Source organism: Pseudomonas sp. AF03-9, from assembly GCF_020515815.1.
Lineage (GTDB): Bacteria > Pseudomonadota > Gammaproteobacteria > Pseudomonadales > Pseudomonadaceae > Aquipseudomonas.
In genome coordinates this window covers 172362-284253 of sequence record NZ_JAHPJF010000006.1, presented here as the reverse complement: position 1 = coordinate 284253, position 111892 = coordinate 172362, and the positions used below count along the sequence as shown (strand labels likewise).

General features: G+C 61.1%; 113 protein-coding genes (1 of these 113 running past the window's edge). 61 read left to right on the top strand and 52 right to left on the bottom strand.

The genetic code is table 11. The annotated features are described in order from the left end of the window. A protein-coding gene (locus LIY36_RS12385) for a catalase (protein ID WP_226455848.1) crosses the window boundary here: on the top strand, positions 1–1131 show its 3' portion. The gene continues 318 nt to the left of window position 1, outside the view; the window shows 1131 of its 1449 coding nt (coding positions 319–1449); the start codon falls outside the window, past its left edge; the stop codon is at positions 1129–1131. A gap of 155 nt (positions 1132–1286) precedes the next feature. Beyond that, positions 1287–1751, top strand: a complete 465-nt coding sequence (gene bfr, locus LIY36_RS12380; protein WP_003176400.1) for a bacterioferritin — start codon at positions 1287–1289, stop codon at positions 1749–1751. Between the two features lie 67 nt (positions 1752–1818). Here bfr and uvrA read toward each other — a convergent pair whose 3' ends face one another. Next, a complete protein-coding gene (gene uvrA / locus LIY36_RS12375; RefSeq protein WP_226455847.1) occupies positions 1819–4653 on the bottom strand; it encodes an excinuclease ABC subunit UvrA in 2835 nt (944 codons plus the stop codon). A 178-nt stretch (positions 4654–4831) separates the two neighbouring features. Between uvrA and LIY36_RS12370 the strand changes: the two genes are divergently transcribed. The 4 genes from LIY36_RS12370 (at position 4832) to tam (ending at position 8524) form a co-directional block, all read left to right on the top strand. After that, a complete protein-coding gene (locus LIY36_RS12370) occupies positions 4832–6226 on the top strand; it encodes an MFS transporter (RefSeq protein ID WP_192299097.1) in 1395 nt (464 codons plus the stop codon). A gap of 9 nt (positions 6227–6235) precedes the next feature. After that, positions 6236–6751 carry a single-stranded DNA-binding protein gene (locus LIY36_RS12365; RefSeq protein ID WP_003232445.1) on the top strand — a complete coding sequence of 172 codons (516 nt, stop codon included), beginning with the start codon at positions 6236–6238 and terminating at the stop codon, positions 6749–6751. 96 nt (positions 6752–6847) lie between these two features. Then, positions 6848–7681 carry a hypothetical protein gene (locus LIY36_RS12360; RefSeq protein ID WP_226455846.1) on the top strand — a complete coding sequence of 278 codons (834 nt, stop codon included), beginning with the start codon at positions 6848–6850 and terminating at the stop codon, positions 7679–7681. A gap of 81 nt (positions 7682–7762) precedes the next feature. Next, positions 7763–8524, top strand: a complete 762-nt coding sequence (gene tam, locus LIY36_RS12355; RefSeq protein WP_226455845.1) for a trans-aconitate 2-methyltransferase — start codon at positions 7763–7765, stop codon at positions 8522–8524. A gap of 21 nt (positions 8525–8545) precedes the next feature. On the opposite strand, the gene LIY36_RS12350 is transcribed toward tam, so the two are convergent. Next, entirely contained in the window at positions 8546–9109 is a 564-nt protein-coding gene (locus LIY36_RS12350) for a cysteine hydrolase family protein (protein WP_192299094.1), read from the bottom strand. 96 nt (positions 9110–9205) lie between these two features. Between LIY36_RS12350 and LIY36_RS12345 the strand changes: the two genes are divergently transcribed. From LIY36_RS12345 to LIY36_RS12335, 3 genes are all read left to right on the top strand, one after another. Beyond that, positions 9206–10165, top strand: a complete 960-nt coding sequence (locus LIY36_RS12345) for a GlxA family transcriptional regulator (protein WP_192299093.1) — start codon at positions 9206–9208, stop codon at positions 10163–10165. A 170-nt stretch (positions 10166–10335) separates the two neighbouring features. After that, on the top strand, positions 10336–11445 hold the full coding sequence (locus LIY36_RS12340; RefSeq protein ID WP_226455844.1) for a DUF3182 family protein: 1110 nt from the start codon (positions 10336–10338) through the stop codon (positions 11443–11445). After that, a complete protein-coding gene (locus LIY36_RS12335; RefSeq protein ID WP_226455843.1) occupies positions 11435–12190 on the top strand; it encodes an alpha/beta hydrolase family protein in 756 nt (251 codons plus the stop codon). Before LIY36_RS12340 ends, LIY36_RS12335 begins: the two co-directional genes overlap by 11 nt. 187 nt (positions 12191–12377) lie before the next feature. On the opposite strand, the gene LIY36_RS12330 is transcribed toward LIY36_RS12335, so the two are convergent. The 3 genes from LIY36_RS12330 to LIY36_RS12320 are packed head-to-tail and all read right to left on the bottom strand — an operon-like array spanning position 12378 to position 15362. Further along, complete coding sequence (locus LIY36_RS12330) at positions 12378–13334, bottom strand: lysylphosphatidylglycerol synthase domain-containing protein (RefSeq protein ID WP_226455842.1); 957 nt, start codon at positions 13332–13334, stop codon at positions 12378–12380. Then, positions 13324–14586, bottom strand: a complete 1263-nt coding sequence (gene clsB, locus LIY36_RS12325; protein ID WP_226455841.1) for a cardiolipin synthase ClsB — start codon at positions 14584–14586, stop codon at positions 13324–13326. The genes LIY36_RS12330 and clsB overlap by 11 nt, the downstream gene beginning before the upstream one ends. Next, positions 14583–15362 (bottom strand): endonuclease/exonuclease/phosphatase family protein, encoded by a 780-nt coding sequence (locus tag LIY36_RS12320; protein WP_226455840.1) that lies wholly within the window; start codon positions 15360–15362, stop codon positions 14583–14585. The genes clsB and LIY36_RS12320 overlap by 4 nt, the downstream gene beginning before the upstream one ends. A 170-nt stretch (positions 15363–15532) precedes the next feature. Between LIY36_RS12320 and LIY36_RS12315 the strand changes: the two genes are divergently transcribed. Beyond that, positions 15533–17617, top strand: a complete 2085-nt coding sequence (locus LIY36_RS12315; protein ID WP_226455839.1) for a mechanosensitive ion channel family protein — start codon at positions 15533–15535, stop codon at positions 17615–17617. A gap of 87 nt (positions 17618–17704) precedes the next feature. Then, a complete protein-coding gene (locus LIY36_RS12310) occupies positions 17705–18589 on the top strand; it encodes a sugar nucleotide-binding protein (protein WP_226455838.1) in 885 nt (294 codons plus the stop codon). Between the two features lie 155 nt (positions 18590–18744). Here LIY36_RS12310 and LIY36_RS12305 read toward each other — a convergent pair whose 3' ends face one another. The 5 genes from LIY36_RS12305 to LIY36_RS12285 form a co-directional block, all read right to left on the bottom strand. After that, positions 18745–19443, bottom strand: coding sequence for an OmpW/AlkL family protein (locus LIY36_RS12305; protein ID WP_192299087.1), 699 nt, complete (start codon positions 19441–19443; stop codon positions 18745–18747). Between the two features lie 94 nt (positions 19444–19537). Next, the gene (locus LIY36_RS12300; RefSeq protein WP_226455837.1) at positions 19538–20059 is read right to left on the bottom strand and encodes a DUF3299 domain-containing protein; all 522 of its coding nucleotides are present in this window, start codon (positions 20057–20059) and stop codon (positions 19538–19540) included. Positions 20060–20070: 11 nt separating this feature from the next. Continuing rightward, complete coding sequence (locus tag LIY36_RS12295) at positions 20071–21336, bottom strand: ABC transporter permease (protein ID WP_192299085.1); 1266 nt, start codon at positions 21334–21336, stop codon at positions 20071–20073. Position 21337: 1 nt separating this feature from the next. After that, positions 21338–22048, bottom strand: a complete 711-nt coding sequence (locus tag LIY36_RS12290; RefSeq protein WP_226455836.1) for an ABC transporter ATP-binding protein — start codon at positions 22046–22048, stop codon at positions 21338–21340. A gap of 6 nt (positions 22049–22054) precedes the next feature. Next, complete coding sequence (locus LIY36_RS12285) at positions 22055–22648, bottom strand: DUF2796 domain-containing protein (protein ID WP_226455835.1); 594 nt, start codon at positions 22646–22648, stop codon at positions 22055–22057. Positions 22649–22779: 131 nt separating this feature from the next. On the opposite strand from LIY36_RS12285, the gene LIY36_RS12280 reads away from it, so the two are divergent. Then, complete coding sequence (locus tag LIY36_RS12280; protein ID WP_192299082.1) at positions 22780–23121, top strand: hypothetical protein; 342 nt, start codon at positions 22780–22782, stop codon at positions 23119–23121. On the opposite strand, the gene trxA is transcribed toward LIY36_RS12280, so the two are convergent. The 3 genes from trxA to LIY36_RS12265 form a co-directional block, all read right to left on the bottom strand. Then, on the bottom strand, positions 23118–23990 hold the full coding sequence (gene trxA, locus LIY36_RS12275; protein ID WP_192299081.1) for a thioredoxin: 873 nt from the start codon (positions 23988–23990) through the stop codon (positions 23118–23120). The two genes, LIY36_RS12280 and trxA, sit on opposite strands and share 4 nt — an antisense overlap. A 170-nt stretch (positions 23991–24160) precedes the next feature. Beyond that, positions 24161–24817 carry a class I SAM-dependent methyltransferase gene (locus LIY36_RS12270; protein WP_226455834.1) on the bottom strand — a complete coding sequence of 219 codons (657 nt, stop codon included), beginning with the start codon at positions 24815–24817 and terminating at the stop codon, positions 24161–24163. Next, positions 24814–25269, bottom strand: coding sequence for a YbaY family lipoprotein (locus tag LIY36_RS12265; RefSeq protein WP_192299079.1), 456 nt, complete (start codon positions 25267–25269; stop codon positions 24814–24816). Before LIY36_RS12265 ends, LIY36_RS12270 begins: the two co-directional genes overlap by 4 nt. A gap of 139 nt (positions 25270–25408) precedes the next feature. Between LIY36_RS12265 and nrdR the strand changes: the two genes are divergently transcribed. The 11 genes from nrdR to LIY36_RS12210 all read left to right on the top strand — a co-directional run bounded on the left by nrdR (position 25409) and on the right by LIY36_RS12210 (position 33592). Beyond that, the gene (gene nrdR, locus LIY36_RS12260) at positions 25409–25873 is read left to right on the top strand and encodes a transcriptional regulator NrdR (protein WP_185708644.1); all 465 of its coding nucleotides are present in this window, start codon (positions 25409–25411) and stop codon (positions 25871–25873) included. Next, entirely contained in the window at positions 25870–27006 is a 1137-nt protein-coding gene (gene ribD / locus LIY36_RS12255) for a bifunctional diaminohydroxyphosphoribosylaminopyrimidine deaminase/5-amino-6-(5-phosphoribosylamino)uracil reductase RibD (RefSeq protein WP_192299077.1), read from the top strand. Before nrdR ends, ribD begins: the two co-directional genes overlap by 4 nt. A gap of 47 nt (positions 27007–27053) precedes the next feature. Beyond that, on the top strand, positions 27054–27716 hold the full coding sequence (locus tag LIY36_RS12250) for a riboflavin synthase (protein WP_017736638.1): 663 nt from the start codon (positions 27054–27056) through the stop codon (positions 27714–27716). A 15-nt stretch (positions 27717–27731) separates the two neighbouring features. Then, the gene (ribBA, locus tag LIY36_RS12245; protein WP_192299076.1) at positions 27732–28823 is read left to right on the top strand and encodes a bifunctional 3,4-dihydroxy-2-butanone-4-phosphate synthase/GTP cyclohydrolase II; all 1092 of its coding nucleotides are present in this window, start codon (positions 27732–27734) and stop codon (positions 28821–28823) included. An 88-nt stretch (positions 28824–28911) separates the two neighbouring features. After that, a complete protein-coding gene (gene ribH, locus LIY36_RS12240) occupies positions 28912–29388 on the top strand; it encodes a 6,7-dimethyl-8-ribityllumazine synthase (protein ID WP_003176356.1) in 477 nt (158 codons plus the stop codon). Beyond that, entirely contained in the window at positions 29385–29885 is a 501-nt protein-coding gene (nusB, locus tag LIY36_RS12235) for a transcription antitermination factor NusB (RefSeq protein WP_226455833.1), read from the top strand. The genes ribH and nusB overlap by 4 nt, the downstream gene beginning before the upstream one ends. Before the next feature lie 18 nt (positions 29886–29903). Beyond that, positions 29904–30869 (top strand): thiamine-phosphate kinase, encoded by a 966-nt coding sequence (gene thiL / locus LIY36_RS12230; protein ID WP_226455832.1) that lies wholly within the window; start codon positions 29904–29906, stop codon positions 30867–30869. A gap of 55 nt (positions 30870–30924) precedes the next feature. Continuing rightward, positions 30925–31644 (top strand): substrate-binding periplasmic protein, encoded by a 720-nt coding sequence (locus tag LIY36_RS12225; RefSeq protein ID WP_192299073.1) that lies wholly within the window; start codon positions 30925–30927, stop codon positions 31642–31644. 129 nt (positions 31645–31773) lie between these two features. Continuing rightward, the gene (ribA, locus tag LIY36_RS12220) at positions 31774–32391 is read left to right on the top strand and encodes a GTP cyclohydrolase II (protein ID WP_016978544.1); all 618 of its coding nucleotides are present in this window, start codon (positions 31774–31776) and stop codon (positions 32389–32391) included. After that, the gene (locus LIY36_RS12215; RefSeq protein ID WP_192299072.1) at positions 32388–32807 is read left to right on the top strand and encodes a nuclear FMR1 interacting 1 family protein; all 420 of its coding nucleotides are present in this window, start codon (positions 32388–32390) and stop codon (positions 32805–32807) included. Before ribA ends, LIY36_RS12215 begins: the two co-directional genes overlap by 4 nt. Continuing rightward, complete coding sequence (locus LIY36_RS12210; protein WP_226455831.1) at positions 32804–33592, top strand: cobalamin-binding protein; 789 nt, start codon at positions 32804–32806, stop codon at positions 33590–33592. Before LIY36_RS12215 ends, LIY36_RS12210 begins: the two co-directional genes overlap by 4 nt. A gap of 54 nt (positions 33593–33646) precedes the next feature. Here LIY36_RS12210 and dxs read toward each other — a convergent pair whose 3' ends face one another. The 3 genes from dxs to LIY36_RS12195 form a co-directional block, all read right to left on the bottom strand. After that, on the bottom strand, positions 33647–35545 hold the full coding sequence (gene dxs, locus LIY36_RS12205; protein WP_226455830.1) for a 1-deoxy-D-xylulose-5-phosphate synthase: 1899 nt from the start codon (positions 35543–35545) through the stop codon (positions 33647–33649). A 110-nt stretch (positions 35546–35655) separates the two neighbouring features. Beyond that, positions 35656–36543, bottom strand: a complete 888-nt coding sequence (gene ispA / locus LIY36_RS12200; protein ID WP_226455829.1) for a (2E,6E)-farnesyl diphosphate synthase — start codon at positions 36541–36543, stop codon at positions 35656–35658. Beyond that, positions 36540–36782: an exodeoxyribonuclease VII small subunit gene (locus tag LIY36_RS12195; RefSeq protein WP_226455828.1), complete on the bottom strand. Its 243-nt coding sequence runs from the start codon at positions 36780–36782 to the stop codon at positions 36540–36542. Before LIY36_RS12195 ends, ispA begins: the two co-directional genes overlap by 4 nt. Before the next feature lie 343 nt (positions 36783–37125). Here LIY36_RS12195 and LIY36_RS12190 point away from each other — a divergent pair, with 343 nt between their 5' ends. Beyond that, positions 37126–39072 carry a hypothetical protein gene (locus tag LIY36_RS12190; protein WP_226455827.1) on the top strand — a complete coding sequence of 649 codons (1947 nt, stop codon included), beginning with the start codon at positions 37126–37128 and terminating at the stop codon, positions 39070–39072. Here the strand turns inward: LIY36_RS12190 and LIY36_RS12185 are convergent. The 3 genes from LIY36_RS12185 to ycaC form a co-directional block, all read right to left on the bottom strand. Then, a complete protein-coding gene (locus LIY36_RS12185) occupies positions 39069–39467 on the bottom strand; it encodes a MerR family transcriptional regulator (RefSeq protein WP_226455826.1) in 399 nt (132 codons plus the stop codon). The genes LIY36_RS12190 and LIY36_RS12185 overlap by 4 nt on opposite strands. Beyond that, complete coding sequence (locus LIY36_RS12180) at positions 39406–40050, bottom strand: NAD(P)H-dependent oxidoreductase (RefSeq protein ID WP_226455825.1); 645 nt, start codon at positions 40048–40050, stop codon at positions 39406–39408. The genes LIY36_RS12185 and LIY36_RS12180 overlap by 62 nt, the downstream gene beginning before the upstream one ends. Before the next feature lie 333 nt (positions 40051–40383). Beyond that, positions 40384–41016 carry an isochorismate family cysteine hydrolase YcaC gene (gene ycaC, locus LIY36_RS12175; RefSeq protein ID WP_192299065.1) on the bottom strand — a complete coding sequence of 211 codons (633 nt, stop codon included), beginning with the start codon at positions 41014–41016 and terminating at the stop codon, positions 40384–40386. A 369-nt stretch (positions 41017–41385) separates the two neighbouring features. On the opposite strand from ycaC, the gene LIY36_RS12170 reads away from it, so the two are divergent. From LIY36_RS12170 to LIY36_RS12135, 8 genes are all read left to right on the top strand, one after another. After that, positions 41386–41967, top strand: a complete 582-nt coding sequence (locus tag LIY36_RS12170) for a YjfI family protein (RefSeq protein ID WP_192299064.1) — start codon at positions 41386–41388, stop codon at positions 41965–41967. 17 nt (positions 41968–41984) lie between these two features. After that, a complete protein-coding gene (locus LIY36_RS12165; protein WP_192299063.1) occupies positions 41985–42683 on the top strand; it encodes a PspA/IM30 family protein in 699 nt (232 codons plus the stop codon). A 148-nt stretch (positions 42684–42831) separates the two neighbouring features. Further along, positions 42832–43392: a rhomboid family intramembrane serine protease gene (locus LIY36_RS12160; protein WP_226455824.1), complete on the top strand. Its 561-nt coding sequence runs from the start codon at positions 42832–42834 to the stop codon at positions 43390–43392. A gap of 163 nt (positions 43393–43555) precedes the next feature. Further along, positions 43556–44218 carry a DUF2491 family protein gene (locus LIY36_RS12155; protein WP_226455823.1) on the top strand — a complete coding sequence of 221 codons (663 nt, stop codon included), beginning with the start codon at positions 43556–43558 and terminating at the stop codon, positions 44216–44218. A gap of 15 nt (positions 44219–44233) precedes the next feature. After that, positions 44234–44662, top strand: coding sequence for a DUF350 domain-containing protein (locus LIY36_RS12150; protein ID WP_192299060.1), 429 nt, complete (start codon positions 44234–44236; stop codon positions 44660–44662). 18 nt (positions 44663–44680) lie between these two features. Then, positions 44681–45394 carry a DUF1190 domain-containing protein gene (locus tag LIY36_RS12145; RefSeq protein ID WP_192299059.1) on the top strand — a complete coding sequence of 238 codons (714 nt, stop codon included), beginning with the start codon at positions 44681–44683 and terminating at the stop codon, positions 45392–45394. A gap of 12 nt (positions 45395–45406) precedes the next feature. Next, complete coding sequence (locus tag LIY36_RS12140) at positions 45407–46564, top strand: glutathionylspermidine synthase family protein (protein ID WP_226455822.1); 1158 nt, start codon at positions 45407–45409, stop codon at positions 46562–46564. 218 nt (positions 46565–46782) lie between these two features. Continuing rightward, positions 46783–47832, top strand: coding sequence for a DNA adenine methylase (locus LIY36_RS12135; RefSeq protein ID WP_226455821.1), 1050 nt, complete (start codon positions 46783–46785; stop codon positions 47830–47832). 45 nt (positions 47833–47877) lie between these two features. Here LIY36_RS12135 and LIY36_RS12130 read toward each other — a convergent pair whose 3' ends face one another. The 10 genes from LIY36_RS12130 to exaC all read right to left on the bottom strand — a co-directional run bounded on the left by LIY36_RS12130 (position 47878) and on the right by exaC (position 58435). Then, positions 47878–48627, bottom strand: a complete 750-nt coding sequence (locus LIY36_RS12130) for a type II restriction endonuclease (RefSeq protein ID WP_192299056.1) — start codon at positions 48625–48627, stop codon at positions 47878–47880. A gap of 414 nt (positions 48628–49041) precedes the next feature. Continuing rightward, positions 49042–49815: a LexA family transcriptional regulator gene (locus LIY36_RS12125; protein WP_226455820.1), complete on the bottom strand. Its 774-nt coding sequence runs from the start codon at positions 49813–49815 to the stop codon at positions 49042–49044. 213 nt (positions 49816–50028) lie between these two features. Beyond that, positions 50029–50556 (bottom strand): inorganic diphosphatase, encoded by a 528-nt coding sequence (gene ppa, locus LIY36_RS12120; protein WP_003219382.1) that lies wholly within the window; start codon positions 50554–50556, stop codon positions 50029–50031. 109 nt (positions 50557–50665) lie between these two features. After that, entirely contained in the window at positions 50666–51481 is an 816-nt protein-coding gene (locus tag LIY36_RS12115) for a zinc-dependent peptidase (RefSeq protein WP_226455819.1), read from the bottom strand. A 6-nt stretch (positions 51482–51487) separates the two neighbouring features. Next, positions 51488–52144 (bottom strand): DedA family protein, encoded by a 657-nt coding sequence (locus LIY36_RS12110; RefSeq protein WP_192299053.1) that lies wholly within the window; start codon positions 52142–52144, stop codon positions 51488–51490. 297 nt (positions 52145–52441) lie between these two features. Next, positions 52442–52900: a GNAT family N-acetyltransferase gene (locus tag LIY36_RS12105; RefSeq protein ID WP_192299052.1), complete on the bottom strand. Its 459-nt coding sequence runs from the start codon at positions 52898–52900 to the stop codon at positions 52442–52444. Between the two features lie 92 nt (positions 52901–52992). Next, positions 52993–53826 carry an ethanolamine ammonia-lyase subunit EutC gene (gene eutC / locus LIY36_RS12100; RefSeq protein WP_226455818.1) on the bottom strand — a complete coding sequence of 278 codons (834 nt, stop codon included), beginning with the start codon at positions 53824–53826 and terminating at the stop codon, positions 52993–52995. Then, positions 53823–55217 carry an ethanolamine ammonia-lyase subunit EutB gene (locus tag LIY36_RS12095; protein WP_124525118.1) on the bottom strand — a complete coding sequence of 465 codons (1395 nt, stop codon included), beginning with the start codon at positions 55215–55217 and terminating at the stop codon, positions 53823–53825. The genes eutC and LIY36_RS12095 overlap by 4 nt, the downstream gene beginning before the upstream one ends. 53 nt (positions 55218–55270) lie before the next feature. After that, a complete protein-coding gene (eat, locus tag LIY36_RS12090) occupies positions 55271–56704 on the bottom strand; it encodes an ethanolamine permease (RefSeq protein ID WP_192299050.1) in 1434 nt (477 codons plus the stop codon). Between the two features lie 210 nt (positions 56705–56914). Continuing rightward, positions 56915–58435 (bottom strand): acetaldehyde dehydrogenase ExaC, encoded by a 1521-nt coding sequence (gene exaC / locus LIY36_RS12085; RefSeq protein ID WP_226455817.1) that lies wholly within the window; start codon positions 58433–58435, stop codon positions 56915–56917. Between the two features lie 271 nt (positions 58436–58706). Here exaC and LIY36_RS12080 point away from each other — a divergent pair, with 271 nt between their 5' ends. The 5 genes from LIY36_RS12080 to LIY36_RS12060 all read left to right on the top strand — a co-directional run bounded on the left by LIY36_RS12080 (position 58707) and on the right by LIY36_RS12060 (position 64188). Further along, positions 58707–60608: a sigma-54-dependent Fis family transcriptional regulator gene (locus tag LIY36_RS12080; protein ID WP_226455816.1), complete on the top strand. Its 1902-nt coding sequence runs from the start codon at positions 58707–58709 to the stop codon at positions 60606–60608. Between the two features lie 185 nt (positions 60609–60793). Further along, positions 60794–61831 (top strand): hypothetical protein, encoded by a 1038-nt coding sequence (locus LIY36_RS12075; RefSeq protein WP_226455815.1) that lies wholly within the window; start codon positions 60794–60796, stop codon positions 61829–61831. A gap of 104 nt (positions 61832–61935) precedes the next feature. Next, entirely contained in the window at positions 61936–63285 is a 1350-nt protein-coding gene (gene mpl, locus LIY36_RS12070) for a UDP-N-acetylmuramate:L-alanyl-gamma-D-glutamyl-meso-diaminopimelate ligase (protein WP_226455814.1), read from the top strand. After that, positions 63282–63911 (top strand): flavin prenyltransferase UbiX, encoded by a 630-nt coding sequence (gene ubiX / locus LIY36_RS12065; protein WP_017735613.1) that lies wholly within the window; start codon positions 63282–63284, stop codon positions 63909–63911. The genes mpl and ubiX overlap by 4 nt, the downstream gene beginning before the upstream one ends. Then, the gene (locus tag LIY36_RS12060) at positions 63904–64188 is read left to right on the top strand and encodes a YceK/YidQ family lipoprotein (RefSeq protein ID WP_226455813.1); all 285 of its coding nucleotides are present in this window, start codon (positions 63904–63906) and stop codon (positions 64186–64188) included. Before ubiX ends, LIY36_RS12060 begins: the two co-directional genes overlap by 8 nt. A gap of 123 nt (positions 64189–64311) precedes the next feature. On the opposite strand, the gene LIY36_RS12055 is transcribed toward LIY36_RS12060, so the two are convergent. The 3 genes from LIY36_RS12055 to LIY36_RS12045 all read right to left on the bottom strand — a co-directional run bounded on the left by LIY36_RS12055 (position 64312) and on the right by LIY36_RS12045 (position 67261). Beyond that, entirely contained in the window at positions 64312–64953 is a 642-nt protein-coding gene (locus LIY36_RS12055; protein ID WP_226455812.1) for an oxidoreductase, read from the bottom strand. Between the two features lie 28 nt (positions 64954–64981). Beyond that, on the bottom strand, positions 64982–66700 hold the full coding sequence (locus tag LIY36_RS12050) for a C13 family peptidase (RefSeq protein ID WP_192299044.1): 1719 nt from the start codon (positions 66698–66700) through the stop codon (positions 64982–64984). A 105-nt stretch (positions 66701–66805) separates the two neighbouring features. Continuing rightward, entirely contained in the window at positions 66806–67261 is a 456-nt protein-coding gene (locus tag LIY36_RS12045) for a MaoC family dehydratase (protein WP_003194496.1), read from the bottom strand. A gap of 160 nt (positions 67262–67421) precedes the next feature. Here LIY36_RS12045 and LIY36_RS12040 point away from each other — a divergent pair, with 160 nt between their 5' ends. Genes LIY36_RS12040 through LIY36_RS12030 form a run of 3 tightly spaced genes read left to right on the top strand, consistent with a single transcriptional unit; the run spans position 67422 to position 69103 of the window. After that, positions 67422–67775 (top strand): CidA/LrgA family protein, encoded by a 354-nt coding sequence (locus LIY36_RS12040; protein WP_226455811.1) that lies wholly within the window; start codon positions 67422–67424, stop codon positions 67773–67775. After that, entirely contained in the window at positions 67772–68488 is a 717-nt protein-coding gene (locus tag LIY36_RS12035; RefSeq protein WP_226455810.1) for an LrgB family protein, read from the top strand. Before LIY36_RS12040 ends, LIY36_RS12035 begins: the two co-directional genes overlap by 4 nt. Before the next feature lie 21 nt (positions 68489–68509). Continuing rightward, positions 68510–69103, top strand: coding sequence for an LON peptidase substrate-binding domain-containing protein (locus tag LIY36_RS12030; protein WP_226455809.1), 594 nt, complete (start codon positions 68510–68512; stop codon positions 69101–69103). Here LIY36_RS12030 and LIY36_RS12025 read toward each other — a convergent pair. Continuing rightward, a complete protein-coding gene (locus LIY36_RS12025) occupies positions 69097–70413 on the bottom strand; it encodes a bifunctional DedA family/phosphatase PAP2 family protein (protein ID WP_226455808.1) in 1317 nt (438 codons plus the stop codon). The genes LIY36_RS12030 and LIY36_RS12025 overlap by 7 nt on opposite strands. Before the next feature lie 218 nt (positions 70414–70631). After that, complete coding sequence (locus tag LIY36_RS12020; RefSeq protein ID WP_226455807.1) at positions 70632–71315, bottom strand: DNA-3-methyladenine glycosylase; 684 nt, start codon at positions 71313–71315, stop codon at positions 70632–70634. Positions 71316–71490: 175 nt separating this feature from the next. On the opposite strand from LIY36_RS12020, the gene LIY36_RS12015 reads away from it, so the two are divergent. From LIY36_RS12015 to LIY36_RS11955, 13 genes are all read left to right on the top strand, one after another. Further along, positions 71491–72756, top strand: a complete 1266-nt coding sequence (locus LIY36_RS12015; protein WP_226455806.1) for a glutamate-5-semialdehyde dehydrogenase — start codon at positions 71491–71493, stop codon at positions 72754–72756. Continuing rightward, positions 72756–73400 carry a nicotinate-nucleotide adenylyltransferase gene (gene nadD, locus LIY36_RS12010; RefSeq protein ID WP_120450098.1) on the top strand — a complete coding sequence of 215 codons (645 nt, stop codon included), beginning with the start codon at positions 72756–72758 and terminating at the stop codon, positions 73398–73400. Before LIY36_RS12015 ends, nadD begins: the two co-directional genes overlap by 1 nt. A gap of 69 nt (positions 73401–73469) precedes the next feature. After that, entirely contained in the window at positions 73470–73964 is a 495-nt protein-coding gene (gene rsfS, locus LIY36_RS12005) for a ribosome silencing factor (RefSeq protein WP_003176298.1), read from the top strand. A 9-nt stretch (positions 73965–73973) separates the two neighbouring features. After that, entirely contained in the window at positions 73974–74441 is a 468-nt protein-coding gene (gene rlmH, locus LIY36_RS12000) for a 23S rRNA (pseudouridine(1915)-N(3))-methyltransferase RlmH (RefSeq protein ID WP_003176297.1), read from the top strand. Between the two features lie 15 nt (positions 74442–74456). Further along, positions 74457–76355, top strand: coding sequence for a penicillin-binding protein 2 (gene mrdA, locus LIY36_RS11995; protein ID WP_192299036.1), 1899 nt, complete (start codon positions 74457–74459; stop codon positions 76353–76355). 31 nt (positions 76356–76386) lie between these two features. Further along, entirely contained in the window at positions 76387–77490 is a 1104-nt protein-coding gene (rodA, locus tag LIY36_RS11990) for a rod shape-determining protein RodA (RefSeq protein ID WP_226455852.1), read from the top strand. A gap of 17 nt (positions 77491–77507) precedes the next feature. Further along, positions 77508–78518 (top strand): lytic murein transglycosylase B, encoded by a 1011-nt coding sequence (gene mltB, locus LIY36_RS11985; protein WP_192299035.1) that lies wholly within the window; start codon positions 77508–77510, stop codon positions 78516–78518. Next, complete coding sequence (locus LIY36_RS11980) at positions 78518–79516, top strand: septal ring lytic transglycosylase RlpA family protein (protein WP_192299034.1); 999 nt, start codon at positions 78518–78520, stop codon at positions 79514–79516. Before mltB ends, LIY36_RS11980 begins: the two co-directional genes overlap by 1 nt. 179 nt (positions 79517–79695) lie before the next feature. Beyond that, positions 79696–80853, top strand: a complete 1158-nt coding sequence (locus tag LIY36_RS11975; protein ID WP_192299033.1) for a D-alanyl-D-alanine carboxypeptidase family protein — start codon at positions 79696–79698, stop codon at positions 80851–80853. 83 nt (positions 80854–80936) lie between these two features. Next, entirely contained in the window at positions 80937–81212 is a 276-nt protein-coding gene (locus LIY36_RS11970; RefSeq protein ID WP_192299032.1) for a DUF493 domain-containing protein, read from the top strand. Further along, a complete protein-coding gene (gene lipB / locus LIY36_RS11965) occupies positions 81212–81859 on the top strand; it encodes a lipoyl(octanoyl) transferase LipB (protein WP_226455805.1) in 648 nt (215 codons plus the stop codon). The genes LIY36_RS11970 and lipB overlap by 1 nt, the downstream gene beginning before the upstream one ends. A 26-nt stretch (positions 81860–81885) precedes the next feature. Continuing rightward, on the top strand, positions 81886–82887 hold the full coding sequence (gene lipA, locus LIY36_RS11960) for a lipoyl synthase (RefSeq protein WP_166794335.1): 1002 nt from the start codon (positions 81886–81888) through the stop codon (positions 82885–82887). 150 nt (positions 82888–83037) lie between these two features. Further along, positions 83038–83955, top strand: coding sequence for a S66 peptidase family protein (locus LIY36_RS11955; protein WP_226455804.1), 918 nt, complete (start codon positions 83038–83040; stop codon positions 83953–83955). A gap of 121 nt (positions 83956–84076) precedes the next feature. Here the strand turns inward: LIY36_RS11955 and LIY36_RS11950 are convergent, their stop codons facing one another. The 5 genes from LIY36_RS11950 to leuS form a co-directional block, all read right to left on the bottom strand. After that, entirely contained in the window at positions 84077–85402 is a 1326-nt protein-coding gene (locus LIY36_RS11950) for a lytic murein transglycosylase (RefSeq protein ID WP_226455803.1), read from the bottom strand. Between the two features lie 61 nt (positions 85403–85463). Continuing rightward, a complete protein-coding gene (arfA, locus tag LIY36_RS11945) occupies positions 85464–85628 on the bottom strand; it encodes an alternative ribosome rescue factor ArfA (protein WP_003176285.1) in 165 nt (54 codons plus the stop codon). 219 nt (positions 85629–85847) lie between these two features. Next, positions 85848–86885 carry a DNA polymerase III subunit delta gene (holA, locus tag LIY36_RS11940; protein ID WP_226455802.1) on the bottom strand — a complete coding sequence of 346 codons (1038 nt, stop codon included), beginning with the start codon at positions 86883–86885 and terminating at the stop codon, positions 85848–85850. Positions 86886–86924: 39 nt separating this feature from the next. Then, complete coding sequence (locus LIY36_RS11935; protein WP_192299027.1) at positions 86925–87530, bottom strand: LPS-assembly lipoprotein LptE; 606 nt, start codon at positions 87528–87530, stop codon at positions 86925–86927. A gap of 88 nt (positions 87531–87618) precedes the next feature. Further along, entirely contained in the window at positions 87619–90225 is a 2607-nt protein-coding gene (gene leuS / locus LIY36_RS11930) for a leucine--tRNA ligase (protein WP_192299026.1), read from the bottom strand. Between the two features lie 262 nt (positions 90226–90487). On the opposite strand from leuS, the gene LIY36_RS11925 reads away from it, so the two are divergent. Then, positions 90488–90805: a hypothetical protein gene (locus LIY36_RS11925; RefSeq protein ID WP_192299025.1), complete on the top strand. Its 318-nt coding sequence runs from the start codon at positions 90488–90490 to the stop codon at positions 90803–90805. Positions 90806–90902: 97 nt separating this feature from the next. After that, the gene (locus LIY36_RS11920; RefSeq protein ID WP_226455801.1) at positions 90903–91664 is read left to right on the top strand and encodes a YdcF family protein; all 762 of its coding nucleotides are present in this window, start codon (positions 90903–90905) and stop codon (positions 91662–91664) included. 152 nt (positions 91665–91816) lie between these two features. On the opposite strand, the gene lnt is transcribed toward LIY36_RS11920, so the two are convergent. The 5 genes from lnt to miaB form a co-directional block, all read right to left on the bottom strand. Next, positions 91817–93340, bottom strand: coding sequence for an apolipoprotein N-acyltransferase (gene lnt / locus LIY36_RS11915; protein ID WP_192299023.1), 1524 nt, complete (start codon positions 93338–93340; stop codon positions 91817–91819). A gap of 8 nt (positions 93341–93348) precedes the next feature. Then, positions 93349–94188, bottom strand: coding sequence for an HlyC/CorC family transporter (locus tag LIY36_RS11910; protein ID WP_017528925.1), 840 nt, complete (start codon positions 94186–94188; stop codon positions 93349–93351). Positions 94189–94230: 42 nt separating this feature from the next. Beyond that, complete coding sequence (ybeY, locus tag LIY36_RS11905) at positions 94231–94689, bottom strand: rRNA maturation RNase YbeY (protein WP_017735642.1); 459 nt, start codon at positions 94687–94689, stop codon at positions 94231–94233. After that, positions 94682–95686, bottom strand: a complete 1005-nt coding sequence (locus LIY36_RS11900; RefSeq protein ID WP_226455800.1) for a PhoH family protein — start codon at positions 95684–95686, stop codon at positions 94682–94684. The genes ybeY and LIY36_RS11900 overlap by 8 nt, the downstream gene beginning before the upstream one ends. Positions 95687–95923: 237 nt before the next feature. After that, positions 95924–97252, bottom strand: coding sequence for a tRNA (N6-isopentenyl adenosine(37)-C2)-methylthiotransferase MiaB (miaB, locus tag LIY36_RS11895; protein WP_192299021.1), 1329 nt, complete (start codon positions 97250–97252; stop codon positions 95924–95926). A 131-nt stretch (positions 97253–97383) separates the two neighbouring features. Between miaB and LIY36_RS11890 the strand changes: the two genes are divergently transcribed. After that, positions 97384–97710 (top strand): DUF1820 family protein, encoded by a 327-nt coding sequence (locus LIY36_RS11890; protein ID WP_017735645.1) that lies wholly within the window; start codon positions 97384–97386, stop codon positions 97708–97710. Positions 97711–97838: 128 nt separating this feature from the next. Here LIY36_RS11890 and LIY36_RS11885 read toward each other — a convergent pair whose 3' ends face one another. The 4 genes from LIY36_RS11885 to LIY36_RS11870 all read right to left on the bottom strand — a co-directional run bounded on the left by LIY36_RS11885 (position 97839) and on the right by LIY36_RS11870 (position 101374). Further along, positions 97839–98393, bottom strand: a complete 555-nt coding sequence (locus LIY36_RS11885; protein ID WP_192299020.1) for a tetratricopeptide repeat protein — start codon at positions 98391–98393, stop codon at positions 97839–97841. A gap of 225 nt (positions 98394–98618) precedes the next feature. After that, positions 98619–99902 (bottom strand): glutamate-1-semialdehyde 2,1-aminomutase, encoded by a 1284-nt coding sequence (gene hemL, locus LIY36_RS11880; protein ID WP_017136069.1) that lies wholly within the window; start codon positions 99900–99902, stop codon positions 98619–98621. Positions 99903–99931: 29 nt separating this feature from the next. Beyond that, positions 99932–100558: a thiamine phosphate synthase gene (gene thiE, locus LIY36_RS11875; RefSeq protein ID WP_226455799.1), complete on the bottom strand. Its 627-nt coding sequence runs from the start codon at positions 100556–100558 to the stop codon at positions 99932–99934. 18 nt (positions 100559–100576) lie between these two features. After that, the gene (locus LIY36_RS11870) at positions 100577–101374 is read right to left on the bottom strand and encodes a hydroxymethylpyrimidine/phosphomethylpyrimidine kinase (protein ID WP_192299017.1); all 798 of its coding nucleotides are present in this window, start codon (positions 101372–101374) and stop codon (positions 100577–100579) included. Positions 101375–101649: 275 nt separating this feature from the next. Between LIY36_RS11870 and LIY36_RS11865 the strand changes: the two genes are divergently transcribed. The 4 genes from LIY36_RS11865 (at position 101650) to LIY36_RS11850 (ending at position 108123) form a co-directional block, all read left to right on the top strand. Further along, a complete protein-coding gene (locus tag LIY36_RS11865) occupies positions 101650–104019 on the top strand; it encodes a hybrid sensor histidine kinase/response regulator (protein ID WP_226455798.1) in 2370 nt (789 codons plus the stop codon). A 90-nt stretch (positions 104020–104109) separates the two neighbouring features. After that, positions 104110–105762: an acyl-CoA dehydrogenase family protein gene (locus LIY36_RS11860; RefSeq protein ID WP_226455797.1), complete on the top strand. Its 1653-nt coding sequence runs from the start codon at positions 104110–104112 to the stop codon at positions 105760–105762. A gap of 182 nt (positions 105763–105944) precedes the next feature. Continuing rightward, on the top strand, positions 105945–107417 hold the full coding sequence (amn, locus tag LIY36_RS11855) for an AMP nucleosidase (RefSeq protein WP_192299014.1): 1473 nt from the start codon (positions 105945–105947) through the stop codon (positions 107415–107417). Positions 107418–107487: 70 nt separating this feature from the next. Continuing rightward, positions 107488–108123 carry a pseudouridine synthase gene (locus tag LIY36_RS11850; RefSeq protein WP_226455796.1) on the top strand — a complete coding sequence of 212 codons (636 nt, stop codon included), beginning with the start codon at positions 107488–107490 and terminating at the stop codon, positions 108121–108123. On the opposite strand, the gene LIY36_RS11845 is transcribed toward LIY36_RS11850, so the two are convergent. Both LIY36_RS11845 and LIY36_RS11840 read right to left on the bottom strand, forming a co-directional pair. Continuing rightward, the gene (locus LIY36_RS11845; protein ID WP_025999909.1) at positions 108118–108327 is read right to left on the bottom strand and encodes a DUF2788 domain-containing protein; all 210 of its coding nucleotides are present in this window, start codon (positions 108325–108327) and stop codon (positions 108118–108120) included. The genes LIY36_RS11850 and LIY36_RS11845 overlap by 6 nt on opposite strands. A 197-nt stretch (positions 108328–108524) precedes the next feature. Further along, on the bottom strand, positions 108525–109004 hold the full coding sequence (locus LIY36_RS11840; protein WP_017735654.1) for an Lrp/AsnC family transcriptional regulator: 480 nt from the start codon (positions 109002–109004) through the stop codon (positions 108525–108527). Between the two features lie 415 nt (positions 109005–109419). Between LIY36_RS11840 and LIY36_RS11835 the strand changes: the two genes are divergently transcribed. After that, a complete protein-coding gene (locus LIY36_RS11835) occupies positions 109420–110499 on the top strand; it encodes a DUF6515 family protein (RefSeq protein ID WP_226455795.1) in 1080 nt (359 codons plus the stop codon). Here the strand turns inward: LIY36_RS11835 and LIY36_RS11830 are convergent. Together LIY36_RS11830 and LIY36_RS11825 are read right to left on the bottom strand one after the other, a co-directional pair. Next, positions 110496–111389 carry a cation diffusion facilitator family transporter gene (locus LIY36_RS11830; RefSeq protein WP_226455794.1) on the bottom strand — a complete coding sequence of 298 codons (894 nt, stop codon included), beginning with the start codon at positions 111387–111389 and terminating at the stop codon, positions 110496–110498. The two genes, LIY36_RS11835 and LIY36_RS11830, sit on opposite strands and share 4 nt — an antisense overlap. A 14-nt stretch (positions 111390–111403) precedes the next feature. After that, a complete protein-coding gene (locus LIY36_RS11825; protein WP_192299011.1) occupies positions 111404–111823 on the bottom strand; it encodes a polyribonucleotide nucleotidyltransferase in 420 nt (139 codons plus the stop codon). Between the last annotated feature and the right edge of the window lie 69 nt (positions 111824–111892).

Sequence of the window (111892 nt, the reverse complement as noted above, 5' to 3'; positions counted from 1 at the left end):
CGTGACCCTCGTGGCTTTGCTCTGAAGTTCTACACCGAAGAAGGCAACTGGGACATCGTGGGTAACAACACCCCTGTGTTCTTCATCCGTGATCCGCTGAAATTTCCTGACTTCATCCACACCCAGAAGCGTCTGCCCCAGAGCAATCTGAAAAGCGCGCAGATGATGTGGGATTTCTGGTCGCATTCTCCAGAAGCGCTGCATCAGGTCACCATCCTGTTTTCGGACCGTGGTATCCCGGATGGCTATCGTCACATGCACGGCTTCGGTAGCCACACCTACAGCCTGATCAACGCCAAGGGTGAGCGTCACTGGGTGAAGTGGCACTACAAAACCAAGCAGGGCATCAAGAATCTGGCTCCAGCTGAAGCCGCTCGCCTGGCCGGTACAGACCCCGATTACGCGCAGCGCGATCTGTTCGGTGCGATCGAGCGTGGTGACTTCCCGAAATGGCGCGTGTGCATCCAGATCATGACGGAGGCCCAGGCCAATGCGCACTACGAGAACCCTTTTGACGTGACCAAGACCTGGTCGCAGAAGGAATTCCCGCTGATCGAAGTGGGTGAACTGGAACTCAACCGTAATCCGCAGAACTACTTCGCTGAAGTCGAACAGGCTGCGTTTGGACCGAGCAATATGGTTCCGGGTGTAGGTCTGTCGCCGGACCGCATGCTGCAGGGCCGTGTATTCGCCTACGCAGATGCCCATCGCTACCGTGTCGGCACCAACCACCAGCAGCTGCCGGTGAACGCCCCACGTAGCCCGGTGAACAGCTACCAGCGCGACGGTTCGATGGCGTTCGGCAGCAATGGCGGTGGTACACCTAACTACGAGCCGAACAGCTACGCCGATGCGCCTAAACAAGCGCCTCAGTACGCAGAGCCCGCGCTGACCCTGAGCGGTGCCGCAGACCGTTACGATCACCGCGAAGACACGGATTACTACAGCCACGCGGGTGCACTGTTTCGCTTGATGAGCGCCGAGCAGAAAGACTTGCTCGTCAACAACATCGCCGGCGCAATGGCTGGGGTTTCCAGTGATGTGGTTCAGCGTCAACTGGCGCACTTCCAAAAGGCCGACCCGGCTTATGGAGAAGCAATCGCAAAGGCGTTGGGTGTATCGCTTAACTGACTCTAAACGATAAGCAGAACCGCCCTCATTTGGGCGGTTTTTGCGTTATTTCAGCTACTTTTCTGCGAAAATCTTCACTTTTCTGCCGTTGATCCCGTGACCTCCAAGTCATCATGGTTCAAACTACAGACTTTCAAGCAGGGAGATGTAGGGCGATGCAAGGTCACCCCGACGTAATCGATTACCTCAACACGTTGCTGACGGGCGAACTGGCAGCTCGTGACCAATATTTCATCCATTCGCGTATGTACGAAGACTGGGGCTTTACTGAGCTCTACGAGCGTATCAACCACGAAATGGAAGAAGAGGCACAGCACGCAGACGCGCTGATGCGCCGTATCCTGATGCTCGAAGGCACGCCACGTATGCGTCCAGATGACCTGGATGTAGGTACGACAGTGCCTGACATGCTCGCTGCCGACCTGCGATTGGAATACAAAGTCCGTGCTGCACTCTGCAAAGGCATCGAACTCTGCGAACAGCACAACGACTATGTCACTCGTGAAATCCTCCGCGTGCAGCTGAACGATACCGAAGAAGATCACACCTACTGGCTGGAGAAGCAGTTGGGCCTGATCAAGCTCATTGGCCTGGAAAATTACCTGCAATCGCAGTTCTGATTCCCGGCTATAAAAAAGCCCCGGTCACCTTAGCGGTGACCGGGGCTTTTCATTGGGCCCGATAAAGTCAGGCCCGGTCGCGGGCCAACAACGGTTTCAAGTAGTAACCGGTGTGCGACTGAGGCATCTCGGAGACCTGCTCCGGCGTACCTACCGCGATGATCTGGCCACCTTTGGAGCCGCCTTCCGGTCCAAGGTCCACCAGCCAGTCGGCGGTTTTGATCACATCCAGGTTGTGCTCGATCACGACCACCGTGTTTCCGTGGTCGCGCAAGCGGTGCAACACGTCCAGCAGTTGCTGGATGTCCGCAAAGTGCAGGCCGGTTGTCGGTTCATCGAGGATGTAGAGGGTCTTGCCGGTATCGCGCTTGGACAGCTCGCGCGACAGCTTGACCCGTTGCGCCTCACCACCGGACAGCGTGGTCGCCGATTGCCCCAGCTTGATATATGACAGGCCCACATCCATCAGCGTTTGCAGCTTGCGCGCCAACGCCGGGACTGCATCGAAGAACACCCGCGCTTCCTCGATGGTCATCTCCAGGGTTTCATGGATGCTCTTGCCCTTGTATTTGATCTCCAGGGTTTCGCGGTTGTAGCGCTTGCTCTTGCACACATCACACGGCACGTAGATGTCCGGAAGGAAGTGCATTTCCACCTTGATCAAGCCATCGCCCTGACAGGCTTCGCAGCGTCCACCCTTGACGTTGAACGAGAACCGGCCTGGCCCGTAGCCCCGCGAACGGGCCTCCGGAACGCCGGCAAACAATTCGCGGATCGGCGTGAACAGCCCGGTATAGGTCGCTGGGTTTGAGCGTGGCGTGCGACCGATCGGGCTCTGGTCGATGTCGACTACTTTGTCCAGGTGTTCCAGGCCCTTGATGCTGTCGTGCGCCGCTGCTTCCAGGGTGGTCGCGCCATTCAAGGCGGTAGCGCTCAGCGGGAACAGGGTGTTGTTGATCAGCGTCGACTTGCCTGAGCCGGAAACGCCTGTCACGCAGGTCAGCAGGCCAAGCGGGATTTCCAGGTCCACATTGCGCAAGTTATTCCCGCGCGCACCCTTGAGGTGCAACCCCAGCTTCTTGTTGCGCGGTGTCCGTTTGGCCGGCACTTCAATCTTGACGCGACCAGACAGGTACTTGCCGGTCAGTGAGTCCGGGTGCGCCATGACTTCGGCAGGCGTACCTTCAGCGACAATATGCCCACCATGCACACCGGCGCCCGGGCCAATGTCGACGACGTAGTCCGCCAGGCGAATCGCATCTTCGTCGTGTTCGACCACGATCACGGTGTTGCCAATGTCCCGCAGGTGTTTCAGCGTGCCGAGCAGGCGATCGTTGTCCCGTTGGTGCAAGCCAATGGACGGCTCATCAAGGATGTACAGCACCCCGACAAGACCGGCACCAATCTGGCTGGCCAGGCGAATCCGCTGGGCTTCACCGCCCGACAAGGTATCCGCGCTGCGATCCAGCGACAGGTAGTCCAGGCCCACATTGACCAGGAACTGCAGTCGCTCGCGAATTTCCTTGAGGATCTTGTCGGCAATTTCCCCGCGACGGCCTGTCAGTTTAAGCACGCCAAAGTACTCGCAGGCATCACCGATAGGCAGGTTGGTTACCGCCGGCAACGTCTTCTCGCCTACCCACACATGCCGCGCCTCGCGACGTAAACGAGTGCCCCGGCAATCCGGGCACGGTTGGGTGCTTAGGAACTTCGCCAGTTCTTCGCGCACGCTCGCCGATTCGGTTTCGCGGTAGCGGCGCTCCAGGTTCGGCACGATGCCTTCGAACGGGTGGGAGCGTTTAACGATGTCGCCACGGTCGTTCAGGTACTTGAAGTCGACATTCTGCGTGCCGCTGCCGTGGAGGATGACCTTCTGCTGATCCGCCGGCAGTTGGTTGAACGGCACTTCGAGGCTGAATTTGTAGTGTGACGCCAACGAGCCCAGCATCTGGAAGTAGTAGACGTTGCGCCGGTCCCAGCCGCGTATCGCGCCCTCCGCCAGGGTCAGCTCGCCGTTGACCAGGCGCTTGATGTCGAAGAACTGCTTCACACCGAGGCCATCGCAAGTCGGGCACGCGCCGGCCGGGTTGTTGAAGGAAAACAGCTTGGGTTCCAGCTCACTGATGGCGTGCCCACAGATCGGGCAGGCAAAGCGCGCGGAGAAGATGATTTCTTCACCCGGCTCGTCGTCCATCGGCGCCACCAGGGCAATGCCGTCTGCCAGCTTCAGTGCTGTCTCGAACGATTCCGCCAGGCGCTGTTGCAGGTCGGCCCGCACCTTGAAACGGTCCACCACGACATCGATGGAGTGCTTCTTCTGCTTGTCGAGTTTAGGCGCTTCATCCAGCTCATAGAGCTTGCCGTTGATCCGCGCGCGTACGAAACCTTGTGCGCGAAGCTCCTCGAAGACGGAAAGGTGTTCGCCCTTGCGTTCGCGAATCACCGGCGCCAGCAGCATCAGCTTGGCGCCTTCCGGCTGTGCCAGTACCAGGTCAACCATCTGGCTGACGGTCTGGGCTTCCAAGGGAATGTCGTGGTCCGGGCAGCGCGGGATACCTACGCGCGCATAGAGAAGACGCAGGTAGTCGTAGATTTCGGTGATGGTACCCACGGTGGAGCGCGGGTTATGGGAGGTCGACTTCTGTTCGATGGAGATCGCTGGCGACAGGCCTTCAATCGTGTCGACGTCGGGTTTTTCCATCATCGACAGGAACTGCCGGGCATAGGCCGACAACGATTCCACATAGCGCCGCTGGCCTTCGGCATACAGCGTGTCGAACGCCAGGGACGATTTGCCGGACCCGGACAAGCCGGTGATGACGATCAGTTTGTCCCGGGGCAGGGTCAGGTCGATGTTCTTCAGGTTGTGGGTTCTAGCCCCACGAATCAGGATCTTGTCCAAGATGGCCTCGCACGGCGGGCGTAAATAATGCAGGAGTATACGGCTAAAGACTGGATGAATATACACTGTCAAGTGGCCGCTTGCAGCCTTACATGAAAGCTGCGCGGCAAAGCGCCGCATATACCCTCTCAATCGATGGGACTGGTAGAATCGCCGCCGGTTCACACGAGGTTTTTCCATGCACGATCCCCACAGCGAACGCATGAGTAGCGGCGAGACCCGAGCGGCAAGCGGTCTGGCCCTGGTGTTCGCCTTCCGTATGCTTGGCATGTTTATGGTGTTGCCGGTACTCGCGACCTATGGAATGGATCTCGCAGGCGCGACCCCCGCCCTCATCGGCCTGGCGATTGGCGCCTACGGCCTGACCCAGGCAATTTTCCAGATTCCGTTCGGGATCATTTCCGACCGCGTTGGCCGTCGTCCGGTGATTTACCTGGGGCTGATCGTGTTCGCCCTCGGCAGTGTGCTCGCGGCGCAGTCCGATTCGATCTGGGGCGTGATCGCCGGTCGCGTCCTACAGGGCGCCGGTGCGATCTCTGCCGCTGTCATGGCGCTGCTGTCGGACCTGACCCGCGAACAGCATCGCACCAAGGCCATGGCCATGATCGGCATGACCATTGGCCTGTCGTTTGCCGTGGCCATGGTGGTCGGCCCCTTGCTGACCCGCGCGTTCGGCTTGCACGGGCTGTTCCTCGCCACGGGCGGCATGGCGTTGTTCGGCATCGTGATCGTCGCCTTCATGGTGCCGCGCTCCACTGGCACATTGCAGCACCGTGAGTCCGGGGTTGCGCGCAAGGCGTTGTTGCCGACACTCAAGCACCCCGACCTGCTGCGCCTGGATTTAGGTATCTTCGTATTACACGCGATGCTGATGTGCAGCTTCGTCGCCTTGCCCCTGGCCCTGGTGGAAAAAGCCGGCCTGCCCAAGGAGCAGCACTGGTGGGTCTACCTCACGGCGCTGTTGATTTCGTTCTTCGCCATGATCCCGTTCATCATCTATGGCGAGAAGAAACGCAAAATGAAACAAGTGCTGCTCGGCGCCGTCGCGACGCTGATGCTCACTGAGCTATTCTTCTGGCAGTTCGGCGATAGCCTGCGAGCGCTGGTCATCGGTACGGTGGTGTTCTTCACCGCGTTCAACCTGCTGGAGGCTTCGTTGCCTTCGCTGATCAGTAAAGTTTCACCGGCCGGTGGCAAGGGCACGGCGATGGGGGTGTACTCCACCAGCCAGTTCCTTGGTTCTGCATTGGGCGGCATCATGGGTGGCTGGATGTTCCAGCATGGCGGTTTGTCGGTTGTGTTCCTCGGATGCGCTGGGCTGGCTGCACTTTGGCTAGCCTTTGCTGTTACCATGCGCGAACCCCCATACGTCACAAGCCTGCGCCTGCCGTTGTCGCCCGAAGCCATTCGTGAAGCCGGCCTGGTAGAGCGCCTGAAGGCCGTTGTTGGGGTAACAGATGCGGTAGTGATCGCCGAAGAAGCCGCCATCTACATCAAATTGGACACCGAATTATTGGATCGCGCGACGCTCGAGCAACTGGTCAATCCAGTGCCGACAGCGCGCCCAGCCTAGGAGAACGTTATGGCCCGTGGGGTTAACAAAGTCATATTGGTCGGTACATGCGGCCAGGATCCCGAAGTTCGCTACTTGCCTAACGGTAACGCCGTGACCAACCTGAGTCTGGCGACCAGCGAACAGTGGACCGACAAGCAAACCGGCCAGAAGGTCGAGAAAACCGAATGGCACCGTGTGTCGATGTTCGGCAAGGTGGCAGAGATCGCCGGTGAATACCTGCGCAAAGGTTCGCAGGTCTACATCGAAGGCAAGCTGCAGACCCGCGAGTGGGAAAAAGACGGTATCAAGCGTTACACCACCGAAATCGTGGTCGACATGCAAGGCACCATGCAACTGCTGGGCGGCCGTCCACAGGGCGACCAACAGGGCCAGGGCGGCATGTCCAACTCGGCACCGCGCCCACAGCAGTCGCGTCCGCAGCCAAGCCAGCAGCCACAGCGTGAGTCGCGTCCAGCGCCACAGCAGGCTGCTCCGCAACCGGCTCCGGATTTCGACAGCTTTGATGACGATATCCCGTTCTAGGATACCGCCCGGACCTGCCGTGCAGCGTCTTTCCAAAAAGCCCCCTGAGCCCTGCTCTCGGGGCTTTTTGTTTGCCTGCGAAAAACACCCTCAAGGATGAACACCGTGCCAAACACTCTTCTGGTCTTCCTGTTCAGTGCGATTTTTGTTGGCGTCTGCCCTACGCCGCAAGCGGCCCCAAACGCCTCGGCGTCCCTTGCGGGCGACAAAAAACTGGTCGTAGGCATCTGGGCCATGCAGGCGTTGAACGAAGGCAGAACCAATGTGGCCGAATTCAGGCCTGACGGCCAACTGTTGCTGCACGCGTTCAACTGTGTGGCATCCAGTCAGGAACCGACCGATGTGATGCGTTATTCCGTGGCCGATGACGGCAAGGTGATCAACATGATCTTGCCGACCAAAACCATCGAGCTGAAAGTGCTGACCTTCTCGCCGCAGTTCATGCAGCTCACCTCCCGTACCGGGGGGATGGAAATCAGGTACGACTTCGAGAAAGTCGACGACGTCGACTCAGTGTGTGAGCGATACCCGGAACTCAAGGCGGAGAAGGCGCGCAATACCCCCTATGCGAGCAGTGACTTTGTCGCCGCGCCGGCCATTCCCGAACACCCGGGCATGGAGCGATACCTTGGGACATGGGGGTCCAACAACGTCGCTGTGGTTGAAATCCTGCGAGACGCCGCCGACGGTTTTTACCTGAGCATGCCCGGCGACGGAACCTGGCATTACCTCTATAACGATGTGCATTGGGTCGGCGACGAACTGCACTTTCAGAGTTACACCTACTCGGATAATTCTGCGTCGTTTCCCTCACCCAAACACAAGCAGCGGATTCCGACCAGCCTGACGCCAATGTCCGACGGCATCTTGCGCCAAAACTTCACCCTGTTTGGCGATCCCTATCTGGGCATTTTGACGCGCATGAAATAGTCGGCGTGGTGTTTCGGCGGGTTTGTCGTCACGCCTCACAAGATTTAGGCTGTGGCCCACCCCAAGCGAAGGAGAGTCGCCATGACCTGGTCTGCCAAGCAGTACACGATGTTCGAACAACAGCGTACCCGCCCAGTCCGGGATTTGGTCGCGGCCATTCCTAACACCGAAATCCACAGCGCCGTCGACCTGGGCTGCGGCCCCGGCAATTCCACTGAAGTATTGGCCGAGCGTTTCCCAGACGCCCACGTCACTGGCATGGACAGCTCCGTCGACATGCTGGCCGACGCGCGTAAACGCCTGCCGGCGCTGAATTTCGAACTGGCGGATATTGGCGCCTGGAGCCCGGCGAAACCACTCGACGTGATCCTGGCCAACGCCTCGCTGCAATGGCTGCCGGACCACGCCACACTCTATCCGCACCTGGTCAGTCAACTGGCACCCGGCGGCACCCTGGCCGTGCAAACCCCGGACAACCTCGACGAACCCGCCCACCGGCTCGCCCGCGAAGTCGCAACTGATGGACCCTGGGCCGCCAAGATCGGTGCGGTCAGACACAACGAACGCCACACCGCGAGTTACTACTACGAGCTGCTCAGCCAGCATTGCAGCACCGTCGATATATGGCGCACCACCTACCTGCACCCGTTGGCGAATCACGCGGCCGTGGTGGAGTGGTTCAAGGGCTCGGCATTACGCCCATTCCTTGCAGCGCTTACCGATAGCGAAAAGGCTGCGTTCCTACAGCAATACCAGGCACGGATTACCCAAGCTTACCCAGCCCTGGCCGATGGTACTGTCCTGCTGCCATTCCCGCGCCTGTTTATCATCGCTTCCCGCTGACACCGGCCGAGCAAGTGACGGTCATGCCGCCGTCGCTTGCGCCTTCAGGTATTCGTCCGCCGAAACCACGCCTGCATAACCGAACGCCAACGATGCCATATACGCATCGTGCACTTGCGCGGCCGGAATCACTCGGCCATTGAACTCCAGGTCCCGCGTCGCACAGGCATCGTGAATCAGCGTGACCTTGTAGCCCAGATCCGCCGCCGCCCGCACCACGGCATCGATGCACATATGGCTCATGCTGCCGACCACCACCAGTTCGGTGATGCTGCGTTGCTCCAGCAATGCACGCAGGTTGGTTTCGCGAAACGCGTTGACGAAATGCTTCAGCACCACCGGCTCGTTGCCTTGGTTCAGCACCTTTGCATGCAAATGCGCGCCTTCGGAGCCCGGCGTGAAGAACGGCGCGTCCTCGGAGGTGAACTCATGGCGCACGTGAATCACCGCATCCCCGGCCTGCCGAAACGCTTGCAGCACCTGCGCCGCCTTGTCCGCAGCGGCGTCCACGCCGTCGAGCGGCCACTTGCCCTGCGGGAAGTAGTCGTTCTGTATATCGATTAGGATGAGTGCTCTCTTGGCCATGTGTATTGCCTCGTGATGGGTTGATAGGCCCAGTATCTTAGCTGGCGTGTGCACCCGGGATTGGCTGCACCGACAAAAACAGGGGGAAAACTGACAATGGCTGTTGTTGAATTGGGTGTGTTGATCTACCAAGGCGCGCAACTGGCCGCCGTGCACGGTTTGACCGACCTGTTTGGCGTGGCCAACCGGATCGCCGCCGAGCATCAATCTGCGCAGTTGCCGTTGCTGCGGGTCAGTCATTGGCAGGTGGATGTCACCGGCACACCTGCGCGGGTATTCGACAGCCATCCTGGCCCTGATCAACCGATGATGGCCGTCTTGGTGCCACCCGCCATTGGCGACTTTACCGAAGAACAAGCGCCGCCGGCGCTGCTGGAATGGATCCGCCAGCAGCACGCGATGGGTACGGTGCTCGGCGGCGTGTGTATCGGTTCGATCATGCTGGCGCGCAGCGGTCTGTTGGACGGGCGTAGCGCCACCACCCACTGGTCCTCCGCCCAGTCCTTCGCCAGGCGCTTTCCCGCTGTGCGCCTGGAAGCGGACAAACCCATCGTCGATGACGGCGACCTGATCACCACCGCCGGGCTGATGGCCTGGTCCGAACTGGGCCTGCGCCTGGTCGACCGGCTGATGGGCCCGAGTGTTGCAGCGGATACTGCGCGTTTTCTGGTGATCGAACACAGTGACAGCGCCAGCCAATGCGGCAGCAACTTCGCGCCGATTCTCGGGCATGGCGACGGCGCGATCCTTAAGGTTCAGCATTGGCTGCAAGCCAGCGGCGCAGTGGATGTCAGCGTCGCGGCCATGGCGCAAGAGGCGGGCCTGGAAGAGCGCACTTTCCTACGGCGCTTTCGCAGTGCCACGGGGTTGAAACCCACCGAATACTGTCAGCACCTGCGTGTGGGCAAGGCGCGGCAAATGCTTGAATTCACCAACGGCACCATCGACCACATCGCCTGGACCGTGGGTTACCAAGACCCCAGCGCCTTTCGTGCCACCTTCAAGAAAATCACCGGCCTGGCCCCCAGTGATTACCGCAGTCGGTTTGGTGTCTGATCGTGCAGAACACCACCGAATCACGGCCGCCTCGTGCAGAATAAAACAGGCGTTATGCCATCGCTTTTTGCGTAAGGGCTTGATTTGACAGCCTTCTGTACTCTGCGGGCCTTGGCGTGATCCCTGCATTCCTTCCCCTACACACAGGGCTGCACAGCCGAGGGGAACGCATGACCCCGACACAACGCAAGAAACTCGTAGTCGCCCACTCCACCCGAGAGGGGGCTGCGCAGCATGAGGTCGACACCAACCACGCGCTGGCGCGCTGGCTGGCGCAGATTCTCGGCCTCAAGTTCGGCGGCAGTTACGACGCGCAGCAGCATGCCGGCCGGGAACTCTACGTGCTGCCCACCCAGACCCTGGTCGGCGCCGCGCAAGCGCGAGCGCTTCGAGTCAGAGGCCCGCAAGACCTGTGGGGCGGTTATGTCGATCACGACTTCATCTGCACCAAGGCGATCAGCCACGGCCTGTTCAACCCGCAGGCCAAGGCCCCGGAAGGCTGGTCATCCCTCTTCGCTGAGCGCGTACGAAAAGTCGTGTTGGATGGCGTGAGCGTCTTCGCGTTGGAGGACGCCAGGCCCGCCGCCGCGCACCTGCTCAAGTGTGGGCCGATCCGCCTGAAGCCCGTGCATGCTTGCGCGGGACGAGGCCAGGAAGTTATCCACAACCTGGATGAATTCGAGGCAGTGCTGGCGCGTCCCGGCGCTGCGGCACTGATTGATGAAGGCCTGGTGCTGGAGCAGGATTTGCAGGACGTGATGACCCACAGTGTCGGTCAGAGCTTTATCGGCGATCACGTATTCAGCTACTGCGGCGAGCAATACCTGACCCAGGACGGGCAGGGTGAAGATGTCTACGGCGGCTCCGACCTGCTGGTGGTGCCGGGCGACTATGAAGACTTGCTCAAGCTCCCATTGCCTGGGGATGTACGCCTGGCTATCGAGCAAGCCCGGGTTTTCGATAACGCCGCCGACGAGGCCTATCCAGGCTTCTACGCGTCCCGGCGCAATTACGACATTGCCCAGGGCCTGGACGGCAACGGCCAGCGCCGCAGTGGTGTGCTCGAACAATCCTGGCGCATGGGCGGCGCCAGCAGTGCCGAAGTGGCGGCGCTGCAAAGCTTTATCAACCACCCCGGCCTGCGCGCCATTCGTGTGTCTTCGGTGGAGACCTACGTGGACCGGGCACTGCCGGCGGATGCGATCGAGGTGTATCGGGGCCCGGCGCAAAACAGTGACTTTCTTCTCAAGTATGTGACGGTCAAATCCTATGACGGCTAGAAGCGAAAGCATTGCAATCGACATTGACGACGAGCAAATGAGCGGCACCTTCCTGAGCCCGAAATCCAAGGTGCCAGGGGTGCTGTTCGTGCACGGCTGGGGCGGTAGCCAGGAGCGTGACCTCGAGCGCGCCAAGGGCATCGCCGGGCTGGGCTGCGTGTGTCTCACCTTCGACCTGCGCGGTCACGCCGACACAGGCATTGCGCTGTCACGCGTGACGCGTGAAGACAACCTGCGCGATCTACTGGCGGCTTACGACCGGTTGCTCGCCCACCCGGCCATCGACACCTCGGCGGTGGCGGTGGTGGGCACCAGCTACGGCGGTTACCTGGCCGCCATCCTCACTTCCTTGCGCCCGGTACGCTGGCTGGCGCTGCGGGTGCCAGCACTGTACCGCGACCAGCAATGGCTCAAACCCAAGCGTGACCTGGATAAGGTCGACCTGATGGACTACCGCAGCACCCTGGTACACGCCGAGACCAATCGAGCCTTGCATGCCTGTGCGCAATTTACCGGCGATGTGCTGATCGTCGAATCCGAGACGGACGACCACGTGCCCCACGCCACCATCATGAGCTACCGCGCGGCGTGCCAGCAGACTCACTCGTTGACCCACCGCATCATCGATGGTGCCGACCATTCGTTGAGCGATCCTGTGTCACAGCAGGCCTACACCTCGATCCTGGTGGACTGGATTACCGAGATGGTGGTGGGGGAGCGCTTGAGCATCATCCAGTCCCGATAAGCGGGGTGTCATTGACGCCGCCTTCGCGGGCAAGCCCGCTCCCACAGGGGAGTGCATTCCAGCAGGGAAAGTGCATTCCAGCAGGGAAAATGCATTCCAGCAGGGAAAATGCATTCCAGCAGGGAGAATGCATTCCAACTGTGGGAGCGGGCTTGCCCGCGAAGGCAATAGATCAATCAACAGTGATTCAAGCCGGTGCCTTCTTCACCCGCAACGCCTTGGCCTTGGCCTCCACCGCGAGGTACATCACCAATGCAATCAACAGCGGCACAATAAAATAAATCGCCCGGTAGGCAATCAACCCCGCCAATAAACTGCCCCGCGACGCCTCATGCTGCAACAGCGCGATAAACACCGCCTCCAGCACGCCCAAACCCGCAGGAACATGGGTGAGCACACCGGCAATCGCGCTGATCAGCAATACCCCCAACACCAGTGGATAATCGAGCTTGGCCGGCAGCAGGGTGAAGATCACCGCCGCCATCAGCGACCAGTTCAACGCGCCCAAGGCCAGTTGCAGGCATGCCATGCGCACCGACGGCAGATTGATCTCCATGCCCCGGATCGACCACGCGCGCTTTTTGCAAAACTGGCACGCTGCCAGATACCCCAGGCTCGCCAGCACCAACACCAGGCCAATGCCCTGCAACGCGCCAGTGCTGACTTTCCAGCCCGGCGGCATGCGCACCAGGCCGCTGCTGAACACCACCCCGGCCAGCGCCATGTAGCCAAACCAATTGGTTGCCAGGCTCAGGCCGAGGATCTTGGCGATATTGCCGTTGCTCACCCCCAGCCGCGAATACAATCGATAGCGCATGGCAATGCCGCCGACCCATGCGCTGAGGTTGAGGTTGAACGCATAACTGATGATCCCCACCGGCAGAATCTGTTTCCAGCCCAGGTTCTGGCGGATGTAAGTGCGGCCGATCAGATCGAAGCTGGCGTACACCAGAAAACTGCACAGCGTCAGCGCGCCCGCGATCAACAAGGTGCGCAGCTTGAAATCGCCCAGGGTCTGCAGCACTTCACTCCAATCGATGCGTCGAGCGAGGAGGGTGAACAGCACAATCAGCGCCAGGAAGAACAACGCGGTCAGTGGTTTCTTCCAGTTGGCAAAGCGCGAAGCACTGGCTTCAGAGGTCATGGGCCTGGCTCTCGATGGGTTTCAACCGCGGCTTGTGCGCCGGCAACCAACCCGTCAGCGCGGGGAAGTGACGCATCACATGAAACACCAGGAACCCCACGGTCAACCGCCATAGCCATAAACGCGGCTTGCGGTTTTCCGGCATGGTCTGACAGTGGTCTTTCGCTAGGGTTTGCAGGCGCTCGTACAGCTGTTGGTTGAACCGGCGGTCATGAATCAACACGTTGGCCTCCAGGTTCAGCGACAGGCTCAACGGGTCGAGGTTGCTTGAGCCCACGGTGCTCCACTCCTCATCCACCAGCGCGACTTTGCCGTGCAGTGGGCGCTGGCAATATTCGTGGATCACCACGCCGTCCTTGAGCAAGTAGTCGTAGAGCATGCGCGCCGCCAGCTTGGCCAGCAGCACATCGGGCTGGCCCTGCATGATCAGTTGCACCTGTACGCCCCGGCGCGCCGCATTGCGGATTGCGCGCAGCAGGCGGTAGCCGGGGAAGAAGTACGCGTTGGCGATCACCACACGTGTCTGCGCCTTGCCCAGGGCATGGATATAGGCTTCTTCGATGTCATCGCGGTGTTGCAGGTTGTCACGGTAAATCAGGCGCACCAGCCCCTCGCCTTGATCACCGGGCCACGCTGACGGTGGTTGCTGGCGCCGCCGCCAGCCGCGCCGCATACGCACCTGGCGACCGCTCTGCGCCAGGGCGAAGTGATGCAAGTCCGCCACCGCCGGGCCCATCACCTGCACGGCGTAATCCTGCTTGGCCTCAGGGCCGAAATCCCCCAGGTGATCCGCCGAAAAATTGATCCCGCCGATAAACGCCACGTTGGCGTCCACGACCACAATCTTGCGGTGCAAGCGGCGAAACCAGTTGGTGCGAATGCCCAGGGTCTTGGACGCGGGGTCGAACATCTGCACCGTCACGCCGGCGTCGGCCAGTTCGCCAAGAAACGCCGGCCGCAACTCACCGCAACCAAAACCGTCCAGGCTGACCACCACCTTCACCCCACGTCGGGCCGCCTCAATAAGCACGCCTTGCAGCTCAAGGCCTACCTTGTCTTCGAACAGGATAAAGGTCTCCAGCAGGATCTCCCGCTGCGCCTGGCGCAATACCTCGAACACCTTGGGGAAGTACGCTTCGCCGTTTTCCAGCAACTCAACCTGGTTACCGCTCTGCCAGCCGTAATCCAGGTCACGGGCCTTGGTTTGATCCGGCGGCTGGTCGGTGGCGATGTGTTCGACGGCAATGTTCATAGCTCGATCTCCACCGACAGCGGCACATGGTCAGACAAATGCGACCAGGGCCGCGTGGTCAACACCTGGGGGTTGTGTACCTTGAGGTTGCGCACGTAGATGCGGTCCAGAGGCAGCAACGGCAGCCGCGCCGGGAACGTGCGCGCCGGCTTGCCATGGGCCTGCACGAATACTTCGGTGAGGCCGCTCTGGCTCAAGTCGGCCTTCTGCCGCCAGTCGTTGAAATCGCCAGCAACCACCAGCGGCGCCTCGGCGGGAATCTCGCGAATGCGCTGCTCCAGCAGGCGCAACTGTTGCTGGCGATGGACCTCGCGCAGGCCCAGGTGGATGCAGATCGCGTGTACCTCATGGCCGCTGCCCGGCAGGCGCAGCACACAATGCAGGAGGCCGCGGTTTTCATGGCCGTTCTGGGAAATGTCGAGGTTGTCATAGCGCACGATCTGGAATTTCGACAGCAGCGCATTGCCGTGATCGCCGTGGGGATAGACGGCGTTGCGTCCGTAGGCGAACTGCGGCCAGATGCTGTCGGCGAGGAATTCGTACTGTGGCATGTTGGGCCAGTCGCTGTAGCGCTGCGGGTGGCGTTCGTGGGTGCCATGGATTTCCTGCAGGAACACCATGTCCGCGCCCACGGCACGCACCGCTTCGCGCAGCTCGGGCAGGATGAATCGCCGGTTCAGGGCGGTAAAACCCTTGTGGATATTGACCGTCAGCACCGTGAACCGAGTGATGGCGACGTTGGGCGTGATGGGCATCCAGTCGGGGATCGCAGCCATGGTTGCTCCTGAAAAAGAGTGGGGGGCTTACCCTCGTTTAAGGCTGACTCTAAGGGGCCGCGGAAAGTTTCCAGCGTCCTACGGATGGCATAAACATGGCCGCGCGGGGGAACGATCAAGCCTCAATCCCGTCAGTTCCTTACAGACCCATCTGCAAGGAGTCCGGTGTTTTGCTGAATTTCAAGACTGCATTCCTGCTCGCCGCGCTGCTGTTGTGCGCCAGCGGCGCCCTGTACGCCGCGGATTCCGCGCCCGAAGCCCAAGCGCCGGCCAAGCCTGAGTTGTTAGTGGAAGGCGGGTTGTTGGGGGCCATCAGTTCCAGCATCGACGATGTGCAACAGCAGCTCGACCTCAACCAGGGCCTCATCGACGCCTGGCGCCTGCGCGCCGATCGCGCGGCGGATGAAGTAGGGCGGTTGGTCGATCAGACGTCCGAGCGTTCGCCATGGAGCGTGGCCGGGGACTTCGTCTTGTTGTCCGGGGTGTGGGTCGGTGCGTTTGCCTTGCTGACGTTGCTCGGGCGTTTGATTGTGCAGCGCTTGGGGCGACGCGCATGGTTTGAGCCGCGCGAGCGCCTGCAGGCGCTGCTCGGGTACGTGGTGCCCTATACGATTCCCGCACTGATTTGTCTGCCGCTGACCCTCTATGTCAGCCACTTTTTACCGACTTCCGTAGGACGTGCGCTGGCGCTGTGTTTTGCCTACGCCACCAGCAGCGGGATCTTTTCCACATCGATGCTGCTCTGCGTGATCGTCATGTTCAATCTCGGCCACAAGCGTTCGGCGGTGCGGATTATTCGCAATTATTGTCCCAAGCCGTTGTTCCTGATCGGCTTCCTGGCTGCCCTCAGTGATGCCCTGACCAGCCCGCAAATCGCTCGCCAACTCGGCGGCAATATCACCAGCAGCGTCGCGGTATTTACCGGCCTGTTTGCCACCGTGATCTTTGGCGTACTGGTCGTGCGCCTGCGCCGCCCGGTGGCCCATCTGATTCGCAATCGGCCGCTGGCCCAGCGCCTGAAGCATCCGGCGTTGCAACAATCCCTGCGGGTGTTTTCCGGGCTGTGGTACTGGCCGATCCTGTTGATGGTGCTGGTCTCGGCGATCAACCTGATTGGCGCCGGCGACGACAATCAAAAAGCCCTGCGCTGCGCCTTGTTCACCACGATCCTGCTGATCGGCACCGTGTTCCTCAGTACCGTGCTGCAACATCTGTTCAAGTCGCGCAGCCAGGTGGCGATCCAGCGCAGCAGTGCCTACAAGGAGCGTTTTCTCAGCCTGCTGCACGCAATCCTGCGCATTGCCATGGCGATCGGCTTTATCGAGATCCTCGGGCGCATCTGGGGTGTCTCGTTGTTCGAGTTCGCCGAGCGCAATTCCATCGGCCGGGCGATCAGCGACTCACTCAGCAGCATCGGCCTGATCCTGTTGATGACCTGGCTGTTCTGGGTGGTGCTCGACACCGCGATCCAGGAAGCCTTGAAACCGCCGGTGAACAAACGCTCCAGCCGCCAGCCGAGCACTCGGGTGAAAACCATCCTGCCGCTGGTGCGCAATGCGGTGAAGATCATCCTGGTGGTGATCTGCGCGATCACCACCATGGCCAATCTGGGGATCAACGTTGCGCCGCTGCTGGCGGGTGCCGGAGTGGTCGGCCTGGCGATTGGTTTTGGTTCGCAGCAACTGGTGCAGGATGTGATCACCGGGCTGTTCATCATCATCGAAGACACGCTGTCCATCGGCGACTGGGTGGTGCTCGACTCGGGCCACGCCGGTACGGTCGAGGGCTTGACCATTCGCACGTTGCGCCTGCGTGACGGCAAGGGGTTTGTGCATTCGGTGCCGTTCGGGCAGATCAAGGCGGTCACCAACCAGTCGCGGCAATTTGCCTATGCGTTCTTCTCGGTGCAGTTCACCTACGACACCGATGTGGACAAGGCCGTAGAGTTGATCCGCGAGGCGGGGCAGTCGATTCGCGACGATGTGTTCCTCAAGTACAACCTGCAAGGGCCGCTGGAGGTGTTTGGCGTCGACAAGATGGACCTCAATGGCGTGGTGCTCACGGCGCAGTTCCGCACGGTGTCGGGCGGGCAATACGCGGTGAGCCGTGCGTTCAACCAGCGCTTGAAAAAGCTTGTGGATAACTGTGCCGAGGTGCAGTTCGCGCAGACTTATCCACAGCAGGTCCTGGTGCCCGCACGAGCAACCCTTGAGCATGACCCGGCCGCGGCCGGCACGAAAACAGTTAATCCGTGACGGTTGCGCTACAAACCCGCAAAATGCAACGATTCTGACCAATACTTAAATAGCCATCGTTCCAAACTGACCGGGCCTGCTCAATCTATGCGAATGCGCCTTATGTTGTTGGGCGGCGGGAATGCCCTCGGGCAGGCGCTGATTCGCCTCGGTGCAGAGGAAGACATCGGTTTCCTCGCCCCCAAACCGCCCCAAGACGGCTGGGATGCCGCGAGCCTTACCCAATTGCTCGACGACACCCGTCCCGATGCGTTGATCAACCTCGCCTACTATTTCGACTGGTTCCAGGCCGAAGCCGTCAGCGAAACCCGTCTGGCCGCCCAGGAGTTCGCCATCGAACGCCTGGCCGAACTGTGCCAGCACCACACCATCACCTTGCTGCAACCCTCCAGCTACCGGGTGTTCGATGGCTCCCGCGCCACCGCCTACAGCGAAAAAGACGAGCCGGTGCCCCTGGGCCTGCGCGGTCAGGCGTTGTGGCGTATCGAACAGAGCGTGCGCGCCACCTGCCCGCAACATGTGTTGCTACGGTTTGGCTGGCTGCTGGATGACAGTGTCGACGGCTCCCTCGGGCGCTTCCTGGCCCGTGCCGAGAAACCGGACGAATTGCTGATGGCGGACGACCGTCGCGGCAATCCGACGCCCGTGGACGATGCGGCGCGGGTGATCATTTCGGTGCTCAAGCAGCTCGATTGCGCGGCGCCGTTGTGGGGCACTTATCACTACGCGGGCCAAGAGGCGACCACACCGTTGGCGCTGGGCCAGGCGATCCTCACCGAAGCGCGCAATTACCACCCATTGGCCATCGAGTCACCCACCGCCCAGGCCCATGCGGCCCGGCCGGATGCGGGTGACGAACCGCAGCATGCGGTGCTGGCCTGCAAGAAAATCCTGCACACCTTTGGTATCAAGCCACGGGCCTGGCGGGCGGGGTTGCCGGCGTTGCTGGATCGTTACTACCGTCACAGCTGACACAGCCCAAACGCAAATGTGGGAGCTGACCGCTGTGGGAGCCGGGCTTGCCCGCGATGCAGACACCTCGGTGTATCAGTGATACCGAGGTGTTGCTATCGCAGGCAAGCCAGCTCCCACAGAGGCCAGCTCCCACATGGGTTATGCGGTGCCGCTTAGAACTTGTAGCCGATACCCACCATGTAGACCATCGGGTCCACGTCCACATTGACCTTGGCACGAGTGCCAGGTGCCACGGCGTTGTTTTCCACGGTGGCCTTGGTGCTGATGTCGATGTAGCGCGCCTGGGCGTTGATCATCCACTTGTCGTTGATCATGTAGTCTGCACCGATCTGTGCGGCCCAGCCCCAGGAGTTTTCAGCCTTGAAGTTGCTGAAACCGGCGCCTTGAGCGCGGCTGCCGACGTGCTCGTCGTAGATCCAGGTGTAGTTGATACCGGCGCCCACGTACGGTTGGAAGGCAGACTTGTTGTCCAGCGGGTAGTACACGACGCTCAGGGTCGGCGGCAGGTGTTTCAGGGTGCCGAGCTTGCCGTTGGCGGCGCCGAGGGCGGTGTTCTTGATCTTCACGTCATGTTCGAACGGCGTGGCGGCCAGCAGTTCGATACCGACGTGGTTGGTCAGCATGTAGGCGAAGTTCAGGCCCAGTTGGGTGTCGCTGCTCATGGTCGCCTTGCCGCCCAGGTTGGCGCCTGCCAGTGGGCCCTGGTCAACCTTTACGGTGCCGCTGTCGGCCTTCGGGTTGACGGTAATGGCACCGGCGCGAACCAGGATGTCGCCCGCTTCGTGAGCGTGGGCAACAGGGGCGACGAGGGCGAGCGCGAAGAGGGACGCGCCGAGCAGTGACTTGTTCATGGGAGCTCCAAGGGACGTTTAAAAGTTGTAGGTCCAATGGTAAAGATCGTTCCGTGCGGTCTTTTGATTCAGCTCAATGAAAGGGCGATCAGCGTCATTGCTGCAGTTCGTACATGTAAATCTTCTCGGCCTCCATCTGGTAACCGGCGTCGGCCAGCTCGCTGGTGGACGGCTTGACCTGCATCGCGCCCTCGATCCAATACGGCTGGTATAGCTCATCGAGTTTCACGCCGACTTCACTTTTGACATGCACGATCTGGTTCGACGGCGGCGGTGGCACATGGATGCATGCGCCGAAATACGGCACCAGCAAGAACTCGGTGGTGCGGCCTTCTTCGCTGACTTCCAGCGGCACGATATAGCCCGGCAGGCGGATGTGCTGGCCGTCGAGGGCCTGTACCACGGGGGCGTTGGGCAGGTCCTGCTTGGCGGCCGGCGCCGCTTCGACCGATAAGGTATCGGCCATGTTCGACAGGTCGTGCAGCGGTTTCATGTTCGGTACTTCCGGCGGCGCATCCGGCGGGATCATCTCCTGCCACGACAAATCCTTGGGCTGCCCGGCAGCCCAGGCAGGCACGCTCATCAGCAGCAACAGCGCAAACAGGGCACGACGCATCGAAGCCTTCCTCATAAACGAATGGACAGGCCGTCGGCCAGGGATTGTCGATAGGCACGCCACGCGGGCACGCCTCCCATCAACAGCGCGGCGGCCAGGATACCGGCGAGCAACGTCCATTCATATTCGCTTGGCCACGCCATCGGCAAGTCCAGGCCGTAGTTGGCCTGCAAATACCCACGCGAGGCGGCTATGCACACGTACAGCAAGCCAATGCCCGCGACCACGCCGGACAGCGCCAGGGCGAAGGCCTCGAAGATCAGCAGTGTCGCGATGTGCCACGGACGTGCGCCCACCGAGCGCAAGATCGCCATTTCGCGGCGGCGCTCGTTGAGGCTGGTGAGGATCGCCGTGAGCATGCCGATCAAACCGGTCAGCACCACGAACAGCGAGATCACGAACAGCGCTTTTTCGGCGGTGCTCATCATGCTCCACAACTCTTGCAGCGCCACGCCCGGCAAGATCGCCAGCATCGGCTCGCCACGGAATTCATTGATCTCCCGTTGCAGGGCGAACGTGGAAATCTTGTTGTTCAGGCCCAGCATGAACGCAGTGATGGCCTGGGGGGTGAGGTCCATGTTGCGCGCCTGATCCGCGCTGATACGGCCTTTGCCCTGGGCCGGCACGCCGTTGTGCCAGTCGATGTGGATCGCCTCCATGCCGCCCAGGCTGATGTGCAACGTGCGGTCTACCGGGGTGCCGGTGCGTTTGAGGATGCCGACCACGGTGAAGGGTTTGTCGTCGTGCTTGACCAGGCTGACCACCGCCACGCCATGGGCCAGCACCAGCTTGTCGCCGAGCTTGTAGTGCAACGCCTCGGCGACTTCGGCGCCGAGCACCACTTCGAACGGGTCGCTGGCGAAGGCGCGGCCGCTGGCCAGTTCGAGGTGTTGCTTGCGGCCGTACTGATAGTGCTCGAAGTAGGATTCGTTGGTGCCCATCACGCGGTAGCCACGATGAGAGTCGCCGAGGGAAATCGGGATCGCCCATTTCACCTGGGGGTTGGCGGCGAAGTGCTCGTAGCTGTCCCAGCGGATGTTGTTGGTGGCATTGCCGATGCGGAACACCGAGTACAGCAGCAGGTTCACCGAGCCGGAGCGGGCGCCGACGATCAGGTCGGTGCCGCTGATGGTGCTGGCGAAACTGTTGCGCGCCTCGACGCGCACACGCTCTACCGCCAGCAGCAGGCACACCGAGAGGGCGATGGCGAAGGCCGTGAGGATCGCGGTAAAGCGGCGGTTAGCCAGGCTGGCCATGGCTAGACGGAACAGATACATCTCAAACCTCTGCGGGCGTGGCGGCGCGATTGAGTTCGGCCAGCGACAGGTGGCGGTCGAACAGCGCAGCCAGGCTTTGATCGTGGCTCACAAACAGCAGGCTGGCGCCGGCTTCGCGGCATTCGGCGAACAACAGCTGAAGGAAAGCCTCGCGGGCGTCGTAGTCCAGGGCCGAGGTGGGCTCGTCGGCGATCACCAGTTCCGGTTGGCCGATCAATGCTCGGGCGGCGGCGACGCGTTGTTGTTGGCCGATGGACAGTGAATCGGCGCGGCGTTCCAGCAGGGTTTTATCCTTCAAGCCGAGGTGCGCGAGCAAGGTCGCGACGGCTTGATCGACACTGCCGTGGCGCTGCCTGGCCCGTTGCGCACGCAGCTTGGAAAAGTGGCAGGGCAACTCGACGTTCTCGCGCACCGACAGGAACGGCAGCAGGTTGAACTGCTGGAAGATATAGCCGGTGTGGTCGACGCGGAAGCGGTCGCGGGCGCCGGCCGAAAGCTCGGTCAGCTCCTGGCCGAGCAGGCGGATGCTGCCCTGGCTGGGCGTTTGCACACCGCCGAGCAGGCCCAGCAGCGTGGTTTTGCCGCTGCCGCTAGGGCCCTTGAGGAACAGGCTTTCACCCGCGTCCAGGCGGAACGCGGGGATGTCGAGCAACTGCGGGTGACCGGGCCAGTTGAAGCCCAGGTCGGACAGTTCGATCAGTGCTTGGGTCATGTGAACTCAGAACTTCAGAGTGGCGGCTGTGGCCGTCGCGTCAACACCTTGCTGGCCGCTCGGGCCGATCAGTTGTACCTGAATTTTCTGGGTGGCGGGGAAGGTCTTGAACACCTGGGTCAGGTCGAGGTTGCTCAGGGCCGTCGGCGTGGCGCAGGTGAATTGGTAGTGGGCGTGGATTTCGCTGTGGTCGTGATGATGCTCGCCGTCTTTGGCGTCGTGATCGTGGTCATCATCGTCGTCGTGATCGGCTTCGGGCTTGTCGCCGAACAGTGGGCTGTTGAGTTCCTGCGAGCTGGCCACGCAACCGGCGGCCTTGGGCAGGTTGAACAGGGCCAGCGGGTTCTCCAGCTGTTTGCGCACGGCCGCGACCTTGGCTTTGTCGGCGGCGCTGGTGGCTGGGTGTTCGAAACCCACCAGGTTCATTGCCGGGCTGTCCAGTTCCAACTCCAGGGTCTGGCCGTCGAGCACAGCGTTGAGGCGGCCGACGCCATGTTCGTGGGCGCCGAGGCTGCCGTGCTCGTGGTCGTGCTCTTCATGGGCATGGGCAACCGCCAGTGGCAGCAGGGCAAACGGCAAAGCAAGCAACAGACGGCGCATGGGGCGGCTCCAGAGATGAAAGTTTTGTTATGTGATCTTATAACAATAGGGCTGAGAGTTTGACCGCCCGCTTGGCGTTGCGCAAGCCGCATGGGAGCATGCCCGTCAGAAAAAATGCAGGAGTACGGATGATGTTGAGAATTCGTGGAACCGTCGGCGACCTGCCGGTGGACTTGACCCTGGAGCTGGACGACGGCGATTGGGCACGCCTGGGCGCCCAGTTGCAGGCTGCCCCCGCGCCAAGTGCGCCGGCTGCAGTGCCAGTCAAGCAGGATGAAGATCTATGGCAGAAGGCCCAGGATGTATTGCGCAGCGCCGGGCAACTCAGCGGTCTGGAGTTGCTCGATCAATTGGAAGGCCTGGCCGGCGACGCCTCGGCGGGCAAGCGCCTGTTGGTGCGCCTGCGCCATAACGCCAAGGTGAAAGTCGCCAGCGGCGGGGATACGCCGCTGTACAGCTGGATCGGTGATTAGTACAACGCAGCGAACAGCTTGCGGCGGTACACCGTGACCAGCGGGTGATCATTGCCCAGCAGTTCGAACACCTGCAGCAAGGTCTTGTGCGGCAAGCCTTCACTGTAGCTGCGGTTGCGGATAAACAACTTGAGTAAACCTTCCAGCGCCGCGTCGTACTGCTGGCGCGCCAGTTGCTGGATGCTCAGTTGGTAGGCCGCTTCGTCATCCTGCGGGTTTTGCGCCAGGCGGCTTTTCAGGTCGGCGGCGTCCGGCAGGTCGGCGGCCTGGCGCAGGAAGGTGATCTGCGCCTTGGCGCCGGCGAGGGCGGCCTTGTGCTCGTCGCTTTTGACCGCGTCGAGCACGGTTTGGGCTTCGCCCAGCTCACCGCGCTCGGCCAGGCAGCGTGCATACAGGATCAGCGCGGCGGCGTTGGTGTTGTCCTCGCCCAGCAGCGTCACCAGCACGGCCTCGGCATCGTTGATGCGGCCTTCGGCAAACAACGCCTGGGCCTGCTCCAACGGATCGGCTGCCGCCGGTGGTGGCATCTGCACATGCGGCTCCAGCATTGCCCGCACTGCCGACTCCGGCTGCGCCCCGGCAAACCCATCGACCGGCTGGCCATCCTTGAACAGCACCACCGTCGGCAGGCTGCGAATGCCAAAGCGCGCAACGATGTCCTGTTCGGCCTCGCAATCGACCTTGGCCAGCAGCAGCTCGCCCTGGTAACTCTCGGCAATCTGCGCCAACAACGGCATCAACGCCTTGCACGGCGCACACCACTCGGCCCAGAAGTCCACCAGCACGGGCTTGTGGAAGGAGTTCTCGATCACTGCCTGGTCGAATGTGGCGGTGGTGACATCGAAGATATACGGCGTGGGCTCACTCATGGGGCGTCTCGAATAAAGCGGGAATGGGGGGAACTATAAGGGCTGGCGCAGTTGGCTGAAAGCACGGCGGGTTCAAGATCGCTATCGCGGGCAAGCCCGCTCCCACAGGGGAATGCATTTCAACAGGACGCGGCAGTGCGAATCTGGGAGCGGGCTTGCCGGCGATGGCCTCAAGGCCGCCGCGAGTGGTACAGGCTCACCTTGCGAAACTCCCAAGGCTCGGCCAGGTCCGGCAGCGTCAACGTGTCCAGGACCTCCAGTCTTTGATAATCCGCATGTTGAAAGTCGCGCACCCGCGAATCGGCCACCAGTGCCTCACGGCCGCGGGTCAGGAAGTGATCGAGCAGCGGCAGGTTGGCGCGGTCGTAAAGCACGTCGGCCACGAGGATCAGGTCGAAGCGGTCGGTTTCGGCAAAGAAGTCCTGTGAATACCCCAGTTCCACACCGTTGAGTTCGGCATTCGCCCGGCAAGACGCCAGCGCCAGCGGATCAAGATCGCACGCCACCACTTCCAGGGCTCCGGCCTTGACCGCCGCAATCCCGGCTACGCCGGAGCCGGCGCCAAAATCGAGCACGCGCTTGCCGGCAACCCACTCGGGATGCGCCGCCAGATACCGCGCCAGCGCCAGGCCGCTGGCCCAGCAGAAGCTCCAGTAGGGCGGTTCATGCAGGATGCGCCGGGTTTCTTCGGGGCTGAAGGCGCGGTCCATGTTGTCTGCATCCAGCAGCCATAACGACAACTCGGTGCCCGGCAGCGGGCAGGGCATCAGTTGGGCGTCGCCGATTAGCTCGCTCAGTGCCGCTTGCAGGGCCAGCGGTGGCGTCATGGTGCCTTGACGAGTTGCAGGGGGCCGGTGGTCTGGGTGATCGCCTGGGTGATGCGCACGGCGGGCAGGTGCAGGATCAACTGGCCGGACTGGCTGGCGCGGCCGCGCAATTCAACGCGGGCGCCGGCCGGGAAGGCCTGGGGGTTGAAACGCAGGCGGAAGGCCAGGGGCTTGCCATTGCCGGTGAGCACGCTGCTGGCGAGCAACTGTTGTGGGCGCGAGCGATCGTCGATCACCAGCAGGGCCATCTCGACTTCGGCGCCGGCCGGCACGTTGGTCAGGCTGCCGTTGATTTCACGCTGATAGGCCGGTAGCGGGCCGAGGTCTTCAAGGCCAGGGACTTTTTTCTCTTGCGCAGGCTGAGGGGCGGGCGCGGAAGGTTTGGGGGCTTCGCTGCTGCAGGCGACCAGGAAACTGAACACGGTAAGTAATACAAGTGGTCGTAACTGCATGTACGGCTCCAGAAAGGGCAAAATCCGTGGCTTAAAAAATATGAAACATAATAGTCAGCCTATATACCGTAAAGGCTATGGCTTGTCTTGCCACGGGGATGCGCTACCATGGCCCTCCCTTTTTTTGTTGCCTGCCACCATGCACTGTCCCTTCTGCGGTGCCAACGACACCAAGGTCATTGACTCACGTCTGGTCGCCGAGGGCGATCAAGTGCGTCGCCGGCGCGAATGCCTGGCCTGTGGTGAACGTTTCACCACCTTCGAAACCGCCGAACTGGTATTGCCGCGCCTGATCAAGTCCGACGGCAGCCGCCAGCCTTTCGACGAAGAAAAACTGCGCGCCGGTATGCAGCGCGCCCTGGAAAAACGCCCGGTGAGTGTCGAGCGGCTGGAGGCGGCGCTGGTGCATATCAAGCACAAGCTGCGTGCGACCGGCGAGCGCGAGGTCAAGAGCCTGGTGGTTGGAGAATTGGTGATGGGCGAGTTGCAAAAGCTCGACGAAGTCGCCTATATCCGTTTCGCCTCGGTCTATCGACGCTTCCAGGACCTCAATGAGTTCCGCGAAGAGATCGACCGCCTGGCCCGGGAGCCTGCCAAACAATGAACCCACCGTCTGCCGAACAAGCTGTCCTGGACGCCCACTACATGGCCCGCGCCCTCGAATTGGCGCGCAAAGGCTTGTACACCACCCATCCCAACCCTCGGGTCGGCTGCGTGATCGTGCGCGATGGGCAGATTGTCGGTGAAGGTTGGCATGAGCGCACCGGCGAGCCCCACGCCGAGCCCAACGCCCTGCGCGCCGCCGGTGACAAGGCCCGGGGCGCCACGGTGTACGTGACCCTCGAACCGTGCAGCCACCACGGGCGTACACCGCCGTGCGCCGATGCCTTGGTCACGGCCGGTGTCGCGCGCGTCGTGGCCGGCATGCAGGACCCGAACCCCGAAGTGGCCGGGCGCGGCATGCAGCGTCTGGCGCAAGCTGGGATCGAGGTCTTTAGTGGCGTGCTGGAAGCCCAGGCCCGCGCATTGAATCCGGGGTTCCTCAAACGCATGGAACACGGCCTGCCCTTCGTGCGGGTCAAGCTGGCAATGAGCCTGGACGGTCGCACCGCCATGGCCAGTGGCGAAAGCCAATGGATCACCGGTCCGGCTGCCCGCGCCGCCGTGCAGCGCCTGCGTGCCGAGGCCAGTGTGGTGCTGACCGGCGCCGACACGGTGCTCGCCGACGGCGCCCGCCTGACCGTGCGCGCTGCCGAACTGGGCCTGGACGAAGCCACCACGGCCCTGGCCATGTCGCGCCCGCCGTTACGTGTACTGATTGACGGCCGCCTGCGCGTGCCGCTCAACGCACCGTTCTTCAAGGCCGGGCCGGCGCTGGTCATCACCTGCGTGACCCCGGAGAACCAGTTCCCACGTGGCCCCGAATGCCTGGTGGTGCCGGGTGTCGATGGCCAGGTCGACCTGCGTTCGGCACTGGTGGCGCTGGCCGCCCGTGGCGTCAACGAAGTGTTGGTCGAGGCAGGCCCGAGCCTGGCGGGGGCATTTGCCCAGCAAGGCCTGGTGGATGAGTACGTGATATTCATCGCCGGCAAGTTCCTCGGTTCCGCTGCACGGCCGTTGCTGGACTGGCCGCTTGAGAAACTGGCCGACGCCCCTCAACTCAAGATCACTGAAATGCGCGCTGTAGGCGACGACTGGCGAGTCACTGCCATCCCGCTTCCACCCGCGAGCGTATAATTCTGACCGGGCGCTCAAGTGCCCGCACCGTTTTCCAGGAGAAGGCCATGTTCACCGGCATCATCGAATCCATCGGCAGCATCCGCGCCATGACCCCAAAAGGCGGCGATGTGCGCCTGTCGGTTGAAACCGGCAAGCTCGACCTCGGCGACGTCAAGCTGGGTGACAGCATCGCGATCAACGGCGTGTGCCTGACCGTCATCGAGTTGCCGGGCAACGGCTTTGCCGCCGACGTCAGCCGGGAAACCCTGGATTGCACCGCGATGAACGACCTCAAGGCCGGCAGCCCGGTCAACCTGGAAAAAGCCCTCACCCCAACCACCCGCCTGGGTGGTCACCTGGTCAGCGGCCATGTCGATGGCGTCGGCGAAGTGGTAGCCCGCAGCGAAAACGCGCGTGCCGTGGAATTCCGTATCCGCGCGCCCAAAGAGCTGGCCAAGTACATCGCCCACAAAGGCTCGATCACCGTCGATGGCACCAGCCTGACCGTGAACGCCGTGAACGGCGCCGAATTCGAACTGACCATTATTCCCCACACCCTCAGCGAAACCATCATGGCGTCCTACCAGCCAGGGCGCCGGGTGAACCTGGAAGTCGACTTGCTTGCCCGTTACCTGGAGCGCCTGCTACTGGGCGATAAGGCCGCAGAGCCAACCGGAAGTAACATCACCGAAAGTTTTCTGGCCGCTAACGGCTACCTGAAATCCTGACCAAGGGGGTGCCACGTGGCGCTCAATAGCATCGAAGAACTGGTTGAAGACATCCGCCAAGGCAAGATGGTCATCCTCATGGATGACGAAGACCGCGAGAACGAAGGCGACATCATCATGGCCGCCGAGGCCTGCAAGCCCGAGCACATCAACTTCATGGCCAAGCACGCCCGTGGGCTGATCTGCATGCCCATGAGCCGCGAGCGCTGCGAATTGCTCAAGCTGCCGTTGATGGCGCCGCGCAACGGCTCCGGGTTTGGCACCAAGTTCACCGTGTCCATCGAAGCGACGACGGGCGTCACCACCGGTATCTCCGCTGCCGACCGCGCACGCACCGTGCAAGCGGCCGCCGCGAAGGACGCCAAGGCCGAAGACATCGTCAGCCCCGGCCACATCTTCCCGTTGATGGCCCAACCGGGTGGCACCCTGGCCCGCGCCGGCCACACCGAAGCCGCCTGCGACCTGGCGCGCATGGCCGGTTTCGAGCCCAGCGGCGTGATCTGCGAAGTGATGAATGACGACGGCACCATGGCCCGTCGCACCGAACTCGAGGCGTTTGCCGCCGAACACGACATCAAGATCGGCACCATCGCCGACCTGATTCACTACCGGATGATCCACGAACGTACCGTTCAGCGGATTGCCGAGCAGCCACTGGACAGCGAACTGGGCCAATTCAATTTGGTGACCTACCGTGATTCAGTGGAAGGCGACGTGCACATGGCCCTGACCCTGGGCACCGTGTGCGCCGAAGAGCCGACCCTGGTGCGCGTGCACAACATGGACCCACTGCGCGATCTGCTGATGGTCAAGCAGCCGGGCCGCTGGAGCCTGCGCGCCGCGATGGCTGCGGTCTCCGAGGCCGGCAGCGGTGTGGTGCTGTTGCTCGGTCACCCGCTGGATGGCGATGTGCTGCTGGCGCATATCCGTGAAACGGCCGACCACGCGCCGGTGAAAAAGCCGACCACCTACAGCATTGTCGGTGCCGGTTCGCAGATCCTGCGTGACCTGGGCGTGCGCAAAATGCGCCTGATGAGCGCACCGATGAAATTTAATGCCATATCCGGTTTCGACCTGGAAGTTGTAGAATACGTGCCCTCCGAATAAAGGCCGGCGATTTCTGCCCCTTGTTCGCGGTTAAATCATCACTAAGGGACGCACTTTTCGCGTCCCCGCTCTTTAAGAGATTTGTCGAATGACCCTGAAGACCATCGAAGGTACCTTCATCGCCCCCAAAGGCCGCTACGCCCTGGTGGTTGGCCGCTTCAACAGCTTCGTGGTTGAAAGCCTGGTAAGCGGTGCCGTGGACGCCCTGGTTCGCCACGGTGTGAGCGAGAGCGACATCACGATTATCCGTGCGCCTGGCGCCTTCGAAATTCCGCTGGTTGCGCAAAAAGTTGCTCAACAGGGCGAATACGCGGCGATCATCGCCCTGGGCGCGGTCATTCGAGGCGGCACTCCGCACTTCGAATACGTGGCTGGCGAATGCACCAAGGGCCTGGCCCAGGTGTCCATGGAGTTCGGCGTGCCGGTTGCGTTCGGCGTTCTGACCGTTGATTCCATCGAGCAAGCCATCGAGCGTTCCGGCACCAAGGCCGGCAACAAAGGTGCTGAAGCTGCCCTGTCCGCCCTGGAAATGGTCAGCCTGCTGTCGCAGTTGGAGGCCAAGTGATTTCCGACGAGAGCGATCGTTTCAACCCACGCGACGAGCGTCCAGCCGATGCCGGCAAGCCATCGAAGAACGAGAAGCGTCGCGCTGCTCGTCAGTTGGCGACCCAGGCGCTGTACCAACGTCACCTGGCCGGTGCCTCGCTGAACGAAATCGAAGCGCAGTTTCGCGTCGACAACGATTTCACCTTCGCCGACCTGCCGTATTTCCACGACATCCTGCACGGCGTGCATGCGCACCTGACCGAGATCGACACGGCCCTGGCACCTTGCCTGGACCTGACCATCGACGAACTGGACCCGGTTGAACTGTGCGTGATGCGCCTGTCCGCTTGGGAACTGCTCTATCGCGTCGACGTGCCGTACCGCGTAGTGATCAACGAAGGCATCGAACTGGCGAAAGTCTACGGTTCGACCGACGGTCACAAGTTCGTCAATGGCGTGCTCGACAAGCTGGCCCCGCGCCTGCGCGAAGCCGAAGTGAAGGCGTACAAGCGCTAACCTGCGCTTGAATTCTTGATGGGCGAGTTTGAGCTGATCCGTAAATACTTCGCCGCCGCGCCCTGTGCGCAGGGCGGCGAAGGCATTGCCCTGGGGATCGGCGATGACTGCGCCTTGCTGGCGCTCCCCGCTGGGGAGCAGTTGGCAATCTCCACCGATACCTTGGTGGCTGGGGTGCATTTTTCCGACCCTTGCGACCCGTTCCTGCTCGGCCAGCGCTCGTTGGCCGTGGCGGTAAGCGACCTGGCTGCCATGGGCGCCCATCCCCTCGCATTTACCCTTGCCCTGACCACGCCGACCGTGGATGCCGATTGGCTGCAACGCTATGCCCAAGGTTTGAACGCCATGGCGCAGAGTTGCGGCGTGGGTCTGGTGGGCGGTGACACCACACGTGGCCCGCTGAGCCTGACCCTGACCGTGTTCGGTCGTGTGCCGGCCGGGCAGGCGTTGACCCGCAGCGGTGCGCAGCCGGGCGACCTGCTGTGCGTGGGCGGTGAGCTGGGCAACGCCGCCGGTGCCTTGCCGTTGGTCCTGGGGCAGCGCAGCGCCGACGCAGCCATCACCGAACCGTTGCTGGCCCATTACTGGTCGCCACAACCGCAACTGGCCCTGGGGCTGGCGCTGCGGGGCAAGGCTACGTCTGCGATGGACATCTCCGACGGTCTGCTGGCTGATTGCGGGCATATCGCCAAGGCTTCGGCCGTCAGCCTGTTGATCGAGCGCGAGCGATTACCGCTGTCAGAGGCGTTGCTGGCGTTTGTCGGCGATGACGAAGCGCGTGTGGCCGCGTTGAGTGGCGGCGATGATTATGTGCTGGCGTTCACCCTGCCACCTGCCGAACTGGCGCCGTTGCTGGCCAGCGGTTGGCCGGTGCGGGTGATTGGCCGGGTCGAGGTGGGGCAGGGCGTGACGCTGCTGGACGCCAACGGGCGGGACATCACCCCGGCCGTGCGCGGTTATCAGCACTTTCGCGATGCGCCGTAAGTCGGCGCGCTGCGCTACCCTCTATCCGATGGTTACGAAGTAGGAGGTTGTCCGTATGGATGTGCGCCGCTGGCTGCTTATCCTACTGTGCGCAATGACATCTTTGGCTCAGGCCGATCAGGTGCCCGGCAAGGTTCTGCTCGCCAGTGAAGCCTGGGACGACTACACCAATACCGATGGCAGCGGTCTGGCCTGGGACGTCTTGCGCCAGGTGTTCGAGCCGGAGGGAATCACCCTGCAAACCCGTACCGAACCCTATACACGCTCGGTCGGCCTTACCCAGCGCGGCGAGGTGGACGGCTGGGTGGGCGCCTATCGCGACGAAGCCACCGGGGTGTTGTATCCCCGTTCGAATTTCGACTCCGACCATATCTACGCCCTTGGACTGGCCAGCACGCCACCGCCGACGTTGGCCACATTGGGCAACTATCGCCTGGCCTGGGTGCGCGGCTACAAGTACGAGGACTACCTGCCCAATGTGCAGCGTTTCAACCAGATCGAGCGGCGCGACAGCGTCACGTCAATGCTCCTGCATGCCCGGGCGGACTTCTATATCGATGCCCTGACCGAGGTCAGCGAAGTCCTCAAGCAAGCGCCGGACCCTTCCAGGTTCAAACTGACGCATCTCGCGGAACTGCCGCTGTACGTGGGTTTTGCCGATACCGAACGAGGCCGCAGCCTGATGGCGGTATTTGACCGGCGCATGGCCGCCCTGGTGAGCAGCGGCGAGCTGAAACCGATCTTTGAACGCTGGAAACAGCCGTATCCGTTCTGACCTGCATAGAACCGGGATGAAGGCCAATCGAACCGATTGATCTTTATCAGCGATAATTCAGCTTAAGCGTCTGTAGGAACGTGCTGTTACAATGGCCGCCTTTGTAAAAACTGAAATCAGGAGCACACGGTGCCCGTCGTTTTCGTCGCCGCTTCCAAGCTGCCTACCCCTTTTGCCACGTTCACCATGAACGGCTTTCTCGAAGAAGCCACCGGCCGCGAGCACGTTGTGCTCAGCCTTGGCGACATCGCTGACGGCGCGCCGGTGCTTGGCCGCGTGCACTCCGAATGCCTGACTGGCGATGCACTGTTCAGCCAGCGTTGCGACTGTGGTTCACAACTGGAAGCCGCCATGCGTGCCATCGCCCGTGAAGGCCGTGGTGTGTTGCTGTATCTGCGCCAGGAAGGCCGTGGCATTGGCCTGATGAACAAGATCCGCGCCTATGAGTTGCAAGATGGCGGCGCCGACACCGTCGAAGCCAACGAGCGCCTGGGGTTTGCCGCCGACCAGCGGGACTATGCGATCTGCCTGCCGATGCTCGAGCACCTGGGCGTCAAGTCCCTGCGCTTGATGACCAACAACCCGCGCAAGGTCAAGGCCTTGACCGAAATGGGTATCACCGTCGCCGAGCGTGTGCCGCTGCACACCGGGCACAACCCGCACAACAAGCTTTACCTGGCCACCAAAGCCAGCAAGCTCGACCACATGATGGGCAATGAGCATCAGGGCGAGGTCGACCGCGCGTGACCCGTGGCCAGGTGAAACGGCGACTGTCCTTCAACTGGTGGCAGTACCTGGCCCTGGCGCTGCTGCCTTTGTTTGTGATCAACCTGGTGTTTGGCCAGACCGAAGCCCTGCTGCCGGTACTGGCCATGCCGTTCTTTATCGCCGGCGTGGCCTCGATGTTTCTCAGCCTGCGTTACTTTCACGGCTATAAACACGCGTTGATCGCCACCTCCAAAGCCCTCGATACCCCTGAAGAGCCCGCGGCCTGGATCACCCTGGCAGCCCGCCGACGTACCGCCTTGCTGATTGCCGCCATACCGGCCTGGATCGGCGCGCTGGCGGTGTTTGTCGGCCTCGAAGCGGTGCCACTGTTTTTGTTGGCGCTGTCGACGCTGGTGCTGTTTTACCTCTACCGCATCCCTCGCCAACTGGGATGAAGCGCCACTGGCTGGCGCTTGTGTTGCTGGCATCCAGCGTTCAGGTGCTGGCGGTTGAGCGTGTAGTCAGCCTGGCGCCATCCCTGTCTGAAATCGTGCTTGAGCTGGGCGCCGCCGACCTGCTGGTGGGCGTGCTCGACAGCGGCGAACGGCCGGCAGCCTTGGCAGAGGTGCCGTCAGTCGGGCGCTACGGCCAGTTGGACATGGAGCGTCTGCTCAGCCTCAAACCCGACCTGATCCTGCTGTGGCCCGGCAGTGTCGGCCCGGCGCAGCGTGAGCAGCTACAGCGTTTGAATATTCCGGTTTACCTCGCCGACCCCCATAGCCTTGAACAACTGGTCATTCAGGTGGACGCGATTGCCGTGCAACTGGGGCGTGCGGACGCTGGCCGCCGATTGGCCGCCAACTTGCGCGAACAACTGGTTGAACTGCGCCGGCGTTACCAGCGCGCCGAGCCGTTGCGGGTGTTTTACCAGGTGTGGAACCAGCCGCTGTATACCGTGGGCGGTGAGCAGATCATCAGTGATGCGCTGAAGGTGTGCGGCGCACGCAATGTGTTCGATGACCTCAAGCTGCCTGCGCCGCAGGTGAGCATCGAGTCGGTGTTGCAGCGTGATCCGCAGGTGATTCTGGTCGGTGATCAGGCGCAGAAAGAGGCCTGGAATGCCTGGCCGGCGATGGCGATGCGGGTTCGGGTGGTGCCGGACAAAGGGCTGGAGCGGCCCAGTGGGCAGATGGTGCAGGCGCTGGCGCGCTTGTGTCAGGTGATTGCGCCGAGCCTCTGAAGGTAGTCCAAACCAATGTGGGAAGGGCTTGCCCCTCCCACATTCTGATCCGGGTTACAGGCCCAGTTGTACCGTGCGCTTGAGTACCGCCGCCTCGATACCCGCTTCATCCAAACCACATTCCGCCAGCATTTGCGCCGGCTTGGCGTGTTCGACGTACACATCCGGCAAGCCCAGGTGCAGCACCGACTTGAGGATGTTCTCCCGCGCCAGGAACTCGCTGACCGCCGCACCCGCGCCGCCCATGATGGCGTTTTCTTCAACCGTCACCAGCAGCTCATGGCTGGCGGCCATCTCGCGGACCAAGGCTTCATCCAACGGTTTGACGAAGCGCATGTCGACCACGGTAGCGTCGATCTTCTCGGCCACTTTCAGGGTTTCGGCCAGTTGCACGCCAAACACCAGGAACGCTGTCTTGCGGCCTTGGCGTCGCACGATGCCCTTGCCGATCTCGATAGGCGCCAGGTCCTTCTCGATCACTGCATTCGGGCCATTGCCGCGGGGGTAACGCACGGCGGCCGGACCGTTGTAGAGGTGGCCGGTGCTGAGCATCTTGCGCAGTTCGTTCTCGTCGCTCGGGGTCATCACCAGCATGCCGGGGATGCAGCGCAAGTAGGACAAATCGAAGCTGCCGGCGTGGGTCGGGCCGTCTTCGCCAACCAGGCCGGCGCGGTCGATGGCGAAGAGCACGTCGAGGTTCTGCACGGCGACGTCATGTACCAGTTGGTCGTAGCCGCGTTGCAGGAACGTGGAGTAGATCGCCACCACCGGCTTGGCACCTTCGCAGGCCATGCCAGCGGCGAACGTCACCGCGTGCTGCTCGGCAATCGCCACGTCGAAGTAGCGCAGCGGGAAGCGCTCGCTGAAGGCCACCAGGTCGGAGCCTTCCTTCATCGCCGGGGTGATCCCCACCAGGCGCGGGTCGGCAGCGGCCATGTCGCACAGCCATTCGCCGAACACGCCGGAGTACTTCGGCCCACTGGCCTTTTTCGGCGCGGCGGCGGGGGCGTCCAGCGGTTCCAGCTTGGTGATGGCGTGGTAGCCAATCGGGTCGACTTCCGCAGGCGCGAAGCCTTTGCCTTTCTTGGTGACGATGTGCAGGAACTGCGGGCCCTTGAGGTCACGCATGTTGCGCAGCGTGGCGATCAGGGTCGGCAGGTCATGGCCGTCGATCGGGCCGATGTAGTTCCAGCCCAATTCTTCGAACAGGGTGCCGGGAACCAGCATGCCCTTGGCATATTCTTCGGTGCGCCGGGCAATTTCCCACGCGCCGGGCAGGCGCGAGAGCACTTTCTTGCTGCCTTCGCGCATGCTGGCGTAGGTGCGGCTGGAAAGGATTTTTGCCAGGTAATTGGACAAGCCACCGACGTTGCGCGAGATCGACATGTCGTTGTCGTTGAGGATCACCAACATGTTGGCGTCCACTTCCGGCGCGTGGTTCAACGCTTCGAAGGCCATGCCGGCGGTCAGCGCGCCATCACCGATCACCGCAATCGCCTTGCGATCGCTGCCTTGCAGGCGGGCGGCAATCGCCATGCCCAGCGCGGCACTGATGGAGGTGCTGGAGTGACCGACGCCAAAGGTGTCGTACTCGCTCTCGGAGCGACGCGGGAAGGCGGCAATGCCGTCCTTCTGGCGCAGGCTGCCCATCTGGTCGCGGCGGCCCGTGAGGATTTTATGCGGATACGCCTGATGGCCCACGTCCCACACCAGCCGGTCGTCCGGGGTGTCGAACACGTAATGCAGGGCGATAGTCAGCTCGATGACGCCCAGGCCGGCACCGAAATGCCCACCGGTCTGGCCGACCGTGTAGAGCAATTCCAGGCGCAACTCATCGGCCAGGGTTTCCAGCTCGGCTTCACCCAGACGACGCAGGCCGGCCGGCGTGGCAGCACGGTCGAGCAGGGGCGTGGACGGGCGCTTGCGGGGAATCTCTTGAAACGTCGTGGGCATCAGGCGAATCGTTATAGGTATAGAAGAGGCGGCAGTTTACCTCAAGCATCGCAAACTGCCCACGCAGAGCGCCGAACTTGGCTGATATGCGGCTGCAATGGCCGCAGTAATCAGTGCCGGCGTTCGACGATATACCGCGCCAGGTCGCGCAGTGGCTCGGCTGCCGCGTCGAAAGGTCGCAGGGCGTCCAGGGCCTGGTCGCGTAGTTCCAAGGCGTAGGCCTTGGCTGATTCAAGCCCAAGCAGCGCAGGATAAGTCGGTTTGTCCCGTGCGATGTCAGCGCCCTGGCGTTTGCCCAGGGTCGCGGTGTCACTTTCGACGTCGAGGATGTCGTCCTGCACCTGGAAAGCCAGGCCGATGGCGCGGGAATAGGTCTTCAACGCAGCCAACTGCGCAGCGTCGGCACGGCCACTGGCCAGGGCGCCGAGTTGCACGGCAGCTTCGATCAGCGCACCGGTCTTGTGGCGGTGCATGTATTCCAGGGCGTGTTGATCGAGCTTCTGGCCGACCGAACCCAGGTCGATGGCCTGGCCGCCGACCATACCGGCGGGGCCCGCCGCCAGGGCCAGGGCGGTGACCATGCGCAAGCGGATCTCGGCGTTGGCGTCGCTCAGCGTCGGGTCCAGCAGTGCGCTGAACGCCAGGCTTTGCAGGCCGTCACCGGCCAGAATCGCGCAGGCTTCGTCAAAGGCTTTGTGGGTGGTGGGCTGGCCGCGACGCAGATCGTCATCGTCCATGGCCGGCAAATCGTCATGCACCAGGGAATAGGCGTGGATCAACTCCACCGCACACGCCGCGCCGTTGGCCTGCTCGGCAGGCGCGCCGAGGGCTTCGCAGGCGGCATAGGCCAATAACGGGCGCACGCGCTTGCCGCCATTCATCACGCTATAGCGCATGGCTGCATAAAGACGTGTGAGTTCGGGGCTTGGCGCAACAAAAAAGGGCTCCAGCGCCGCATTGACCCGGGCTTGGCTACTGGCCTGATACGCGTCGATCATTCCGGCTGTTCCGCATCGAAAGGTTCTTCGGCCAACTCCCCGTCACGCTCCAGCAGCACCTGGACCTTCTGCTCCGCCTGCGCCAAGGCGCTCTGGCAGTCGCGGGTCAGGCCGATGCCTTTCTCAAACGCTGTCAACGAGTCTTCCAGCGACAACTCGCCGTTCTCCAGACGCTCGACCAGGGTTTGCAGGTCGGCGAGGGATTGTTCGAAATCGAGTGCAACTTTTTTGCGGGCCATGGCGGCTATTCCGGTAGACGGTAAACCGGCGCGACACTAGCAGACATGGGGGATGGGGGCAAATGAGTGGGGGCTCGATCGTCTGGGCCAGTGATTTGATAGCGCGTACCGCGACCCTTATAGGGCCATGCCTTAAAAGGCACCGTTGGTCGATCAGGCCGTGCTGATCCACGCTGTACTGCTCGACGTTGCTGCATAGAAATGTGGTCAGCAGGCGTGTGAGCCGATTGTGTAGCCTAATTGACGGTTATCTCGATGATGGCCCGGTGCTATTCTGCGTCACGACCTGCAGCCATCCGTGGACAGTGCAGGCAAAAAAAAGCGCGTTTGAGGAGATAGGGATATGTCGTTGTTGGCGTTCTTGCAGGCCAGGAAATACTCAAGCTCGGGGCGTGTCTATGTAGCACCCAATATTCCCAAGAAGCTGCTGAGCAACGCGCTGGCCGCTTACGATTTGACGCTGGACCCGCGCGACGTGGTGGTGTTGGTCGACGACACCATGTTTGGCAGCGGCAAGGACGGTTGCCTGATCGCGCACGACTGCCTGGCGATCCGTGAAACCTTCACTGACGCTGTCACCTACGCCTACAGCGAAGTGCAGTCGCTGGAGCTCCAGGGCAGCAAACTCTTCCTCAACAAGCGTCAGGCAATTGCCTTCAACATGCCGGACAAGGCGGATCTGAACCGCTGTTTCGCATTGGTCCTGGAGTGGATGAGCAGCCAGTCCGATGCTGCGCCTTCGGCCAAGCGCACCGAAGTGAAAGCTGCCGCCGGCAATCAGGAGTTGAGCGCCGCCCAAGTCGAGTCGGTGGTGCAGATGAGCGTCAACCTGGCCGAGCGCCTGGGCTTGGAGCGCGTTTACGTTCGCCCGCACATTCCGCAGAAAAAACTGCAAGCGGCGCTGGAGTCTTACGGCGCCAATATGCGTGAAGACGAAGTGCTGGTGCTGATCGATGACACCCTGTTCGGTGGCGCCAAGGAAGGCGTGCTGATGGGCGAGAGCAAGCTGGCGCTGAAAATGGTGTTTGAAGCACCGCGCCTGTTTTTCTGGCGCCATCTGGAGGGGCTGGCGGTGGAGAAGCGCGACCTGTACGTCAACTCGCGTAAGGTTGGCTCCTTCACTCAGGTAGGCGAAAAGGAATTGGGCGAGTTCTTTTCGCTGATCGACCAGGCGTTGATCGATGTGCGCCAGGCCTCGGTCGACGACACCCCTGCGCCCCAGCAGGTGGTGCCCGATCCTGAACCTGAGGTGTTGGAGCCTGCGCAGGTGGAAGAAATTTCTGCCCTGGCGGTCATCGAAGACACACCAGTGCGTAGTCCCGCCGAGCAGCAGAGCAAGGTCAGCGGCAAAGACAAACTGCTCGGTTATGTCGCCGTGGCCATCGAGCAAAACAAGCCCAAGATCCTGCCGTTTCTCAAGGAAAAAACCGGCGAGGCGTCCCTGGCTGCACTGCGTGATGACGCCAACGTCGAGAAGCTGGGCGTGTTCATTTATGCCTTCCTGCCGGGGGTGGTTCGTCTCGCGCTGAAGGAAGATACCTTCGTGCGCTTCATGCTGGAAAACCGCAACAAACTCCTCGACAAACTATTGACCGGCGAAGCCGAACGCGTCGCTGCCTTGCCGGACATCACGCCGGCGGCGCCCGTTAGCCGTGGCTACCATGCCGATCTGGACGACCTGTTGATGGACGATGAACCCGAGCTGCGGCCGGGGCAGCAACCCGTCGACATCCTGCGTGCGATTTTGCAGGAGATGAAACAGGATCAGCTCGAAGACCCGGATGCCGAGTTCATCTGGCAGTTGCCCATTGATTTCCTGGAAGCGCTGATTCCCAAGGCGGAAAAACTGATTGGCGCTCCCGATAAAAAGGTCGAGGACCAGGTCTTCTTTGTGCTGGCGCTGATGTACGGTTTTTCCTTCCACAAGGTGCCGGAGGCCGTGCGTACTCAGGAGAACATTTTCGAGACATTCCTCAACGGTTTCGGCGTGATCTGCAGCAGCTACGAGGAACGTAACCCCGCCAGCACCTTCAATCTGGACGATGATGTGTTGCCGATGTTGCTGATCATGACCAAAGTGGCGAGCAAGCAGCAGCTCAACGAGCTGGTCAGGAAAATGCTCGACGAGCACAGCACCGTCAGTGAAGCGGGTGACTTCGAGATGGATGACATCATGTTGCTGCTTCGTGCCGCCAACACCGGCGCGGTGGCCTGGGTGGACGCACTGACCCGTGTCTGCGTCGCCCAGGAGCGCGAAGTGCAACGCAAATGGGGGGACGTGCTCAACTAAGTGCGGGACGGGCGGCCAGTTTCAACCAGGCGTTCAAACTGGCATTGCCCCTGCGCGTCTTGCAGGCTGGCCTCAAAGGCCAGCAAACCGGCCAGCACCTGCTGCTGGGCTGCAATCTGCGTGACCAGTTCATGCTTCTTTTGCGCAATCGCCGCCGTCGCCCGTTGTTGTGCCAACGCACCTGCCGGGGCACCGTGGAGAATTTCCTGCAACTCCTTGAGCTTGAATCCCAGTTGCTGGGCGCACTTGATGAACATCAGCAGCTCGACACTTTGCTCTGAATAGACCCGGTATTGGCCCTCGCGCCGGGCCGTCGGCAGCAGGCCGATCGCCTCATAGTGACGAATCGCCTTGATGGTCGTGCCCGACAGTTGCGCGGCTTTGCCGATGTACATGAAAACTCCCTTTTTCCAGAAGTGCGCCGGCTTGTTTCAGCCAGGCGTCGCGCTGCGTGGATGTCGATCCGAGGACCGGCCCGAACAGCAACGTCTTGATCGGCTTGATGCCGCAAAATGCCAGGGTGGTCTTGCGCATCTGATGTACGCCCGGCATGTGATAGAACCAACGGTAATACCACGGCGGCGTATCCAGGGTCACCAACAGGTGTGCGGTTCGGCCGCGCAGGAGTTTGTCAGGAAACGCCTTGCCTGCTCGGTATTTGAAGGCAAAACCGGGTAGGAAAATACGGTCGATAAAGCCTTTCATCAAGGCCGGTATGCCACCCCACCAGATGGGGAAAGCCAAGGCCAGGTGTGTGGCCCACAGGATGTCGGCTTGCGCGCGGAGCAGATCGGCTTCCAGGGGTTGAATCTGGTTGTAGCCGTTGTGCAGGATCGGGTCGAAATCAAGCTCGCCCAAGCGTAGGACGCGCACCTCATGGCCTGCGGTTTTTGCACTGCGGATGTAGGCGTCGGCGAGGGCAGAGCAGAGGCTGGTCGTGGAGGGGTGGCCGAGGATGACCAGGATGCGGTGGGCCATGGCGGGATGTCCTGAAAGTGGGGGTTCAGGGTAGGGGGTGCTGTATAGGGGAGAGTCAAGCAATACGCCTATTTGCAATTGCCAGCAGGACGGATCTGCAATCCTTGAAAGGCCCTTCCTGAAGCGTTCGTTGTGCTTTGTGGCCTTGGATGACGCTGGCTAGCTTGCCTCAACGCTCCCGCTTTGACTTTTTGAGCCTGGCGTTGGACGCGCAGGAGCACGACATAGAAACCGCGTTGATCAAGCATGTCATCGACTTTCTGCGGGGGTTAGAGGGGCGCAAACAACAAAAGCCTGCTTTTCAGGGCAGGCATTTTGTTTAACGCGCTTTGCTTAGTTCTTGTGCGCCGTCAGCGCCGCATAACCATTCATCAGGTTGCGATAGTTCGGAATGCGCTGGGACAACAGGTTGCCCAGGCCTTCGATGTCGTTGCGCCAGTCGCGGTGCAGCTCACACGCCACCGAGAACCAGTTCATCATCTGCGCGCCGGCCTGGGTCATGCGGCTCCATGCGGCCTGCTGCACGGTGGTGTTGAAGGTGCCCGAGGCATCGGTGACCACGAACACATCAAAGCCTTCGGCCAGTGCCGAGAGGGTAGGGAACGCTACGCACACATCGGTGACCACGCCGGCAATGATGATCTGCTTGCGGCCGGTGGCCTTGATCGCCTTGACGAAGTCTTCGTTGTCCCAGGCGTTGATCTGGCCTGGGCGGGCGATGTACGGCGCGTCCGGGAACATTTCCTTCAACTCTGGCACCAGCGGGCCGTTGGGGCCTTGCTCGAAGCTGGTGGTGAGGATGGTCGGCAGTTCGAAGAACTTGGCCAGGTCCGCCAGGGCGAGCACGTTGTTCTTGAACTCGTTGGGCGAGAAGTCCTGCACCAGGGAAATCAGGCCGGTCTGGTGGTCGACCAGCAGGACTACGGCGTCGTCTTTGTTCAAGCGGTTGTAGGTTGGAGTGCTCATGGTTGAATCCTTTTTTGTTTAGGTTGGTTGGGCGTTGCGTTCAACATGGGCACAGATTAATGGGTGGGTGGCGGTGGATAAATCGGCTGAAATGGGTAATACCGTCAACTCAAAAGTGACAATCGTTGAATCTTCACCCGTACGGGGAGGGACGTAGCCAAGAAAAGTCATACAAAAAATCTCACGCGTGAGCTATTGAGCGTGATGAAAATTGCCTGTAGATTTTCTCACGCGTGAGTTTTTCACTACGAGGTCAGCATCATGAAAAGCAGCTCTCCATCGAGCCCGTCCGCCGGGTCCGATTCCGATTCCGCAAGCTTTCAAGGAGAGCGCTTGAAACCGGCCGCGAAAAAGCCATCGAGCTTCTACATGAAACAGATGCGCGCGGGCCTGGCGGCCGCCGGGTATGTGAAACACGAGACTTGGGTGCTTCCCGAAAACCGAAGCCTGCTCAAGCAGATGGAGAAACAGCTCCGCCAGCCGATCCTGGCTGGCTCATTCATGTCGGAGAATTACATGAGCGCAGGTAACAACTGGAATATCGATCGCCTCTTCACCGCTCTCCAGGCCCTGGACGAAGTGGTCGCCAATGACATTACGCTTTCTCTGGTGCAAGGCTCCGAGTCCAGCATCAAGCTGGAGATGAACGACTTCGGTGGCTTGCCGATTTACATCGCGGTGGTGGGCGAGCAGATCATCGTGGATACCGTGCTGGTCGACGTCGAGTCCATCAACGACGTGCCGAAATTCAATGACGCCGTGTTGCGCAGCCGGGAAATGTTCCCGCTGTCCTCGATCGGCATCGAGTCCATGCCTAATGGGCAAGTTGTCTACAACATGTTCGGCGCGTTGAGCTCCGACTCCAGCCTGACCAACATCGTGACCGAGGTGAAAACCCTGGTCGACAACGTGCAGCGCGCCAGCGAAGCCTTCGAACGTTTCTTCAATTAAGTATTCGGGAGTACCCAATGACTCAGTCCATCTGGAGCAAATTGTTCACCGCGCTACGTGGCGGTGCGAGCGAAGTCGGCGAGTCGATCGTCGACCAGCAGGCCCTGCGTATTCTCGACCAGGAAATCCGCGACGCCGACACCGCGCTTGCCAACGCCAAGCGTGAGTTGGTCAGCATCATGGCCAAGCACAAACTGGCGACTGATCGCGTCGGTGAGTACGACGCCAAGATCAAGGACCTGGAGTCCAAGGCGATGGCGGCTATCCAGGCCAATCGTGAAGACCTGGCCCTGGAAGTGGCCGAAGCCATTTCGACCCTGACCAACGAGCGGGATGTCGAGCAAAAGCAGGCCGCCGAGTTCGGTGGTTACGCGGACAGCATGCGCAAGGACATCACCAAGGCCGAAAGCCGGATCAAAAGCCTGCGCCAGCAAGTGGACATGGCCAAGGCGCGTGAAAGCGTGCAAAAGGCTCAAGTCAGCGCGTCCATCGCCAGTGGCGGTGCCAACGGCAAGCTAGAGACCGCTGTCGGTACGCTGAATCGCTTGCAGGCCAAGCAGCAGCAACGCGCGGCTGAACTGCAAGCCCAGGATGAACTGGCCGAGGCGTCGACGGGCTCCGACCTGGAGCGCAAGCTGCGTGAAGCCGGCATCACGCCGAATGAAGGCAGTGCCAATGCGATCCTCGAACGCCTGAAGAAAAAGTCAGCCGAGTAAGGCCGACAAGGGCGAACACTGCACCTGTGGTGAGGGCGCTCGCTCCCTCTGGATGGCGCAAACAAAAGCTGGGGGCCGCTTCGCGTCAAGCGCCCTCGCCACAGGTCAATTCTTACCCTATCTGCTTTTTAACGACGTCGAGGTCAGGATGGATGCCTTGAAGGGTTTCAAGATAATCGCAGGCCTGGCCTTGTGCATGGTTGCACTGCAACTGCTCAATGTCGCGACCGGGTACAGCCTCATGGCATTCGGCCTGGTCCCGAGAACGGTGCAGGGATTGCTTGGCATCCTCGCGTCCCCGTTCCTGCACGGGTCCTTTGCCCACCTCAGTGCGAACCTGATCGCGTTTCTGGTACTGGGCACCCTGGTCATTATCGAAGGGCTCAACCGGTTCGTCAGCGTCAGCGCGATCATAATTGTGCTGGGCGGCTCATTGGTCTGGCTGTTCGGTTTTGCGGGTATACACGTGGGCGTCAGCGGCTGGGTATTCGGGCTGTGGGCTTATCTGTTGTCTCGGGCCTGGTTTCACCGCAGCTGGGCCAACCTGATAACGGCCGGTGTGGTGGCGGTACTTTATGGTGGCCTGATCCTTGGTTTCCTGCCTCGCCAGGGGGTTTCCTTCGAAGGGCATCTGTTTGGTGCGTTCGCCGGATTTATTACAGCCAAGGTACTTCTCTCGGCGCCGCGCAGCAGGTTTAATGCCGGCTGACTGCGCTTGAGCATCCTGCTTTCAGGAATCAAGTACCCAAGGAACCAGGGGCAAAAATGTCGACTTTCCTGTTGTTGCGCCAACTCTCTTCTTGCTTCGATCAGCCCGCCCAGTGCCATGCGCATTGAAGGCTGCGCCTCTACCTGCCTCAAGGAAATCTCCAATGGGATGGTTTAAACAGTTGATGGGGCTTGAGGCCCCGCGAGCCAATGCCGAGTCGAAACCGGTCTTGCCAAGCACTGGCCCATTGGGCCTGGCCCCAGGCAAAGGCGTGATGTTCGACACGAGCCTGAAGTTGCTGCTCGATGAGAAAACCTCGGTGGTGATTCCCGGCTCCCAGGAAATCTGGAGCAACGGCACCGTGGATCTCGGGCAGTCGACCTGGCTGTCGCGCTATTACATGAACGACGAGGATTACTGGTTGCAGGTCCACACCACGGGCGAGATCGCCGGGCAGGTGGAGTCCGTGATCCTGTTTAACTACCTGAGCTACGTCACCCTCAGCAGCGAAGCCGAACTGCGGCGACTGGCCGGGCCGCAGAGTCTGATCGGGTTGCCGACCTACACCCACGACGGCGTCGAATACGCCCGTGTGTGGGGCAGCGAAAACGGCCAGACAGAATTGGTGGCGATGAGCGAGCAGGTGATAAGCCCCGAGGATTCCTACAGCGTCGAGCACCGCTCGATGCTATATGCCCGTGACACCGGCCTGACCGATCGACGCGAGTTCCTGTTGTTTTCTGTCGAAGAAGACGCCGAAGGCACCATCAGCCTGAGCACGTCGCTGGGCATTTCGCTGTACACCACCGACCTGACCGCGCTCTAAAAAAGGAAGCCATCCATGCTAGAAGCTCTTTCCATTTCCCTGAACAAAGCCGCCGTACTCGGGTTTGTCCTCTACATCCTCGGTGCGGCCGTACTGTTCGTGCTGTTCCAGTTCATCTACACCCGCATCACCCCGCACAAGGAGTTCGAGCTGATCCGTGCGGGCAACGTGTCCGCGGCGGTCGCCCTGGGTGGCGCCATCATCGGTTTTGCCATTCCTGCCAGCAACGTGATTGCCTATTCGATCAGCCTTCTCGACTTCGCCGTTTGGGCGATCATCGCGGCTGTCGTCCAACTGCTGGCGTTTTTGTTGACCAGCCTGGTGCTCAAAGGCACGTCCGAGCGCATCAGGAACGGCGAGCTCGCGGCCGGCATCTACGTGGCTGCAGTGGCCATCAGCGTCGGCATGTTGAATGCCGCGTGCATGACGCCTACCCAGAACTGATCGCGCACGGAGCTCCCGATGAAACGAAGCAAGTATGTCCAGCTTTCGCTGGCAGCGTCGGTCGCCATGGCGATCTCCGGCTGTGGGCCGACGGAAAAAACCTACGATTTGCAGAAGAAGTACAACTTCCAGTCGGTTCAGCAATGTGCCGATGAGAAGCTGCCGGTGGACGTCTGCTCGGACGCCTATATGACCGCCATGGCCGAGCACCGCCGGATTGCGCCGGTGTACGACAGCCAGGCCGATTGCGATGCAGACTTTGTCGCTGACTGGTGCCAACAGGACTCCAGCGGAAAATTCATCCCCAGGCTGGGTGGTTTCGAACTGACCGCCGAAGGCCAGGTGACGCAATCCCAGGTCGATGCGGCCAACGCCCAGGCGGCGGGCGCGCAAGCGAGCAGTGGCGGCTCAGGCTTTTCCACCAGCAGCCTGCTGACTGGGCTGCTGATCGGCAACATGCTGAGCAACAATCGCAACAGCTACCGCTCCGAGCCGGTGTACCGCTATCGCGATGATCGCGGCGATTACGCCTCTTCAACGCTCAACCAACGTGTCTCGAAAGGCGCGACCTTCGGCCGCTCGAACCAGGCCAGGTACGGCAGCAGCAATTACACCAACACGCTGCGTTCCTCCAGCAAGTCCAGCTCCGTTGCGTCGGCCACCTCCCGTGGTGGCTTCGGCAGCAAGGCCAGCGCACGCAGTGGCTGGGGCGGCGGTAGGTCGAGCAGCTAAGGAGGGCTGGCCATGAAGAAAATCCAATGCGCAGAACGTCACGACTGGAAACAAACCGCCGACAGCCTCGGCTTTCTGTTCCACACCATCGACAACGAGCCCTATTGGGATGAGCGCGCGTACTACCAGTTCACGCTCAAGCAAATTGAGCAGGACCTGGAAGACCCGACCACCGAGATCCATGAGATGTGCATGGACCTCGTGGCCCGTGTGGTCCAGAGCGAAGAGTTGCTCGAGCGCCTGAGCATTCCCGCGCCGTTCTTTGACATGATCCGCACCTCATGGCTCGAAGGCCACCCGCACCTGTACGGGCGCATGGACTTTTCCTACAACGGCAACGGTCCCGCCAAACTGCTCGAACTCAACTACGACACACCGACCAGCCTCTACGAGGCTGCGGCGTTTCAGTGGGGCTGGCTGGAACAATGCATCGAGCGCGGCCTGCTGCCCAAGCACGCCGACCAGTTCAACAGCATCGACACCAAACTGCACCAGGCCTTTGCCCAATTGCAGGTCAACCAGCCGTTCTACTTCGCCTCGATGAAAGACTCGGTCGAAGACAAAGGCACCACCGACTACCTGCGCCTCGTCGCGGAAAAAGTCGGCATCGAATCCCGTCATATCGACATCGAAGACATCGGCCTGACCAGCGAAGGCCGCTTCGTCGACCTCCAGGATCGCTGGATTCCCCACCTGTTCAAGCTGCACGCCTGGGAGTTCATCTTCCATGAGCCGTTTGGTGCCGCGATTGCCCAGAGCGACACGCAGTTCTTCGAGCCGGCATGGAAATCCATCCTCTCCAACAAAGGCGTCCTTCCCCTGTTATGGGAGTTCAACAGCGGCCACCCGAATTTACTCGCGGCGCACCTGGATACCGATCCGGGTAAAGCCGTGCCGAAGGGCTGGGTGCGCAAGCCGTTCTTCTCACGGGAAGGGGCGAACATTGAATTGCAAACGGTGGATGGGCTGATCGTGAAGGAAGACGGGCCCTATACGGATGCGCCGTTCATCCTTCAGGAGTTCGCGCCGCTGCCGCGGTTTGGGGACAGTTATACGTTGATTGGTTCCTGGGTGATCGGGGACCAGGCGGCGGGGATTGGCGTGCGCGAGGATAATAGTTTGATAACGAAGGATTCGAGTCGGTTTTTGCCGCATTTGATACTGGATTGAAAACGACGGGCTTCTCGACAATATCTGGTGAATGTCAGTCGGTTATTGATCAGGGCTGAAGTGGAGAGGGGAACTTTGTGCACGTAGGCGATATATTGAATTAAAACAGCATGGCTTAAACATAAGCAGGTTGAGTATTAAAGTTTAATCGTGTTCTGTTTTCGGTGAATTTACCTGCATAAGCCGTTCTGATATAGTGCTCCGCTGAGGAGAGAAATATGCTATTGCCACGTTTTCCCGCAACACGCTTTCAAGGTTCAAAAAGAAAGATTCTTCCGGAAATTGCCGCACTGATAGAAGCTGAAAAGTGCGAGTCAATAATTGATCTGTATTCCGGGTCCGGGATCGTGGCATTGTTATTTCGCTATCTGGGCAAAAGAGTTCTGGCAAACGATTACTTGAAATACAATCAAAATACCGCCTCTTTGTTCTTGAATTACTCACAGGAAGAACTGGGTGCGCTGGATTTGGATGCGGACTTGGATTTCTTGCTGAATCACCGTGCCGATGATTTTGAATCTATTGTGTCTGACGAGTTTCAAGGAGTTTACTTTAAGCCTCATGAAAATAGCGAGATAGACAACTTTTGCCAGAACATACAGCGCTATTGCGGATTAAAGCAAAGCCTTTATATCTACGCAGTGGGGCAGGCGCTCATCAAGAAGAGACCTTATAATCTGTTTCATCGCGCGAATCTGGATATGCGCCTCAAGGATGTCGTCAGGTCCTTTGGCAACGCGAAGACCTGGGAAACCTCAATCAAGGAACATGCCGTAAAGTGCATAAAGGAATTGGCAGCCTTGCCTGCTGTTGATGCACGGCAGCCGATAACAACCTGTGTTGACACGGCCTGCCTGCAAGCGCTTCCTCAAGATTATGATGTTGTGTATATGGACCCTCCCTACATGAATGGGAAGTCTGTGTCGGTTAATTACTCCAACTTTTATCATTTTCTGGAAGGCTTATGCGACTATAGCCTTTTCTCGAAAGGCGATACTCGATACCCGCACAAACCCATCGTAAATATAGAAAGTGCCTGGCATAAAAAAGAGTCTGCGCTCAAGCAATTAAAGTACATATGCGAGTATTTTCATTCGTCGACCATCATCATGAGCTATAGAAGCGACGGTACGCCGTCTCCCCTTGAGATCCAGGCGGTCATGCAGGGTTGTGGCAGGCAGGTGGAGATACACACAGCAGGTGAATACAAATATGCGCTGAGCAAAAACGCAGACAATGAAGAGATTTTTATCATCGCACGCCTGTAGTTGGCGACGGGGCACTCAACTACAGGCATGCGGACGCGCAAAAGTTTACAGAAACCTCTGGAAGTCCGGGTGAGCCAGCAGGTCTTGCTGGGTTTTAATCGCGCCCTTGTAGTGGTCGTAGTTCTGCCAATAAAAGTCGCAGGCTTCTTTTACTTGAGAGAAATGTGAGAACGGCCCTTTGACTGTCGAGAACTCCTGAGGGCTTTTCAGCTTGATGGAACCAATGTTGGCGGTATTGCCGCTTCCCGCTCTCAATCCTACAACATCAGTCTTTTCTCTGATGAAGATGCTCTGCAAGTCATAAGGGCATTTGATGTCGCCGGCTTTTGGTATGTTGGTTAGATCATACTCTTCAAATGCCAGGTTTCGCGTGTAGATAAAGCCAATCACCCAATGATGGGTGTAGGTCGAATACGGATGTAAAATGTTTTTGGTGTCATTCCTGATAAACGACTTATAACTTCCCAGGGTCAGGCCCATGGGTTTTCCTTGGGCGTGATAGGTCGTTTTGATGTCGATGGCGATGCGTTGCACGACATTGCCATAGTTATCGAACTTGGTGAAGGTGAAATCGGGATACGTGGTCTGATTAGCGTTGGCTACGATAAACCCGTGATTGAGTGCGATGGTTCTGAGAACCGGGCTGGCAAGCCTTTCAAATACAGTACTGATGACTTTTGTATCGGAGTCGATGGGGTAGACCCGGTTTTGCTCGTCAATAAAACCCTGGATTTCCCAGGTCCAGCCTTTTGTGTAGTTACGAAATTCTTTTTCGAAATCATTGAGTGTGATCACTACTACCTCTTAACTCTGCCCAATCAAAAAACACATCAAGCTCCCTGTCAAAGCGCCTTGCTAGTGTCCGAGTTGTTTCAGACGCAGGATATACTGCGGGTTGGATTTGTGTCCATTTGCGCAGCTCGCTTAAAAGCAGCGCGCGCGACTATCTCCGAGGACGCGTGAGGTGGGGCCCCTGAAAGTCAATTCGGCCATTTATTGCAGGCATTAAAAAGCCGGCTTGTGGCCGGCTTCTCGGGGACTGCTTCAGCTTGTTTTTGACAAGCCTCACCAGCCTTCAAATCGCTCAGCCAACGTCGCGTCTGGCTGAATGGTAGGGGCATCCGCGGGAACTCCTCCGCATCGCCAGACAGGGGAAACAGCTGAACGCCACCCCTGCCAAATGTGCGGCGCATGATACCCACATTCACCTCAATTGCCCACCTCCGGATCCGATTTAGAGCCTTCCCAGCCCAATAATTGCTCATCCAGCGGCACGGGTGGGCGACGGGTGTTGAGTGTGGCCCACCAGAACACCCAGCCCACGATCTGGAAGTTCTGTTCAAAGCGTTGCTCGTAGGTGAGGTATTCGTCGGGATGTTCACCGGCGTTGTGGCTGCGCATGCGCAGGCCGCCGCCGGGACGGTTGTAGAGGTATTTGATGCGTAGCATGCCGTCATGTTCGACCGCGTAGATTTCGCCGTCGATGATTTGGGTGCGACCGCTGTCGATGGCGAGTATGGCGCCCTGTTGGATGATGTCGGTCATGCTGTTGTCGACCATGTACGCGCCTACTGCGCGCTCGGGGTTTACTTTGAGGGTTTCGAGGCTGAGCAGGGAGACGCGGATGCACTCGGTGGACGTAAATGTGGGGTGGAGGGGGATTTCCACGTCGGTTTTTTCTGGGTTGCAGGCCGAGCCTGTGAGGTATTTGCCGGTGGTTTCGCGGGTGGGGAGTACATTCCTTGCGTTCGGTCCGTCCAACAGAAAGTTGACCGGTGGGTGTTTAGGGCCCATGCCGGTGTGCAACCACCGACTGGAGACGCACAACAACTCTGCAATCTCGTTGAGTTTGCCCATGGGGACGCCGCGTTTGAACCAGTTGTTCACGTGTTGAGGCGTGACGCCGCGGTTCTTGGCGAAGTCGGAGGCGGAAAGATGAACTTCCCGTAGCAGTGCTTTTAAACGATCACCTGATGTATTCATAAACGCAGAGTTTACTGGCGGGAAAAACAAATCAAATAAACCATGCGTTGAATTGCGCGTGTAGGTTTTTACTTAGTTGTGGCCTGATTTTTCAGTTTTCTTGTATTGTTAAACGTTAGTTTTTGTTTGTTGATCCGAGTGTTTAATTGCATGCATAAAAAAGCCCCGAATAGTCGGGGCTTTTTCTATTGCCGGGGTAATACCGGACGGGTATCAGCCTTTGTAGGCGGCAACCGATTTCAGGATCTCAGCGCGGGCGGCGTCTGCATTGCCCCAACCGTCGATCTTCACCCACTTGCCTTTTTCGAGGTCTTTGTAGTTCTCGAAGAAGTGCTTGATCTGTTCCAGCAGCAGTGGCGGCAGATCGGTGTATTCCTTCACATCCACGTACAGCTGGGACAGCTTGTCGTGTGGAACTGCGATAACTTTGGCATCGCCGCCGCCGTCGTCGGTCATGTTCAGGATGCCGACTGGACGGGCACGGATAACCGAGCCTGGGGTCACCGGGTAAGGGGTTACCACCAGCACGTCGAGGGGGTCACCGTCGTCAGCCAGGGTGTTAGGGATGAAACCGTAGTTGGCCGGGTAGAACATCGGGGTGGCCATGAAACGGTCAACGAACAGGCAGTCGCTGTCTTTGTCGATTTCGTATTTGATCGGCGCGTGGTTGGCCGGAATCTCGATGGCGACGTAGATGTCGTTCGGCAGGTCTTTGCCAGCCGGAATCTTGCTGTAGCTCATTGGGCGTTGCCCCCGTTAATTGGCCAAGAAACTTGGCCGGATTGGCCTAAAAGTGGCGGCGATTATAGGCACATTCCGCCGCCGATGCCATGCGCCAGACGTCGTACGGTTATTCGCCCTGCGGCTGATAACGCGGGTCCGTGGCTTGCAGCTGGTTCAAGCGGGCCAGGGTGTCCTGGCGATAAAAGCGGCTGAGTTGGGCGTACACCTGTGGATAACTATTGACCAGTAAATCCGGGGCGCTGAAAAAATATTCGCTGGTAACGGCAAAGAATTCCGCCGGGTTTTCCGCCGCGTAGGGGTCGATCTCGGTTTCGGCGTCCGGGTTGGCGTCCAGCTGGCGATTGAGGTCGTCGTAGGCGCTTTGCATCACGCTGGCCCATTCCTGCACGCGCATGTCGCTGTGCAGCGGCGGCAGGCCATTGGCGTCGCCGTTGAGCATGTCGAGTTTGTGCGCCAGTTCGTGGATGACCAGGTTGTAGCCTTCCCAGTTGCCACTGGCCAGTACGCCTGGCCAGGCCAGGATCACCGGACCCTGTTGCCAGGCTTCGCCACTGTGCTCACCGTCCCACTCGTGTTCGATGCCGCTACTGTCGCGATGGCGTTGGGGGCTGAGAAAGTCGTCGGGGTACAGCACGATTTCGTGGAAACCCCGATACCAATCGAGGTCGCCCAGGTTCATCAACGGCAGTTGCGCCTGGGCGGCGAGCAGCAGGCGTTGTTCCTGATGCAGCTCGACGCCGGGGAGGGCGGTGAGGTGTTTTTCGGCGAGAAATACCACGCAGGCTTCGCGCAGCCATTGATCCTGCTCGGCGCTGATGCCGTCGAGAAAGGTCAGGTGCTGGCGCACCCGCTGCCAGGTGTCATCGGCAATCGGGTGCTTGGCCAGCAGGCGCCGGCGACGCCAGGCGCTGAGGGACCACATCCGCGGTTACTGCGGCTTGGCTTCGGAGGAGGCGCGACCAAAGCGGCTGCGAAACACGCCAATGATCATCGGCACCAGCGACAGCAGGATGATGAACACCACCAGCAGCGAGAGGTTCTTCTTGATGAACGGCACGTTGCCGAAGAAGTAACCCAGGGTCACCAGGCCACCGACCCAGAGGATAGTGCCCAGCACGCTGAAACCGAAGAAGCGTGCGTAAGGCATTTTGGCGATGCCGGCGACAAATGGTGCAAAGGTCCGCAGGATCGGCAGGAAGCGCGCCAAGGTCACGGTTTTGCCGCCGTGCTTGTCGTAGAAGTCGTGGGTTTTCTGCAGGTAGTCGCGTCGGAAGATCTTCGAGTTCGGGTTGCTGAACAGGCGCTCTCCCGCTGTTCGTCCGATGACGTAGTTGGTGCTGTCCCCGAGGATCGCCGCCAACATCAGCAGGCCGGCCAGCAAGACCGGGTCCATGCCGCCGCCTGCGGCGACCGCACCGGCGATGAACAGCAGCGAATCACCGGGCAGGAAGGGCATGACCACCAGGCCGGTTTCGCAAAAAATCACCAGGAACAAAATAGCGTAGATCCACGGACCGTAATTGGTTACCAGCAGGTCGAGGTAGACGTCGAGATGCAGGATAAGGTCGAGCGGGTTGAAATCCATGGATGGCACCTGTGTGAATGGCTCGGCTCAGCAGGCCAGTGCGGAAGCTGGGGTAAGTAAGGCTACAAGGGTATGTCGCGATTCTTACATCCCTGAAAGGTCCGCATTATACGGATCGAGAGGTGAAAAGCCTGTTGGTTTTGTAGCGGGGGATGTCGCGGTTTTCGAAAATATACACCGATCCAAATGTGGGAGCGGGCTTGCTCGCGAAAGCGGCGTGTCAGTCAGCACATCTGATGCTGAACCACCGCATTCGCGGGCAAGCCCGCTCCCACAGGGGATTTTGGGGGGCAGTGGTCAGTCTTCGCTGATCGGCAGCACGTAGTTCTTGAACTCGGTGTCTTCACGAAACCCGATCGACTCATACGTCTTCTGCGCCACTTGATTGTCACTGCTGGTAGACACCCGCAGCCTTACCGCATGGGTCTCCTTGGCCATTTTCTTCGCGGTGCGCATCAGGTTGTCGGCCACCAGTTGCCGACGAGCGTCTTCGGCCACATAGATGTCATTGAGGATCCACACGCGCTTGAGCGACAGCGAAGAAAAGCTCGGATACAGCTGGCAAAAACCGAGCAGTTTTTTATCGTCATCATCGGCCAGGGCCAGGTAGATCACCGATTCCTTGCGGCGCAGGCGCTTTTCCAGGAAGGCCCGCGACGAGTCTGGGAAGGGCAACGCGCCGTAGAATTCGCGGTATTTGACGAACAATGGGGTCAACAGGTCCAGGTGTTCCAGGGTCGCTTGAGTAATCCGCATGCCAGGCCTCAACTTCCAAATGGGGTATGACCACACAAGCGGCCGTGACTCGATGCTGCCTAACGGCGCGAAAAAGCGCAATCATGCAGCGTTCAGTCATCCGGTGAACTGAGCAGGAAATTACCTTTCATCAGGTCCGGATCATCCGATTCGATGGTCTGAACCTGCGCCTCATCCTTGAGGTTGACCCCCGACAGTTGCCGGCGACACGCCTCTCGCATCAAGTAAAGCAGGCGATGGGCTGCCATGCCGTAGCTCAAGCCCTCCAGGCGTACGTTGGAGATGCAATTGCGATACGCATCGGTGAGGCCGACCTTGGGGTTGTAGGTGAAATACAACCCCAGGCTGTCCGGCGAGCTGAGCCCTGGCCGTTCGCCGATCAGGATCACCACCATCTTGGCGCCGAGCAATTGGCCAATCTCATCGGCCACGGCCACACGGCCTTGTTCGACCAGGATGACGGGTGACAAGGACCAGCCTTCGGCGTGGGTCTGTTCTTCCATGCGTGTCAGAAACGGCAACGTATGTTTATGCACCGCCAGTGCGGACAAGCCATCTGCCACCACCACTGCCAGGTCCACACCACCGGGATTGGCCGCCGCATGCGCGCGCAGCGCCTGGGCCGACTCATCACTCAAGCGCCGCCCCAGGTCCGGGCGTTGCAGGTAGCTGTGCCGGTCAGTTGCGGCGCTGTGCAGCAACAGGCTCTCACGGCCGCGTTCGGCCAGTTGGCCGCTGAGGCCGGCATGGTCGAAGGGCAGGTGCACGGCGTCCCGCGCCTGGGCGTGGGCGAACTGGAAGTCCAGTTGCGCCTGCGTGGGAATGCTGGTGCCGGTACGGCCCAGGGCAATGCGCGCCGGGGTCAGGCGGCGCAGTTCCAGCCACGGGTTCTCAGGTAGGTCGAGTTGCACGGGCGGCTCCTTCATCCCAATTGCGCCAAGGCTTGGCGAAACGCCGGTGGCAGGCTGTTACCGAAGCGTACCTTGCCATCGGCTTGCGTGAAGATACCCATCTTCGCCAGCCACTGTTCAAACTCCGGTGCCGGCTTCAAACCCAGGGTCTGGCGGGCGTACAGGGCGTCGTGGAACGAGGTGGTCTGGTAGTTGAGCATGATGTCGTCAGAGCCGGGGATGCCCATGATGAAGTTGATCCCCGCCACGCCGAGCAGGGTCAGCAGGGTGTCCATGTCGTCCTGGTCGGCTTCGGCGTGGTTGGTGTAGCAGATGTCGCAACCCATCGGCACGCCCAGTAGCTTGCCGCAGAAGTGGTCTTCGAGGCCGGCGCGGATGATCTGCTTGCCGTTGTACAGGTACTCCGGGCCGATAAAACCGACCACGGTGTTGACCAGGAACGGCTTGAAATGCCGCGCCACCGCATAGGCCCGGGTTTCACAAGTTTGCTGGTCGACCCCAAAGTGCGCGTTGGCCGACAAGGCGCTGCCCTGGCCGGTTTCGAAATACATCAGGTTCTGGCCCAGGGTACCGCGATTGAGGCTCAGGCCCGCGTCGTAACCTTCCTGCAACACGTTGAGGTTGATGCCGAAACTGGCGTTGGCCGCTTCGGTGCCGGCAATCGACTGGAACACCAGATCCAGCGGCACGCCACGGTTGATCGCTTCGATGGAGGTGGTGACGTGGGTCAGCACGCAGGCCTGGGTCGGGATCTCGTAGCGCTGGATGATTGCGTCGAGCATTTCCAGCATGGCGCAGATCGAGGCGATGCTGTCGGTGGCCGGGTTGATGCCGATCATGGCGTCGCCGTTACCGTACAGCAGGCCGTCGAGAATGCTCGCGGCGATACCGGCCGGCTCATCGGTTGGGTGGTTGGGCTGCAGGCGTGTGGATAAACGCCCGCGCAGGCCCATGGTGCCGCGGAACTGGGTGACGACGCGGATCTTCTGCGCCACCAGCACCAGATCCTGCACGCGCATGATCTTGGACACGGCGGCAGCCATTTCCGGCGTCAGCCCAGGCGCCAGCGCGCGTAGGCTATGTTCGTCGGCCGCGTCGCTCAGCAGCCAGTCGCGCAAGCCGCCGACGGTCAGGTGGCTGACCACGGCAAACGCCTGCTTATCGTGGGTGTCGATGATCAGCCGGGTGACTTCATCGCTTTCATAGGGGATCAGCGCTTCTTCGAGGAAGTGTTTCAGCGGGATATTCGCCAGCGCCATCTGCGCGGCCACCCGTTCACCGTCGTTTTGCGCGGCCACGCCAGCGAGAAAGTCCCCGGAGCGTGCAGGACTGGCCTTGGCCATCACGTCCTTGAGGCTGTCGAAGCGGTAGGTTTGTGTACCCACCGCGTGGGAAAAGCTTGCCATACAGTGTCTCCTTGACGACGCGGGCACAGCGCTCGCGTCGAGGTTTACGGCAGTCAGTGCAAGGCGGCCTCTGCGGCCTGGATCGCCGCGAATTCCTCTTCGGGCGTGCCTGCTACCAAGTGATGCCGGCTGTAGAAAGCAAAGTAAGCAATTAATACTCCATAGATGATCGCAGCGCCAATCACCACCCGTGGATCGACCAGGAAGCCCGCCACTACGGCCACGCAAGCCAGTACCAAGGCGACGCCGGAGGTGAAGATGCCCCCAGGTGTGCGGTACGGACGGTCCATTTTGGGGCGACGAATGCGCAGGGTGATGTGCGCGGCCATCATCAGCACGTAGGAAATCGTTGCGCCAAACACCGCCACCAGGATCAGCAAATCACCCTGGCCGGTCAAAGACAGGCCAAAACCTATGATGCCGGGGATGACCAATGCCAGCACCGGCGCTTTGCTTTTATTGGTCTGGGACAGTTTGCGCGGCAGGTAGCCCGCACGGGAAAGCGCGAAGATCTGCCGCGAATAGGCGTAGATGATCGAGAAAAAACTCGCAATCAAGCCGGCCAGGCCGACGAGGTTGACGAAGCTGCCCATCCACGTCGAACCACCGTAGGACAGCGCCAGCGCTTCAACCAATGGGTTGCCCGATTTGATCAGCGCATAGGTGCCCGCACCGCCCGGCGCAATCACCAGGATCAGCAGGGCAAAACTGGTCAGCACCACAATGGCGCCAATCAGGCCGCGAGGGAGGTCGCGTTTCGGATTCTTGGTTTCTTCGGCAGCCAGCGGTACGCCTTCGACGGCGAGGAAAAACCAGATCGCATAAGGAATCGCCGCCCACACACCGACGTAGCCGAACGGCAGGAACGTGCTGGCGCCCTTGGCTTCGGTCACGGGAATGTCGAGCAGGTTGGCGACGTTGAAGTGCGGCACCATCGACACCAGGAACACACCCAGGGCAATCGCGGCGATAGCGGTGATCACAAACATCAACTTCAGGGCTTCACCGACACCAAAGATGTGGATGCCGATAAAGATGATGTAGAACGCCAGGTAGATCATCCAGCCGCCAACCCCAAAGAGCGACTCGCAATAGGCGCCGATGAACACCGCGATGGCTGCCGGTGCAATGGCATATTCGATCAGGATCGCGGTGCCTGTGAGGAACCCGCCCCAGGGGCCAAACGCACTGCGGGCAAACCCGTAGCCGCCGCCGGCGGTCGGGATCATCGAGGACAGTTCGGCCAGGGAAAAACACATGCACAGGTACATGGTGGCCATCAGCAAAGTGGCGAGGAACATGCCACCCCAGCCACCCTGGGCCAGGCCGAAGTTCCAGCCGGCGTAGTCGCCGGAAATAACATAGGCAACGCCAAGGCCAACCAACAGCACCCAGCCGGCGGCGCCTTTTTTGAGTTCGCGTTGTTGGAAGTATTGGGAGTCGACTTTTTCGAAGTCGACAGAAGATCCACTCGGTTCGCTAGGCATGAGGAAGTACCTTTCATTGTTATTGTTCTAATTCGGCATCTGTGTGCCGGATGAAGTTCGCAAGTACTTATGAAACTTCAAGTGTGGGAGCGGGCTTGCTCGCGAAAACGGTAGGTCAGTTGATAAGTCTGTAACTGATACACCGCTTTCGCGAGCAAGCCCGCTCCCACATTTTCAAGTGCATTTCAAATGTGGGAGGGCAGTGGTTAGTTAGAAGAAGCCCAACGGATTAATGTCATAACTAACCAGCAAGTTCTTGGTTTGCTGGTAGTGATCCAACATCATCTTGTGCGTCTCACGCCCCACACCGGACTTCTTGTAACCGCCGAACGCGGCATGCGCCGGGTACAGGTGATAGCAGTTGGTCCACACGCGGCCCGCCTTGATTGCCCGGCCTACGCGATAGGCGCGGTTGATGTCGCGTGTCCACACGCCAGCACCCAGGCCGAACTCGGTGTCGTTGGCAATGGCCAAGGCCTCGGCTTCGTCCTTGAAGGTGGTGATGCTTACCACCGGGCCGAAGATTTCTTCCTGGAACACGCGCATTGCGTTGGTGCCCTTGAGCAGGGTCGGTTGGATGTAATAGCCGCCAGCCATGTCGCCGGTGAGCTTCTCGACCTTGCCGCCGGTGAGCAGTTCCGCGCCTTCACCCTTGGCGATTTCCAGGTAGGACAGGATCTTGTCGAACTGCTGCTCGGATGCCTGGGCGCCAACCATGGTGTCGGTGTCCAGCGGGTCGCCACGTTTGATCGATTCGATCTTCTTCATCACCACTTTCATGAAGTCGTCGTAGATCGACTCCTGCACCAGTGCGCGAGATGGGCAGGTGCACACTTCGCCTTGGTTGAAGAACGCCAGCACCAGGCCTTCGGCGGCCTTTTCGATAAAGGACGGCTCGGCCTTCATGATGTCTTCGAAGAAGATGTTCGGCGACTTGCCACCCAACTCAACGGTCGACGGAATGATGTTGGTAGCCGCCGCATGCATGATGTGCGAGCCCACCGGCGTCGAGCCGGTGAACGCAATTTTGGCGATGCGCTTGCTGGTGGCCAGGGCTTCACCGGCTTCTTTACCGAAACCGTGCACCATGTTGAGTACGCCCGGTGGCAGCAGGTCGCCGATCACTTCGAGCAGCACGTTGATGCCCAGTGGGGTTTGCTCGGCCGGCTTGAGTACCACGCAGTTGCCGGCGGCCAGGGCCGGGGCGAGTTTCCAGGCGGCCATCAGGATCGGGAAGTTCCACGGGATGATCTGGCCGACCACGCCCAGCGGTTCATGGAAGTGATAGGCGGCGGTGTGTTCGTTGATCTCGGCGCTGCTGCCTTCCTGGGCGCGGATGCAGCCGGCGTAGTAGCGGAAGTGGTCGGCGGCCAGCGGGATGTCGGCGTTGAGGGTTTCACGCACCGCCTTGCCGTTGTCCCAGGTTTCGGTGATGGCCAGCAGTTCGAGGTTCTGCTCGATACGGTCGGCGATTTTCAGCAGCACCAGCGAGCGGTCCTGCACTGAGGTTTTGCCCCAGGCGTCCGCAGCGGCGTGGGCGGCGTCAAGCGCCTTGTCGATGTCCTTGGCAGTGGAGCGCGGGAACTCGGCGATAGGCTTGCCGTTGACTGGCGAGGTGTTGGTGAAATAGTTGCCTTCGACCGGCGGCACAAACTCGCCGTTGATGTAGTTGCCGTATTTGGCCTTGAACGAAACGATCGCGCCTTCAGTACCGGGGTGTGCGTAACGCATGGTGGGTATCTCCTGGCTTTTATGTTTATTTGGAGTGCAGCGCTGCTGCGCTTGATAAGCGTAGAGCAAAGGTTGGGCCACCGCTGCGCAGGCCAGCTAAATCAAGGGCTTGGGCTTTGTTGCAAGGCGCTACTGTGGCAGCGTTGACACAGGTGATGTGACAGGTTGTGCCATAAACGGTACAGACCGTGACCCGTGAGTCTGCCCGGGATTGCATTGGTCGGATGGCTGGGGGATGCTGGGCGCTCTCACGCAGGGAGAATAATAAGAAATGCACAACGATCATTTCAGTCGCCATGCCCAGCAAGTCTTGACCGTGACACGCGGACAAGCACGTTCCCAAGGCCCCGCCAGTGATCCGTCGATCGCCCGGTCGTGGCTGCGTTGCCTGGAGGACTATCACCTCGACCCTGCGCAGACCCTCGCGCCCACCGTGCTTGAGCACGGCCGCTTGCTGGAAAGCCGCGAGCGCCTGCAACAGGTGCTGCACATTGCCGGCAGTGAGATGAACAGCCTGCACCAACAGCTCTCGGGCGCCGGTCATGCGGTGCTGCTGACCGATGCGCGCGGGGTGATCCTCAACTGTGTCACCGCGCCGTCCGAGCGCAAGATCTTCGAGCGTGCCGGGTTGTGGCTCGGTGCCGATTGGAGCGAAGCCTGCGAAGGTACCAACGGTATCGGCACCTGCCTGGTAGAGCGCCAGTCCCTGACCATTCATCGCGATGAGCATTTTCGCGGCCGCCACACCGGGCTGACGTGTTCGGCGAGCCCGGTGTTCGATCCTCATGGCGAATTGCTGGCGGTGCTGGATGTGTCTTCAGCCCGTGAGGCCGTATCGCGCCAGAGCCAGTTCCATACGATGGCGCTGGTCAACCTCTCGGCGAAGATGATCGAAAGTTGCTATTTCCTGCGCCACTTTGAACATCACTGGCTGCTGCGTTTTCATCTGCAGGCCGAGTCGGTAGGCCTGTTCAGCGAAGGACTGCTGGCGTTCGACGGCGATGGGCGGATTTGTGCGGTCAACCAGAGCGCCCTCAACCTGCTGGGGCAAATGCGCGGCAGTTTGCTGGGGCAGTCGGTAGACGCATGCTTCGACTGTTCCCTGGATCAACTGCTCGGACGCGCCAGTGCCAATGCCACTGCCAGCTGGCCTCTGCGCACACGTGACGGCCGGCACCTGTTCGCCGCGTTGCGCGGTCAGTCGCGCACTGTGCCGGTGTCGATGCCAGTGGCCAAGCCCGCGCCGGCGCGCTTGCCCGGTATCTGCCTGGGCGATCCGGCGCTGCAAAACGAGTTTCGCAAGGCGCTACGGGTGTTCGAGCGCGATGTGCCCTTGTTGATCAACGGCGAGACCGGCTCTGGTAAAGAAGCCTTCGCCAAGGCCGTGCACCAGGCCAGCCAGCGCGCAGACAAGGCGTTTGTTGCACTCAACTGTGCGGCCATCCCGGAAAACCTGATCGAAAGCGAACTGTTCGGCTATCGTGGCGGCAGCTTCACCGGCGCGCTTAAAGAAGGCATGCGCGGCAAGTTGCAGCAAGCGGACGGCGGCACCTTGTTCCTCGATGAAATCGGTGACATGCCGCTGGCATTGCAGACCCGCTTGTTGAGGGTGTTGGAGGACCGCCAGGTGGTACCCATCGGCGGTGCGCCCCAGGCGGTGAATGTCAGAATTGTCAGCGCTACCCACCGCAATCTGCTGGCGCGCGTGCAGGACGGCAGCTTTCGCGAGGATTTGTACTACCGCCTCAACGGTCTGGAAGTGGCCTTGCCGGCATTGCGCGAGCGCAGTGACAAGCAGCAGTTGCTCGACTTCCTGTTGACCGAGGAGGCGCAAGGACAGTCGATCAGCTTGGAGCCGGCGGCGCGTCAAACGTTGCTGGGCTATGCCTGGCCCGGAAATGTGCGGCAATTGCGCACCGTGTTGCGCACCCTGGTGGCGCTGTGTGATCACGGACGCATCGGGCTGGCTGACCTGCCGGCGCTATTGCACCAGGCCCCGCTGAACCGGGCCAGCGAGTTGCCGCTCGACGATGCCGAGCGCCAGACTTTGTTGGCGGCGCTGGAGCGTCAGCATTGGCGCATGACGCAAACGGCGGAGCATCTGGGTGTCAGTCGCAATACCTTGTATCGCAAGTTGCGAAAACACGGGATTACCCGTTTTGCTTCGGTTTAATCGAAAGTTGTAGGAGGGTGTTCTTTTCAACGGTCAGCTGAATTGATTTTTTATTGTTAAGTGGGAAGTTCCACGCACATTGAGTTGGCCTATTCCTATAGGAACTGGTCAATGCCATTTATTCACTCAATTAGGGCAACTGCTCAAGGTGTTTTCATTTAATAAAAATCACTCGGGTGAACACGATGATAATTACAACTTCAACGTTTGCGTATATCCCCCAGCTGTCGGCAACTATCGATAAACCTGCGGCGCCGACGGTGGTACGCAACAGCGATACCACCGAACAGCCTTTGGCGCGCAGCAAGCGCGGTATAAAAGACAAAGGCATTTTTTCGTTGTTCGGCAGTAAGCCGTCGGCGCCACCCGTGGTCGTGCCGCCAAAACCACAGGTCACTCCCAAGCCTACCGTGTCAGCACCCCCTAAGCCGAAGCCGTTGAACAAACCCTTGCCGACCCCGAACAACCGCTTCCAGAACGTGGCGAGCGCGGTGATTCATGCCAATAAAGTCAAACAAAATGACGCGTTGCTGTTGGCCAGCCTGTCCAAGCAAACGCCGAAAATCAGCGTTGCCGAGGCGGCCAAGCGGCTTATCGATGCGGACAGCCTGGTCAAGGCCGGCGTGATTTCCTCGGCGCCCAAAGCCAGCCAGGTTGCGCGGGATGCCTTTATCAGTGCCGGCATTACCGGCATCGTCAGTGCGCCGGTCAACGTGGGGGCCTATGCTGGCTCCGTGGCCGCCGGGGAGTCGATCAAGGCGACGTACGCTCCGGGCGTGCTGCCGCCGCCGTTTTTGCCGAGCGCCGCGACCGCGCCCAAAGCAATGCAGTCGCCTCCCCCAGCGGAAACGACCCTCGGCGCGCAACTGGAGGAAGCCGAGACCAAACTGTTAGGAATGGCTTCCACGGTGATGTTCATTCTTGGTGATACCAAGAGTGTGTTCACTAAAAATGAAAGTTGGCCAAAGGATGAGTCTGGGCGTCTGGGTAACCTGGAGAAACTGCTCGATGTATCAGAGCAGCAGCTTAAAAAGGCCACTCGTCAGAACGGCATTATTTTCAGACCCTATAAACCTGGCATGACACCTCCAGTCGATGCCAAGGGGCGTCTCGAGCTGATTGAAAAACGCTTTGAGCGGATGGCTGAGTCGTATGAAAAGTTGCGCGTGTTCGCGGCCATCAAACAAAGTGAAAATGAAGAACAGGCGCTAGCCAAGGTCTGAAGTGTTCGCCGCCGGTGGGAGCGCTTGCTGCGCTCCTACCCGTATAAAGAGTGCGATTTCCCCCCTCCTGCGCTAACCTGCCTCGATGTTTTACGAGGTCGACTATGCACATTCATATTCTCGGTATTTGCGGCACGTTCATGGGCTCGATGGCGGTTCTGGCCAAGGAACTGGGCCATCACGTCACAGGCTCCGATGCCAACGTTTACCCGCCCATGAGCACGCAACTGCAAGCCCAGGGCATTGAGTTGACCCAAGGTTACGACCCGGTGCAATTCGACCCGGTCCCGGACCTGGTGGTGATCGGCAATGCCATGTCCCGTGGCAACCCGGCGGTCGAATACGTACTCAACAAAGGCTTGCCATATGTGTCAGGCCCGCAATGGCTGGCGGATCATGTGTTGCAAGGTCGCTGGGTGCTGGCCGTCGCCGGTACTCACGGCAAGACCACTACCAGCAGCATGCTGGCCTGGGTGCTGGAACATGCCGGCATGAGCCCGGGGTTCCTGATCGGCGGCGTGCCCCAGAATTTCTCGGTGTCGGCGCGCCTGGGCGATACGCCGTTCTTCGTGATTGAAGCGGATGAATATGACAGCGCCTTCTTCGACAAGCGCTCCAAGTTCGTCCACTACCGTCCGCGCACGGCGATCCTGAACAATCTTGAGTTCGATCACGCGGACATCTTCCCGGATCTGCCAGCCATTGAGCGGCAATTCCACCATTTGGTGCGCACCATCCCGAGCGAAGGCCTGGTGATTCACCCCACTACCGAGCCCGCCTTGCAGCGCGTGATCGAAATGGGCTGCTGGACCCCGGTGCAAACCACCGGCGCGGGCGGGCAGTGGCAGGTCAAGTTGCTCAGCGAAGACGGTTCCAGATTTGAAGTGCTGTTCGAAGGCCAGGCCCAGGGCGTTGTCGAGTGGGACATGAGCGGCCAGCACAACGTTGCCAACGCCTTGGTCACGCTGGCAGCCGCACGGCACGTGGGCGTGGTGCCGTCGATGGGCATTGCGGCGTTGAGTGCATTCAAGAGCGTGAAGCGGCGCATGGAAAAAGTCGCCGACGTGAATGGGATTACCATCTACGACGACTTTGCCCACCACCCGACGGCGATTGCCACCACCTTGGACGGCCTGCGCAAGCGCGTGGGCGATGCGCCAATCATCGCGATTGTCGAGCCGCGCTCCAATTCCATGAAGCTTGGTGCGCACCGCGATGGCCTGCCGGAAAGCGTCAACGATGCCGACGAGGCCGTCTGGTACGCGCCGGCCAACCTCGGTTGGGACCTGCCGGCGATCGCTGCGTTGTGCACCGTGCCGTCGACGGTCTGCGATTCCATCGAAGGCATCATTGAACACGTCAAACAGCAAGCCAAGCCCGGCACCCACGTGGTGGTGATGAGCAACGGCGGCTTCGGCGGCCTGCACGGCAAACTGGCCGAGGCGCTGAAATGAGTGGCCCGGAACGCGTCACCCTGGCGATGACCGGTGCTTCCGGCGCGCCTTACGGCTTGCGCTTGCTTGATTGCCTGGTGCGCGAGGACCGTGAGGTGCACTTCCTGATCTCCAAGGCTGCGCAGTTGGTGATGGCGACCGAGACCGATGTCGCGCTGCCGCCGAAGGTGCAGATGATGCAGGCGTTCCTCACCGAGTACACCGGTGCGGCGGCGGGGCAGATCAAGGTTTACGGCAAGGAAGACTGGATGTCGCCGGTGGCCTCGGGCTCCGGCGCGCCGGCGGCGATGGTGGTGGTGCCGTGTTCCACCGGCACCTTGTCGGCAATTGCCACGGGCGCGTGCAACAACCTGATCGAGCGCGCGGCGGACGTGACCTTGAAGGAACGTCGCCAGTTGATCCTGGTGCCGCGCGAGGCGCCATATTCGAGCATTCACCTGGAGCACATGCTCAAGTTGTCGAACATGGGCGTGACCATCTTGCCCGCGTCGCCGGGTTTCTATCACCAGCCACAGACCATCGATGACCTGGTGGATTTCGTGGTGGCACGCATCCTCAACCTGCTGAACATTCCCCAGGACATGCTGCCGCGTTGGGGTGAGCATCATCTGAGCAGCGATGAATAAGGTGCTGATGTTGGTTGTCGCGTTGCACCTGACGGGGTGCGCCACGGCGCGCACGTTGGATGCGGCGCAACCCGGCGCGCCGGTGGTGTATGCCGGCACGCGCCTGGATCTGTATGCCATGAACGGCGGCTGTTGCGCCAAGGATCGGTTTGGCGCGCAAGCGCCGAGTTATCCCGGCGTGGATCTGCCGGCCAGTGCGTTGCTCGACACGCTGTTGTTGCCGCTGTCGGTGTTGACGGTGCTGGGGGTTGGCTTCAACGCCACGGGCGGTCTTTAAGAGAAGTGGGTGCCTGTGCTGGCCTCTTCGTAGGCAAGCCCGCTCCCACATTTGAACGGTGTGAACCTGATCCACTGTGGGAGCGGGCTTGCCCGCGAAGAGGCCCGCCCAGCCACCGCGAAATCACTTGCCGAGTTTGCGCAACTCATCCGACTCCACCACCCGCACACCATCCTGCTCTTCCAGCGCCAGGCGCCACATCGCCCGGGCCAGTTCGCATACTTCAATACCACGGTATTTGCCCGGAATCAGCCGCGACAACGGCCCCGCCAGTTGTTCGGCCAGGCGCGGTTCCAGGCGTTCACCCAGCAACAGCGAGGGCCGCACGATGGTCAGCTGCGGCCAGCCTTGGGCTTTCAGCGCCTGCTCCATCTCGCCTTTGACACGGTTGTAGAAGATCGAGGATTTCGCGTCGGCGCCAATCGCGCTGATCACGATCAGGTGGCGCGCGCCCAATTCCCGTGCACGCTTGGCGAAAGCCACCACCAGGTCCAGGTCAACTGCGCGGAACGCTTCTTCGGAGCCCGCTCTCTTGATGGTGGTGCCCAGGCAGCAGAAGGCAATGTCCACGCGCCCGCTCAATTGCGGCAAAACCACCGCCGGGTCGCCCACCGGGTTTTCCAGGTGCGGGTGTTCGGCCAGTGGCTTGCGGCTGGGCGCCAGCACGCGGGTCACGGTGGGTTCGTTGAGCAGGCGATCCAACAGGTGTTCGCCGGTCAGGCCGGTAGCTCCGGCCAGCAGGATATGTTGAGGCGTCAGGTACATGGTGTTTCCCCCTGTTACACGTTACAGCTTAGTTGCCTTTGGCTTCCTTGCTATTCATTGAGACGCTTTCCAGCGCCTTTCGTGCCTGCTGTTTGCGTAATAACTGCCAGTGGGCGATCACGCCTTTCGGCGCCCAGATCTGCGGTTCCGAAGCTTCGAAGTTGTCTGCCTGTTCGCGTTCGCTGACATGCAGTTGCGCCAGTTTGAAGGCTTGCTGCAGGTCGTCGGTCTGGTTGAAGGCCTGGGCGAAGAGGGCGTCGCCGAAATAAGTGAAGTCGGCTTCTTCGGAGCAACCGAAGGACACCCGGTCGGCGCGCGAGGCGGTCATGATCAGGGTACGCTCATCCTTCAGCGTCGGGATAAACCCGCCGGAATAACACGCGGAAATCACGATGACCTTGTCGCGGTTTTTCAGCGGTGCGAGCACGGCGGCCAGTTCGTCGGCCGGCAAGTCAGCCAGCTCCATGCGCGGCTGGTCCAGCACCAGTTCGTGTTCATGGGTACCGTGGCTGGTCATGTAGATAAACACCAGGTCTTCCGGCCCGGTGCGTTCGGCCAGGGTCTGCACGGCGCGGCGCAGGCTTTCGCGGGTGGCCAGGGGGCGGTCTGCGATATGGTCACGGTGGTTGACCAGGCGGATCTGCCCGCGCGCGCCGAAGCGGGTGGCGAGCATGTTGCTGACGTAATCGGCCTCACGCAGGAACACGCTTTGTTTACCGTCGCCGGCCAGCACCAGGGTGTACAGCTCGACGGCGGGAGTGGAGGCGGGCACGGCGGCGAGGGCGGCATCGAGCAATTGGCCTTGGGCCAGTACGCCGATTTCCAGTGGGTCGGGGAGCAGTTTGCCGTCGGCGTCGCGCACGCGCATGCCGTTGACCCAGGTGCCGGCTTGCACGGTGCCGTCGGTCAGCACGAGAGTGCCGCGGCCCTGGTAGTTGTCGCTGTCGAAGCCGCCGATATAGAAACTGCCGTCGGTGAGGTTCAGGCGGCCCTCGCCGGTAAAGCGCCAATCGCTGAACTGGCCGACATAATGGCTGCCGTCCACGCCGATCAACTCGCCTTTGCCACTCAGCGCGCCTTCCTTGAACTGGCCGATCCACACGTCGCCGTCGGCGTTTTCATAACGGCCCTTGCCGTTGAGCTGGTTTTGTTTGAACTGGCCCACATAGATGTCGCCGTCGGCGCTATTGAAAGTGCCATTGCCTTCGAGCTGGCCATCGACGAAGTGGCCGCTGAACTGGTTGCCGCTGTCGTCGTTGCGCTGGCCTTCGCCATTGGGCTTGCCGTGGGCGAACTGGCCCTGGTATTGGCTGCCATCGGCCAACTCCAGGCGCCCGAGGCCGGAGTACTGATCATCCTTGAATTCGCCGCGATAGGTCATCTGCCCCTCTTTGAGGGTGCCTTCGCCGTTGCGTCGGCCACGCTTGAAACCACCGACATAGCTGCTGCCCGGCGTGGTCAGGCTGCCCTGGCCGTCGAACAGGCCTTGCTGGAACTCGCCTTTGTAGACTTCGCCGTTGCTGCCGTGCCATTCACCCAGGCCGTGCCACTGGCCGTTGTCGAACTGGCCGGCGTACCAGCTGCCGTTGGGGTAGTCGACGCGGCCCTGGCCTTGCAGCAAACCATTGACCACATCACCCCGGTAGCGGCCGCCATCGGGCAGGCGCGCATCGGGCGGCAACAGCGATTCGCCGTCTCCGCAAGCGGTGAGCAACAGGGCAAGGGCAAGGGGAGCAAGTGGGCGCATAGCGGGATCCGGATAATTGAGCGCCGAGTATGCCGCAGCCGCGAGGTTCATACATAAATTTACATACCCTGTGATGAGTTTCAGTGCCTCATCACAGGGCCGGGCTTACACGAAGCAGAGTGACAGCGACTCGGCGATGTAAGCGGGTTTTTCCTGGCCTTCGATTTCCAGGGTCGCCGTGGCCTTGAACAGCCATTGTCCGGGTTTTTTCTCGGTGACGTCCGTCAGCGTCACGTTCAGGCGCACCTTGGAATTGACCTTGACCGGCTGGATAAAGCGCACGCTGTCCAGGCCATAATTGACGGCCATTTTCAGGCCTTCGGGCATGATCAGGATGTCTTCCATCAACTTGGGCATCAGCGACAGCGACAGGAAACCGTGGGCAATCGTGCTGCCAAACGGGGTTTGCGCGGCCTTGACCGGGTCGACATGGATGAACTGATGATCGCCGGTGGCCTCTGCGAACAGGTTGATCCGCGCCTGGTCGATGGTGAGCCATTCGGAACGTCCCAGTTCCTTGCCGACATAATCTTTGAGCTGCGCTACAGGTACATAGGGCATTGCGTCTCTCCTTGGTTCATCGGTTTTTATAGGTAGGCGAAATCCATCTTAGATCATCATGGGCAACAGGCTCGGTCAACCCACCATGCTTTTGGCGAATGCCGGAGCATAGGGCGGGCGTGCTTATAATGCGGGCGGGTTTTGACGGGGGAGAGAACGGATGCTGTTACGTGGGCTGACATGGCTGGTGCTGTTCCAATTGATCGGCACGGCGATCAACCATTTGCTGCTGCCGATATTGCCGGGGCCGATTATCGGCTTGTTGCTGCTGCTCGGCTTTCTGATCTGCAACGGTGAGGTCGGCGAGCCCCTGAGCCTGGCGGCCGGCAGCCTGCTGCGTTATCTGCCGCTGCTGCTGGTGCCGCCGGCGGTGGGGGTGATGGTCTATGCCAAGGACATCGCGGCGGACTTCTGGGCTATCGTCGGCGCGCTGGTGCTGTCGCTGGTGATCGCCATGGGGTTTGTTGGTGTGCTGATGCAGCGCATGGTCAAGCGCAAGGAGAAGGATCAATGATCTTCGACTGGTACGGCGCGTGGGCCGCAGTGATTCACCACCCCTTGTTCGGCATTGGTATTACCCTCGGCGCCTATCAGTTGGTGTTGGCCGGTTTCGAGAAAACCCGTTGGATCTTCCTGCAGCCGGTGCTGGTGTCCATGCTGCTGGTGATCGGCATCTTGCTCACCTGTGGCCTGAGTTACGCCGAGTACCGCAAGAGCACCGAGATCATGGGCACCTTGCTCGGCCCCGCGACCGTGGCGCTGGCGGTGCCGCTTTATCTGAACCTGCGGCGCATTCGTCAATTGTTCTGGCCGATTTTTACTACGCTGGTGATAGGCGGGGTGTTGGCCACCGGCCTGTGTGTGCTGCTGGGCTGGTGGTTTGGCGCCGAGCACATGATGCTGATGACCATGGCGCCCAAGTCGGTGACGTCGCCGATTGCCATGCTGGTGGCCGAGCAGATCGGCGGCGTGGCGGCCTTGGCCGCGGTGTTTGTGCTGATCACCGGCGTGGTCGGCGCAATGGTCGGCCCGGCGTTGTTGTCGCGCCTGGGGGTGCACAGTCCCGAGGCGCGCGGCATGGCACTGGGCATGACTGCCCACGCCGTCGGCACCTCGGTGGCATTGCAGGAAAGTGAAGAGTGCGGTGCCTTTGCGGCGCTGGCCATGAGTCTGATGGGCGTGGCTACGGCGGTGTTCCTGCCGCTGGCTGTGTCGGTGATCGTTTAAACCGGGTTTAAGGAAACCTTTATGAGTCTGGCGCTGTTTCCGCTCAATACCGTGTTGTTCCCTGGCTGCACCCTCGACTTGCAACTGTTCGAGGCGCGCTATCTGGACATGATCAGCCGCTGCATGAAAAAGGGCGAAAGCTTCGGCGTGGTGTGCATCCTCGACGGCAAGGAAGTGGGCCTGGCCCCGGATGGCTACGCGTTGATTGGCTGCGAAGCGTTGATCCGCGACTTCAAGCAACAGGACAACGGCCTGCTGGGGATTCGTGTCGAAGGCGGGCGGCGTTTCCGCGTGCGTGATGCCGGGGTGCAGAAGGACCAGTTGCTGCTGGCCGAGGTGCAATGGCTGGACGAGGCGCCGGACCAGCCGCTGGAAGAGGAGGATGCCGACCTGCTGGCGTTGCTCCAGGCGCTGGCCGAGCATCCGATGGTGGCCTCGCTGGACATGGACACCCACGCCGACGGCCAGCAAGCCCTGGGCAACCAGTTGGCCTATCTACTGCCGTTCACCGAGGCCGACAAGATCGACCTGCTGCAACTCGACGATCCGCAGCAGCGCCTGGATGCGATCCAGATGTTGCTCGACGAGTTGCAGGGCGAGCTCTTCACTCAATAGGCGTATCGCAGCAGCGCGTGAGGCGTGCCGGTGAGGGCGATAAAGCTCAGGACCGCGACGATGGCCGGCAACAGTAGCCACCAGGCTTTGCGCGACAAGGCTGGCAGTGGGCTGCGCTGCTGGCTGAGGCTCAGGCTGAAGGCGCAGACGCTCATCGCCAGCAGGGTACCGGCGAGGATGTCGGTCGGCCAGTGCACGCCCAGGTAGACCCGCGACAAGGCGATGAACGCGGCGGGAATGCAGCCCAGCAGGAGCCAGGTCATGCGCAGTCGTGTCGGTTGCCCAAGGCCGGCCAGCATCGCCAGCGCCAGGAAAAATGCGAAAGAGCCCGACGCATGGCCGCTGGGCATGCTGAAGCTGGTCAGCGGGTCGGTGAGGATCTCCGGGCGGCCACGGGCGAAAAACAACTTGGCGGCGGTGTTGATCACGGCGGCGCCGGCCAGCGTGGCGCCGACAAACACCGCATGGCGCCATTGCCGGGCCAGCAGCAGCAAGCCGGTGAAGATCGCACTGGCAACGAACATCTTCTTGAATTCACCCAGTTGGGTGATCCGCACCATCACTTCGTCCAGCCATGTGCTGCGGTGCTCTTGTACCAGCGCGATCAGGCCCTGGTCGAAGTCATTGAGGTGGGGGTAGCCGATAAACAGCGCGATCAACAGCGTCAGGCTGGCGCAACCCACCCACAGCGTGGCCCGCCGATGGCCGCGCAGGCTGCTGTTCAGGCTCAGTCCCAGCAATATGGCGATAGATGCCGCGACAACCGCCGCTTCCGGCCAGAATCCCTGCGGCAATGGCAGGCGCAACGCCGCACCGGTCGCCCAGCCGGGCAGCAGGTAGGCCACCGACCAGCCAGCGCCCGCCAGAATACTCACGGCGACGAAGCGGGGGAGCGGCATGTCGCACATGCCGGCAACCATCGGCAGCATAGGGCGCAAGGGGCCGATGAAACGTCCGACCAGCAGGCTGGCAATGCCGTACTTGTGGAAGTAACTCTCGGCAGCGTTCATCCATTCAGGATGATGGCGCAGGCCGGGCAGGCGCCGGATGTTCTGATGGAAGTATCGGCCAAGGAAGTAGGAAATTGCGTCGCCGAGCAAGCCGCCGAGAAAGCCCAGCAACAGGGTTTCACTCAATGACAGCGCGCCGCTGCCGGCGAGTGCGGCGATCGCAAACAGCATCACCGTGCCCGGCACGATCAACCCGGCGATGGCCAGGCACTCCACGCACGCGACGATAAGCAGTGCCACCGCCAGCCATTCGGGGTTGAGGGTCAGCCAGCCGGTGATGCTATCGAGCCATTGGCCCATACAAATCCACTCCATCTATTCTATTCAGCTTGCGCGCTTGGTAATGCGTAGCCCGAAACACTGAAGATCAAACTGTGGGAGCGGGCTTGCTCGCGAAAGCGGTGTATCGGTTGATAAAATCGGTGACTGAGCCACCGCTTTCGCGAGCAAGCCCGCTCCAACATAGGGTCTGCTGTGCCTGCGAATTGATGTTCAGCAGGCATAACTGGCCAATCAGTTCACATCAAAAAATAATCGCGACCTTCGACCTGGCCCCTGCGCAGCGGGTTCCGTGTGCAGTAAGGCGCGTAGCCAGCATCGACGAAGCGATACATCAGGTGCTCGTCGCGGCCGCTGGGGATGCCCAGGCGGGTGGTCTGGATGGTCTGCGTCGGCACCTGGCCTACGTCTTCAACGTAGAGATTCTGCGGGTCGAAGCGCTTGGCATCCCACATCGGCACCTTCAATCCCAGCGCCTTGCACAACAGCGTCTGGCCTGCACACAGCTTTTGCGCGGCGCGCGGGCTGCCATTGGCATCGGGGTTATTCAGCAGCATCTGCGCCAGGCTCGCTGGCCCGGACAGTTCATCGACCCATGGATAAGCCGACTTTATCAGCACGGCATTGCCCGGCCCCTGGGCGCTGAAGTTCAGCGAATCACCGCCACGGGCGTAGTACATGTAGATGTGCCCACCGTCCAGAAACAAAGCCTTACGCTTTTCTGTGTAGCCGAGTGAGGCGTGGCTGCCTTTTTCGGCCACGTAATAGGCTTCGGTTTCGATAATTCGCGCCGAAAGCCAGATTTCACCGACACGATGACGTATGACTTTTCCGAGCAATTCCCGCGCGAGAATCTGCGCGTCACGGTCGAAGAAGCTGTCGGGCAGGGCGCTGGCGGGGCGTTGGGTGGCTGAATTGGGCATGGCGGTCAGGGGTTGATACGGCTAAAAGTGATGGAATAGTAACAACTCCCGCCTTAATTACCGCTGAACCCCAGGTTTTTACAGTTCATTTCGACCATCCGCCCCTCACCGCTGTCAGTCGAGCGGCGTCACAGCTATAATCTGCCGCTTTCCTCCCTGCCAAGACTCCCTGATTATGACTGAGTCCGTTCTTGACTACATGACCCGCCTGGGTCGCGCTGCCCGTCAGGCCTCGCGGTTGATCGCCCGTGCGAGCACTGCGCAGAAGAATCGCGCCCTGCTGGCGGCCGCCGACGCTCTGGATGCCTCGCGCTCCGAGCTCGGCGCCGCCAACGAACTGGACCTGGCCAACGGCCGCGCCAATGGCCTGGAGCCGGCACTGCTGGACCGCCTGGCGCTGACCCCGGCACGTATCGACGACATGATCGAAGGCCTGCGTCAGGTGGCCAAGCTGCCTGACCCCATCGGTGAAATCCGCGATATGCGCTACCTGCCGTCCGGCATCCAGGTTGGCAAGATGCGCGTGCCCCTGGGCGTGATCGGCATCATCTATGAGTCGCGTCCGAACGTGACCATCGACGCCGCGAGCCTGTGCCTCAAGTCCGGCAACGCCACTATCCTGCGTGGCGGCTCCGAAGCCATCAACTCCAATCGCGCCATTGCTACGTGCATCCAGCAGGGCCTGGCCGTGGCCGAATTGCCGGCCGAAGTGGTGCAAGTGGTGGAAACCACCGACCGCGCCGCCGTTGGGGCGTTGATCACCATGCCGGAATTCGTCGACGTCATCGTGCCGCGCGGTGGCAAGAGCCTGATCGAGCGCGTCAGCCGTGATGCCAAGGTGCCGGTGATCAAGCACCTGGACGGCGTGTGCCACGTGTACATCGACATCGCTGCCGACATCGACAAGGCGATCCGCATCGCCGACAACGCCAAGACCCACCGCTACGCCCCGTGCAACACCATGGAAACCCTGCTGGTGCACGCCGGCATTGCCGAGCGCGTGCTGCCGCCGCTGGCTGCCATCTACCGGGATAAAGGTGTGGAATTGCGTGGTTGCGAGCGTACCCGCGCGCTGCTCGGCGCGGACGTGATCGAGGCGACCGAGCTGGACTGGTACACTGAATACACTGCGCCGATCCTGTCGATCAAGATCGTCGATGACCTGGACGAGGCCATCGAGCACATCAACACCTATGGCTCCAAGCACACCGACGCGATCGTCTCCGAGCATTTCAGCGATGCGCGGCGTTTCCTCAACGAAGTGGACTCCGCTTCGGTGATGATCAACGCCTCGACGCGTTTTGCCGACGGCTTCGAGTATGGCCTGGGCGCCGAGATCGGTATTTCCACCGACAAGCTCCACGCCCGCGGCCCGGTTGGCCTCGAAGGCCTGACCAGCGAGAAGTACGTGGTGTTCGGCGACGGTCATGTGCGCACTTGATGGCTAAACGCATCGGGCTGCTCGGCGGTACTTTCGACCCCGTGCACATCGGCCATTTGCGCAGTGCCCTGGAAGTCGCGGATGCCCTCGCGCTGGATGAGTTGCGCCTGATCCCCAATTTCCGGCCGCCGCACCGCGATACTCCGCAGGTGTCGCCGCAGCAGCGCCTGGAAATGGTGCGCCTTGCCGTTGAAGGCATCGCGCCGCTGGTGGTGGACGACCGTGAGCTCAAGCGCGATAAACCGTCCTACACTGTTGACACCCTGGAGCTGATGCGCGCCGAACTGGCCGCCGATGACCAGTTGTTTTTGCTTCTGGGCTGGGACGCTTTTTGCGGCCTGCCCTCTTGGCATCGCTGGGAGGAACTCCTCCAGCATTGCCACATCCTGGTTCTGCAACGCCCGGATGCCGACAGCGAACCGCCGGATGCCTTGCGCAACCTGCTGGCCGCGCGGTCGGTAAGTGACCCCTTGGCCCTGACCGGGCCGAACGGGAATATTGCATTCGTCTGGCAGACCCCGCTTGCGGTGTCCGCCACCCAGATCCGTCAACTGCTGGCCAGCGGTAAGTCGGTACGTTTCCTGGTGCCTGACGCGGTCCTGGCCTACATCGATGCGCACGGGCTTTACCGTGCGTCGAACTGAAAAGGCGTGCTTGAACGTACGAACAGTCGTACAGCGAGCACCCGAACATACGAGCAAAACGAGTTTTATATGACGAACAAAGACGTAAGCAAAGTTAAGCGCAAAGGCACCTTCAAAAGCGCCCCGCTGCCGGTTGAAGCCCACGTTGGCCCAGAGCTGGCTGGCGAAGAGCTGGTCAAAGTCGCCGTGGCGGCCCTGGAAGACGTCAAGGCCCAGGACATCCAGGTGCTGGACGTGCGTGACAAGCAAAGCATCACCGACTTCATGATCATCGCCACCGGTACGTCGAACCGTCAGATCGGCGCGATGCTCGATAAAGTCCGTGAAGCCGTCAAAGCCCAAGGCGTCAAGCCGCTGGGTGAAGAAGGCAAGGGCGACAGCGACTGGGTCCTGCTGGACATGGACGACGTGATCGTTCACATGATGACTTCCAACGCCCGTCAGTTCTACGACCTCGAGCGTCTGTGGAAAGGCGCCGAGCAGAGCCGTGCCGCCGATGGCAAGCACCACAGCCCGGAAGTGGGCCACGCGCACTTCGACAAGCTGAACAAAGACCAGGAATAAGGAACGGCTGTGCGCCTGCGTCTGATTGCTGTCGGTTCACGCATGCCCAAGTGGGTAGAAGAAGGCTGGCACGAGTATGCCAAGCGTCTGCCCGCCGAGCTGTCGCTGGAACTGGTGGAGATACCGCTCAATACCCGGGGCAAGAATGCCGATGTGGCGCGCTTTATCCGTCAGGAAGGCGAAGCCATGTTGGCCAAGGTCGGCCCCAACGAGCGCATCGTCACCCTCGAGGTGCACGGCAAACCCTGGAGCACCGAGCAGTTGGCGGTGGAACTGGATCGCTGGCGCCTGGATTCGCGCACGGTCAACTTCATGGTCGGTGGCCCCGAGGGGCTGGCGCCGGAAGTCTGTGCGCGGGCGGACCAGCGCTGGTCGCTGTCGGCGCTCACGTTGCCGCACCCGTTGGTAAGGATTCTGATCGGTGAACAGCTGTATCGCGCCTGGACAGTCCTGTCCGGGCACCCTTACCACAAATAGCCTGCGCCCCTCCCGATGACCCAGCCGATCCGCATCAAGGACCACGAGAAAGACGCACGTCTGGTACGCGCTCGCGTGGTGTTTGGTGCGTTTCTGGTGGTGGGGTTGATCGGCGTGCTGATCGCGCGCCTGTATTTTTTGCAAGTGATCCAGTACGACTATCACTCCACGCTGTCGGAAAACAACCGGGTGCATGTGCAGCCGATTCCACCGACCCGCGGGCTGATCTTCGACCGCAATGGCGTGGTGGTCGCGGACAACCGGCCCAGCTTCAGCCTGAGCATGACCCGCGAGCGCTCCGGCGACTGGCAGCAGGTCCTCGATGTGATCGTCGAAGTGCTGCAACTGACCCCGGAAGACCGGGTGGTCTTCGAAAAACGCATGAAGCAGGGGCGCCGGCCATTTGAGCCGGTGCCGATCCTGTTTGAGTTGACTGAAGAACAGATCGCCCGGATCGCGGTGAACCAGTTCCGTTTGCCAGGTGTGGAAGTGGTGGCGCAGTTGGTACGGCATTACCCGCAAGGGCCGCACTTTGCCCACTCCGTCGGCTACATGGGGCGGATCAACGAGAAAGAGCTGAAAAGCCTCGATCCGGTCAATTACAGCGGCACCCACCATATCGGCAAGACCGGCATCGAGCGTTTCTACGAGCCGGAACTGCACGGCCAGGTGGGTTACGAGGAAGTCGAGACCAATGCCCGTGGCCGTGTGCTGCGGGTGCTCAAGCGCACCGACCCGGTGCCGGGCAAGGACATCGTGCTGAGCCTGGACATCAAGCTGCAGGAAGCGGCGGAGATGGCCCTGGGCGGGCGGCGTGGTGCTGTCGTGGCGCTGGACCCGGCAACGGGCGAAGTGCTGGCGATGGTCAGCCAGCCGAGTTTCGACCCCAACCTGTTTGTCACTGGTATCAGCTTCAAGGCGTATGCCGAGTTGCGCGATTCGATCGACCGGCCGCTGTTCAACCGCGTGTTGCGCGGCCTGTATCCACCGGGCTCGACGATCAAGCCGGCGGTGGCGATTGCCGGGCTCGACGCAGGCGTGGTCACGGCCTCCAGCCGGGTGTTCGACCCGGGCTACTACATGCTGCCCAACTACGATCACAAATACCGCAACTGGAACCGTACCGGTGACGGCTATGTCGATTTGGACACCGCGATCATGCGCTCCAACGACACCTATTTTTACGACCTGGCCCACAAGCTGGGGATCGACCGCCTCTCTGCCTACATGGGCAAGTTCGGCCTTGGCCAGAAAGTCTCCCTGGACATGTTCGAAGAATCCCCTGGCCTGATGCCGTCGCGGGAATGGAAGCGCGCGACCCGCCGCCAGGCCTGGTTCCCCGGCGAAACCCTGATCCTCGGGATCGGCCAGGGCTACATGCAGGCCACGCCGTTGCAACTGGCCCAGGCCACCGCGCTGGTGGCCAACAAAGGCATCTGGAACCGTCCGCACCTGGCCAAGACCATCGAAGGCGAGAAACCGGTGGACGAAAACCCGATTGCCGACATCGTGCTGCGCGACCCGTCCGACTGGACCAAGGTCAACCACGGCATGCAGCAAGTGATGCACGGCGCCCGTGGCACCGCGCGCAAGGCGGCGATTGGCGCGCAATACCGCATCGCCGGCAAGAGTGGTACGGCCCAGGTGGTCGCGATCAAGCAGGGCGAGAAATATGACCGCTCCAAGGTCCAGGAGCGCCACCGTGACCACGCCTTGTTTGTCGGCTTCGCGCCGGCGGACGATCCGAAGATCGTGGTCGCGGTGATGGTCGAGAACGGCGAGTCCGGCTCCGGTGTCGCCGCCCCCGTGGTGCGCCAAGTGATGGACGCCTGGCTGTTGGCCGACGACGGCAGGCTCAAGCCCGAATATGGCGGCCCCCCTTCAAGCACCGAGGTTACGGCCAGTGAAGAGTAATTTTGACCGCATCCTCTCCAGCGAGGATGTGATGCGTCGCCGCGCGACGTTGTTGCAACGCATGCACATCGATGGCCCGTTGCTGATCCTGCTGCTGACCCTGGCGGCCGGCAGCCTGTTTGTCCTCTATTCGGCCAGCGGCAAGAACTGGGACCTGCTGATCAAGCAAGCGTCGTCGTTCGGCCTGGGCCTGTCGTCGATGGTGGTGATTGCCCAGCTGGAGCCGCGATTCATGGCGCGCTGGGTGCCGCTCGGTTACGTGGCCGGTGTGCTGCTGCTGGTGGTGGTGGATGTGATGGGGCACAACGCCATGGGCGCGACCCGCTGGATCAACATTCCGGGGGTGATTCGCTTCCAGCCGTCGGAATTCATGAAGATTCTGATGCCGGCGACCATCGCCTGGTACCTGTCCAAGCGCACCTTGCCGCCGCAGCTCAAGCACGTGGGTATCAGCCTGATCCTGATCGGCATACCGTTCATCCTGATTGTGCGCCAGCCCGACCTCGGCACCTCGCTGCTGATTCTCGCGGGCGGTGCTTTCGTGCTGTTCATGGGTGGCTTGCGCTGGCGCTGGATCCTCAGCGTGCTGGCCGCCGCCGTGCCCGTGGCGATCGCCATGTGGTTCTTCTTTATGCACGACTATCAGAAGCAGCGGATTCTCACGTTCCTCGACCCGGAAAGCGATCCGCTGGGCACCGGCTGGAACATCATCCAGTCGAAGGCCGCCATCGGCTCCGGTGGCGTGTTCGGCAAGGGCTGGCTGCTCGGCACCCAGTCGCACCTGGACTTCCTGCCGGAAAGCCACACCGACTTCATTATTGCGGTGATGGGCGAAGAGTTCGGCCTGGTGGGCATTTGCGCGCTGTTGCTGATCTACCTGCTGTTGATTGGTCGCGGCCTGGTGATCACCGCCCAGGCGCAGACGCTGTTCGGCAAACTGCTGGCCGGCGCCTTGACCATGACTTTTTTTGTTTACGTTTTCGTCAACATCGGTATGGTCAGTGGCCTGCTGCCGGTGGTTGGGGTGCCGTTGCCGTTCATTAGCTACGGCGGAACTTCGCTGGTGACATTGCTGTCAGCGTTTGGGGTTTTGATGTCGATTCATACGCATCGCAAATGGATCGCACAGGTTTGAATAAGGTGAAGATGTCAATGCAAGTAATGCGCGGCTGGGCGACTCGGCACGCGTCCTGGATGGGCCTGATTGGCCTGCTGGGCGCAACGCAAGAGGCGCAGGCCGGTGACTACGATGGTTCACCCCAGGTTGCCGAATTTGTCGGTGAAATGACCCGTGACTACGGTTTTGCCGGCGAACAGCTGATGGGCGTGTTTCGCGAGGCCCAGAAAAAGCAGGCGATCCTCGACGCCATCTCCCGCCCGGCCGAACGCGTGAAGCAGTGGAAGGAATATCGCCCGATGTTCCTCACCGACGCCCGTGTGGCGCGGGGCGTGGACTTCTGGCGCCAGCACGAAGCGGTACTGGCCCGCGCCGAGCAGGAATACGGCGTGCCAGCCCAGGTCATCGTGGCGATCATTGGCATTGAAACCTTTTACGGGCGCAATACCGGCAGTTACCGGGTGATCGACGCGTTATCGACCCTGGGCTTCGACTACCCGCCGCGCGCCGAATTCTTCCGCAAGGAATTGCGCGAGTTCCTGCTGCTGGCCCGCGAAGAGCAGGTCGACCCGTTGACCCTCAAGGGCTCCTACGCCGGTGCGATGGGCTTGCCGCAGTTCATGCCGAGCAGTTTTCGCGCCTATGCAGTGGACTTTGACGGCGACGGGCATATCAATATCTGGAGCAACCCGGACGATGCCATCGGCAGCGTGGCCAGCTACTTCAAGCGCCATGGCTGGGTGGCCGGCGAACCTGTGGTGATCCGCGCGGATGTCAGCGGGGAGCGCGCCGATGAAGGCCTGACCCAGGGCATCGAGCCGGCCAAGACGGTCGGGGAGTTGCGGGCGCTGGGCTGGTCGAGTCAGAATGCGCTGCCTGACGATATGCCGGTCACGGCATTCCGTCTTGAGGGCGAAAACGGCCCGGAATACTGGATGGGCCTGAAGAATTTCTACGCAATCACGCGTTATAACCGCAGTGTGATGTACGCCATGGCCGTGCATCAGCTGTCAGACATGCTGGTCCAAGCACGGGGCAACAAGTAATGCGGGTATCGCCGATCAACAAACCGCTCAAGCTGGTGGCGTTTGCCGCGTTGTCCTTGCTGGTTGTCAGTTGCTCCACCAGCCGAGGTCCGGCGCAGAAGTCCGGGGGGGCGGTAGTCCGTTCCCAGCCGGGCCTGGACATCAACCGCGCGCACAAAGACGGCGCGCCGTGGTGGGACGTCGATGTCTCGAAAATCCCGGATGCCACGCCAACCCTGCACACCGGGCCCTACAAGGCCAACCCGTATACCGTGCTGGGCAAGAATTACTTCCCGTTGCAAGAATCCAAGACCTACGTGCAATCAGGCACGGCGTCCTGGTACGGCACCAAGTTCCATGGCCAGAACACCGCCAATGGCGAAGTGTATGACCTGTACGGCATGAGCGCGGCCCACAAGACCTTGCCGCTGCCCAGCTATGTACGGGTGACCAACCTGGACAACAACCGCACGGTGATCCTGCGGGTCAACGACCGTGGGCCGTTCTATTCGGATCGCATCATCGACCTGTCCTACGCCGCCGCGAAGAAGCTCGGCTATGCCGAAACCGGCACGGCGCGGGTGAAGGTCGAAGGCATCGACCCGGCGCAATACTGGGCCCAGCGTGGCAAGCCGGCGCCGTTGATGCTCAATGAGCCGACCACCCAGCAACCGCAAGTCAACGCGTCGGCCGGCAAGATCGAACAATGGACGCCACCGCCGCAGCAACACGCACCGGACACCGTGGTTGTACCGCGGGCCGCGCCTGGCGCCTCGCTTGCGGGCGGGCAATACCTGCAGGTGGGCGCTTTCGCCAACCCGGATGCGGCAGAGCTGTTAAGGTCGAAACTCAGCGGCATGGTCAACGCGCCGGTTTTCATCAGCTCCATCGTGCGTAACCAGCAGACACTGCACCGCGTGCGCATGGGCCCGATCAGCTCGCCAAGCGAAGTCGCGCAAGTACAGAACAGTGTGCGCCTGGCCAACCTGGGGCAACCCAGCGTGGTCACCGCCGAATAACAGAGGATTGATGGCTCGGGCATGCATGCGTGCCTGAGCCGTGGTTGTTGGCTCGTTGAACAATAAAACCCAGGGGCAAGGGGTGAGCGGGCAACCGAACACGCGACAGTCTGGTAGCGGGCTGTCTGAATAAGTTTTGCCCGAGAGGGCAAGTTTCCATAAGCAATTTCGAGAGACGGATGAACATCACCACCTTAGCCAAACGCACGTGCCTGCTTCTTTCGCTGATCATCACCCCGGCCGCCTGGGCGGTCGAAATGGTGCCGGCTTCCCCGCAACTGGCTGCCAAGGCCTGGGTCCTCATGGATGCCGCCAGCGGCAACGTGCTGGTCGAGAGCAACGGTGACCAGCGTCTGCCCCCAGCCAGCCTGACCAAGCTGATGACCGCCTACATCGCGACCCTGGAAATCCGTCGCGGCCAGATCGGCGAAAACGATCCAGTGACCGTCAGCGAAAACGCCTGGCGCACCGGCGGTTCGCGGATGTTCATCAAGGTTGGCTCGCAGGTGACTGTCAGCGACCTGCTGCACGGCATCATCATCCAGTCCGGCAACGATGCCAGCGTGGCCCTGGCCGAGCACATCGCCGGCAGCGAAGATGCGTTCGCCGACATGATGAACAAAACCGTCGCTGACCTGGGCATGACCAACAGCCACTTCATGAACCCGACCGGCCTGCCGAACCCGGAGCACTACTCGTCGGCTCACGACATGGCGATCCTGGCGCGCGCGATCATTCGTGTCGACCCGGTGCACTACGCGATCTACTCCCAGAAAGAATTCTTCTGGAACAACATCAAGCAACCTAACCGCAACCTGTTGCTGTGGCGTGACAAGACCGTCGATGGCCTGAAAACCGGTCACACCGACGAAGCCGGCTACTGCATGGTGTCGTCCGCCGTACGTGATGGCCAACGCCTGATCGCCGTGGTCTTCGGCACCAACAGCGAGCAGGCCCGTGCGGCCGAGACGCAAAAACTGCTGACCTACGGTTTCCGTTTCTTCGAAACCCAGACCTTCTACCAGAAGGGTGCCGAACTGGCACAGGCGCCGGTTTGGAAGGGCGCGACCCACCAAGTCAAGGCCGGCCTGGCTGAAGACCTGACCCTGACCATGCCAAAAGGCCAGCTGAAAAAGCTCGCCGCCAGCATGACCATGAACCCGCAATTGGTTGCTCCAATCGCCAAGGGTGATGTGATCGGTAAAGTCGAAGTGAAGCTGGACGACAAGGTGGTGCACAGCGCCGACCTGATCGCGCTGGACGCCGTCGACGAAGGTGGCATCTTCCGCCGCGTGTGGGATAGCATCCGTCTATTCTTCTACGGCTTGTTCAACTGACACTGAGCATCTGCAAAGCCCCGCGTTGATCCGACGCGGGGCTTTGTCGTCGCCAAGGCTTACGCTTACGAGGCCGTTACGCCATGACCGATACCGAAGTAAAGGCGCCAAAGATCGAATTCCCAGTGACGGACTATCCCGTCAAAGTGATCAGCGATACCGGCGTGGGCAACAAAGACAAGATTATCGAGATCGTGCGTAAACACGCGACGATCAACGACAACCGGGTGGACGAGCGTTCGAGCACCAACGGTAAATACACCACGATCCAGTTGCACATCGTTGCGACCGGTCAAGACCAGCTCTACGACATCAACAGCGAACTGCGGGCCACCGGCTTCGTGCACATGGTGCTTTGATGCCAGGCGTCCTGGGCTTTCGCGAGCTCGGCCAGATGGCCTACGAGCCGGTCTGGCATGCCATGCAGCGGTTCACCAACGAGCGCGGTACGTCGGCCCCGGACGAAATCTGGCTGGTCGAACACCCGCCGGTGTTTACCCAGGGCCAGGCCGGCAAGGCCGAGCACCTGCTGGTGCCGGGGGATATTCCGGTGGTGCAGGTCGACCGAGGTGGCCAAGTGACTTACCATGGCCCCGGACAACTTGTCGCATACCTCTTGCTGGATGTGCGCAAGCTAGGGTTTGGCGTGCGTGATCTGGTCAGCCGCATGGAGGCTTGCCTGATCGAGCTGCTGGCCAGTTACGGCGTGAGCGCCGCGGCCAAGCCCGATGCCCCTGGCGTGTATGTGGATGGCGCGAAAATCGCCTCCCTGGGCTTGAGGATTCGCCACGGTTGTTCGTTTCATGGCCTGGCCCTGAACGTGGACATGGACCTCGCACCGTTTCGCCGGATCAACCCGTGCGGCTATGCCGGGCTGGCGATGACCCAGCTGAGCGAACACGCCACACCGATTAAATTTGCCGAGGTAAGTGCCCGGCTGCGTGCGCAGCTCGTCAAACACCTCGACTATGCTGAGCAGACGACCCTTACGGGCGGAATCGACTGATTATGACTACTGATGCAGTGCAAACCATGATCCCGACGGTGGACGTTACCGAACGTCCGGCCCCGGCCCCGCGTGCCAAGGTGGAAGCCGGCGTCAAGCTGCGCGGCGCCGAGAAGGTTGCACGCATCCCGGTGAAGATCATTCCGACCACCGAACTGCCGAAGAAACCCGACTGGATTCGCGTGCGCATCCCGGTTTCGCCGGAAGTCGACCGTATCAAGGCCCTGCTGCGCAAGCACAAGCTGCACAGCGTGTGCGAAGAAGCCTCGTGCCCGAACCTGGGTGAGTGCTTCTCCGGCGGCACCGCCACCTTCATGATCATGGGTGACATCTGCACCCGTCGTTGCCCGTTCTGCGACGTGGGCCACGGCCGACCGAAGCCACTGGACGTCAACGAGCCGGAAAGCCTGGCCATCGCCATCGCCGACCTGCGCCTCAAGTACGTGGTGATTACCTCCGTTGACCGCGACGACCTGCGTGACGGCGGTGCCCAGCACTTTGCCGACTGCATCCGCGAGATCCGCAAGCTGTCGCCGAACGTGATGCTCGAAACCCTGGTTCCGGACTACCGTGGCCGTATGGACGTGGCGCTGGAAATCACCGCCGCCGAGCCGCCGGATGTGTTCAACCACAACCTGGAAACCGTGCCACGCCTGTACAAGGCTGCGCGTCCGGGGTCGGACTATCAGTGGTCGCTGACCCTGCTGCAGAAATTCAAGCAGATGATGCCGCACATCCCAACCAAATCCGGCCTGATGCTGGGCCTGGGCGAGACCGACGAAGAAGTCATCGAAGTCATGAAGCGCATGCGCGAACACGACATCGACATGCTCACCCTGGGCCAGTACCTGCAACCGTCCCGCAGCCACTTGCCGGTGCAACGTTTCGTGCACCCGGACACCTTCGCCTGGTTCGCCGAGGAAGGCTACAAGATGGGCTTCAAGAACGTCGCGTCGGGCCCGTTGGTGCGTTCTTCGTACCACGCTGACGAGCAGGCCAAACTGGTCAAGGCGAGCCTGGTTTCGTAAATACCGCTGCTCAAATTTGGGAGCGGGCTTGTGTGGGAGCTGGCTTGCCTGCGATAGCATCACCTCGGTGCGACTGATACACCGAGGTGCCTGCATCGCAGGCAAGCCCGCTCCCACATTTCGTTCTGCGTTATTTAGGGAGAATTGTGGATGAGCATTGCCGTACCTGCGTTGCGACCAGAAGGCACCATCGCCCTGATCGCCCCCGCCGGCCCTGCCGCACTGGACGTCGAAAAAGCCGGCCAATGGATGCGCGCCCGAGGCTACGAGCTGCACATCTTCCCTGGCGTCTACGAGCGCGACGGCTACCTCGCCGGCAGCGATGAAGTGCGCCTGCGCGACCTCCACGCCGCCTTCGCCAGCCCCGAGATCGACGCCATCTTCTGCCTGCGCGGCGGCTACGGTACGCCACGTATGCTCGATGGCCTGGATTTCAACCTGCTGCGCGCCAATCCCAAACCGTTCGTGGGCTACAGCGACATCACCGCCCTGCACCTGGCGATCAACCGCCACGCCGGCTTTGTGACCTTCCACGGGCCGATGCTCAATGCCGACCTGCTGGGCGGCAAGCAACCGCCCACCGAGTCTTCGCTACTGGGCCTGCTGCGCGGCGATCTCGGTGCCGGCAGCGTGCTGGCGCACCCGGTGGCCTACCCGTTGACCACGATTGCACCTGGCATCGCTTGTGGGCGCTTGCTGGGGGGCAACTTGTCGATGATCGCAGCGGTGATGGGGACGCCATACGAAATCGATGCCGAGGGCATCATCCTGCTGATCGAGGACGTCAACGAGCCGATTTACCGCATCGACCGCCTGCTCACACACCTGCGCCTGGCAGGCAAGCTGGCCCAGGTGGCGGGGGTGCTGGTGGGCGATGTAGCGGGTGTGGACGGCATGGCGCTGGAGCGGTTGCTCAAACAGACCTTTGAACCGCTGTGCATTCCAGTGTTGGCCGGTTGGCGCAGTGGGCATTGTGATCCGAACCTGACGCTGCCGATGGGCGCGTTGGTGCGTTTGGATGCGGGGGAGCAGCGGGTGGTGTTGGAGCAGGATGTAGTCTTTAAATAGTTGTTGCCTGTGGTGCCGTCATCGCTGGCAAGCCACCACATCCGACCGCATTCCAAAGGATGTACACGATTGAATGTGGGAGCTGGCTTGCCTGCGATAGCGGCAGTAGCCATAAGCAGATCTAGCGGTTCTGCAAAGACTCCAGCAGTTTCACCGTCGGATACCCATCCGCCGGCCATCCCAGCGCCTGCTGCGCCGCACGGATCGCCTTGCGTGTATTGGCACCGATAATCCCATCCGGGTTGCCTGCGTCATACCCCTTGGCGCTCAGCGCCGTCTGCAGGTCGATGCGCTGGGAGCGGCTCAGTGGCAGCTCATCCTTTGGCCAATCGCCCCGAATCACGCCGCCGCCGCCAAAGCGTTCCGACAACAGGCCGACTGCCAACGCGTAGGACGACGAGTTGTTGTACTTGAGGATCGCGCGGAAGTTATCCAGCACCAGGAACGCCGGGCCACGGTAACCCGCCGGCAATAGCAGGGCGGCAGACAGTTGGTCGACGTTCGGCGGCATGCTTGCGCCAAACGGCAGCTGCACGCCGAGTTTCATCCATTCGGCCACGGTCTTGCGCACACCGCCGTCGGCCAGGGCGTAATCGAAATTCGTCGGCAGTTGCTTGACCTCGAAGCCCCACGGCTGGCCTTTCTGCCAGCCGGAGCTTTGCAGGTAGTGGGCGGTGGAGGCGAGGGCGTCGGCCGGGCTGTTCCAGATGTCGCGGCGGCCGTCGCCATCGAAGTCGACGGCGTGGGTGTTGTAGGTGGTAGGAATAAACTGGGTCTGGCCCATGGCGCCGGCCCAGGAGCCTTTCATCTGGTCGGCCTGGATGTCGCCGTGCTGGATGATCTGCAATGCGGCCAGCAATTGCGCCTGGGCAAACGCCGGGCGACGACCTTCGTAGGCCAGGGTTGCCAGCGAGCGGATCACCGAGTTGTTGCCCTGGAACTGGCCGAAGTTGCTCTCCATGCCCCACACCGAGACCAGTGCCTGGCGGTCGACGCCGTAGCGTTCTTCGATGCGCTGCAGGATGTCGGCGTGCTTGATCAGCAGCGCCTGGCCGTTGCGCACGCGCAGAGCTGACAGGGCGCCGTCGAGGTATTCCCACACCGGACGGGAAAACTCCGGCTGGCTGCGGTCGGCACGGATCACCGCCATGTCCGGCGTGACATTGGCGAAGGCGTTATCAAAGACGGCGGGGGTGATCCCGGCTTTCAACGCTTGCTCGCGGAAAGCGGCCTGCCATTCGGCAAAGGTCTGGGTCGGCTGGATGTCGAGGTTGTCGACGGCCAGGGGCGCCACGACGGCAGGTGCCGCGACCGGTGCGGCCTGGAGTTTGGGCAGGGGTTGAGCGTCCGCGGCGGTGGGTTTCTCCGCGCAGGCGACGAGCAGAATGAGGCTGGAGGCAGCGATCAGTTGGCGAAGGTGCCAACGACGGGAAAGACAAGAGGGCATGCACAGGTCCAGGGATTACAAATCAGGTGCAGACCTTATCATGCCGAAGGGGCGCTTGCCTTCAGGCAGCCAGAAAGTAAGAAGCCTCCCAGCTATTAGACTGGAAGGCTTCGCGGCGGTAGCTGCCTTTGCCCTTGCCGGCGCGTTCCTGACGGCTGCGGAACAGTGGCTGGGCGATGATGGATTTGGCCTTGTTGGGGCCATGCTTGGATGGCTTTTTGCTCATGCTTGATACTCTCTGGGTGGGTTGGAGCGGTGCAAATCATCTGCCGAAGTTACGCTACTGTAAAGCCCGGCGAAATGTAGGAAAGGTAGACACGGTCAAAACTGTGGGAGCGGGCTTGCTCGCGATGCGGAGTGTCAGTTTATAGACCAAGTGACTGACCCAACGCATTCGCGAGCAAGCCCGCTCCCACATTGGACTGTGGTGTTTTTGAGGGAGGGATTATTCGGCAGGCAATGTCAGGCGCTGTCCGGCCATCAGCAGCGACAACCGGCTCAAGCTCATCCACGGCGAACCCGCCGCCTGGCCCTTGATCTGTGCATCGATGCGCTGGGCCTCCAGCAACAGTTGTGCCCAGCGTTGCGCCGAGTGCCGTTGCAGGGCTTTGCTCATCAGGGGCTTGCGCTTGTCCCACACGGGCGGTCGGGCCTGGCTGAAGCACTTGTCCAGCGGCGTGCCCTGGCTGTATTGCAGGGCAATATTGGCCAATACCCGCAGCTCCCGGGCCAGGGCCCAGAGAATCACCGGCGGCTCCACGCCTTCGCCGCGCAGGCCTTCGAGCATGCGCAAGGCGTGGGCGGGTTCGCCATTGAGGATCGCATCCACCAGCCCGAATACGTCAAACCGGGCACTGTCAGCCACCGCACCCTGTACGGTTTCGACGGTGATCTGCCCGTCTTCGGCCATCAGCTTGAGCTTTTCGATCTCCTGGGCGGCGGCCAGCAAGTTGCCCTCGACCCGCGCGGCAATCAGCTCCACGGCGTCTTGCGCCGCCGATAGCCCCGACTGGGACAGGCGCTGACGAATCCACTGCGGCAATTGATTGCTGTCCACCGGCCAGATCTGGATGAACTGGGTCTGCGGACCCTCCACCAGCGCCTTGCCCCACTTGGTTTTCTGCGCACTGCCGTCAAGCTTGGGCAGGCTGATCAGCAGCACCGTGTCTTCGGCGGGGCGTGAGCAGTATTCCATCAAGGCTGCCGCGCCTTTGTCACCCGGCTTGCCCGAAGGCAGGCGCAGTTCTAGCAGGCGCTTTTCGGCAAACAGCGACATGCTCGCACCGGCCTGCAGCAACGTGCCCCAGTCGAAACTGGCGTCGGCGGCAAACACCTGGCGTTCGTCGAAACCTTGCTGGCGCGCAGCGGTGCGGATGGCGTCGGCGGCTTCCTGGCACAGCAACGGGTCATCACCGCTGACGATGTAGACAGGCGCAAGGCCACCTTGCAGGTGTTTGGCGAGTTGGGCGGGGGCGAGTTTCATAGGCGGGGCGAACGGGGCGCTTGGGGCGCCCCGTCTGGCTTACTCGACAGGGACTTCAACAGGCGATTGTTTCGGCGTGTTGTCTTCGTATTCCTGCGCCGCTTTCAGGGCGTCGGCTTCAGCCTTGGCCTTGTTGTCAGCGGCTTGCTGCAAGGTTTCGAGTTTTTCCGGGGTCAGCATCTGCAGACGCAGGACGACACGCTGTACCAGCTCGCGACGGATTTCCTTGCGTACCTGGATGGTCTCGGAGTCCGAACCGACCAGGTTGTTGCCGTCGTGGCTGACGATTTTCTGTACCACGATCTTGTCGCCCATCAATGGCAAGTGATCGCGGCCCTGGACTTCGATGTTCAGCTCGGTGGCCAGTTCGATGTCCGACGCGCGGCCAGCGCTGGCGTAGCTCAGGTTACGCTGGGTTTCTTTCTCGTTGACCAGGACCAGCTTGTACGTCGCGCCGGTGTAGACGTGCACGCCGCTGTTTTCCAGTACCTGGCGCAGCTGGGTGACGGTATCGCCGTAGGCATCGCGTGCGCTGACGTCCAGTTCCTTGATTGCCAGCTCGTTGGTGCCGGTGCCGCGCAGCTGGAAGCCGCAAGCGCTCAGCAGTACGGCCAGGCCCATCACCAGCAGATTGCGTTTGATCATTGTGTTGCTCCCCTTGAAACCAGATGGGCCTTATCGAGGCCCTGAAGGTTTAGTTCGGCGCGGGCTCGAGCTCCGCGCCTGATCCGATTTAGCTGGCGACGATGTTGACCAGTTTGCCGGGCACCACGATCACTTTGCGGATCGTCAGGCCTTCGGTGAAGCGCAGCACGTTTTCGTTGACCCGTGCGGCGGCTTCGACGTCTTCGCGGCTGGCGCTGGCCGGCATGTCGATCTGGCCACGCAGTTTGCCGTTGACCTGGATCACCAGTTGCAGCGTGTCCTGTACCAGGGCGCTGTCATCCTGCTTTGGCCAGCCGGCATCGATGACTGCACCGCTGTGGCCCAGACGGCTCCACAGCTCATGGCTGATGTGCGGTGTGATCGGCGCCAGCAGCAGGGTGACCGTTTCCAGGCCTTCCTGAACCAGCGCGCGGTCCTGTTCGGTTGCCTGTGGTGCTTTTTCCAGCACGTTCATCAGCGTCATCACCTGGGCGATGGCGGTGTTGAACTTGTGGTTCTGGCCCACGTCCTGGCTCGCTTGGCGGATGGCCAGGTGAGTGCTGCGGCGAACGGCTTTCTGCTCGTCGCTCAGGCTCGCCACGTCCAGTTTGCCCGGCAGACCCTGGCTCACATGGGCGTGTGCCAGGCGCCAGACGCGCTTGAGGAAACGATGCGAACCTTCGACGCCGGAGTCGGACCATTCGGCGCTCATGTCAGGCGGCGACGCGAACATCATGAACAGGCGGCAGGTGTCGGCGCCGAACTGGTCGATCATCGACTGTGGGTCGACGCCGTTGTTCTTCGACTTGGCCATCTTCTCGGTGCCGCCGATTTCTACCGGCAGGCCGTCCGAGATCAGCTTGGCGCTGATGACCTTGGCTTTGCTGTCACGCTCCAGCTCGACGTCCGCCGGGTTGAACCAGGTGTAGGCACCATTGGCTTCGCGACGGTAGTAGGTCTCGGCGATCACCATGCCTTGGGTCAGCAGGTTCTTGAATGGCTCGTCGGAGCTCACCAGGCCTTCGTCACGCATCAGCTTGTGGAAGAAGCGCGCGTAGAGCAGGTGGAGGATGGCGTGTTCGATACCGCCGATGTACTGGTCCACTGGCAACCAATGGTCGGCTGCGGATTTTTCCACCAGGCCACCCTCGTAGTGCGGCGAGGCGTAGCGGGCGTAGTACCACGAGGACTCTACGAAAGTGTCCATGGTGTCGGTTTCACGCTTGGCAGGCTGGCCGCATTTCGGGCAGTTGCACTCGTAGAACTCAGGCATGCGCGCCAACGGCGAACCGGCGCCGTCCGGCACCACGTCTTCGGGCAGGACGACCGGCAGTTGGTCTTCCGGCACCGGCACGTCACCGCAGGTTTGGCAGTGGATGATCGGGATCGGGCAGCCCCAGTAGCGCTGACGGCTGATGCCCCAGTCGCGCAGGCGGAACTGGGTGCGCGAGGCGCCCAGGTTCTTTTTGATCAGCGCAACTTCGATGGCGTCGAACGCGCCCTGGAAGTCCAGGCCGTCGAACTCGCCGGAATTGATCAGGGTGCCGTGTTCGCCGTAGGCGTCTTGCCACGGGGCCGGGTTGGTGTCACCGGAGCTGGTGCGCACCACGGACTTGATCGGCAGGTCGTACTTGGTGGCGAATTCGAAGTCGCGTTCGTCGTGAGCCGGCACTGCCATTACGGCGCCATCGCCGTAGTGCATCAGCACGTAGTTGGCGACCCATACCGGCAGCTTTTCGCCAGTCAGCGGGTGCTCGACGAACAGGCCGGTCGGCAGGCCTTTTTTCTCCTGGGTAGCGACGTCGGCTTCCGCCACGCTGCCGCCTTTGCATTCGGCGATGAACGCCTGCAGCTCAGGGTTGTTCTGTGCCGCCTGGGTGGCCAGCGGGTGCTCGGCGGCCACGGCGACGTAGGTCGCGCCCATCAGGGTGTCCGGGCGGGTGGTGAATACTTTCAGTGCGCCAGCAACGCCGATCGAATCAACGTTGTACGGGAACTGCACTTCCATGCCCTTGGACTTGCCGATCCAGTTGCGCTGCATGGTCTTGACCTGTTCAGGCCAGCCCGGCAGATCGTCGAGGCTCGACAACAGTTCATCCGCGTAGGCGGTGATCTTGAAGTAGTACATCGGGATTTCGCGCTTTTCGATCAGCGCGCCGGAACGCCAGCCGCGACCGTCGATCACCTGTTCGTTGGCGAGTACGGTCTGGTCGATCGGGTCCCAGTTCACGGTACCGCTCTTTTTGTAGATCACCCCTTTTTCGAACAGGCGAGTGAACAGCCATTGTTCCCAGCGGTAGTAGTCCGGCTTGCAGGTGGTCACTTCGCGGGACCAGTCCACCGCCAGGCCCAGGCTGCGCAGCTGGGTCTTCATGTAGGCGATGTTTTCGTAGGTCCACTTGGCGGGGGCCACGTTGTTTTTCATCGCGGCATTTTCCGCCGGCATGCCGAAAGCGTCCCAACCCATGGGTTGCAGAACGTTTTTACCGAGCATGCGCTGGTAGCGGGAAATCACGTCACCGATGGTGTAGTTGCGCACGTGCCCCATGTGTAGCTTGCCGCTGGGGTAAGGGAACATCGATAGGCAGTAGTAAGTCTCCTTGCCTGGCTGTTCACTGACTTCAAAGGACTTTTGCTCGTCCCAGAAGGTTTGGGCGGCATTTTCGATTTCACGGGGCTGATATTGTTCGTGCATGGCTACTTTTGAACTGAATAGGGGTGGCCTAATCCTCTTCGGTGCATGGCCGGGGTTGATCGACACCAAAAAGCGGCGCGTCCGTGCCCAAACCCTGCGGGAAGTGGAGTTACAGGAAGCGCCGTAGCATACATGACCCCACTCTATCGAGGGAAACCCTGATTGCGCAGGCCTGGCCGTCTGTCGCGGCACCAGGCAGGTGCAGCCACGGGGGCTACGCTGTTTATTGGGGAGCAAGAACTTTCTTCAATGAGGTGAGGGGATGGCTGAATCGCAGCGAACTTTAACGAAACCGCAGTTGTACGAAGGACTGATCGACCGTTTGGGTCGTGCATTGGATGCAGCAGATACCGCAGGCCGTTTGTGTGATGAGCGGCCTCAGGAGCTGGAGTTGCGTGGCTTGAGCCAGGCAGAGCTTGAATTGATCAAGGTTTACCTGGAGTCCAATCACCACCGCGCAGCACTTGGGCAGGCCTCCCCGCCAGCCCAGGAGCCCTCGCGCTCGGCTAAGGTGATTTGGCTGAAAGACTTGCCCACCGCCCGCGGCCCGGAAAAGCGCCGGGCCGTACGGTGCAAGTGAAGCACAGCGTTATCCGTTAACCTTCTCAAAATGTGCTGGTAAAGATTGTCGCTAAATCCCGTTGCATCTAGGCTTCGGGCATCTTTGGAGATGCCCGATGCCTTTTCGTTATTTCATTAAACAATTGTTGTTGCCGCCCGGCATTTTCTTGCTGCTGCTCGCACTTGCCTGGTGGTTTCGCCGCCGCCGCCCGCGCCTGGCTGGCGTGTGCTTTGCCCTTGGGTTTGGCGGGATGTGGCTGATCAGCCTGCCGGTGATGGTGGAGTGGGGCGCCCGGGCCCTGGAGACGGAGCCGCCTTTGGCGCAGGAAGACTGGTCGACCCTGGCCCAGCGTGCGGATGCCATTGTGGTGCTGGGTTCGGGGCGTGAGCGCGGCGATCCGGCGTGGGGCACCGACCAGCCGACCGGCGTCGGGCTTGAGCGCCAGCGCTATGCGGCGCGCCTGGCCAAGGCGTCAGGGTTGCCGGTGCTGACCAGCGGCGGGCTGCACTACGGCACGCCGCCCAGTGAGGCCGAGTTGATGGCGGTGTCGATGCGTGACGACTTCGGTGTGACGGTGCGTTGGAAGGAAGAGCGCAGCCGCACCACCTGGGAGAATGCGCAGATGAGTGCCGAGATTCTATTGCCCCAAGGCATCAAGCGCGTGGTGGTGGTGACTCAGGCGTGGCACATGCCGCGTTCGGTGTGGAGCTTTGAGAAGGCCGGTTTCACCGTGGTGCCCGGGCCGGTCGGCTTTCTGGGGGTGGACAACTCCCGGCCGCTCGGTGGCTGGATGCCGGAGTTCGTGTCGGTATGGCGCAGCGGGCAGTTGATCAACGAGGCGGTGGGGCAGGTAGGTTATCGATTGTTTTATAAGTAGCACTGCAGGACAAATGCGGGAGCGGGCTTGCTCGCGAATGCGGTGCATCAGTATCAGATGTGTTCACTGACACGCCGCCTTCGCGAGCAAGTCGAATCGTCGCACCGCCGCTCCTACACAAGCCCGTTCCCATATGGGTTTTGTGTTGTCCTTTAGACCGTCTTGGCCATTCTTGCGGCCAGCAGTGCCCAGCCAAACAGCAGTACACACACAATGATCAACGGCCACGACCGCCATTGCAGGTACGGCGTGAGGTTGTGCATCGGCACCACTTCACCATAAAGAATGCCGCGCTCGAACTGTGGGATCTGCTCGGTGATCTGCCCGTAGGGGTTGATCAGGCCGGTCACGCCGTTGTTGGTGGCGCGGATCATCCAGCGGCCGGCTTCCAGGGCACGCATCTGCGCCATTTGCAGGTGTTGCAAGGGGCCGATGGACGTGCCGAACCACGTGTCATTGCTGATTGTCAGGAGCAAATCGCTCTGTGCCGAGAGGCCGGCGGCAAACTCCGGGTACACCACTTCGTAGCAAATGAACGGTGCGATCTGATAACCCTTGGCCTGCAACATTGCCTGATCGGCCGGGCCACGGGCGAAGTCCGACATCGGCAAGTCGAAGAAAGCGATCAGCCCGCGCAGCATGTCTTGCAGCGGCACGTATTCGCCGAACGGCACGAGTTTTTGTTTCAGGTAGGTGCCATCACCTTCGCCCACCACAGTGATGCCGTTGAAGTAGCGCTTCTGGTGATGCACTTCCTGGCGGATCGGCACGCCGGTGATCAGCGCGGTATGCCGGTCGGCGGCAAACTTGCCCATCATCCCCAGATAGCCTTCAACCGACTCCTTGAGCACTGGCACTGCGGTTTCCGGCCAGATCAGCAAGTCGACGCGCTTGGAGGCGAAGCTCATGTCGCGGTACAGCGCCAGCTGTGCGTTGAGCTGTTCCGGGTCCCATTTCATGCTCTGTGCGACGTTGCCCTGGATCGCGGCGACGCTCAACGGTGCGCCGGACGGCGAGGTCCAGGCGTGATGCTTGAGGGCCAGGCCGATGGCCCACGGCGCAACCAGCAAGACCAAGCCCGCGCCGATAAAGGCGTTGCGCTTGCTTGCCAACAGGCGCGGCAAGTTGCACAGCACGGCGGCAGTCAGCGCCAGGGCGAAGGAGATCAGCCACATCCCGCCCAACGGCGCGAGGCCGGTCAGCGGGCCGTCGAGTTGACTGTAGCCGGAGTACAACCACGGGAAACCGGTGAGGAACCAGCCACGAAACGCTTCCTGGCCGACCCACAATGCAGCAAAGGTCAGGGCATCGGCCAATGGCGCTTCATTGCGGCGCAGCCAGCGGGCCCACAGCCAGGCGGGCAGGGCGAAGAACAGGGCGATGGCCGCGGTGAACAGCAGCATCAGGAAGCCAGCCAGCAGCACCGAGGCGCCGCCGAAATGGTGGATGCTGTAGTAGATCCAGCTGGTGCCGGCACCAAACAGGCCGAAACCGAAACACCAGCCACGGCCCAGGGCCTGGCGTGGGCTCAGTTCCCGCAGGCCGATATAGAACAATCCGACGGCGATCAGCGCAAACGGCCACAGATCGAACGGCGCCAGCGCCAGGGTAGTGATGGCGCCGGCCACCACGGCCAGCAGGTTACCGGGCCAGCCGGGTGCGGTGAGACGGCGCATGTCAGTCCTTAGCGGGCAATAGGGGTCAAGCGGATCAAGTGGATACGACGACTGTCCGCATTAAGGATGCGGAAGCGGTACGCGCCGATCTCGGTGGTCTCGTTGCGTTTTGGCAGGTGGCCAAACGCATTCATCACCAGGCCGCCAACGGTGTCGAACTCATCGTCGGAGAATTCGCTGTCGAAGAACTCGTTGAAGTTTTCGATCGGTGTCAGCGCCTTGATCAGGAAATCACCGCTGGGCAGCGGCTTGATGTAGCTGTCTTCTTCGACGTCGTGTTCGTCTTCGATGTCGCCGACGATCTGTTCCAGCACGTCTTCGATGGTCACCAGGCCCGCCACGCCACCGTATTCGTCGATCACGATGGCCATGTGGTTATGGTTGGCGCGGAACTCACGCAGCAACACGTTCAGGCGCTTGGATTCCGGCACGAAGGTGGCCGGGCGCAGCAGGTCCTTGATGTTGAAGCTGTCGCCGTTCTCCTTGAGGATCAGCGGCAGCAGGTCCTTGGCCAGCAGGACGCCCATGACGTCGTCATGGCTTTCACCGATCACCGGGTAGCGCGAGTGCGCCGAGTCGATCACGGCCGGGAGGAATTCCCGTGGGGTCTGGGTCGCCTTGATGCTGATCATCTGCGAGCGCGGCACCATGATGTCGCGTACTTGCAGGTCAGCCACCTGGATGGCGCCTTCGACGATGGCCAGCGCTTCGCTGTCCAGCAACTTGTTCTGGTGGGCCTCGCGCAGCAGCTCCAGCAGCTCCTGGCGGTTTTTCGGCTCGTGGGCAAAAGCCTGGGTCAGTTTACCCAGCCATGACTTCTGCCCGTTGCTCGATCGGTCTTCGCTCATAGCGATTACTCTAAATCCTTTGTTGTTTCAGTTAGGTGTCGATCAGTTTTCGTCGTCTGCGTAGGGGTCAGGGTGACCCAATTCAGCAAGCAACGTTTGTTCCAGTGTTTCCATTTCCTCGGCTTCGTCATCGTCTATATGGTCGTAACCCAAGAGATGCAAGCAGCCGTGGATGACCAGATGAGCCCAGTGGGCTTCAAGGGCCTTGCCTTGTTCCTTGGCCTCGCGCTCGACGACTTCGACGCAGATCACCAGGTCGCCCAGCAGGGGGATGTCCAGCAACTCGTCGGGTACGTCGGCGGGGAAGGACAGCACGTTGGTCGCGTAGTCCTTCTGGCGCCAGGTGTGGTTCAGTTCGCGGCCTTCGGGCTCGTCCACCAGGCGGATGGTCAGTTCCGAGTCAGCGGTGCGCTGGCGCAGGGCCAGGGCACACCATTGACGGAACTGCTCTTCGCTGGGGGCGGGCGCTTCGGTGGCCAGCTGCAGGTCTAGCTCAAGCATCGCGGCGAACGTCCCTGGACAAGCCATCGTCACGGTGTTCGAAACGCTCGTAGGCTTCGACAATGCGCTGTACCAACGGGTGGCGGACCACGTCCTTGGGCATGAAGTGGGTGAAACTGATGCCCGGCACGTCCTTGAGCACCTCGATCACCTGGCTCAGGCCCGACTTGGTGCCTTTCGGCAGGTCGACCTGGGTGATGTCGCCAGTGATCACGGCGGTGGAGCCGAAACCGATCCGGGTCAGGAACATCTTCATCTGCTCGACGGTGGTGTTCTGGCTTTCGTCGAGGATGATGAAGCTGTTGTTCAGGGTGCGACCGCGCATGTACGCGAGCGGAGCGATCTCGATGACTTGGCGTTCGATCAGCTTGGCCACGTATTCAAAGCCAAGCATCTCGTACAGCGCGTCGTAGAGCGGGCGCAGGTACGGGTCGATCTTTTGTGCGAGGTCGCCAGGCAGGAAACCGAGCTTCTCGCCGGCTTCGACCGCCGGGCGTACCAGCAGGATGCGGCGCACTTGCTCGCGCTCCAGGGCGTCGACCGCACACGCCACGGCGAGGTAGGTCTTGCCCGTACCGGCGGGGCCGATGCCGAAGTTGATGTCGTTGCCGAGGATTTCCTTGACGTACTTCTGCTGATTCAAGCCGCGCGGGCGAATCATGCCTTTTTTGGTACGCAGGGCCACGCTGGCTTCGGCCACAGGGTTGGTGGCCAGGTCTTGCACGGCCGATTCCTGCAGGTACAGGTGCACGGTTTCCGGCGACAGCTCGCTACCCTTGGTTTCGCGGTAGAGGCGGCGCAGCAGGTTTTCCGCAGACGTGGTGTGCTGGGTTTCACCAATGAGTTCGAATTGATTGCCGCGGTTGCGGATCTCGATGCTCAGGCGTTGTTCGATCAGGCGCAGGTGCTCGTCGAACTGTCCGCACAGATTGGCGAAACGACGAGCCTCAAACGGCTCGAGGATAAAACGATGGGGTTCTACTATGGGTGCGTTCAAGGTCGCTTTTAGCCGCCCTTTGGCTGTTGAGTTGAAAGAGAGAATAACGCCAGCTGCCTGTGTGCGAAAGCACTTAAATGGACTGACCTCACTCTCCAGAACAATGAAGAACCTTTGTGGGAGCTGGCTTGCCTGCGATGAGGCCGGCACATCCAAAATAGAGGCTGGCTGTTGCATCGCTATCGCAGGCAAGCCAGCTCCCACATTTGAGCTTCATTTGTCTTCAGGTTTTTGCGATCAGTTGATCAACGAGCCCCGCAGCGAGTGCGGTTGCGCCGCGTCGATATGCACATCGGCGAACTGGCCGATCAAGGTCGGGTTGTCGCAGCGGAAGTTGACGATCCGGTTGTTCTCGGTGCGGCCTTGCAGCTCGCCCGGATCTTTCTTCGAATAGTCGGTAACCAGGATGCGCTGGACCGACCCGACCATTTGTCGGCTGATCTCGAACCCTTGCTGGTTCAAACGGTGCTGCAATGCATTCAAGCGTTCTTTTTTCAGCGCTTCCGGGGTCTCGTCCAGCAAGTCGGCCGCCGGTGTGCCGGGGCGCTGGCTGTAGACGAACGAGTAGGAAAAGTCGAAACCGACGTCTTCGATCAGCTTCATGGTCTGCTGGAAGTCTTTCTCGGTCTCGCCGGGGAAGCCAACGATAAAGTCCGAACTGATGCAGATACCCGGTACCGCCGCACGCAATTTGCGCAGTTTGGATTTGTACTCCAGCGCGGTGTGGTTGCGTTTCATCGCCGCGAGAATGCGGTCCGAGCCCGATTGCACCGGCAAATGCAGGTGTTTGACCAGCTCCGGCACTTCGGCGTGGGCCTGGATCAGGCTGTCGGAAAACTCCAGCGGGTGCGAGGTGGTGTAGCGAATGCGCTCGATACCGTCCACGGCGGCGACCACGCGGATCAACTCCGCCAGGTCCGCCAGGCGGCCGTCGTCGGTCAGGCCGCGATAGCCGTTGACGTTCTGGCCGAGCAGGGTCACTTCACGCACGCCGTTTTCGGCGAGGTGGATGATTTCCGACAGCACATCGTCAAACGGCCGGCTGACTTCTTCACCTCGGGTGTAAGGCACCACGCAGAAGGTGCAGTACTTGCTGCAACCTTCCATCACCGACACATAGGCGCTCGGCCCGTCGATACGCGGCTCGGGCAAGTGGTCGAATTTTTCGATTTCAGGGAACGACACGTCCACCTGCGGCAGCTTGGTGAAGCGCGCGGCGTCGATCATTTCCGGCAGGCGGTGCAGGGTTTGCGGGCCGAAGACCACATCGACATAGGGCGCGCGATCGCGAATCGCCGCGCCTTCCTGGCTGGCCACGCAACCGCCGACGGCGATCACCATGTCCGGGTTGGCCAGTTTCAATTCGCGCCAGCGGCCCAGCTGGGAGTACACACGGTCCTGGGCCCGCTCTCGGATCGAGCAGGTATTGAGCAGGATCACGTCGGCATCTTCGGCGCGGGCGGTGACTTCCAGGGCCTGGTGTTCGCCCAGCAGATCGACCATGCGCGAGCTGTCGTACTCGTTCATCTGGCAACCGTGGGTTTCGATGTAAAGCTTCTTGGCCATGGGAATCGTCAACTGGTGGTAAAGAACCGCGCATTATAGGGGGCATGCCCATTGGTTCCTAGCGTTGTGCATCGGGTGCCATGCTATAGTTCGCGCCCTCTTTTATATCCCCGATGTGTTGTTCGCCCACCATGACCAAACGTGAAGCTCCAATCTATAAGGTGATTTTCCTCAATCAGGGCCAGGTGTTCGAAATGTACGCCAAGCAGATCTATCAGAGCGATCTGTGGGGGTTCCTGGAGGTGGAAGAGTTCGTCTTTGGCGAGCGCACCCAGTTGGTCGTCGATCCGGGCGAAGAGAAGCTCAAGGCGCAATTCGAAGGCGTGGTGCGCAGCTTTGTGCCGATGCATTCGATTGTGCGCATCGATGAAGTCGAGCGTTTGGGTACGCCGAAGATCAGTGAGGCGCGGGGGATGGGCAATGTGATGCCGTTTCCGATGCCGATGCCTGAGAAGTAGGGCGTTAGACCGCGTCGCTCCCTTCGCGAGCAAGCCCGCTCCCACATTCGACCGAGTTCCAAATTTGGAATGCGATTAAATGTGGGAGCGGGCTTGCTCGCGAAGAGGCCTTCAAAAGCACTGAAGATTCAGGGGAGGGGTGAGAAAGGCGAACGCCCATCCGCACTCTGCAATTCCTGCAGATAATTGCGGAAGATCTGCCCCAGCACCTGGGTCGCCACTTCCAATTCATCACGCTGCATGTGCTCGGCCACTTCGTCGGCCGTGTCCAGCGCATCCTCGGCACCGTTGACCGCGGCCATCTTCAGCACGATATACGCCTGGACGTTGTTGGCCGGTACGCCTTCGCCGTGGAAGAACATGGTGCCCAGCTTGAATTGGGCTTCGGCATGGCCCTGCAACGAGGCTTTCTCGAAGTAGCTCAAGGCTTTGTTGAGGTCGCGGGCGGGGTTCTTGCTGTCATGGTAATACTCGCCCAACTCGTATTGCGCCTGCGCATCCCCGCCGTCGGCCTGTTTCTGACACGCGCTCAGGGCTTCGGCCTGGCTGTCTGGCTGGGTATTGAGGGTGCAACGACCCATCGCTGGGATTAACAACGAGTTGCCGCCTGCTTGTGCATGTGCCAGCAGCGGCTGAAGGAGCAACAGGCAGCCCAGAACCAGGGTGCGGCCGGTGCGTTTCATGGGAATCGACTTACCTCTGACGGGGCACGCGGACCCTCGCGGGATCCAATAAGCGCGCATTATGAAATAAGCAGGCCTCTGCTTACAAAGTCTTTACTCGTTTTTCTGCTGGTTGGGCAAGTTATCTGCCGGATTGCAGGTGATTTCTCGAAAAAACAAGGAAATGTCTGTAAGCAAAGTAGCAAATCTGACGCCACCGGGGGCGGCGTCAGGCGATGCATCGGCTTATTTCAAGGCAGCGAAGGCGCGCTCGGCGGCATCCAGGGTCAGTTTCAGCTCGGCTTCGCCATGGGCGATCGAAGTGAAGCCGGCTTCGAAGGCACTCGGCGCCAGGTATACGCCGCCTTCCAGCATCAGGTGGAAGAAGCGCTTGAACAGGTCGGCGTCGCTGCCCATCACATCGTCAAAGGTGACGATGTCGTCGGCACCGCTGAAGTACAGGCCGAACATGCCGCCTGCCTGTGTGGTCACGAACGGGATACCGGCAGCGTCGGCGCGTTGTTGCAGGCCGTCGAGCAGGCGGGTGGTGTAGTCGGTCAGCTCGGCGTGGAAGCCCGGGCGGCTGATCAGGCGCAAGGTGGTCAGGCCGGCGGCCATCGCCAGGGGGTTACCGGACAATGTGCCCGCCTGGTACACCGGGCCCAGCGGTGCGATGTGCTGCATGATTTCGCGCTTGCCACCGAAGCAGCCGACAGGCATGCCGCCACCAATGATCTTGCCGAAGGTGCTCAGGTCTGGTGTGACGCCGTAGTACGCCTGTGCGCCGCCGAGGGCCACGCGGAAACCAGTCATCACTTCGTCGAAGATCAGCACGACGCCGTGCTTGTCGCACTGCTCGCGCAGGCCTTCGAGGAAGCCCGGCGCCGGCGGTACGCAGTTCATGTTGCCGGCGACCGGCTCAACGATGATGCACGCCACGTCCTGGCCCACTTCACTGAGCATCTGCTCGACCGCAGCGATGTCGTTGAACGGCAGGGTCAGGGTGTGTTTGGCGAACGCCGCCGGCACGCCGGCCGAGCTTGGCACGCCTTGGGTCAGCAGGCCGGAACCGGCCTTGACCAGCAGGCTGTCGGAGTGGCCGTGGTAGCAGCCTTCGAACTTGATGATGCTGTCGCGGCCGGTGAAACCACGGGCCAGGCGGATTGCGCTCATGGTCGCTTCGGTGCCGGAGCTGACCATACGCACCATTTCCATCGACGGCACGATCGAGCAGACCAGGTCGGCCATCTCGGTTTCCATCGCCGTCGGCGCGCCGTAGGACAGGCCGTGTTGCAGTTGCTGGCGCACTGCGTCGAGCACGTCCGGGTGGCTGTGGCCGAGGATCATCGGCCCCCAGGAACCGACGTAGTCCACATAGCGCTTGTCATCTTCGTCGGTGACGTAGGCGCCTTCGGCATGCTTGAAGAACAACGGCGTGCCGCCCACGCTCTTGAACGCACGCACGGGGGAGTTCACACCGCCGGGGATGTGCTTCTGGGCATTGGCAAACAGCGTTTCGGAACGGGACATGATGGGCTCTCTGAAGTCAGACTTGCTTTCTATTTAAGGCGCAGAAGGGCGTTGAAGGCGCGGGCGCGGCGTGTCACTTCCTGGGTGCTGTCGGCACCGAACAGGCCGTGGACCACCGCCAGCAGGTCGGCACCGTGGGCCACCAGCGGTTCGGCGTTCTCCAGGGTAATGCCGCCGATCACGCAGATCGGCACCTGCAACTGCGCGCGGGCCTGGGCCAGCATTTCAACGGTGGCCGCCGGGGCGCCGGGCTTGGTGTTGGAATTGAAGAAGCGGCCGAAGGCGACATAACTCGCGCCTTCTTTGGCGGCCTGCTCGGCCAGTTCGATCTGGCCGTGGCAGGTGGCGCCGATGATCGCCTTGGAACCGAGCAGCGCACGGGCCGGAGTCAGCGGGCCGTCGGTCTGGCCCAGGTGCACGCCGACGCCCAGGCGCGCGGCCAGTTCGGCGTCGTCGTTGATGATCAACTGGGTCTTGTAGCGCGAGCACAGTTCGCGCAGCTTTTCCGCTTCACGCAGGCGGCGGGCTTCGTCGCTGCTTTTATCGCGGTACTGCAGCAGGGTCACGCCACCGTCCAACGCCGCTTCGACGTAGGCGAGGAATTTGCCGGCCAACAGTTGGCTGTCGGTAATGGCATAAAGGCCACGTAGTTTCATCGGGCAGGTTCCTTGGTCTTACGAGCAGAAATCCAGCGGCAATCGGCGCGGTACGAACTGGCCCTGGCCGAGTTGTTCGGCGTCACGCAGGGTGCGCCAAGTGTAGTTGAGGGCCGATTGCACGGCACTGACCAAACCTTCGCCCTGGGCAATCCGCCCACTCAGTGCACTCGCAAGCGTACAGCCCGAACCGTGATAACTGCCCGGCAGACGCTGGCAGGTAAAGGTCTGCTGCGTGCCATCACGGCTATATAGGCGGTTGTGTACTTCATGCTCATCGCCATGGCCGCCGGTGATCAGCAGGTGCTTGATAAACGGCAATAGCTTCGCGGCGCATTCATCCGCCGTACCTTCGGGCAACTCGGCGAGGATGCGGGCTTCAGGCAGGTTCGGCGTGGCGATCAGCGACAGCGGGAACAAACGCTCGCGCATCGCATAACCGACCTCGTCCTTGCCCAGGCTGCCGCCGCCACCGGCGCGCAGCACCGGGTCGCACACCACTGGCAGGTGCGGGTGCGCCTGGAGCAGCTCGACCACGGTGTCGACCATCGCGGTGGAACCGAGCATGCCCAGCTTGACCGCCGCGACTTCGGAATCGCCAAGCACGGCATTGGCCTGGGCCAACACCCACTCGCGGTCGAGTACGCGGAAATCGCTGACATTGACCGTGTTCTGCACGGTCAAGGCGGTGACGGCCGGAGCCGCATGGCAACCCTGGGCGAGCAGGGCTTCGATATCTGCCTGCAGGCCGGCGCCACCACTGGGGTCATGGCCGGAGAGACAGAGGACAACGGGGCGAGAGCTGTAGATATTCATGGTGCGCGAGCTTACCACCAAACGCTTTTTGCGTGGCTGTCTGGCGATGGCTGAATTTTGCTGCGGTAATGACGCTTTTCTGGCGCTGGTCTTGCCGGATAAAACGTGCCGAAAGGCCCGTGCTAGAGCCTCCGTAAAAATTAATTACATGGTGTCCAATGGCCTTTAGCGGCTATGCTAGAGTGGATCCAAATTACTAACAGTATCGCCGGTATACGTCTTCTCAAAAGGAATGGGGGGCTTTTGACTAACCGGACAGGCCACGCTGGGGCTCTATGCGCTATTTTTTCATTCTACTGTTGTGCGGGCTGCCGCTGTTCGCCAACGCCATCGGGTTCAACCAGGACACGCGAAGCCTGCCCCTGGGCCGAGTGATGCAAGTCCTTGAAGACCCCACCGATGCCCTCACTATCGCCGAGGTCAGCTCCCCCGCCTACGCCGCACAGTTCAAGCCCCATGACAAAGCCACCCTGAATGCCGGTTACTCGCGCTCGGTGTTCTGGCTCAAGGTCGACCTGCATTATCAAGCCAAGGACCCGCGCGCGCCGCGTACGTGGTTTCTGGAGTTGGCCTACCCGCCGCTCAACCACCTGGACCTGTACCAGCGCGACAGCACCGGCGCCTACCGCCTGAGCACCCGCACCGGCAGCGCGCTGCCGTTTTCCAGCCGTGAAGTGCGCCAGAGCAACTACCTGTTCAAGCTCAACTTCGTGCCCGACCAGCAGGAAACCCTCTACCTGCGCCTGCAAAGTGAAGGTTCGATCCAGGCCCCCCTGACCCTCTGGGCCGGCACCGCCTACCTGGAAGAACAACCGCTGCGCCTCTATATCCTCGGCGCGATCTACGGCGTGCTGCTGGGGATGCTGATCTACAACCTGTTCATCTACCTGAGCGTGCGCGACACCAGCTACCTCTATTACATCCTCTATATCGCCTCGTTCGGCCTGTACCAGTTGTCGGTCAATGGCGTGGCCGTGGAGTACTTCTGGCCGGACAGCCCGTGGTGGACGAATGCCGCGGTGCCGTTTCTGATCGGGTCGGCCGCGCTGTTCGGCAGCTTGTTTGCGCGCAGCTTCCTGCATACCGCCCAGCACAGTCGCTGGCTTGACCGGATCTTGCTGGCGCTGGCCGCCTGTGGCGCGCTGGTGATGGCGCTGGCCCTGCTGACCAGCTACGCCGTGGCCCTGCGTCTGGCCACCGGCTTGGCGCTGGTGTTCACCGTGACCATCTTTATTGCCGCGATCAAGGCCTGGCTGTGTGGCCAACGCATGGCGCGCTATTTCATCATCGCCTGGTCGGCGTTCCTGCTCGGCGGGGTGGTCAACACGATGATGGTGCTGGGTTACCTGCCCAACATCTTCCTGACCATGTACGCCAGCCAGATCGGCTCGGCCATCGAAGTGGCGCTGCTGTCCCTGGCCCTGGCGGATCGCATCAACGGCATGCGTGAGCAGCAAGCGCAGATCCTGTTCGATGCCAGCCAGAAACTCGAAGTGCTCAACCAGCAACTGGCCCGCAGCAACCGGCTCAAGGACGAATTCCTCGCCACCCTGACCCACGAATTGCGCACCCCCATGAATGGCGTGATCGGCTCCCTCGAACTGATGCAGACCGTGCCCCTGGGCGACGACCTCGCGCATTACCAGCAAACCGCCGCCGGTTCGGCGCGGGACATGATGCGCATGGTCAACGGCATCCTCACCCTCACCGAACTGCAAGCCGGGCGCCTGAGCGCCCAGCCGCAGGTGTTCAGCCTGCGCGGTGTACTCGATACCCTGCGCCAGCAATTCAACGCCAGCGCCCAGGGCAAGGGCCTGGAGTTTTCGATTGATGTGGCGGATGAACTGCCGGACCGAGTGCTCGGCGATGCCGACAAACTGACCCAGTGCCTGGGTTGCCTGCTGGACAACGCCTTCAAGTTCACCCATCAGGGCGCCGTGCGTCTGCGCGTGGTCGGTATGCCGGATAGCAGCGGTGCGTTGCGCTTGAGCTTTATCGTCACCGACACCGGCATCGGTTTTGCCTTTCTTGACGAGGCCACGCTGTACCAGCGCTTCTTCCAGCTCGACGGTTCGACCACCCGTGAGTACGGCGGCCTGGGCATTGGCCTGGCGATCTGCCGACAGTTGACTGAGTTGCTGGGCGGGCGCCTGACCCATCATTCCGAGCCGCGCAAGGGTAGCCGCTTCCAGTTGGAGGTGGAGGTCAGCCCGGTGCCGTCCGAACCGAAAAAAGCGCCCGACCGACAGCGCTGCCCGCAGGACTGCACGGTACTGCTGGTGGACGACAACAGCGTCGGCCAACTGGCGGTGCGCGGCATGCTGCTCAAGCTCGGCTACCGGGTCAAAACCGTGGACACCGGCGCGGCGGCATTGGCGGCCTTGCAGGCGGACAGCTTTGATGCGGTATTGTTGGATGTGCCTGAAGGCGGTTTCTCGTTGTGCTGTCAGATTCGTGCACTGCCCGGTTGCGGTGAATTGCCGGTGATTGCGCTGAGCACGTCGTTGAATGTGTCGGACCGTGAGCGGTGCCATGGCATCGGCATCACCGACCAGCTGGGCAAGCCGGTGCGTTTCGACGCGTTGCAAGCGGTGCTGGAGCGTCGTGTGCTGTGCCAGGTCGAGGGCGAAAGCGCCGGACATTAGGCGCCTATGCCACTTTTTTAAGCGCAGAGCCGGTGCTTAACTGAAATTCAGGCCGCTGATGACCGTGGCCTTTTTTCCAGGAGGCCCGTCATGAACCTGCATCAATTCGCCGAAACCCACGACGTCACCAACCAGCCGCCCTCCCTGGACGGCACCAACCTGTATCGCATCGACCTGCCTCTGCAAGACTGGTCGCGCCGCTTCGGCGCCGGCTGGGCAGAGACGCGCCTGGATGCCTACGGCGCGCTGGCCGGTGGACCACTGATGGCGGCCGGTTTCCTGGCGAATCAGCACAAGCCGGAGTTCAGCAGCCATGACCGTTATGGCCATCGCATCGACACTGTGACGTTTCATCCGGCGTACCACGAACTGATGCGCACCGCCGTCGAGCATGGCCTGCCGTCGCTGCCGTGGGCACACCCGCAGCCCGGCGCCCATGTGGCCCGCGCTGGCTTGACCTACTTGCATAGCCAGGCCGAAGCGGGCACCGGTTGCCCACTGACCATGACCTTCGCCTGCGTCCCGGCCCTGCGCTTGCAGCCGGACTTGGCTGACATCTGGTTACCGAAAATCCTCAACACCGAATACGACCCGCGCAACGTCGGTATCGCCCACAAAGGCGGTGCCACCATCGGCATGGCCATGACCGAGAAACAGGGGGGCACCGATGTGCGCGCCAATACGACCCGCGCCTACCCGGTGGGCGCCGGTGGTCCTGGCCAGGCGTATGAACTGGTGGGTCATAAGTGGTTCTGCTCGGCGCCGATGTGCGATGGGTTCCTGACCTTGGCCCAGACCGACAAGGGGCTTACCTGTTTCCTACTGCCCCGGCACCGTCCGGATGACACGCGCAACGAGTTTTACATCCAACGTCTGAAGAACAAACTCGGTAACTGCTCCAACGCCTCCAGCGAAGTGGAGTTTCGCGGCGCCCTGGCCTGGATGGTCGGCGAAGAAGGTCGTGGCGTACCGACCATCATCGAAATGGTCGCCATGACCCGTTTCGATTGCATGGTCGGTTCCAGCGCGCTGATGCGCCAGGCGCTGACCCAGGCCAGCCATCATTGCGCCCATCGTACGGTGGGTGGCCGCCTGCTCAGCGAGCAACCGCTGATGCAAAACGTGCTCGCCGACCTGGCCCTGGAAAGCGAAGCCGCGCTGGCGTTGAGCATGCGCATGGGCGGCGCGCTGGATCATCTGGATGATGCGCGGGAAGCCAAGTTCGCCCGGCTGGTGACGGCGGTGGGCAAGTATTGGATCTGCAAGCGTGCGCCGGCGATGATCAACGAAGCAGCCGAATGCATGGGCGGTGCGGGGTATGTCGAGGACAGTATCCTGCCGCGTCTGTACCGTGAGGCGCCGGTGAATTCAACGTGGGAAGGTTCCGGCAACGTGCAGTGCCTGGACGTGTTGCGTGCGTTGTCGAAGGAGCCGGGAGTGTTGGAGGCGCTGTTCGTCGAACTGGGGGATGGGCATGGCGATAAATTGTTGGCGCGGCATGTTGAACAATTGAAAGCGGCGTTCATGGACACCCAGGACATTCAGTACCGTGCGCGGCAACTGACCGAGGACATCGCCGTGGCGTTGCAGGCCAAGTTGTTGCTGGAGGCGGGAAATGCGGCGGTCAGTGATGGGTTTATTGCCAGCCGGTTGGGTGAGTCGTCCGGGCGGGTGTATGGCACCTTGCCGCGTGGGGTGGATGTGGAAGCCATCGTCGCCCGCTCCACCCCCCAATCTCTCTGACAGCACTGGGCCAAAATGTGGGAGCCGGCTTGCCTGCGATAGCGGTCTGTCAGTCAAATCACTGCTGACTGACCCACGGTAATCGCAGGCAAGCCAGCTCCCACATTGAATGCATTCCAACTCCGCTGTTTCAGTGGCGCTGGGATACAGGCAAGATAAAGGCCTGCACGTCAGAACACAGGATGCTTACCGTGACCGAAGCTTTTGTTGTCGTTCAATCCGCCGAAGAAGCCGTGGACCGGCTGGCGGCCCTGCATGAGCGTGCTACCGGCGCACTCAACAGAGCCCTCAAGCAATACCTCAAGGACCGCGTCGAACCCGACGCCGAACAACGCGCGCTGTTCCGCTACCCGGAACTGCGCCTGACCTACCACTGCCACGGCGAAGTCCCACAGACGACCCGGGCGTACGCCAAGGTCCAGTTGCCTGGAACCTACAGCGTCACCGTGACCCATCCCGCCGCGTTCCGTAAGTACCTGCTGGAGCAACTGGTGCCGCTGATGCACGACTTCACCGTGACGGTGGAAGTGGGCGTCAGTGAGCAGAACATCCCGTACCCGTACGTGGTGGAGCAGGGCGACGAACTGGCCGGCTCCGGCGTGACTGCCGCGACCCTGGCCCGCGTGTTCCCGAGCACCGACCTGTCGGCCGCCACCGATGGCATCGCCGATGGCCTCTACGACTGGGAAAACACCGACCCGCTGCCGTTGGCACTGTTCGATGCGGCCCGCGTGGACTTCTCCCTGCGCCGGCTGGTGCACTACACGGGCAGCGACTGGCGCCATGTGCAGCCGTGGATCCTGCTGACCAACTACCACCGCTACGTTGACCAGTTCATCCTGCATGGCCTGGAACAATTGCGCAGCGACCCGCGTTTTATCCGCATGGTGCTGCCGGGCAACGTGGTGATCGACAAGGCCATGGACCATGGCGAAGCGTCGGCGATTGCCGCAGGCGTGGTCTGGCACCGCTATCAGATGCCGGCCTATCACCTGCAGGCCAGCGACGGCCACGGGGTGACCCTGGTGAACATCGGCGTCGGCCCGTCCAACGCCAAGAACATCACCGACCACCTTGCCGTGCTGCGTCCGCATTGCTGGCTGATGATCGGCCACTGCGGCGGCCTGCGCCAATCCCAGACCATCGGCGACTACGTATTGGCCCACGCCTATATGCGCCGCGACGGGATTCTCGATCGTGTGGTGCCGCCGAACATTCCGATCCCGGCCCTGGCCGAGGTGCAAATGGCGCTGCAACAAGCGGCCGCCAATGTCACTGGCGAAAAAGGCGAAGAGCTGAAAAAACGCCTGCGCACCGGCACCGTACTGACCTACGACGACCGCAACTGGGAACTGCGCTGGGCCCAGGAACGGCCGCTGATCAACCTGTCCCGCGCCGTTGCCGTGGACATGGAAAGCGGCACCATTGCCGCCCAGGGTTATCGCTTGCGGGTTCCGTACGGCACCCTGCTGTGCGTATCGGACAAACCGCTGCACAGCGAAATCAAGCTGCCGGGTTCGGCCAACGCGTTTTATGAGCGTGCAGTCAGCCAGCACTTGAAGATCGGCATCGCCGCGGTGGATTTGCTGCGCACCGAACTCAACTCACTGCACTCGCGCAAACTGCGCAGCTTTGACGAGCCGCCGTTCCGCTAAGCGGTTGGGATGGTCATTTAACGGTCAGGCCACTAGCATTGTTGGTCCTGACCGTTAGATGTTCCTTGCCATGTCCCGTCCCACCCGTCCCGATTCGCGTCGCCCAGGCGTGAAACCCCCGTATTGCGCCGCACGGCGTGTCGCCAAGGCGCCACCGGCCGTGCCGAAGCTGATCCTGTTCAATAAGCCCTTCGACGTGCTGACCCAGTTCAGCGACGAAGGCGGGCGCACGACCCTCAAGGATTTTATCGACATCCCCGGCATCTACCCGGCGGGTCGCCTCGACCGTGACAGTGAAGGTTTGCTGCTGCTGACCAATGACGGCCAGTTGCAGGCGCGCATTGCCGACCCCAAGCACAAACTGGCGAAAACCTATTGGGTGCAAGTGGAAGGCGAGCCGACCACCGAGCAACTGCAACGCCTGCGCGACGGCGTGGAACTCAATGACGGCATGACCTTGCCTGCCCAAGCCCGGCAGTTGGACGAGCCCGAATTATGGCCGCGCAACCCGCCGGTACGCTTTCGCAAAAGCGTGCCCACGACGTGGCTGGAATTGGTGATTCGTGAAGGGAGAAATCGTCAGGTTCGGCGTATGACCGCAGCGGTGGGCTTGCCCACGTTGCGTCTGGTGCGTGTACGAATTGGCGATTGGTCGATCGACGGCCTGGATCAAGGCCAATGGAAGGAAGTGCCGGCGCGCCTATAGGGCGCCGGACTCGATCAGGCCGATCACCACGCTCTTGATGATGAACGCGGCCACGCCCAGGCCCAGTACGAAAAACAGGATGAACGAGCCAAAGCGTCCGGCCTTGGATTTCTTCGCCAAGTCCCAGACGATAAAACCCATGAAAATGATCAGGATCGTGACCAGGCCGGTCATCATCCATTCTTCAAACAGGGCGGGGTCGATGTTGTTCATGGGGGCATTTCCGACAAAGGCAGGCGGGGGAGTATAAGGCAGGGGCGCAGGCACTACATTGATCTGCGTCGAGCGCGGTCAAAATGTGGGAGCTGGCTTGCCTGCGATAGCATCACCTCGGTTTTGCTGACACACCGAGTTGCCTGCATCGCAGGCAAGCCAGCTCCCACATTTGTTTAGTGGTGATCTCAGGTTCTCAGGTGAGTCAGCGGCAACTCAGTGCTATTGAGCACTTGGTTCAGCACAAAGCTGGAACGCACGCTGGTCACGCCGTCGATGCGGGTGAGATGCCCCAGCAGCAGTTTCTGATAGTGATCCATGTCCGGCACCACCACCTTCAACTGATAGTCGGCATCCATCCCGGTGACCAAGCTGCATTCCAGCACCTGGGGCAGGGTGCGGATCGCCGCCTCGAAGTTCTCGAAACGCTCCGGTGTATGTCGGTCCATGCCGATCAGAACGTAGGCCGTAAGGCTAAGGCCAAGCATCTTGCGGTCGAGCAGGGCGACCTGGCGGGCGATGTAGCCGTCGTCTTCCAACTGCTTGACCCGGCGCGAGCACGGCGAAGGCGACAAGCCGATGCGTTCGGCCAACTCCTGGTTGGAGATCCTCGCGTCGCGCTGCAATTCCGCCAAAATACTCAGGTCGTATCGGTCAAGCTTGCTCATTGGGTTGGCCTTTGTCGTAACTATTGCGGTGAATTATCCATGAAGGGTTAAAAATTGCGCAAGCACTGTTTATTGACGCAATCTTCGCAATCATCTGCCGGGCGCTAGCAGGTATCTTTATCAACAGAATCACCGCCTGGACAACAGTCCAAAGCAGCTCGCCCAATCAGGCCCGCTGCGGCCGCCACCCCAGCAGGGTTGAGTTGGCCTCCAGGCTGCACACTGTCCACAAGACGGCGTGAGGTGAGCCAACGTCAAAAGCGTTGAGCACGGACGAAGTTCTCAAGGGGTGGCCGACGGGTCACCCCTTTTCTTTTGCCCACGAAAATACTTCTCGTGACTGATAACCTGTCTCAGAACCGGGCCGCGCTTTTCCAGTCTCATGGACAGGCCCCAATCCGCAGTGAGGAATAGCATGAAGCGCATCTGGCGTTTGACAGGTGTAGGTTTGCTGATGGTCGCCGTGGGCGCCCACGTGATGGCCGACGAGCGTGATAACACACCGCGTCCTGAAGGCGGTGGCCAGCATGAGCGCGGCCAGGGCGGCGGCCGACAGCAGGGCAATGAACCGCCACGCCCGCAGAACAATGCGCCACGGCCGGAGAATAACCAGCCACGGTCAGAGAACAATCAGCCGCGCCAACAGAATCCGCATTTTGAACAGCACAGTGGCCAGAACGACCACTGGCAAGGTCGTCAGCCGGGCAATGAACCGAGCCGGCCGGTGCAACAGCCACAGCCGTCGAACAACCTGCCGATCCAGAGCCGTCCCGATACCGTGCGCCAGACCCAGGAGCCGCGTCAGGGCAATTACCGCGACATCCCTCGCCGCAACGACGGCAACCCACACTGGGAGGCCGGCGGCCCCGGGTCGCGTCCGGGTTACAACGGCGGTGGTTACAACAATAACCGGCCTGGCGATAACCATTGGCCCGGCCGCCCCGATGGCCACGGCAATGGCTGGGGCCCAGGCCCGCAGCATCGCCCGGGGTATGTCATCGACCGCTTCCCCGACCGCCACTACCGCGTGCCTTACCGTGGCCAGGACTATTTCTTCTCCGGAGGTTACTGGTATCGCCCGCAAGGCCCGCGCTACGTGGTGGTGACGCCGCCTTACGGCATCCGCGTGCAATATCTGCCGGACTACGCGCGGGAAGTGTGGGTGGGCAGCGCGTTGTTCTTCCTCGCGGCCGGTGCCTATTACACCTATGAAAGCAGCACCCAGCAGTATGTGGTGGTGCAACCGCCGACCGAAGTCCCGGTCGCCCAGCCGGCGCCCCAGGGCAACGGGTATGACGTGGTGGCGTATCCCGCCAACGGCCAGTCACCGGCCCAGGTGCAGCAGGACGGCTACGACTGTTACCGCTGGGCCGTGCAGCAAAGCGGCTTTGATCCACAGCAAGTCACCTATGCCCCCGACCCGGCGGTGGTGCAAACCTACCGCCAGGCCCAGGGCAACTGCCTGAGCAGTCGCGGCTATCAGGTGCAGTACTAGGCCTTGTTGCCGGTGACCACTTCCTGCGGGTCGGCGTGCACCAGCACTTCGGCACGCGGGTAGGCGTCGTGAATGGCATCGGCGGCCCTGTCGCTGATGGCGTGGGCCACGGACAAGGTCAACTCCCCCGGCAACTCCAGGTGCAACTGCACAAACCAGTGGTTGCCCGAAATGCGCGTGCGCAAGTCATGCGCGCCCAACACCCCCGGCACGCCACGGGCCAGTTCCAGCATGTGCTGGCTGACGTCCGGCGGCAGCTCTTCATCCATCAACACCGCAAAACTTTCCCGGGCGATATGGATGGCGCTCCACAGGATATAAACAGCGATGCCCAAGCCAAACCAGGCATCCACCTGGTGGTAGCCAAATGCCGCGAGCCCCAGGGCTACCAGGATGCTGCCATTGAGCAACAAGTCCGAGCGATAGTGCAGCGAGTCGGCGCGCACTGCGTTGGAGCCGGTTTCGCGCACGACCCGGTGTTGCAGCATCAGCAAGGCCACGGTCAGCAGCAGGGAAAAGATGATCACCCCAATGCTCAACCACGGCGCACCGACCGGTTCCGGGTGCTGCAAGCGTTCATACGCCTGCAGCGCAATCAACACCGCACTGCCGCCGATAAACAGCGCCTGGGCCATGCCTGCCAGTGATTCGGCCTTGCCATGGCCGTAACGGTGATCGTCATCGGCCGGTCGCAGGGCGTAATGCACCGCGAGCAGATTCAGCAGTGAGGTCACCCCGTCCAGCAACGAATCGGTCAACCCGGCGAGCATGCTCACCGAGCCGCTGAGCCACCAGGCGATGGCCTTGGTGATAATCAACGCACACGCCACGCCCACCGAGGCGCGGGTAGCCAGGCGCAGAAGCCTGGCGTGTTCGGGACTGCTGGTCATAGGCGGGTCGAACCTCAGGCGGCGGGTTTTAGGCCGAGGGAGGCGAGTTGCTGCACGCTACCCTTGAACTGGATCAGGCGCGGGTCGTCCAGCGGCAGGTTGCGGCCGGTTTCTTTCTGGATGATGGATTGCAGCTTGGCGTTGTCGACCTTGCCGTCGGCGCCGATGGCTTCGTGCAGCTTCTCGGGGGCCACCTGGGCGGTCTTGCCCGGTTCGAAGTAGATCGCGCCGGTGGCGAAGTCCACACCGAAGGCGATTAGGCCGGGGATCACATAGAACAGCAGGCCCACGGCATCGAGTACGGCAATCGCCGGGTCGATCTTGCCGTCGATCTGGCCACGGCGGTCCGGGTAGAAGATCGAACCGCAGGCCGTCAATTGGCTCAGCAGGGTGACGGCGAGGACACCGCCGATGACACGGGAAGCGATACGCATGGGGAATCTCCTGAATACGATTGATACGGGACTATAAGCGACGAAGATCCAGTGTGGGAGCGGGCTTGC

Bases quoted from the DNA above. Each gene is read 5' to 3' on its own strand.
- thiE (WP_226455799.1), bottom strand. From the start codon at position 100,558: ATGAAACTACGTGGCCTTTATGCCATTACCGACAGCCAACTGTTGGCC.
- LIY36_RS11910 (WP_017528925.1), bottom strand. From the start codon at position 94,188: ATGAGCGAAGACCGATCGAGCAACGGGCAGAAGTCATGGCTGGGTAAA.
- LIY36_RS12185 (WP_226455826.1), bottom strand. From the start codon at position 39,467: ATGTACATCGGCAAAGCCGCGCAACTGTCGGGCACGACCATCAAGGCG.
- LIY36_RS12195 (WP_226455828.1), bottom strand. From the start codon at position 36,782: ATGGCCCGCAAAAAAGTTGCACTCGATTTCGAACAATCCCTCGCCGAC.
- leuS (WP_192299026.1), bottom strand. From the start codon at position 90,225: ATGCACGAACAATATCAGCCCCGTGAAATCGAAAATGCCGCCCAAACC.
- eutC (WP_226455818.1), bottom strand. From the start codon at position 53,826: ATGAAGGAGCCGCCCGTGCAACTCGACCTACCTGAGAACCCGTGGCTG.
- LIY36_RS12225 (WP_192299073.1), top strand. From the start codon at position 30,925: ATGGATGTGCGCCGCTGGCTGCTTATCCTACTGTGCGCAATGACATCT.
- LIY36_RS11890 (WP_017735645.1), top strand. From the start codon at position 97,384: ATGACCAAACGTGAAGCTCCAATCTATAAGGTGATTTTCCTCAATCAG.
- LIY36_RS11860 (WP_226455797.1), top strand. From the start codon at position 104,110: ATGAACCTGCATCAATTCGCCGAAACCCACGACGTCACCAACCAGCCG.
- LIY36_RS12320 (WP_226455840.1), bottom strand. From the start codon at position 15,362: ATGGCTGCGATCCCCGACTGGATGCCCATCACGCCCAACGTCGCCATC.
- thiL (WP_226455832.1), top strand. From the start codon at position 29,904: ATGGGCGAGTTTGAGCTGATCCGTAAATACTTCGCCGCCGCGCCCTGT.
- trxA (WP_192299081.1), bottom strand. From the start codon at position 23,990: ATGAGTGAGCCCACGCCGTATATCTTCGATGTCACCACCGCCACATTC.
- LIY36_RS12040 (WP_226455811.1), top strand. From the start codon at position 67,422: ATGCTGTTACGTGGGCTGACATGGCTGGTGCTGTTCCAATTGATCGGC.
- LIY36_RS12365 (WP_003232445.1), top strand. From the start codon at position 6,236: ATGGCCCGTGGGGTTAACAAAGTCATATTGGTCGGTACATGCGGCCAG.
- lipB (WP_226455805.1), top strand. From the start codon at position 81,212: ATGCCAGGCGTCCTGGGCTTTCGCGAGCTCGGCCAGATGGCCTACGAG.
- dxs (WP_226455830.1), bottom strand. From the start codon at position 35,545: ATGCCCACGACGTTTCAAGAGATTCCCCGCAAGCGCCCGTCCACGCCC.
- LIY36_RS11830 (WP_226455794.1), bottom strand. From the start codon at position 111,389: ATGACCAGCAGTCCCGAACACGCCAGGCTTCTGCGCCTGGCTACCCGC.
- LIY36_RS12055 (WP_226455812.1), bottom strand. From the start codon at position 64,953: ATGTACCTGACGCCTCAACATATCCTGCTGGCCGGAGCTACCGGCCTG.
- amn (WP_192299014.1), top strand. From the start codon at position 105,945: ATGCTTACCGTGACCGAAGCTTTTGTTGTCGTTCAATCCGCCGAAGAA.
- LIY36_RS12140 (WP_226455822.1), top strand. From the start codon at position 45,407: ATGAAGAAAATCCAATGCGCAGAACGTCACGACTGGAAACAAACCGCC.
- LIY36_RS11885 (WP_192299020.1), bottom strand. From the start codon at position 98,393: ATGAAACGCACCGGCCGCACCCTGGTTCTGGGCTGCCTGTTGCTCCTT.
- LIY36_RS11925 (WP_192299025.1), top strand. From the start codon at position 90,488: ATGGCTGAATCGCAGCGAACTTTAACGAAACCGCAGTTGTACGAAGGA.
- LIY36_RS11825 (WP_192299011.1), bottom strand. From the start codon at position 111,823: ATGCGTATCGCTTCCCGTGTCATCGGCGGTGTCCTCGCCGTCACCCTG.
- LIY36_RS12080 (WP_226455816.1), top strand. From the start codon at position 58,707: ATGCACAACGATCATTTCAGTCGCCATGCCCAGCAAGTCTTGACCGTG.
- LIY36_RS12290 (WP_226455836.1), bottom strand. From the start codon at position 22,048: ATGACCCAAGCACTGATCGAACTGTCCGACCTGGGCTTCAACTGGCCC.
- LIY36_RS12115 (WP_226455819.1), bottom strand. From the start codon at position 51,481: ATGTGGTCCCTCAGCGCCTGGCGTCGCCGGCGCCTGCTGGCCAAGCAC.
- LIY36_RS12160 (WP_226455824.1), top strand. From the start codon at position 42,832: ATGGATGCCTTGAAGGGTTTCAAGATAATCGCAGGCCTGGCCTTGTGC.
- ubiX (WP_017735613.1), top strand. From the start codon at position 63,282: ATGAGTGGCCCGGAACGCGTCACCCTGGCGATGACCGGTGCTTCCGGC.
- rodA (WP_226455852.1), top strand. From the start codon at position 76,387: ATGCGTCGCCGCGCGACGTTGTTGCAACGCATGCACATCGATGGCCCG.
- LIY36_RS11975 (WP_192299033.1), top strand. From the start codon at position 79,696: ATGAACATCACCACCTTAGCCAAACGCACGTGCCTGCTTCTTTCGCTG.
- LIY36_RS11920 (WP_226455801.1), top strand. From the start codon at position 90,903: ATGCCTTTTCGTTATTTCATTAAACAATTGTTGTTGCCGCCCGGCATT.
- LIY36_RS11955 (WP_226455804.1), top strand. From the start codon at position 83,038: ATGAGCATTGCCGTACCTGCGTTGCGACCAGAAGGCACCATCGCCCTG.
- lnt (WP_192299023.1), bottom strand. From the start codon at position 93,340: ATGCGCCGTCTCACCGCACCCGGCTGGCCCGGTAACCTGCTGGCCGTG.
- LIY36_RS12350 (WP_192299094.1), bottom strand. From the start codon at position 9,109: ATGGCCAAGAGAGCACTCATCCTAATCGATATACAGAACGACTACTTC.
- mrdA (WP_192299036.1), top strand. From the start codon at position 74,457: ATGACCCAGCCGATCCGCATCAAGGACCACGAGAAAGACGCACGTCTG.
- LIY36_RS12015 (WP_226455806.1), top strand. From the start codon at position 71,491: ATGACTGAGTCCGTTCTTGACTACATGACCCGCCTGGGTCGCGCTGCC.
- LIY36_RS11865 (WP_226455798.1), top strand. From the start codon at position 101,650: ATGCGCTATTTTTTCATTCTACTGTTGTGCGGGCTGCCGCTGTTCGCC.
- miaB (WP_192299021.1), bottom strand. From the start codon at position 97,252: ATGGCCAAGAAGCTTTACATCGAAACCCACGGTTGCCAGATGAACGAG.
- nrdR (WP_185708644.1), top strand. From the start codon at position 25,409: ATGCACTGTCCCTTCTGCGGTGCCAACGACACCAAGGTCATTGACTCA.
- LIY36_RS12170 (WP_192299064.1), top strand. From the start codon at position 41,386: ATGAAACAGATGCGCGCGGGCCTGGCGGCCGCCGGGTATGTGAAACAC.
- LIY36_RS12030 (WP_226455809.1), top strand. From the start codon at position 68,510: ATGAGTCTGGCGCTGTTTCCGCTCAATACCGTGTTGTTCCCTGGCTGC.
- rsfS (WP_003176298.1), top strand. From the start codon at position 73,470: ATGACGAACAAAGACGTAAGCAAAGTTAAGCGCAAAGGCACCTTCAAA.
- LIY36_RS12335 (WP_226455843.1), top strand. From the start codon at position 11,435: ATGACGGCTAGAAGCGAAAGCATTGCAATCGACATTGACGACGAGCAA.
- LIY36_RS12300 (WP_226455837.1), bottom strand. From the start codon at position 20,059: ATGCGTCGTGCCCTGTTTGCGCTGTTGCTGCTGATGAGCGTGCCTGCC.
- LIY36_RS12295 (WP_192299085.1), bottom strand. From the start codon at position 21,336: ATGTATCTGTTCCGTCTAGCCATGGCCAGCCTGGCTAACCGCCGCTTT.
- ribH (WP_003176356.1), top strand. From the start codon at position 28,912: ATGACCCTGAAGACCATCGAAGGTACCTTCATCGCCCCCAAAGGCCGC.
- LIY36_RS12020 (WP_226455807.1), bottom strand. From the start codon at position 71,315: ATGCCCAATTCAGCCACCCAACGCCCCGCCAGCGCCCTGCCCGACAGC.
- clsB (WP_226455841.1), bottom strand. From the start codon at position 14,586: ATGAACATTGCCGTCGAACACATCGCCACCGACCAGCCGCCGGATCAA.
- hemL (WP_017136069.1), bottom strand. From the start codon at position 99,902: ATGTCCCGTTCCGAAACGCTGTTTGCCAATGCCCAGAAGCACATCCCC.
- LIY36_RS12310 (WP_226455838.1), top strand. From the start codon at position 17,705: ATGCGAATGCGCCTTATGTTGTTGGGCGGCGGGAATGCCCTCGGGCAG.
- LIY36_RS12150 (WP_192299060.1), top strand. From the start codon at position 44,234: ATGCTAGAAGCTCTTTCCATTTCCCTGAACAAAGCCGCCGTACTCGGG.
- LIY36_RS12095 (WP_124525118.1), bottom strand. From the start codon at position 55,217: ATGGCAAGCTTTTCCCACGCGGTGGGTACACAAACCTACCGCTTCGAC.
- ispA (WP_226455829.1), bottom strand. From the start codon at position 36,543: ATGATCGACGCGTATCAGGCCAGTAGCCAAGCCCGGGTCAATGCGGCG.
- LIY36_RS12135 (WP_226455821.1), top strand. From the start codon at position 46,783: ATGCTATTGCCACGTTTTCCCGCAACACGCTTTCAAGGTTCAAAAAGA.
- LIY36_RS11835 (WP_226455795.1), top strand. From the start codon at position 109,420: ATGAAGCGCATCTGGCGTTTGACAGGTGTAGGTTTGCTGATGGTCGCC.
- LIY36_RS12125 (WP_226455820.1), bottom strand. From the start codon at position 49,815: ATGAATACATCAGGTGATCGTTTAAAAGCACTGCTACGGGAAGTTCAT.
- tam (WP_226455845.1), top strand. From the start codon at position 7,763: ATGACCTGGTCTGCCAAGCAGTACACGATGTTCGAACAACAGCGTACC.
- LIY36_RS11840 (WP_017735654.1), bottom strand. From the start codon at position 109,004: ATGAGCAAGCTTGACCGATACGACCTGAGTATTTTGGCGGAATTGCAG.
- nadD (WP_120450098.1), top strand. From the start codon at position 72,756: ATGGCTAAACGCATCGGGCTGCTCGGCGGTACTTTCGACCCCGTGCAC.
- ycaC (WP_192299065.1), bottom strand. From the start codon at position 41,016: ATGAGCACTCCAACCTACAACCGCTTGAACAAAGACGACGCCGTAGTC.
- LIY36_RS12050 (WP_192299044.1), bottom strand. From the start codon at position 66,700: ATGCGCCCACTTGCTCCCCTTGCCCTTGCCCTGTTGCTCACCGCTTGC.
- LIY36_RS11980 (WP_192299034.1), top strand. From the start codon at position 78,518: ATGCGGGTATCGCCGATCAACAAACCGCTCAAGCTGGTGGCGTTTGCC.
- LIY36_RS12265 (WP_192299079.1), bottom strand. From the start codon at position 25,269: ATGCAGTTACGACCACTTGTATTACTTACCGTGTTCAGTTTCCTGGTC.
- LIY36_RS12270 (WP_226455834.1), bottom strand. From the start codon at position 24,817: ATGACGCCACCGCTGGCCCTGCAAGCGGCACTGAGCGAGCTAATCGGC.
- LIY36_RS12155 (WP_226455823.1), top strand. From the start codon at position 43,556: ATGGGATGGTTTAAACAGTTGATGGGGCTTGAGGCCCCGCGAGCCAAT.
- LIY36_RS12035 (WP_226455810.1), top strand. From the start codon at position 67,772: ATGATCTTCGACTGGTACGGCGCGTGGGCCGCAGTGATTCACCACCCC.
- LIY36_RS12250 (WP_017736638.1), top strand. From the start codon at position 27,054: ATGTTCACCGGCATCATCGAATCCATCGGCAGCATCCGCGCCATGACC.
- LIY36_RS12210 (WP_226455831.1), top strand. From the start codon at position 32,804: ATGAAGCGCCACTGGCTGGCGCTTGTGTTGCTGGCATCCAGCGTTCAG.
- mltB (WP_192299035.1), top strand. From the start codon at position 77,508: ATGCAAGTAATGCGCGGCTGGGCGACTCGGCACGCGTCCTGGATGGGC.
- LIY36_RS11850 (WP_226455796.1), top strand. From the start codon at position 107,488: ATGTCCCGTCCCACCCGTCCCGATTCGCGTCGCCCAGGCGTGAAACCC.
- exaC (WP_226455817.1), bottom strand. From the start codon at position 58,435: ATGCGTTACGCACACCCCGGTACTGAAGGCGCGATCGTTTCGTTCAAG.
- LIY36_RS11935 (WP_192299027.1), bottom strand. From the start codon at position 87,530: ATGATCAAACGCAATCTGCTGGTGATGGGCCTGGCCGTACTGCTGAGC.
- ribD (WP_192299077.1), top strand. From the start codon at position 25,870: ATGAACCCACCGTCTGCCGAACAAGCTGTCCTGGACGCCCACTACATG.
- LIY36_RS12370 (WP_192299097.1), top strand. From the start codon at position 4,832: ATGCACGATCCCCACAGCGAACGCATGAGTAGCGGCGAGACCCGAGCG.
- holA (WP_226455802.1), bottom strand. From the start codon at position 86,885: ATGAAACTCGCCCCCGCCCAACTCGCCAAACACCTGCAAGGTGGCCTT.
- LIY36_RS12105 (WP_192299052.1), bottom strand. From the start codon at position 52,900: ATGCGGATTACTCAAGCGACCCTGGAACACCTGGACCTGTTGACCCCA.
- LIY36_RS12165 (WP_192299063.1), top strand. From the start codon at position 41,985: ATGACTCAGTCCATCTGGAGCAAATTGTTCACCGCGCTACGTGGCGGT.
- LIY36_RS11950 (WP_226455803.1), bottom strand. From the start codon at position 85,402: ATGCCCTCTTGTCTTTCCCGTCGTTGGCACCTTCGCCAACTGATCGCT.
- LIY36_RS12060 (WP_226455813.1), top strand. From the start codon at position 63,904: ATGAATAAGGTGCTGATGTTGGTTGTCGCGTTGCACCTGACGGGGTGC.
- ybeY (WP_017735642.1), bottom strand. From the start codon at position 94,689: ATGCTTGAGCTAGACCTGCAGCTGGCCACCGAAGCGCCCGCCCCCAGC.
- LIY36_RS12305 (WP_192299087.1), bottom strand. From the start codon at position 19,443: ATGAACAAGTCACTGCTCGGCGCGTCCCTCTTCGCGCTCGCCCTCGTC.
- LIY36_RS12045 (WP_003194496.1), bottom strand. From the start codon at position 67,261: ATGCCCTATGTACCTGTAGCGCAGCTCAAAGATTATGTCGGCAAGGAA.
- ppa (WP_003219382.1), bottom strand. From the start codon at position 50,556: ATGAGCTACAGCAAGATTCCGGCTGGCAAAGACCTGCCGAACGACATC.
- LIY36_RS12340 (WP_226455844.1), top strand. From the start codon at position 10,336: ATGACCCCGACACAACGCAAGAAACTCGTAGTCGCCCACTCCACCCGA.
- mpl (WP_226455814.1), top strand. From the start codon at position 61,936: ATGCACATTCATATTCTCGGTATTTGCGGCACGTTCATGGGCTCGATG.
- LIY36_RS11970 (WP_192299032.1), top strand. From the start codon at position 80,937: ATGACCGATACCGAAGTAAAGGCGCCAAAGATCGAATTCCCAGTGACG.
- LIY36_RS12345 (WP_192299093.1), top strand. From the start codon at position 9,206: ATGGCTGTTGTTGAATTGGGTGTGTTGATCTACCAAGGCGCGCAACTG.
- eat (WP_192299050.1), bottom strand. From the start codon at position 56,704: ATGCCTAGCGAACCGAGTGGATCTTCTGTCGACTTCGAAAAAGTCGAC.
- LIY36_RS12180 (WP_226455825.1), bottom strand. From the start codon at position 40,050: ATGGCCCACCGCATCCTGGTCATCCTCGGCCACCCCTCCACGACCAGC.
- LIY36_RS12280 (WP_192299082.1), top strand. From the start codon at position 22,780: ATGTTGAGAATTCGTGGAACCGTCGGCGACCTGCCGGTGGACTTGACC.
- LIY36_RS12285 (WP_226455835.1), bottom strand. From the start codon at position 22,648: ATGCGCCGTCTGTTGCTTGCTTTGCCGTTTGCCCTGCTGCCACTGGCG.
- LIY36_RS12145 (WP_192299059.1), top strand. From the start codon at position 44,681: ATGAAACGAAGCAAGTATGTCCAGCTTTCGCTGGCAGCGTCGGTCGCC.
- LIY36_RS12330 (WP_226455842.1), bottom strand. From the start codon at position 13,334: ATGACCTCTGAAGCCAGTGCTTCGCGCTTTGCCAACTGGAAGAAACCA.
- LIY36_RS11870 (WP_192299017.1), bottom strand. From the start codon at position 101,374: ATGAATATCTACAGCTCTCGCCCCGTTGTCCTCTGTCTCTCCGGCCAT.
- bfr (WP_003176400.1), top strand. From the start codon at position 1,287: ATGCAAGGTCACCCCGACGTAATCGATTACCTCAACACGTTGCTGACG.
- LIY36_RS12110 (WP_192299053.1), bottom strand. From the start codon at position 52,144: ATGGATTTCAACCCGCTCGACCTTATCCTGCATCTCGACGTCTACCTC.
- LIY36_RS12025 (WP_226455808.1), bottom strand. From the start codon at position 70,413: ATGGGCCAATGGCTCGATAGCATCACCGGCTGGCTGACCCTCAACCCC.
- LIY36_RS12075 (WP_226455815.1), top strand. From the start codon at position 60,794: ATGATAATTACAACTTCAACGTTTGCGTATATCCCCCAGCTGTCGGCA.
- lipA (WP_166794335.1), top strand. From the start codon at position 81,886: ATGATCCCGACGGTGGACGTTACCGAACGTCCGGCCCCGGCCCCGCGT.
- LIY36_RS12360 (WP_226455846.1), top strand. From the start codon at position 6,848: ATGAACACCGTGCCAAACACTCTTCTGGTCTTCCTGTTCAGTGCGATT.
- arfA (WP_003176285.1), bottom strand. From the start codon at position 85,628: ATGAGCAAAAAGCCATCCAAGCATGGCCCCAACAAGGCCAAATCCATC.
- LIY36_RS12190 (WP_226455827.1), top strand. From the start codon at position 37,126: ATGTCGTTGTTGGCGTTCTTGCAGGCCAGGAAATACTCAAGCTCGGGG.